General features: G+C 41.8%; 107 protein-coding genes and 1 tRNA gene (1 of these 108 only partly in view). 46 read left to right on the forward strand and 62 right to left on the reverse strand.

Annotation, left to right across the window (positions count from 1 at the left end):
* Positions 1-184: 184 nt before the first annotated feature.
* The 13 genes from ACYQ28_RS09615 to nifL form a co-directional block, all read right to left on the reverse strand.
* Positions 185-261 (reverse strand) — tRNA-Met (locus tag ACYQ28_RS09615).
* A gap of 145 nt (positions 262-406) precedes the next feature.
* Positions 407-1,066 carry a ceramidase domain-containing protein gene (locus ACYQ28_RS09620; RefSeq protein WP_460049668.1) on the reverse strand — a complete coding sequence of 220 codons (660 nt, stop codon included), beginning with the start codon at positions 1,064-1,066 and terminating at the stop codon, positions 407-409.
* Positions 1,067-1,327: 261 nt separating this feature from the next.
* Positions 1,328-2,062 (reverse strand): dinitrogenase iron-molybdenum cofactor biosynthesis protein, encoded by a 735-nt coding sequence (locus ACYQ28_RS09625; protein ID WP_460049669.1) that lies wholly within the window; start codon positions 2,060-2,062, stop codon positions 1,328-1,330.
* Between the two features lie 206 nt (positions 2,063-2,268).
* Positions 2,269-2,532, reverse strand: coding sequence for a BolA family protein (locus ACYQ28_RS09630; RefSeq protein WP_460049670.1), 264 nt, complete (start codon positions 2,530-2,532; stop codon positions 2,269-2,271).
* A 13-nt stretch (positions 2,533-2,545) separates the two neighbouring features.
* Entirely contained in the window at positions 2,546-2,863 is a 318-nt protein-coding gene (gene grxD, locus ACYQ28_RS09635; protein WP_460049671.1) for a Grx4 family monothiol glutaredoxin, read from the reverse strand.
* Positions 2,864-2,917: 54 nt separating this feature from the next.
* A complete protein-coding gene (locus ACYQ28_RS09640) occupies positions 2,918-3,712 on the reverse strand; it encodes an ankyrin repeat domain-containing protein (RefSeq protein WP_460049672.1) in 795 nt (264 codons plus the stop codon).
* Positions 3,713-4,035: 323 nt separating this feature from the next.
* A complete protein-coding gene (locus ACYQ28_RS09645) occupies positions 4,036-5,862 on the reverse strand; it encodes a SagB/ThcOx family dehydrogenase (RefSeq protein ID WP_460049673.1) in 1,827 nt (608 codons plus the stop codon).
* Between the two features lie 2 nt (positions 5,863-5,864).
* Positions 5,865-6,584, reverse strand: coding sequence for a nitrogen fixation protein NifQ (locus tag ACYQ28_RS09650; protein ID WP_460049674.1), 720 nt, complete (start codon positions 6,582-6,584; stop codon positions 5,865-5,867).
* 75 nt (positions 6,585-6,659) lie between these two features.
* Positions 6,660-7,079, reverse strand: coding sequence for an ArsC/Spx/MgsR family protein (locus ACYQ28_RS09655; protein WP_460049675.1), 420 nt, complete (start codon positions 7,077-7,079; stop codon positions 6,660-6,662).
* Positions 7,080-7,306: 227 nt separating this feature from the next.
* Positions 7,307-7,591, reverse strand: coding sequence for a 4Fe-4S dicluster domain-containing protein (locus tag ACYQ28_RS09660; protein ID WP_460049676.1), 285 nt, complete (start codon positions 7,589-7,591; stop codon positions 7,307-7,309).
* Between the two features lie 296 nt (positions 7,592-7,887).
* On the reverse strand, positions 7,888-9,387 hold the full coding sequence (nifB, locus tag ACYQ28_RS09665) for a nitrogenase cofactor biosynthesis protein NifB (protein ID WP_460049677.1): 1,500 nt from the start codon (positions 9,385-9,387) through the stop codon (positions 7,888-7,890).
* 727 nt (positions 9,388-10,114) lie between these two features.
* Complete coding sequence (gene nifA / locus ACYQ28_RS09670; RefSeq protein WP_460049678.1) at positions 10,115-11,698, reverse strand: nif-specific transcriptional activator NifA; 1,584 nt, start codon at positions 11,696-11,698, stop codon at positions 10,115-10,117.
* Between the two features lie 18 nt (positions 11,699-11,716).
* Positions 11,717-13,345, reverse strand: coding sequence for a nitrogen fixation negative regulator NifL (gene nifL, locus ACYQ28_RS09675; RefSeq protein ID WP_460049679.1), 1,629 nt, complete (start codon positions 13,343-13,345; stop codon positions 11,717-11,719).
* A 713-nt stretch (positions 13,346-14,058) separates the two neighbouring features.
* On the opposite strand from nifL, the gene rsxA reads away from it, so the two are divergent.
* The 8 genes from rsxA to ACYQ28_RS09715 all read left to right on the forward strand — a co-directional run bounded on the left by rsxA (position 14,059) and on the right by ACYQ28_RS09715 (position 20,881).
* Entirely contained in the window at positions 14,059-14,631 is a 573-nt protein-coding gene (rsxA, locus tag ACYQ28_RS09680; RefSeq protein WP_460049680.1) for an electron transport complex subunit RsxA, read from the forward strand.
* A gap of 147 nt (positions 14,632-14,778) precedes the next feature.
* Positions 14,779-15,306, forward strand: coding sequence for an RnfABCDGE type electron transport complex subunit B (locus ACYQ28_RS09685; protein ID WP_460049681.1), 528 nt, complete (start codon positions 14,779-14,781; stop codon positions 15,304-15,306).
* Between the two features lie 349 nt (positions 15,307-15,655).
* On the forward strand, positions 15,656-17,113 hold the full coding sequence (rsxC, locus tag ACYQ28_RS09690; protein ID WP_460049682.1) for an electron transport complex subunit RsxC: 1,458 nt from the start codon (positions 15,656-15,658) through the stop codon (positions 17,111-17,113).
* A 2-nt stretch (positions 17,114-17,115) separates the two neighbouring features.
* Positions 17,116-18,174 (forward strand): RnfABCDGE type electron transport complex subunit D, encoded by a 1,059-nt coding sequence (locus tag ACYQ28_RS09695; RefSeq protein ID WP_460049683.1) that lies wholly within the window; start codon positions 17,116-17,118, stop codon positions 18,172-18,174.
* Positions 18,175-18,204: 30 nt separating this feature from the next.
* On the forward strand, positions 18,205-18,843 hold the full coding sequence (gene rsxG, locus ACYQ28_RS09700) for an electron transport complex subunit RsxG (protein WP_460049684.1): 639 nt from the start codon (positions 18,205-18,207) through the stop codon (positions 18,841-18,843).
* 77 nt (positions 18,844-18,920) lie between these two features.
* Complete coding sequence (locus tag ACYQ28_RS09705; RefSeq protein ID WP_460049685.1) at positions 18,921-19,658, forward strand: electron transport complex subunit E; 738 nt, start codon at positions 18,921-18,923, stop codon at positions 19,656-19,658.
* Positions 19,655-19,912, forward strand: a complete 258-nt coding sequence (locus ACYQ28_RS09710) for an RnfH family protein (RefSeq protein WP_460049686.1) — start codon at positions 19,655-19,657, stop codon at positions 19,910-19,912. The genes ACYQ28_RS09705 and ACYQ28_RS09710 overlap by 4 nt, the downstream gene beginning before the upstream one ends.
* Before the next feature lie 426 nt (positions 19,913-20,338).
* A complete protein-coding gene (locus ACYQ28_RS09715) occupies positions 20,339-20,881 on the forward strand; it encodes a flavodoxin (protein ID WP_460049687.1) in 543 nt (180 codons plus the stop codon).
* A gap of 60 nt (positions 20,882-20,941) precedes the next feature.
* Here the strand turns inward: ACYQ28_RS09715 and ACYQ28_RS09720 are convergent, their stop codons facing one another.
* The gene (locus tag ACYQ28_RS09720; protein WP_460049688.1) at positions 20,942-21,253 is read right to left on the reverse strand and encodes a thiosulfate sulfurtransferase GlpE; all 312 of its coding nucleotides are present in this window, start codon (positions 21,251-21,253) and stop codon (positions 20,942-20,944) included.
* 368 nt (positions 21,254-21,621) lie between these two features.
* Here ACYQ28_RS09720 and ACYQ28_RS09725 point away from each other — a divergent pair, with 368 nt between their 5' ends.
* From ACYQ28_RS09725 to ACYQ28_RS09735, 3 genes are all read left to right on the forward strand, one after another.
* Complete coding sequence (locus ACYQ28_RS09725; RefSeq protein ID WP_460049689.1) at positions 21,622-21,993, forward strand: hypothetical protein; 372 nt, start codon at positions 21,622-21,624, stop codon at positions 21,991-21,993.
* 29 nt (positions 21,994-22,022) lie between these two features.
* Positions 22,023-22,655: a glutathione S-transferase family protein gene (locus ACYQ28_RS09730; protein WP_460049690.1), complete on the forward strand. Its 633-nt coding sequence runs from the start codon at positions 22,023-22,025 to the stop codon at positions 22,653-22,655.
* Between the two features lie 455 nt (positions 22,656-23,110).
* Entirely contained in the window at positions 23,111-23,536 is a 426-nt protein-coding gene (locus ACYQ28_RS09735) for a hypothetical protein (protein WP_460049691.1), read from the forward strand.
* Between the two features lie 177 nt (positions 23,537-23,713).
* On the opposite strand, the gene clpX is transcribed toward ACYQ28_RS09735, so the two are convergent.
* The 9 genes from clpX to ACYQ28_RS09780 all read right to left on the reverse strand — a co-directional run bounded on the left by clpX (position 23,714) and on the right by ACYQ28_RS09780 (position 32,122).
* Complete coding sequence (gene clpX, locus ACYQ28_RS09740; RefSeq protein ID WP_460049692.1) at positions 23,714-25,039, reverse strand: ATP-dependent Clp protease ATP-binding subunit ClpX; 1,326 nt, start codon at positions 25,037-25,039, stop codon at positions 23,714-23,716.
* A 41-nt stretch (positions 25,040-25,080) separates the two neighbouring features.
* Positions 25,081-25,926, reverse strand: a complete 846-nt coding sequence (nifM, locus tag ACYQ28_RS09745; protein WP_460049693.1) for a nitrogen fixation protein NifM — start codon at positions 25,924-25,926, stop codon at positions 25,081-25,083.
* 235 nt (positions 25,927-26,161) lie between these two features.
* Entirely contained in the window at positions 26,162-26,635 is a 474-nt protein-coding gene (locus ACYQ28_RS09750; RefSeq protein WP_460049694.1) for a nitrogen fixation protein NifZ, read from the reverse strand.
* 6 nt (positions 26,636-26,641) lie between these two features.
* Positions 26,642-26,971: a nitrogenase-stabilizing/protective protein NifW gene (gene nifW, locus ACYQ28_RS09755; protein ID WP_460049695.1), complete on the reverse strand. Its 330-nt coding sequence runs from the start codon at positions 26,969-26,971 to the stop codon at positions 26,642-26,644.
* A gap of 175 nt (positions 26,972-27,146) precedes the next feature.
* Positions 27,147-27,680, reverse strand: coding sequence for a hypothetical protein (locus ACYQ28_RS09760; RefSeq protein WP_460049696.1), 534 nt, complete (start codon positions 27,678-27,680; stop codon positions 27,147-27,149).
* Positions 27,681-27,777: 97 nt separating this feature from the next.
* A complete protein-coding gene (gene nifV, locus ACYQ28_RS09765) occupies positions 27,778-28,938 on the reverse strand; it encodes a homocitrate synthase (protein WP_460049697.1) in 1,161 nt (386 codons plus the stop codon).
* A 602-nt stretch (positions 28,939-29,540) separates the two neighbouring features.
* On the reverse strand, positions 29,541-30,749 hold the full coding sequence (gene nifS, locus ACYQ28_RS09770; RefSeq protein ID WP_460049698.1) for a cysteine desulfurase NifS: 1,209 nt from the start codon (positions 30,747-30,749) through the stop codon (positions 29,541-29,543).
* Between the two features lie 2 nt (positions 30,750-30,751).
* Positions 30,752-31,669 (reverse strand): Fe-S cluster assembly protein NifU, encoded by a 918-nt coding sequence (nifU, locus tag ACYQ28_RS09775; protein WP_460049699.1) that lies wholly within the window; start codon positions 31,667-31,669, stop codon positions 30,752-30,754.
* A gap of 129 nt (positions 31,670-31,798) precedes the next feature.
* Positions 31,799-32,122 carry a HesB/IscA family protein gene (locus ACYQ28_RS09780; protein ID WP_460049700.1) on the reverse strand — a complete coding sequence of 108 codons (324 nt, stop codon included), beginning with the start codon at positions 32,120-32,122 and terminating at the stop codon, positions 31,799-31,801.
* A 274-nt stretch (positions 32,123-32,396) separates the two neighbouring features.
* Here ACYQ28_RS09780 and ACYQ28_RS09785 point away from each other — a divergent pair, with 274 nt between their 5' ends.
* The gene (locus ACYQ28_RS09785; RefSeq protein ID WP_460049701.1) at positions 32,397-32,666 is read left to right on the forward strand and encodes a nitrogen fixation protein NifZ; all 270 of its coding nucleotides are present in this window, start codon (positions 32,397-32,399) and stop codon (positions 32,664-32,666) included.
* Positions 32,667-32,685: 19 nt separating this feature from the next.
* Here the strand turns inward: ACYQ28_RS09785 and ACYQ28_RS09790 are convergent, their stop codons facing one another.
* From ACYQ28_RS09790 to nifE, 11 genes are all read right to left on the reverse strand, one after another.
* Positions 32,686-33,165 carry a hypothetical protein gene (locus ACYQ28_RS09790; RefSeq protein ID WP_460049702.1) on the reverse strand — a complete coding sequence of 160 codons (480 nt, stop codon included), beginning with the start codon at positions 33,163-33,165 and terminating at the stop codon, positions 32,686-32,688.
* A 42-nt stretch (positions 33,166-33,207) separates the two neighbouring features.
* Positions 33,208-34,062, reverse strand: a complete 855-nt coding sequence (locus tag ACYQ28_RS09795) for a Rossmann-like domain-containing protein (protein ID WP_460049703.1) — start codon at positions 34,060-34,062, stop codon at positions 33,208-33,210.
* 11 nt (positions 34,063-34,073) lie between these two features.
* Entirely contained in the window at positions 34,074-34,460 is a 387-nt protein-coding gene (locus tag ACYQ28_RS09800; protein ID WP_460049704.1) for a hypothetical protein, read from the reverse strand.
* 3 nt (positions 34,461-34,463) lie between these two features.
* Positions 34,464-35,036, reverse strand: coding sequence for a hypothetical protein (locus ACYQ28_RS09805; protein ID WP_460049705.1), 573 nt, complete (start codon positions 35,034-35,036; stop codon positions 34,464-34,466).
* 20 nt (positions 35,037-35,056) lie between these two features.
* Entirely contained in the window at positions 35,057-35,380 is a 324-nt protein-coding gene (locus ACYQ28_RS09810; protein ID WP_460049707.1) for a (2Fe-2S) ferredoxin domain-containing protein, read from the reverse strand.
* Between the two features lie 81 nt (positions 35,381-35,461).
* The gene (gene fdxB / locus ACYQ28_RS09815) at positions 35,462-35,764 is read right to left on the reverse strand and encodes a ferredoxin III, nif-specific (RefSeq protein WP_460049709.1); all 303 of its coding nucleotides are present in this window, start codon (positions 35,762-35,764) and stop codon (positions 35,462-35,464) included.
* Positions 35,765-35,940: 176 nt separating this feature from the next.
* Positions 35,941-36,156, reverse strand: coding sequence for a CCE_0567 family metalloprotein (locus tag ACYQ28_RS09820; RefSeq protein ID WP_460049711.1), 216 nt, complete (start codon positions 36,154-36,156; stop codon positions 35,941-35,943).
* 56 nt (positions 36,157-36,212) lie between these two features.
* Positions 36,213-36,677: a NifX-associated nitrogen fixation protein gene (locus tag ACYQ28_RS09825; RefSeq protein WP_460049713.1), complete on the reverse strand. Its 465-nt coding sequence runs from the start codon at positions 36,675-36,677 to the stop codon at positions 36,213-36,215.
* Positions 36,678-36,760: 83 nt separating this feature from the next.
* The gene (locus tag ACYQ28_RS09830) at positions 36,761-37,234 is read right to left on the reverse strand and encodes a NifB/NifX family molybdenum-iron cluster-binding protein (RefSeq protein ID WP_460049715.1); all 474 of its coding nucleotides are present in this window, start codon (positions 37,232-37,234) and stop codon (positions 36,761-36,763) included.
* A gap of 2 nt (positions 37,235-37,236) precedes the next feature.
* Complete coding sequence (nifN, locus tag ACYQ28_RS09835) at positions 37,237-38,667, reverse strand: nitrogenase iron-molybdenum cofactor biosynthesis protein NifN (protein ID WP_460049717.1); 1,431 nt, start codon at positions 38,665-38,667, stop codon at positions 37,237-37,239.
* 1 nt (position 38,668) lies between these two features.
* A complete protein-coding gene (nifE, locus tag ACYQ28_RS09840; RefSeq protein ID WP_460049719.1) occupies positions 38,669-40,180 on the reverse strand; it encodes a nitrogenase iron-molybdenum cofactor biosynthesis protein NifE in 1,512 nt (503 codons plus the stop codon).
* A gap of 2,422 nt (positions 40,181-42,602) precedes the next feature.
* Here nifE and ACYQ28_RS09845 point away from each other — a divergent pair.
* Positions 42,603-43,982, forward strand: a complete 1,380-nt coding sequence (locus ACYQ28_RS09845) for a di-heme oxidoredictase family protein (protein WP_460049721.1) — start codon at positions 42,603-42,605, stop codon at positions 43,980-43,982.
* A 40-nt stretch (positions 43,983-44,022) separates the two neighbouring features.
* On the opposite strand, the gene ACYQ28_RS09850 is transcribed toward ACYQ28_RS09845, so the two are convergent.
* The 8 genes from ACYQ28_RS09850 to cysQ form a co-directional block, all read right to left on the reverse strand.
* Positions 44,023-44,676: a hypothetical protein gene (locus tag ACYQ28_RS09850; RefSeq protein WP_460049723.1), complete on the reverse strand. Its 654-nt coding sequence runs from the start codon at positions 44,674-44,676 to the stop codon at positions 44,023-44,025.
* The gene (locus ACYQ28_RS09855; protein ID WP_460049725.1) at positions 44,673-45,176 is read right to left on the reverse strand and encodes an RNA polymerase sigma factor; all 504 of its coding nucleotides are present in this window, start codon (positions 45,174-45,176) and stop codon (positions 44,673-44,675) included. Before ACYQ28_RS09855 ends, ACYQ28_RS09850 begins: the two co-directional genes overlap by 4 nt.
* 8 nt (positions 45,177-45,184) lie before the next feature.
* Entirely contained in the window at positions 45,185-45,850 is a 666-nt protein-coding gene (locus ACYQ28_RS09860) for an HvfC/BufC family peptide modification chaperone (RefSeq protein WP_460049727.1), read from the reverse strand.
* 250 nt (positions 45,851-46,100) lie between these two features.
* Positions 46,101-46,958, reverse strand: a complete 858-nt coding sequence (gene bufB, locus ACYQ28_RS09865; protein ID WP_460049729.1) for an MNIO family bufferin maturase — start codon at positions 46,956-46,958, stop codon at positions 46,101-46,103.
* A gap of 10 nt (positions 46,959-46,968) precedes the next feature.
* The gene (locus ACYQ28_RS09870; RefSeq protein ID WP_460049731.1) at positions 46,969-47,241 is read right to left on the reverse strand and encodes a BufA1 family periplasmic bufferin-type metallophore; all 273 of its coding nucleotides are present in this window, start codon (positions 47,239-47,241) and stop codon (positions 46,969-46,971) included.
* Positions 47,242-47,359: 118 nt separating this feature from the next.
* On the reverse strand, positions 47,360-47,584 hold the full coding sequence (locus ACYQ28_RS09875; RefSeq protein ID WP_460049733.1) for a hypothetical protein: 225 nt from the start codon (positions 47,582-47,584) through the stop codon (positions 47,360-47,362).
* A gap of 581 nt (positions 47,585-48,165) precedes the next feature.
* Complete coding sequence (locus ACYQ28_RS09880; RefSeq protein WP_460049735.1) at positions 48,166-48,378, reverse strand: hypothetical protein; 213 nt, start codon at positions 48,376-48,378, stop codon at positions 48,166-48,168.
* A gap of 1,022 nt (positions 48,379-49,400) precedes the next feature.
* The gene (gene cysQ, locus ACYQ28_RS09885; RefSeq protein WP_460049737.1) at positions 49,401-50,258 is read right to left on the reverse strand and encodes a 3'(2'),5'-bisphosphate nucleotidase CysQ; all 858 of its coding nucleotides are present in this window, start codon (positions 50,256-50,258) and stop codon (positions 49,401-49,403) included.
* A gap of 106 nt (positions 50,259-50,364) precedes the next feature.
* Between cysQ and yrfG the strand changes: the two genes are divergently transcribed.
* Together yrfG and ACYQ28_RS09895 are read left to right on the forward strand one after the other, a co-directional pair.
* Entirely contained in the window at positions 50,365-51,015 is a 651-nt protein-coding gene (gene yrfG, locus ACYQ28_RS09890; RefSeq protein WP_460049895.1) for a GMP/IMP nucleotidase, read from the forward strand.
* Between the two features lies 1 nt (position 51,016).
* Positions 51,017-51,967: an ELM1/GtrOC1 family putative glycosyltransferase gene (locus ACYQ28_RS09895; protein WP_460049739.1), complete on the forward strand. Its 951-nt coding sequence runs from the start codon at positions 51,017-51,019 to the stop codon at positions 51,965-51,967.
* 122 nt (positions 51,968-52,089) lie between these two features.
* Here ACYQ28_RS09895 and ACYQ28_RS09900 read toward each other — a convergent pair whose 3' ends face one another.
* The 7 genes from ACYQ28_RS09900 to ACYQ28_RS09930 all read right to left on the reverse strand — a co-directional run bounded on the left by ACYQ28_RS09900 (position 52,090) and on the right by ACYQ28_RS09930 (position 59,371).
* Positions 52,090-52,881 carry a glycosyltransferase family 25 protein gene (locus tag ACYQ28_RS09900; protein ID WP_460049741.1) on the reverse strand — a complete coding sequence of 264 codons (792 nt, stop codon included), beginning with the start codon at positions 52,879-52,881 and terminating at the stop codon, positions 52,090-52,092.
* 40 nt (positions 52,882-52,921) lie between these two features.
* Entirely contained in the window at positions 52,922-53,995 is a 1,074-nt protein-coding gene (locus ACYQ28_RS09905; RefSeq protein WP_460049743.1) for a glycosyltransferase, read from the reverse strand.
* A gap of 22 nt (positions 53,996-54,017) precedes the next feature.
* Positions 54,018-55,262, reverse strand: a complete 1,245-nt coding sequence (locus ACYQ28_RS09910) for an O-antigen ligase family protein (protein ID WP_460049745.1) — start codon at positions 55,260-55,262, stop codon at positions 54,018-54,020.
* A 6-nt stretch (positions 55,263-55,268) separates the two neighbouring features.
* Positions 55,269-56,306 (reverse strand): glycosyltransferase, encoded by a 1,038-nt coding sequence (locus ACYQ28_RS09915; RefSeq protein ID WP_460049747.1) that lies wholly within the window; start codon positions 56,304-56,306, stop codon positions 55,269-55,271.
* Between the two features lie 56 nt (positions 56,307-56,362).
* Positions 56,363-57,073 (reverse strand): YrbL family protein, encoded by a 711-nt coding sequence (locus ACYQ28_RS09920; RefSeq protein WP_460049749.1) that lies wholly within the window; start codon positions 57,071-57,073, stop codon positions 56,363-56,365.
* Positions 57,074-57,079: 6 nt separating this feature from the next.
* Complete coding sequence (locus ACYQ28_RS09925) at positions 57,080-58,090, reverse strand: glycosyltransferase (protein WP_460049751.1); 1,011 nt, start codon at positions 58,088-58,090, stop codon at positions 57,080-57,082.
* Positions 58,091-58,261: 171 nt separating this feature from the next.
* Positions 58,262-59,371, reverse strand: a complete 1,110-nt coding sequence (locus ACYQ28_RS09930) for a glycosyltransferase family 4 protein (protein ID WP_460049753.1) — start codon at positions 59,369-59,371, stop codon at positions 58,262-58,264.
* A 222-nt stretch (positions 59,372-59,593) separates the two neighbouring features.
* On the opposite strand from ACYQ28_RS09930, the gene ACYQ28_RS09935 reads away from it, so the two are divergent.
* The 6 genes from ACYQ28_RS09935 to ACYQ28_RS09960 all read left to right on the forward strand — a co-directional run bounded on the left by ACYQ28_RS09935 (position 59,594) and on the right by ACYQ28_RS09960 (position 66,036).
* Entirely contained in the window at positions 59,594-59,998 is a 405-nt protein-coding gene (locus tag ACYQ28_RS09935; protein WP_460049755.1) for an RNA-binding S4 domain-containing protein, read from the forward strand.
* 259 nt (positions 59,999-60,257) lie between these two features.
* The gene (locus tag ACYQ28_RS09940; protein WP_460049757.1) at positions 60,258-61,853 is read left to right on the forward strand and encodes a S1C family serine protease; all 1,596 of its coding nucleotides are present in this window, start codon (positions 60,258-60,260) and stop codon (positions 61,851-61,853) included.
* A 131-nt stretch (positions 61,854-61,984) separates the two neighbouring features.
* Positions 61,985-62,434, forward strand: a complete 450-nt coding sequence (locus tag ACYQ28_RS09945) for a DUF4124 domain-containing protein (RefSeq protein ID WP_460049759.1) — start codon at positions 61,985-61,987, stop codon at positions 62,432-62,434.
* 245 nt (positions 62,435-62,679) lie between these two features.
* Complete coding sequence (gene hslO, locus ACYQ28_RS09950) at positions 62,680-63,573, forward strand: Hsp33 family molecular chaperone HslO (RefSeq protein ID WP_460049761.1); 894 nt, start codon at positions 62,680-62,682, stop codon at positions 63,571-63,573.
* Between the two features lie 207 nt (positions 63,574-63,780).
* Positions 63,781-65,343 carry a phosphoenolpyruvate carboxykinase gene (locus ACYQ28_RS09955; RefSeq protein WP_460049763.1) on the forward strand — a complete coding sequence of 521 codons (1,563 nt, stop codon included), beginning with the start codon at positions 63,781-63,783 and terminating at the stop codon, positions 65,341-65,343.
* Positions 65,344-65,547: 204 nt separating this feature from the next.
* On the forward strand, positions 65,548-66,036 hold the full coding sequence (locus ACYQ28_RS09960; protein WP_460049765.1) for a GNAT family N-acetyltransferase: 489 nt from the start codon (positions 65,548-65,550) through the stop codon (positions 66,034-66,036).
* 56 nt (positions 66,037-66,092) lie between these two features.
* Here the strand turns inward: ACYQ28_RS09960 and ACYQ28_RS09965 are convergent, their stop codons facing one another.
* Positions 66,093-66,917, reverse strand: a complete 825-nt coding sequence (locus ACYQ28_RS09965) for an NAD-dependent protein deacetylase (protein WP_460049767.1) — start codon at positions 66,915-66,917, stop codon at positions 66,093-66,095.
* Positions 66,918-67,115: 198 nt separating this feature from the next.
* Here ACYQ28_RS09965 and ACYQ28_RS09970 point away from each other — a divergent pair, with 198 nt between their 5' ends.
* Positions 67,116-67,553, forward strand: a complete 438-nt coding sequence (locus ACYQ28_RS09970; protein ID WP_460049769.1) for a hypothetical protein — start codon at positions 67,116-67,118, stop codon at positions 67,551-67,553.
* A 516-nt stretch (positions 67,554-68,069) separates the two neighbouring features.
* On the opposite strand, the gene ACYQ28_RS09975 is transcribed toward ACYQ28_RS09970, so the two are convergent.
* The gene (locus tag ACYQ28_RS09975) at positions 68,070-69,038 is read right to left on the reverse strand and encodes a hypothetical protein (protein WP_460049771.1); all 969 of its coding nucleotides are present in this window, start codon (positions 69,036-69,038) and stop codon (positions 68,070-68,072) included.
* A gap of 715 nt (positions 69,039-69,753) precedes the next feature.
* Here ACYQ28_RS09975 and ACYQ28_RS09980 point away from each other — a divergent pair.
* Positions 69,754-72,063 carry a Tex family protein gene (locus tag ACYQ28_RS09980; protein ID WP_460049773.1) on the forward strand — a complete coding sequence of 770 codons (2,310 nt, stop codon included), beginning with the start codon at positions 69,754-69,756 and terminating at the stop codon, positions 72,061-72,063.
* 67 nt (positions 72,064-72,130) lie between these two features.
* Here ACYQ28_RS09980 and ACYQ28_RS09985 read toward each other — a convergent pair whose 3' ends face one another.
* On the reverse strand, positions 72,131-73,942 hold the full coding sequence (locus tag ACYQ28_RS09985) for a hypothetical protein (protein ID WP_460049775.1): 1,812 nt from the start codon (positions 73,940-73,942) through the stop codon (positions 72,131-72,133).
* Between the two features lie 442 nt (positions 73,943-74,384).
* Here ACYQ28_RS09985 and ACYQ28_RS09990 point away from each other — a divergent pair, with 442 nt between their 5' ends.
* Positions 74,385-75,476 carry a polysaccharide deacetylase family protein gene (locus ACYQ28_RS09990; RefSeq protein WP_460049777.1) on the forward strand — a complete coding sequence of 364 codons (1,092 nt, stop codon included), beginning with the start codon at positions 74,385-74,387 and terminating at the stop codon, positions 75,474-75,476.
* Positions 75,477-75,568: 92 nt separating this feature from the next.
* Here the strand turns inward: ACYQ28_RS09990 and ACYQ28_RS09995 are convergent, their stop codons facing one another.
* The 3 genes from ACYQ28_RS09995 to ACYQ28_RS10005 form a co-directional block, all read right to left on the reverse strand.
* Positions 75,569-77,170 (reverse strand): hypothetical protein, encoded by a 1,602-nt coding sequence (locus ACYQ28_RS09995; protein ID WP_460049779.1) that lies wholly within the window; start codon positions 77,168-77,170, stop codon positions 75,569-75,571.
* A 72-nt stretch (positions 77,171-77,242) separates the two neighbouring features.
* Positions 77,243-79,672 carry a LamG domain-containing protein gene (locus tag ACYQ28_RS10000; RefSeq protein ID WP_460049781.1) on the reverse strand — a complete coding sequence of 810 codons (2,430 nt, stop codon included), beginning with the start codon at positions 79,670-79,672 and terminating at the stop codon, positions 77,243-77,245.
* Positions 79,673-79,681: 9 nt separating this feature from the next.
* Positions 79,682-80,929, reverse strand: coding sequence for a hypothetical protein (locus ACYQ28_RS10005; RefSeq protein ID WP_460049783.1), 1,248 nt, complete (start codon positions 80,927-80,929; stop codon positions 79,682-79,684).
* A gap of 667 nt (positions 80,930-81,596) precedes the next feature.
* Here ACYQ28_RS10005 and ACYQ28_RS10010 point away from each other — a divergent pair.
* The 7 genes from ACYQ28_RS10010 (at position 81,597) to ACYQ28_RS10040 (ending at position 88,254) form a co-directional block, all read left to right on the forward strand.
* Positions 81,597-84,278, forward strand: a complete 2,682-nt coding sequence (locus ACYQ28_RS10010; RefSeq protein WP_460049785.1) for an HzsA-related protein — start codon at positions 81,597-81,599, stop codon at positions 84,276-84,278.
* Positions 84,279-84,309: 31 nt separating this feature from the next.
* A complete protein-coding gene (locus tag ACYQ28_RS10015; RefSeq protein WP_460049787.1) occupies positions 84,310-85,059 on the forward strand; it encodes an SH3 domain-containing protein in 750 nt (249 codons plus the stop codon).
* Complete coding sequence (locus ACYQ28_RS10020; protein ID WP_460049789.1) at positions 85,029-85,676, forward strand: outer membrane beta-barrel domain-containing protein; 648 nt, start codon at positions 85,029-85,031, stop codon at positions 85,674-85,676. The genes ACYQ28_RS10015 and ACYQ28_RS10020 overlap by 31 nt, the downstream gene beginning before the upstream one ends.
* Positions 85,677-85,734: 58 nt before the next feature.
* Positions 85,735-86,244 (forward strand): TlpA family protein disulfide reductase, encoded by a 510-nt coding sequence (locus ACYQ28_RS10025; protein ID WP_460049791.1) that lies wholly within the window; start codon positions 85,735-85,737, stop codon positions 86,242-86,244.
* Positions 86,241-86,465 (forward strand): DUF4266 domain-containing protein, encoded by a 225-nt coding sequence (locus ACYQ28_RS10030; RefSeq protein WP_460049793.1) that lies wholly within the window; start codon positions 86,241-86,243, stop codon positions 86,463-86,465. The genes ACYQ28_RS10025 and ACYQ28_RS10030 overlap by 4 nt, the downstream gene beginning before the upstream one ends.
* A gap of 12 nt (positions 86,466-86,477) precedes the next feature.
* Positions 86,478-87,647, forward strand: coding sequence for a DUF3570 domain-containing protein (locus tag ACYQ28_RS10035; protein WP_460049795.1), 1,170 nt, complete (start codon positions 86,478-86,480; stop codon positions 87,645-87,647).
* A gap of 259 nt (positions 87,648-87,906) precedes the next feature.
* Entirely contained in the window at positions 87,907-88,254 is a 348-nt protein-coding gene (locus ACYQ28_RS10040) for a hypothetical protein (protein ID WP_460049797.1), read from the forward strand.
* Positions 88,255-88,321: 67 nt separating this feature from the next.
* Here ACYQ28_RS10040 and ACYQ28_RS10045 read toward each other — a convergent pair whose 3' ends face one another.
* The gene (locus ACYQ28_RS10045; protein WP_460049799.1) at positions 88,322-89,917 is read right to left on the reverse strand and encodes an isocitrate lyase; all 1,596 of its coding nucleotides are present in this window, start codon (positions 89,915-89,917) and stop codon (positions 88,322-88,324) included.
* Between the two features lie 51 nt (positions 89,918-89,968).
* Entirely contained in the window at positions 89,969-92,149 is a 2,181-nt protein-coding gene (locus ACYQ28_RS10050) for a malate synthase G (protein ID WP_460049801.1), read from the reverse strand.
* Between the two features lie 105 nt (positions 92,150-92,254).
* On the opposite strand from ACYQ28_RS10050, the gene ACYQ28_RS10055 reads away from it, so the two are divergent.
* The 4 genes from ACYQ28_RS10055 to ACYQ28_RS10070 all read left to right on the forward strand — a co-directional run bounded on the left by ACYQ28_RS10055 (position 92,255) and on the right by ACYQ28_RS10070 (position 99,598).
* Complete coding sequence (locus ACYQ28_RS10055; protein WP_460049803.1) at positions 92,255-93,787, forward strand: DUF3612 domain-containing protein; 1,533 nt, start codon at positions 92,255-92,257, stop codon at positions 93,785-93,787.
* 871 nt (positions 93,788-94,658) lie between these two features.
* On the forward strand, positions 94,659-95,264 hold the full coding sequence (locus tag ACYQ28_RS10060) for a hypothetical protein (RefSeq protein WP_460049805.1): 606 nt from the start codon (positions 94,659-94,661) through the stop codon (positions 95,262-95,264).
* Positions 95,265-96,011: 747 nt separating this feature from the next.
* Positions 96,012-97,034 carry an FHA domain-containing protein gene (locus tag ACYQ28_RS10065; protein ID WP_460049807.1) on the forward strand — a complete coding sequence of 341 codons (1,023 nt, stop codon included), beginning with the start codon at positions 96,012-96,014 and terminating at the stop codon, positions 97,032-97,034.
* Positions 97,016-99,598: a protein kinase domain-containing protein gene (locus tag ACYQ28_RS10070; RefSeq protein WP_460049809.1), complete on the forward strand. Its 2,583-nt coding sequence runs from the start codon at positions 97,016-97,018 to the stop codon at positions 99,596-99,598. The genes ACYQ28_RS10065 and ACYQ28_RS10070 overlap by 19 nt, the downstream gene beginning before the upstream one ends.
* 23 nt (positions 99,599-99,621) lie before the next feature.
* Here the strand turns inward: ACYQ28_RS10070 and ACYQ28_RS10075 are convergent, their stop codons facing one another.
* The 3 genes from ACYQ28_RS10075 to ACYQ28_RS10085 form a co-directional block, all read right to left on the reverse strand.
* Positions 99,622-100,059 (reverse strand): hypothetical protein, encoded by a 438-nt coding sequence (locus ACYQ28_RS10075; RefSeq protein ID WP_460049811.1) that lies wholly within the window; start codon positions 100,057-100,059, stop codon positions 99,622-99,624.
* Positions 100,060-100,366: 307 nt separating this feature from the next.
* A complete protein-coding gene (locus tag ACYQ28_RS10080) occupies positions 100,367-101,095 on the reverse strand; it encodes an alpha/beta fold hydrolase (RefSeq protein WP_460049813.1) in 729 nt (242 codons plus the stop codon).
* 1,064 nt (positions 101,096-102,159) lie between these two features.
* Positions 102,160-102,588 carry a hypothetical protein gene (locus tag ACYQ28_RS10085; RefSeq protein ID WP_460049815.1) on the reverse strand — a complete coding sequence of 143 codons (429 nt, stop codon included), beginning with the start codon at positions 102,586-102,588 and terminating at the stop codon, positions 102,160-102,162.
* A 364-nt stretch (positions 102,589-102,952) separates the two neighbouring features.
* Here ACYQ28_RS10085 and ACYQ28_RS10090 point away from each other — a divergent pair, with 364 nt between their 5' ends.
* From ACYQ28_RS10090 to ACYQ28_RS10120, 7 genes are all read left to right on the forward strand, one after another.
* Complete coding sequence (locus tag ACYQ28_RS10090) at positions 102,953-103,291, forward strand: DUF1508 domain-containing protein (RefSeq protein ID WP_460049817.1); 339 nt, start codon at positions 102,953-102,955, stop codon at positions 103,289-103,291.
* A gap of 82 nt (positions 103,292-103,373) precedes the next feature.
* On the forward strand, positions 103,374-103,838 hold the full coding sequence (gene trmL, locus ACYQ28_RS10095) for a tRNA (uridine(34)/cytosine(34)/5-carboxymethylaminomethyluridine(34)-2'-O)-methyltransferase TrmL (RefSeq protein WP_460049819.1): 465 nt from the start codon (positions 103,374-103,376) through the stop codon (positions 103,836-103,838).
* A 41-nt stretch (positions 103,839-103,879) separates the two neighbouring features.
* Positions 103,880-104,323 (forward strand): flavodoxin domain-containing protein, encoded by a 444-nt coding sequence (locus tag ACYQ28_RS10100; protein ID WP_460049821.1) that lies wholly within the window; start codon positions 103,880-103,882, stop codon positions 104,321-104,323.
* A 21-nt stretch (positions 104,324-104,344) separates the two neighbouring features.
* On the forward strand, positions 104,345-104,869 hold the full coding sequence (fldB, locus tag ACYQ28_RS10105) for a flavodoxin FldB (protein ID WP_460049897.1): 525 nt from the start codon (positions 104,345-104,347) through the stop codon (positions 104,867-104,869).
* A 293-nt stretch (positions 104,870-105,162) separates the two neighbouring features.
* Entirely contained in the window at positions 105,163-107,457 is a 2,295-nt protein-coding gene (gene mnmC, locus ACYQ28_RS10110) for an FAD-dependent 5-carboxymethylaminomethyl-2-thiouridine(34) oxidoreductase MnmC (RefSeq protein WP_460049823.1), read from the forward strand.
* A gap of 272 nt (positions 107,458-107,729) precedes the next feature.
* Positions 107,730-108,209, forward strand: a complete 480-nt coding sequence (locus tag ACYQ28_RS10115) for a late competence development ComFB family protein (RefSeq protein WP_460049825.1) — start codon at positions 107,730-107,732, stop codon at positions 108,207-108,209.
* An 83-nt stretch (positions 108,210-108,292) separates the two neighbouring features.
* Positions 108,293-109,162, forward strand: coding sequence for a glutaminyl-peptide cyclotransferase (locus ACYQ28_RS10120; RefSeq protein WP_460049827.1), 870 nt, complete (start codon positions 108,293-108,295; stop codon positions 109,160-109,162).
* A gap of 88 nt (positions 109,163-109,250) precedes the next feature.
* Here the strand turns inward: ACYQ28_RS10120 and ACYQ28_RS10125 are convergent, their stop codons facing one another.
* Together ACYQ28_RS10125 and ACYQ28_RS10130 are read right to left on the reverse strand one after the other, a co-directional pair.
* On the reverse strand, positions 109,251-110,099 hold the full coding sequence (locus ACYQ28_RS10125) for a DUF2608 domain-containing protein (RefSeq protein WP_460049829.1): 849 nt from the start codon (positions 110,097-110,099) through the stop codon (positions 109,251-109,253).
* A 215-nt stretch (positions 110,100-110,314) separates the two neighbouring features.
* Entirely contained in the window at positions 110,315-110,983 is a 669-nt protein-coding gene (locus tag ACYQ28_RS10130; RefSeq protein WP_460049831.1) for an alpha/beta fold hydrolase, read from the reverse strand.
* 371 nt (positions 110,984-111,354) lie between these two features.
* Between ACYQ28_RS10130 and ACYQ28_RS10135 the strand changes: the two genes are divergently transcribed.
* The 4 genes from ACYQ28_RS10135 to ACYQ28_RS10150 all read left to right on the forward strand — a co-directional run.
* The gene (locus ACYQ28_RS10135) at positions 111,355-112,005 is read left to right on the forward strand and encodes a BON domain-containing protein (RefSeq protein ID WP_460049833.1); all 651 of its coding nucleotides are present in this window, start codon (positions 111,355-111,357) and stop codon (positions 112,003-112,005) included.
* Positions 112,006-112,525: 520 nt separating this feature from the next.
* Positions 112,526-113,860 carry a sigma-54-dependent transcriptional regulator gene (locus tag ACYQ28_RS10140; protein ID WP_460049835.1) on the forward strand — a complete coding sequence of 445 codons (1,335 nt, stop codon included), beginning with the start codon at positions 112,526-112,528 and terminating at the stop codon, positions 113,858-113,860.
* 161 nt (positions 113,861-114,021) lie between these two features.
* Positions 114,022-114,222, forward strand: a complete 201-nt coding sequence (locus ACYQ28_RS10145; RefSeq protein WP_460049837.1) for a histidine kinase dimerization/phospho-acceptor domain-containing protein — start codon at positions 114,022-114,024, stop codon at positions 114,220-114,222.
* A gap of 237 nt (positions 114,223-114,459) precedes the next feature.
* Positions 114,460-115,343: the 5' portion of a sensor histidine kinase gene (locus ACYQ28_RS10150; RefSeq protein ID WP_460049839.1), read on the forward strand. It continues 601 nt past the right edge of the window; the window shows 884 of its 1,485 coding nt (coding positions 1-884); the start codon lies at positions 114,460-114,462; its stop codon lies off the right edge, out of view.

Consider the following 115,343-nt stretch of genomic DNA (forward strand, 5'->3'; position numbering starts at 1 on the left):
ACAGACAGTATTTACACAGACAGTATTTACACAGACAGTATTTACACAGACAGTATTTACACAGACAGTATTTACACAGACAGTATTTACACATAAAAAAGAAATACTGCTTTGACAATTACTCGTTTCTCATCAAAGAGAAAAAAGCGCACATGGTTTAGTATTAATAACAACTAAACGTAATTGGTAGCGGGGGCCGGATTTGAACCGACGACCTTCGGGTTATGAGCCCGACGAGCTACCAGGCTGCTCCACCCCGCATCAACGTCGTGTCTTTGAAGTGTTTTACTACCTCGCCAACAGAGGCTGCGCATTATAGGGAGGAGCATATGCAGGGTCAAGCGATTAAATGAAAAAAATTTTAAATACTTTAAATTCGCTCACCCAACAAACAAATAGCAGTTTTTTAAGTCAATTTAGCGAGCTTTCGATCGGTAGAATGCAAAAAAGCTCGTACACACAGATAAAGCACAACACCATTCAGCAAGTGCCAAATAAAATGTGTTCCCAGTGGGAAAGCATTACAGATCTGATTATCGATGGTTCGAAACGACAGCGAAACAGTAAAAACGGCGGCCGCACCAATCAACATCCAACTCGAAGGTTGATTCGTTATCTTGTGATAGATACCCAAGCCAAGCACAAAGGCCAAAGGTGCTAAGTAAGATTCTGAACCGTTAACCTCTAAGGGCAACCGACCAATCAGAGTTCCTAATACCAGGAACGATATCAACGCAATAGCCACCGTTACTAGTGAGACTTTAACAACATAGCGAAGATAACCGCCCAAAAACACCAATTGAAACAGCGTGATAGGGCCAACGTCGGCCATTAGAGACCAGCGATTAGCGAGTGTATGAAACGCACTACTGCCCACACCTATGGCAACCAGTAATGCCATCATGGCCAGAAGCACAATTCGTTCACCGGCTTCAAGAAAGGGAAAATTAGCACGCGCACGGGGAATTAAAACAATAAAAGCAATTATGAACGCTAGGTTGGTAACAGCATTGAAAGGTTCTGCCCAAAAACTCGCGTCCAGTCGCTCGCAATAAAAATCGATCATTCGTTCTAAATGGCCTGTTCAGTGTGGATAAAATTGGTTATCGAATCAAACCATGTACACACTCAGAATGCTAGATATTCACATAAAAACAGGCCAAAGCAAGCTGCAAAAAACTCCAATCAATAAGATCCGAAGCAACTTGTTACGATCAAATTAACCCTAATTCAATACAATCACAGCAACGTTAATACAACCCAAACAACGTTAACACAACCAAAGCAACACAAAATATTACGCGACCCAATTGTTACGAGTTATCAACTAAGCAATCGGCTCTTCTTCAAAATCATTGAGCGCTTCACAACGAATTCGTTCTTTAGCGCTAGCACCTAATAACTTGGCAAGCCAAGGCGGTGGATTATGGGCCATAACTTTTTGTAAACGGCCTAAAACCTCACGAGCTTCGCCGCCACTGATTTCTTTAATGGGATAAACACCGGCACGAATGACCTTTGCTGCCGCAGGTCCGCCGACAGACACAAAATAACCCACATCACAGTCGTTAATTAAATTGGCTCTAAAAAGGTTTTTATCGTCCGAAAAATCCGCCTGTAATGCAGAGCGCGCATCAATTAACTTTAATTCGGTAGCACTCATCTGATAAATTAAATAGCGAATGCAAGAACCAAAATGCCCATTAAGCTGCTCCTCACTATTAGAGGCCACCGCAACGCGAATACTGCCTTCAACCGGGCCGTTAAAGGTTTGCAGTTCAAATCGCGTTTCTTCGGCATTATCACCCCAAAGAATCCGTACAGCCTCTTTCATTTCCTCCAAGCCAATACCAATGTCTTCGCCATCTTCCTCACCATCTACGCTGGCAAAGCTGGTTTTTAAATCGGTGACAGTTACTGTTTTTAAAGTATCTTCGGTAATTTCACCGTCTAAGCGTGAAAATATAATTTCTAACAACTGACCAACCGAAATACCCGGTAAAACTCTTGCTGCCAAAGCAATTTTTAGGGCAGCTTCGCGATCTAAATTAGGGGCAGTCATTAGATTAACTCCACAAATATAGAGAAATTTATGAAAGGAAACGCCAGATGATCCAGTGTTTCCGAAGTTGCAAAGATGTATTAACAATTTCAATAAAAAACTCTGATAATCGCAGAGTTTCTAACAACACTAAATGTGTCGTTAGTTTCAAGAACGGTAACGGATTGAAATTGTGAATTAATTAAAAACGAACGTATCGGAGAATGCTAAAGAGAAATTTGCACCAAACCAGTTGGTTTAGCATTCCACTCATCAAATGTAAACGCACTAATGCTTAACGCGTGCAGTTCTCCACTGGCTAGCTGATCGGTGAAACCCGATAAAACCAACTGCTGACGTTTCATTTTACTCATACCATCAAACGTATCGCTTACAATGGTAACGTTAAAATCACAATCTGCACCACTAACTTCAATCTCTGCATCACTTACGGTTTGCAGTATTTTTTCTTCAACGGTACTGATTTCCATAACTGCAACTCTCTTAAACCAATGACGCTACAGATGCTTTTGTTAAACTGCCGTCGGCAACCATGTCGCAAATAATATCGCTGCCACCAATTAATTCACCATGAACAAATAATTGAGGGAACGTTGGCCAATTTGAAATCTTAGGTAAACGCTCACGAATAAAGGGTGACTTCAACACATTAACGTAAGCAAACTCAATATTGGCCGATTTTAGTGCTGCCACCGCGGCTTTAGAAAAACCGCACTCGGGCGCTTCGGGAATACCTTTCATGTACAAAATAACCGGATTAGAAGCAATTTGATTTTTAATTTTTTCTTCAGTAGTACTCAAAATATAATCCTCTCAGAAAGTGAACCGAAAAATAAAACTCCGAACCTACTACGTTTATACTGCCAACGATAAGGTTTGCTGGGCAGAGTCTATGCTCAGACCTTTATTAACGTGTTTTAGCCACTTTAAAATTTTAGGTGTAGATGCAACATCTAGAGCGGTAAACTCATCAAGCGTTGCCAATTTAGGATTAGCGCCCGCTTTTAGCAGAGTAAATACCATCGCTTCGCGGCCAGCAGAGGCCGCATAAATTAGAGCGGTGGCACCGTTATCGTTTTGGGTATCAAGATTAGCTCCGGCATCAATTAACGTTTGTAAGGTATGCTCATCATTACCATAACAGGCCAACCAAACTGCCGTATTGCCATCGTTATTCGTTGCGTCCAAATCAGCGCCGCGATCAATTAATTCTATAACATATTCGGTTTTTGCATTTCGCGCTGCGTACATCAATGCCGTCTCACCATTAAAACCTTTTCGATTTAAATCGTTACACGAATAACCGTGATCATTTAACCAATCGCAAACGTGTTTTGGCATTTTTACTTGATGTGATTTAACCCATTCTTCATACCCGCCAATGAGGCTAAATACTTTCTGGAAACCGAAATCCATAAATAAATCTGCCATTGCTTCACTTTCTGAGCCGTCGTCACAATACAACAGAACCGACAAATGTTTATTCATGTTCTGAAGAAACATTTTTAAGTTTTCTTTGCCAAAATTTAACGCATTGGTGATATGACCACAGCGGTACGAAAGTCTGTCTCTTAAATCAAGAATAACAACATTCTCTTGTTCAATCAAAGCGTTTGCTGTCGACACGTTTATGCTAGAAAACGGATTCATGCTTCACCTCGGGTTTCGAACTTGGCAATAAACTCACTTCGCGCAAGTAATTAGAAGTTAAATGTAATTAAATAGAAGTTGTTAAGCTTGCAAATCTCTCTGTACTTTGATTGTTATTTTCTTAAAATTTAATTAATGGTTTGATTATAAAAACACAGCTCTTTAAAAATTTTAGAAACACATAAATTGATCACAACGAAAATATAAAAAACTACGAATGACCCAGAGTTTCCAGCAGCACAAGAATGTGTCGCCAACTTCAATTTCTATCCTCTGATTAAATCGTGGATGGGTTAGTCAAAGGTTCCTATAAGTTATCAATCCTAAAATCGGAGCGACTCGGGCTCATCTCTCAAATGATGATATCCAGAAAAGCTAGTGATTCTGTGATCCACAATTGGCTTACCCACCGCCATTTGATAAACAAATTGTCGATCAAATCCTTTTAAACCTAAAAGCTCGTGAAAAGGATCATCAAAAAAACAACCGATGCCTGTTGCGGCTAAATTTCTCGCCGTAGCGGTGTAATAAATTTGCTGCGCCAAAGCACCAGCCTGCCAATACAATTGCTTGTAACCTAATCCCTGTCGGGCTTGGAGAACAGACATTAAAGGCGCCAAATATCCAACCGTAAACGCACAATCTGAAGCAATCGCCTGCTGGCAACACATACGTGCCGCCAATTTACGGCAGTCAAGCGATTTTAATAATTGCAATGGATACTTCGTATTTAATTCCGTCCGTTCAGAATGATCCAACACATTGGTATTGAGTGGTTCATTGTCTTGAGAATTTTGTAATCTCAACAAGGTATCCGAAGAATCGCCTAAACTGTACACACCTGGTACGAGTCCCTGCACATTGTGAACCAAAAAAATAAAATCTAAGTTGAATTGCGAACCGTGTTTATCGGCATTATTTAATATGGGTTGATCGTAAATTACGAGTGCATCTAAAAGAGCAATAAAATCGTCTAACGATAGCTCAGACTTATCAAAACGCTGTGCGCTGCGGCGCGATAACGCCACCTGCGAAAACGATTTATCGCTAATATTTAGGCTTGCATCAGTATTTCTAAAGAATTCTGTGGGTGAATTAAGGATTCGCGCAGACAATGAATCATCAGCATTAACTATTGAGCATTCTGTGGCCGAGCGTATTTTTTCTATAATTGGCCACTTGTAAGGGCTTCTACCGCCTAATCGATTGGGAGAACCCAAAAACAGATTCGAGTCTGTTTTCTCGTTGTTTTGATTTTTATCAAGTGACAAAAGCGCGTTTGTCCATTTTTGGATTGTAGCATTCGTGACAACGCCCGAATAAACAAACAACAAACAATCCGAAGACTCTTGTTCTTCCCGCCGAAGATTTTCTACATAATGTTCGTGGTTAAAACCTAAAAATTCCGATAGCGCCTGCGGGGATAAGTTATCGATCAAACAGCATTGCCATCCTAAATTTTTAGCTGCGTAGGCAGCACAGGATATTGCGTGGCCTATGTCTAATTGAGCATATCGAAATGCACGCTCTCCGTATTTCCATGACTCACGTCCAACAATAGAACTAAAGGCAACAAAAAAGCCCGATGATTGAGGCATGGATAAATGCGAGCGTCGCTCTAAACTGTGATCTAACACCGAATAATGCCATAAACTGGCAGCATCTCGATCTGCCTTTTCGGAATCGTCAGGAATGATTAAATGATCGGGAATAATTAGGTAGGTTTCGGTAGGATGTAAATTACCGCTGGAAGGATTTACGCGAAGACTCCAAGAATCAGGGCCGAGTTGCTTCCACGCGCTTAATCCGAACCCAAAGCGTAAAAACTCAGCAATACTTTGTTTGCTAAAAGGTTGAGATAATTCCGACCCGGAATCCATCGCACTCGGATTCTTAAAAAAATCATTAAATGGTATTCCGGCGCTGTAGGTTAGAGGTAGAAAAGTTTTTGGTGCCTTGTTGAAGGTACGAAACACGTTGGGTTGATCGTCCCAATCGAGAGTATCTGGCCCTCGGGCGTATGCTTCGAAACGATGTTTAGTTCGTTGATGGTAATCCAAAATAATATCATTAACTGATGAACATTCTGGATTTTCTGGCTTGGGTTTTTGGTTCTGTTTTTCAAAAGGCGGGGCTGTAGTTTCGACCACAATTACTCCTCTGGGCCAAAACATTCCTGATAGGCCGCACATTGTTCACAACTTGGCGCGCGACAAACATAACCACCTTCACGCTCGCACAATTGCTTATAAAAAAACTTTTTCCACTTCATGTCTTTGGTGTTTTTTAAGGCCAAATCACGAAAATTATTCAGTAATAAATCACCCAGCATTGCACGGTTAGGCAAGCCTAAATCTCGCCACAAATGATCACCGCCCATACAGGCAGCAGCAACAATTTCGGCCATCCATTCCACACTTGCGTCAATTACAGTCACATCAAGCAGCAATAAATCTTTAATTTCTTGCCATTCATCCAAACGCATTTCTAGTAAGGATTGCCTTAAATCGTCGTCTTCAGCTTGTGTTGCAAATAAATCGTTATAGATCTGATGATCTTCAGATCGTTTACCTAAAAATAAATACAACGCATTTTTAAATTGTGTCTGATGTTTAGGAGACAAGCCTAGGTTATGAGGTAAACAGGTGAGCCCTTGGCGTTGTGAACGAACAATTTCTAGAAAGACTCGGCAATTAAAAAAATGCAGCTGGTTGGAGTTATTTTCTTTAGAAACAGATTGATCGGCTCTATATCGATTCTGCTCATTGCCACTCAAGGTTTGCGCACTATCATGACTGAAATATTCAGTGGTAGATCCTAAAAAATCTTTTATTTTTTCACTAAGAATCAGTTTGTGTACAAGATTATTCATAATCAACCCATTTCAATAGCGCTAAACAAACTATAGTAACCTGTGATTAACTCATCCATATTTAATCAGAGGTTCCTATACCTTCACGCAGGTTTCAACATCGTCATTAGGTTTTACTAATTGCTCGGCCAGAGCTTTATCAACCTTCAAAAGATCGGCTAACATTGGCCAATCGAAACCCACCGTTTTAAAATCATCGATACTAATCAATGGACGCCGAATCAATACCGGATCAAGACACATAGCATCAAGTAACTGATCTTCCGTCATGGAATCAGGAGTCATATCTCCCTGTTTTATTGCAGGTGCAGTCTTATTGTACCATTGTGACTTTGGCGCATTAACAAAATACGAAATGAGCGTTTCTTTGCGCCAAGGATAGGTTAATAAATTTTCTTCTTGAAATTCTATACCCGCCTCTTGCAAAATTTTTCTCTGCTTACGATTATTAATACAAGTCGGCTTGCCGTAGAAAATAACCTTAGGTCTGCTCAATTTTTCAATCCACTGTAACAACAAATTTTCAATCCACTGTAACAACAAAATGCCAGTCTTAAGAATATAGGAAACTCTGATTAACCTGAGTTTCTCGCGACACTAGGATGTGTCGCCAATTTCAAGAACGGTAAGCGATTGAAATTGTGAACAAATTGGAAATCGCATTGTCAATTTCTGTCCTCTGATTAAATCATGGATGAGTTAATCAGAGGTTCCTATAATTTTTATCTTGCCTGAATTTCTCGCAGAGCTTCTTCCATTTTTTCAGGAGGAATACCGGTTAGTGAACCCATTGGATTGATGGCATTACCCTGCGCATCCAATATGGTTTCTTCAATTGGGCAAATACTAGAACACTGCGGATCAGCGTAATCGCCCTCACACTCGGTGCATTTTTTGGGATCAATAACAAAATGTTTAACGTCAGCAGAAAGATAAATCGCATCGTTTGGGCAAACCGCAGAACAGGCATGACAACTTACACAGGAATCAACAATGGATAATGACATTTCAGCATCTCCGATTTTATTCAGCATTTAACCTTGATAGTAATAGTAGAAAATGATAACTATCAAAAAATACCGGTACCAAGGTTTATTAACGTATCTTATAGGACTTCTGAATAACTCGTTCTCGATTTAATCAGAGGACAGAAATTGAAAATGCAATTTTCAATTTGTTCACAATTTCAATCACTTACCGTTCTTGAAATTGGCGACACTTCCTTGTGTCGCGAGAAACTCTAGGTTAATCAGAGTTTCCTATATAAAAAAGCACTCTCGATAATCGAGAGTGCTTATATCAATCAGGCAGTGGCGAGACTTTCCTCTTCAACTTCTTCCAAAGCGCCAGATTCAATCATCTCTTGATAAACAGCCATTACCGCGTCGTCAATTGGCTCCATGGCGTGTTCGCCATTGGGTTGAATTCCGGCTTCTTCCAAAAGACCCCAGGGTTCAAAACCAATTTTAGAGCAGAGTACGGCCTCACAACCTTGCAATGCCCGAATACTTCCGGCCAATGCACTTTCTTTTTCGCCACAACTGTCGCCACCAATACAATATTGATCGACCTTGCGGTGGCTAATAAAGCGAACACCGTCTTGAGATGCTTCATAAATTAAAAATTCGGTAGCGTGACCAAAATGTTGATTAATTACACCTTGGCCACTGGTTGCAACTGCCATAAGCACGGGTCGATATTTTTTACTGCTTATGACCGGCGTTGCGGCTGCGGCTAAACGGGCTTTTTTCGCTTGTTTCTCTGCGAGTTCTTCTTCAATACCTTGATGAACAGCCGCACGTACTTTCATGGCTTTACCGTAGTCGATATCCATTTTAGCGATTTTATCTAACGTGAATTCTTCACCGCGATCTTCGCCTAAAAGACCCACAGCGTCGGCACGACATTGACGGCAGTGACGCATCATGTTCATATCACCCGAACATTGATCTTGCAAATCTTGTAATTCTTCGGGGGTTGGTCCGCGTTGACCCATCACACCATAAAAAGTACCGTGCTCGGCTTCGGCAATTAATGGCATTACGTTATGTAAAAATGCACCTTTCGATTTAACGATACGGCTCACTTCTTTTAAATGCTGATCATTAACACCCGGAATCATCACCGAATTTACTTTCACTAAAATGCCCCGAGCGGCAAGCATTTCAAGACCTTTTTGCTGTTGCTCGATCAGAATTTTTGCACCTTTAATTCCGTGAATACGGCGATTATTCCAATAAATCCATGGATAAATTTTGGCACCAATTTCTGGATCGACGGTATTAATAGTGATAGTAACGTGGTCTATGTTGGTTTTTGCTAGCTCTTCAACACTCTCGGGCAACGCTAAACCATTGGTAGAAACACACAATTTAATGTCTGGCGTCTCTTGGGTAAGCATGCGGAATGTTTTAAAAGTGCGTTCTGGATTTGCTAATGGGTCGCCGGGTCCGGCAATACCTAACACGGTCATCTGCGGAATATTCGCCGCAACGGCCTTTGTCTTCATCACGGCTTCTTCTGGCGACAGTAATTCTGAAACAACACCGGGACGAGACTCGTTGGCGCAATCGTATTTACGATTACAGTAGTGACATTGAATATTACAGGCCGGAGCCACCGCAACGTGCATGCGCGCAAAATAATGATGCGCTTCTTCTGAATAACAAGGATGATTATAGACTTTCTGGCGAATATCCTCGGGCAGATGAGACATTTGATCGTCTGTACTACCGCAAGAGCCCGAAGAACATCCCCCCTCCTCACTTGCAGATACTGCTTCATTTATCACGCTAAGATCCATAATGAACTCCTTAACCTGCCATATCACAAAATTGGTTTTAGGAAGTGGATCGTCGGCTTTGGTGTTAACCTTGTCATTTGACAAAATTAATTGCGATTCACCGAGCAACAAATGCTTAAACAGTTAAACAATAAAATCTCTGCATTCTCAGCCAAAAATATTTTCAACAAAAAACACTTAGATACATTATTTTAAATTGTTAGAGCACATTTTATTTACCGACGAACTACCTCTGTTTGTAGTCATTGGTTAAATGCAACCTCTGTGCCGCGATAAATAAAAGCTTACAAGCTTGTTTTACAAGGGTTTTTTAAATAATTGTCGGTTTAACGACACAAACATCAACAAACTGAAACAACAAAAATGTCTATTTAACAACAGAAAAAAGATTAAAATAACAAGAGTTTTGCTAGGTAATTGTTTGATAAAAAGCAAACAATTACAATATTATAAAAATAAGAATCACTAAAACGACTTGCAGCAGCTAAAAAGAAACTCAGATTAATCCTGATTTTTCAGCAACCTAAGAATTTGTCACCGGTTTCAAAAACAGCGCATCAAGGAATTCAAAAACAGCACATCAAGAAAATTGTATCGAAAATAGCAATCACAGGATCAATTACTGCCCTCTGATTAAATCAGGCAAGAGTTAATCAGAGGTTGATACCTATAAAAAACACGAGTTTCGTTTTAAACCACTTTTTACAACAACCGCTAGCTCTTAACTTTAAATTTTCCGCATATTAATTTTTAACGTTTGAATACGATAAGCAATTTGTCGTGGCGTCATTCCTAACAGTCTTGCGGCTCTGGCCTGTACCCAGCCCGCTTGTTCGAGCGCAGCGGTAACGCGTTCACGCTCATCGAGATTTTGATCGTTTAAATCTACGTCGGATACCACCGGTCTTGCCGGTTCGAATTTGGGCTGTTCATTGGTTGTCATAGAAATAACATCCAAATCAATACTGCCATCCTCACACATAACCGCCGCACGTTCTAAGCAGTTTTCAAGCTCGCGAACATTGCCCGGCCAATTGTGCGACATGAGTGTTCGAATTGCTCCATCGGTAATTCTTAAAGGACGACCTTGTTGTTTACCGATTTTATCCACCAAGAACTCCGATAATTCTGGAATATCTTCGACCCGTTCCCGAAGCGGCGGCAAATTAATAGGCATTACGTTGAGGCGATAATAAAGGTCTTCCCTAAACTTGCCTTCTTCAATATCGCTTTCTAAATTTCTGTTAGTTGCGGCAACAATACGAACATTAACTTTAATGGTTTGGTTGCCACCAACTCGTTCTAACTCGCTCTCTTGTAAAACCCGCAACAACTTCGCTTGGAACATTGGAGAAATTTCACCAATTTCGTCTAAGAATAAAGTTCCGCCGTCGGCTTGTTCAAAACGACCTTGCCGTTGCTTTATGGCACCGGTAAAAGCGCCTTTTTCGTGACCAAATAATTCAGATTCTAAAAGGTTTTCAGGCAACGCAGCACAATTGAGTTTTACAAAAGGTTTGTTGCTACGAGGTGAATTGTAATGAATAGAACTGGCGATTAGCTCCTTACCGGTACCCGACTCGCCGCGGATCAGTACGGTACTGTCCCATTTACCCACGCGTTTAATTTGCTCGAAAATTTTTCGCATCGAATCGGAGCTACCAACAACCATTTTATCAAAACTGAATTTGACGCGATTTTTGCGTTGCTGATCGCCATGATCTATGGTTTGAATGGATGAAACATTACTGGAGGAAGAACCAGCACGAAGATTGTGAGAGAAAAGATTCGCTGAGAAGTTTAACAATCGCGTTAAATCCGACAACCATTCCTGCGCTGGAAAATCCGGTTGAACGGCAATAACACCTTGTACAACACCTTCTGCGGTTTTAATAGGAACACCGATAAAAGGCAAATCATAATCGTACAAATCGAGTTTATGCAAAAAATCGGGTGCGCTTGCAACACGCCCTAAAACAATACTTTCGCCACTCGATAATATCTTACCTAAAATACCTTCACCCGCTTTGTAACGAACGCTGTGGGCCTGTTTTTTCACTAATGGATCATCAATATTTATTGCATTAATACGCAGCTCTTTTTGTTCGTTATCGGCAAGAGCAATAATTCCGTTGGCCAGACCAACTTCCTGATCCAATAATCGCAGCGCTTCCAGATGGGTTTTATCCAATTCCAAAGACTTGCACAAAATTCGAGATAATTGATAGGCCACCTCAAATTCTTTTTCGAGCAATTTTTGCCGATTTTCAAACATCGGCGATCGATCTTGCGGATTAAATGCATTCATCATACGACCTCCGAAGGGAAATTATTGTTCTTGCGCAGTAATAGGTAGATGCACAGTAACTTTGCATCCGGGAAAACCGTCTTCACCTTCAGTTGTGTCGTTATTTGCGGGCCCAATTGACACTAAGCCTGCGTGTTCATTCACAATTTCTTGAACCATACTTAAACCCATTCCGCGATTACCATTAACTGCACGTTTTGTTGTAAAAAATGGCTCAAACACTTTTAGCGATAAATCATTGCTAATTCCCGATCCAGTATCAACAACTTCGAGTACCACAAAATCGTTTTCTAAATAACTACTGATTGTTAAATCACGCACCGACGCTCGGCTCATTTCAATCGATTCGATAGCGTTATCAACCAGCTGCTTTATCATTGTTCGCAGGCGATTCTCACCACCAATAATTCCCGGAAGATGAGGCTCGGGATGCCAAAAGAATTCAACACCTGCGGCACTCATTTTTTCTGCACAAATAGAAATAACTTCTCGGGTAACTTGATTAATATTGACGGAATTAGTTGATGTGTTTTGCCAGACCGGGGCTTGATTAGTGAGAATATCCAGCGCCTTTTTACCTTCATTTAACGCAGCTCTTACAGCATCAAGAACCGGGTCGTCGGCACGGTTATCTTTATTGGCTCTTTTTTCCAGTAAAGATACCGCAGCGGCAATCATGTTGACCGGTTTTTCAAGTTGATGGATTGCACCGTGGTAGGTCTCGGTCATTGATCGGATAAATTCTTCTTCTGCAACCAACTCTTTTAAAGTATGCAGCCGCAGCTGATCTTGACGTCGTCTTAACCCGGTAATTTCATTTAATACAAACAGCGTGTACGTGTAGGTGGCGCGATCAAAGAAATAATCGATAGAGTCATCATTAACGGTTATTGGGGTCGCGAAACAGGTAAAAGACCGAGTGCCAAAACCGCTCATATCAAAAGACAATTCGGTTCCATTTACCTGAACACCGCCGCCTCTTTGCAAAGAAAATCCGTCAATTTGTGCGTTTAACGCATTAATAACTTCTTCAATGGGCTCTTTACCCATATCCGACGCAAGCGCCTTATAGCTTAAATTATCGAGTAGAACCTTACCCTGCTGATCCAACACAACGGTTGGAGATGGACTGGAATTAACAACCGCTTCAATTAACGACTTATTATTGGTGACTTGGCTTTGTAAGCGATGCATGTCGGTAACATCGCGATGCATACCTAAATAATTGGTAACTCTTCCGGTCTCATCCATAACCGGAGCAACGGTCAGCTCGGCCAAATATCGAGTGTTGTCTTTTTTCCGATTTACCAAAACACCTACCCAAGGTTTTTTCTGAAATAACCTTCCCCATAGGGTTTCGTATACCAGAGGCGGAGTCGTGTGATTAGAAAGAATCGATTCGTTCTTACCTACCACCTCTTCGGTGTCGTAAGCTGTGACTTGACTGAATGCTTTATTAACATAAAGGATATTAGCGTGCAGGTCTGTAATGGAAATAGCGACCGGGCAACTTTCGACAGCCTTATAAAAAATTTCGTTAGAAAGAACCGTTTCGCCGCGATCGCCCGATGGCCGATTTCGACCAATGGTTGGCGATTTAGAATCAATGGTTGACGGAATGTTAAAGGGTGAACTAGAACTCTTATTCATAAGGCGCCACTACTCCAAGGTTTATCACCGAATACTGTCCGGTTTGTCACAGATTGAAGTTGTTTACAACTTCTCGTTATCTCTCATGCAACGTCAGAAAAACACAGTGTAAAAATAAATTTTGGTAAGCATTGGCGTTTAGCTATATTTTAAATCCAACGCATTTATTTTTATATTCTTGTAAATAAAAACTCAAACTAAGAGCTTCATTAAAAATAATAATATCGTTCAAACAAAAATCGAAATGAAGAAAATTTAAGATAAAAACGTATAAACCATCTAAAATAATTTGGACTTATAATTTTTTAATTCATGAAATTAATATAAATGTTTTCTGTTTCAACATTTATTTGTTTTGCACCAACATAGAAAGTTGAACCGTGCGATTTAGCCTTTAACGTGCGTCAAAAACAAGCATTTTCAGCTGACAAACTTCTCAATACTCAGTAGCAACAAATACGCTAACATTATAAGTTATTGTTTTTAATGGAATTGATTCATTCCTCACGGAGCTTTGTCGTATTAGTAACAATGCGATTAAAATGCCATAAAAATAATTTGTCTGAAAACCTACAGCGAATTTGATTTAAAACAAATCAAAACCTCTCCATCTGCCTTTTTACCCATAAACACATTCAAAACCGCATGGTTGATCCAGCTTTTTTCCGTGGCATACAAAATGCAATTTGCGTTATTAACTGGAGGAATGCAACGTGGATATATTTTTTATTATCGTCGGTACGGTTTTAGTTAACAACGTTGTCCTTGTTCAATTTCTTGGATTATGTCCTTTTATGGGCGTATCCAATAATATTTCGACCGCTACCGGAATGGGTTTGGCAACGACATTTGTACTAACTCTATCGGCAATGTGTGGTTGGTTAATCGAACATTTAATTTTGCAGCCTCTAGAGTTACAGTTTTTAAGAACACTTAGCTTTATTTTAATTGTCGCTGCGGTTGTGCAATTTACCGAACTCTATTTAAAGAAAACCAGCCAAGCGCTCTACCAGAGTCTAGGTGTATTTCTGCCACTAATTACCACCAATTGCGCAGTCCTTGGTGTATCGCTGCTCACGGTTCGGGAACAATTTAGTTTTTTTGAAAGCATGATTTATGGCTTTGGCGCAGCGATTGGTTTTTCTATGGTTATGATAATTTTCGCCGGACTACGCCAGCGTCTAGCTCTGGCCGAAGTGCCACAAGTATTTGAGGGTGCTCCGGTGGGTTTAATAACAGCAGGATTACTGTCGATGATATTTATGGGGTTTGTCGGCCTAGTTTAATACCCGGGGCTGGAGTTCAATCGAGAGAAAAATCATTTTAGAGAACTCTAACCACGCCAAACTCTTTTGAATGGTCGGCAAAGCATCAAAAATTTTCGTTAATTTATTTATCCGATAAATTCCGTTTTTACATTGGAGCTTTATTACATGATCGCAGCCATTGGTGTTTTAACTGTAATGGGTTTATCTCTGGGCTTAGGTTTAGGTTATGCGGGACGTGTATTTCGCGTAGAAGGTGATCCTCTGGTAGAAGAAATTGTAGCCATGATGCCAGGCACACAATGCGGTCAATGTGGTTTTGCGGGCTGTACTCCGGCGGCAGAGGCTATTGCCTCGGGTAATGCCCCTGTAACCTGCTGTCCTCCTGGTGGAAAAACGCTGGCCGAAACAATCGCACAAAAACTCGGAATCGATGTAAATCTTGATGACCTCAGTGACGAGATATTTTTCGCTCAAATTAATCGCGAATTGTGTACCGGCTGTATGCGCTGCTCGAAGGTATGCCCCACTGACGCCATTGTCGGTGCCAACAAACAAATTCATGTAGTTTTCAGCGAGGCCTGTACCGGCTGTAAAGCTTGTCAAAAAGCCTGTCCAGAAGATTGCATTGAAATGAAACCTGAATTGGTAACCATTGATAATTGGCAATGGCCACAACCGCAGAAAGTGGCGTAATTTTTTAATTATAGGAACCTCTGATTAACTCATCCTTGATTTAATCAGAGGGTAGAAATTGAAAATGTGATTTCCAATTTCTTCACAATTTCAATCACTTACAGTTCTTGAAATTGGCGACACATCCTTGTGTCGCGAAAAACTCTAGGTTAATCAGAGTTTCCTATATTTTTTGTAATTGAATTTTGGGCGAGACTATTTTTAGGGTCATCTGATTAATTCGTCCCTATGTTACTGGAAACTCCAGGTTAATCGGAATTTCCTTTAACTAAAAATGCAAACCTCTGATTGGTAGCAATAACTTTTTCAGAGTGATCTCAGGTATTTCGATAATTTCCAGGAGTGTTTTATGTGGTTTTCTCCATTTAGAGGCGGTGTTCATCCCGACGGCTTTAAAGAGATGTCATCGCAATTACCCATAAAAACACTGCCACTTCCCAAAGAATTAAGAATAGCTTTACGCCAACACGCAGGCAGCGACGCAATACCAATTGTAAAAGTGGGCGATTACGTTTTAAAAGGCCAATTAATCGCGAAAAATGGTCCAGGCTTATCTGCCCCTATACACGCACCAACATCTGGAATTGTCAGCAATATTATGCCGGTAGTTGCAGCTCACCCTTCGGGTTTAGAGAGCACCGCAATTGTCATTGCAGTCGATGGAAAAGATCAGGCCATACCAAACACATCTAACCTTGATCCATTTACTCTGGATAAAAAATTATTATCCGATCGAATTGATCAAGCAGGAATAGTCGGCATGGGTGGCGCATCGTTTCCCTCGGCAATCAAATTAATTTCGGCTACAAAAACTCACATAGAAACTTTAATTATTAATGGCGGTGAATGCGAACCCTATTTAACCGCAGACGATCGATTAATGCGCGAACGCGCCGATGACATTGTGTTAGGTGCGCGTTTGATACGCTACATCATCGATGCCGACCGTGCCGTTATTGCCATTGAAGACAATAAGACGCAAGCCATCGACGCTATGCGCAAAGCAACTAACAACGTCGAAAATGTTGATGTGGTCGTAGTGCCAACACGGTACCCAATGGGCTCTGCCAAACAGATGATACAAGCCGTTATTGGCAAAGAAGTACCGGCGGGTGGGCGCAGTTCCGACGTGGGCGTATTAATGCACAACGTTGCAACCACCTACGCAATTGCACGCGCACTCACCCAAGGTGAACCGTTAATTTCTCGTATTGTTACGGTCTCAGGAGGTGCGATAAAACAGCCTCAAAATGTCGAGGCATTAATTGGCACACCACTTTCACACTTCGTAGAACACTGTGGTGGTGTTTTAGCAGAGCCCGACCGAATTATTTTAGGCGGCCCCATGATGGGCCACATTATGCCAAATCTAAATGTACCTTTAAATAAAGGTTCCGGCGGCGTTTTAGCATTAACACGCAAAGAAATATCCGATGAAGGATCGTCGCCCTGCATTCGCTGCGGCCGATGCGTTGATGCCTGCCCAATGGGTTTAGTACCTCTCGAAATGGCCAATCACAGTAAACATCAAGATTTTGATGGTGCAAAAGAATACGGATTAAAGGACTGTATATTGTGCGGATCTTGCGCTTATGTGTGCCCTTCACACATTCCACTGGTGCATTATTTTCAGTACGCCAAAGGTGAGCTGAGTAAACAACAAGTTGAAAATCGTCGCGCCGATTTTACCCGCGAGCTGGCCGACTCTAAACGTGAACGAAAAGAAAAAGAAGCCCAGGCAAAAGCTGCGGCCAAAGCTGCCAAACAAGCTAAATCCAAAAAACCTTTAAAAGCAGAGGCTGAATAATTATGGCCATCGTTAGTATCTCATCGCCTCATGCCCACGATAACTCATCCGTGCAGCGTTTAATGTTGCACGTATGTTTAGCGTTAACCCCTTGCTCTATATTAGGATTTTACCTGTTCGGCTTACCGTCTGTAATTATGTTCATAATTACGATTTCTTCTGCATTATTTTTTGAGAGCCTGTGCCTTAAATTAATGAACAGATCTCAACAAAGATTGCTTGACGGCTCTGCGTTATTAACAGGCTGGTTATTGGCACTGTCTATTCCACCTTGGGCGCCTTGGTGGATCAGCGTTGGAGGATCGTTTGTTGCTATTGTTATTGGCAAACAACTTTACGGTGGCATCGGCCAGAATGTATTTAATCCGGCAATGCTAGCTCGAATTGCGTTATTAATATCATTCCCGGTACAAATGACCACATGGGTCTTACCAGTAGATACTTTTTTTGAATTTAATTTTTTAGAAAGCCTAAACATTATTGCATCGAATACCAATATTCCCGATGGTTATACCGGTGCCACGGCTCTTGGGCATTTAAAAACAGAACTGACTACCGGTGCAGACGCAACCGCTGTACTCGCGTCAGATTTTAATGCGTCTAACGCGCTACTGGGCTTAAGCTCTGGCAGTTTCGGCGAAACCTCGGCGCTATTAATTTTACTGGGCGGTATTTGGTTATTAATACAAAGAATTATTAGCTGGCATATTCCTGTTAGCATGTTAGCAACCGCGGCTATTTTAGCGACGCTTTTTCACTGGTACGACCCGTCTCAATACGCCGGAGCCCTGTTTCACACACTTTCAGGCGGCATGATGCTCGGCGCATTTTTTATCGCCACAGATCTCGTCACGTCACCGTCAAGTAAAAGCGGTCAGCTCGTATTCGGCTGTGGTTGTGGTGCATTGGATTTTATTATTCGTACTTGGGGCGGATTTCCTGAAGGCATAGGCTTTGCGGTTTTATTTATGAATGCCCTTACACCACTAATTGATATTTATTTTAGACCACGAATTTACGGTAGAAAAATAGACGGCACACCTAAAGTTTATCAACGCTAAACGGTATAAGAGTTTCTAAAAGGTTTTATTATGAACACAACCGTACTTGAACCCAGTTATCGCAACCGGCTTGGTTATCATTCCATGGTACTTGGGGGAATTTGCGCGATTGTTGCAGCGTTTATTATTTTAGGTAACGATGCGACCCACGAAAAAATTCAGCAAGAGCTCAAACAAGACCAAATTAATACACTCAGCCAAGTGTTACCGCCAACTTTGTACAATAACGACTTACTCACTAGCACCAAAAATATTGTTTGGAATAACACAGAAACAACGGTGTACATCGCCAAACAAGATGACATACCCGTAGGCTTTGCGTTTCCGGTTGTGGGTTACGGTTATAGCGGCGCTATTCAACTTATTATGGCGGTTAACGGCAATGGAGAAATTCTTGGCGTGCGAGTAATTAGTCACGCAGAGACACCAGGGCTTGGCGATAAAATAGAAATCAACAAAGATAATTGGATTACCGAGTTTAATGGCCACTCATTAGTGTCTAAATCAGAAAAGCAATGGCATGTTAAAAAAGATGGTGGTGATTTTGATCAGTTTACCGGTGCAACCATTACTCCGCGTGCCGTTGTCGCTGCGGTTTACGATGGACTCGCATTTTTTAAAGACCATAAATCTGAATTAACACAAATCGAATCGGTACCTAAAGAATAAAGGTTAATCTCCCACTAAAAATTATCCCAGCTCTCCGTAACAGCAGCTAATTTAGATTCAATAACGAGGTTTAAACCGTGAGCGAATCCATCGAAAATCGCACCGAAAAAACAATCCAATACAAATCTCTTTTCTCGGAAGGATTATGGAATAACAACGTTGCTCTGGGACAAATGCTCGCGCTTTGTCCGCTATTAGCCGTGACCACCTCCGCAACCAACGGATTTGGCATGGGCGCAGCTACATTGGTTGTGATGATTCTAGCAAATCTCGTGGCATCGGTTTTTAGAGGCTTTACAACACCAGAAGTACGTATTCCGGTGTTTATTGTTTTAATTGCATCCATCGTAACACTGGTAGATATGTGGCTGAATGCTTGGATGCACGAACTGTATAAAGTTCTCGGACTCTTCATTCCCTTAATTGTAACCAATTGTGCAATTTTAGGACGAGTAGAATCCTTCGCATCAAAAAACTCCCCTGTTCCATCCATGATTGACGGTTTAGCCATGGGTCTAGGTTTTATTTGGGTATTAGTGGTTGTAGGCGCGTTCAGAGAAATTTTAGGCAGCGGAACCTTGTTTGCGCACGCTTCATTATTATTCGGCGAAAATATGCATTGGCTTGAAATTACCGTAATTCCAGAATACCAAGGCATATTATTGTTGGTATTACCACCGGGTGGATTTTTAGTGCTGGGTTTTTTACTGGCATTAAAACGAGTTATTGATGCAGTTTGGGATAACAAAACCAACTCTGCACAGCAAAATACACAAACACTAGACACAAATCCTTCAGTAGAGGCGAACGCATGAAAGTAAGTGTTGCATATACCGTAGGCGGTGCTCAATTTTGGCAAAATGTGGTTGTCGATGAAGATGCAACGGTTGAAGATGCCATCAATAAATCCGGTGTACTAGACAATTACGACATCAATTTAAAACGGCAAAAAATAGGTGTTTACGGTAAGTTCACCAAATTAACCGCCGCATTAAACGAGGGCGATAGAATCGAAATATACGAACCTATTATTCGTGTACTCGATGAAGACGATGATGACGACGATTAATGTGAGCTGGAAATTTTCCGCTAATTGAATAATTTAAAAATGTTCTAAATTGCCTCTGTATTATAAAAATGGTACATCCCACGGCCGCGATTACCTATTTACCTATTATTTAGATAAGTCACCAAGACCTGTTTGCGTCACCCTTATCTTCATCCTCGCCTTCATCTGCAAAAATTGATAGAACTTATTTAATAAGTTTTTAAGAAATAGTATTAAAACTCTGTTTGTCACGAACAATACAAGTGAGAAAGATTATATTTTAAGAACTCTGTAGCAAACATGACAACTGATCTATATCAAAAGTAAAAAATCCATAATATTCAAAGAATTAGCGAACAGTAGTGAAAATTTCCAGTGGCATACATAGTGCAATTTCATTTTCAGAAACTAAAACTCACTGATTAACGCAAATTTTAGGAGACGCCCATGGCTCGCATTGGATTATTCTTTGGTACCGACACCGGTAAAACACGTAAAGTCGCCAAAATGATAAAAAAAATGTTTGACGATGATACCATGGAAAAACCGGTCAACATTAACCGCGCGACTCCTGAAGAGTTCTCTGCTTACGATTTTTTAATCTTAGGCACTCCAACCTTAGGTGAAGGGTTGCTACCAGGAATGTCGGCGGATTGCGAAAACGAGAGCTGGGAGGAATTTTTGCCACAAATTGAAGATATTGATTTCACCGGTAAAATCATTGCTTTATACGGCCTTGGCGATCAAGTTGGCTATTCAGAAGAATTTGTTGATGCCCTAATGGAGCTCTATACATTCTTCAATGAGCGTGGTGCAAAAATTGTGGGCGCCTGGCCAAACGAAGGTTATGAGTTTGATCACTCAGAAGCGCTTGTAGACGACAAATTTGTGGGTTTAGCACTGGATTTAGACAACCAAGCTAATTTAACCGAACAACGTGTTAATGCCTGGTTACAAAGTATTTCTGGCGACTTTGATTTAAACCTTTAACCACTAAGCTACACACGCTCTAAACGCTCATTTTATAGCGTTAACGTAAAAAGGCAGCAATTAAGCTGCCTCTTCTAATTTTTTCCACGCCGTGTAACCACCAGCCATGCTGTATACGGTTTTAAAACCAATACTGCCAAAGAACTCCGCCAGATCCTTGCTACTGTTACCGTGATAGCAATAAATTAACACTGGCTGCTGAAACTGCTTTTTCTTAATTAACTGCTCGGTAAGCCCATCGTGTGCCAGCATTGCACCGTCTATATGCCCTTCTTTAAAAGAATGTGCATCTCTAGAATCAAGAATCAACGGGTTATCATTCGCGATAATAGCCTTAGCCTCAGCTACTGTAATTTCGGTATATTTCGTCATTTCAACCTCCAGTAATATTCATATTGAATCAAACAACAATGCTTATTTACCAAGAATTCAGATTTTAACGGAATTCAATTAGTACTTAGAAAAACCACGACACAACTAAGAAATATTCAGTTCTTATAACGCTCATCAAAATCTAATGCAAATATACATCAACAAACATGCCGCTTTTTAAAGTCATAAAGAATAAATATATAAATCTCTAGGTACAGCGATTGCAAGCGGCTGTAATTAAACCCACTACCAGCCAAAATAGCTATCATTAAAAAAATGGTCACGATAACAAGACGGCCTGGTTGCAGGTGGGCATATCTACTGACATCTCTTTAACGGTAATACATGATTATAACGTGGCAAAGTCTATGATTGAAAAGTTCGTGGCTGAAAGGATTACACAGTGGACAAACAATAATATTCTCACGCCCGCAGAAATTGATTGCGCAACCGCTGTGATGCTTAAAATATTAGACGGTAAATGCAAGATGCCCAGTAACGAAAAAATTATTATGCAATCGTTCTACATTGCTGTTAAAAACCAAGAAGGATTGTACTTAGATCACAGCTACCACGAATTTATCGAACCATTCTTAGAGCTTCGCAAAGAGGAAATCTCTGAGGAGCAAATTCTCGAAATCTACGAAAAACGTGTACTGGCGGAAACGCAAATTTCACGACCAGTCATGAAAAAATTTAAATCTCGTCTAAGGCAGGAAGGTATTCTTCCTGAAAAATAAAATTTTCAATTTATTAACAAGGTTTTAACATGTTGAATTTCTATATGGCACCGGGTTCATGTACGACAGGCATTCATATTCTACTGGAAGAATGTGAACTGATCTTTTCTGCCAATATCGTAAATCTGCCTAAAGGTGATCAACATACCGAACAATACAGAGCTATAAATCCACGAGGCACCATACCAACGCTAGTGCTAGACGATGGAACCAGCCTCACCTCGTTTGAATCTATCGCCTGGTGGCTAGCACAAACCAACCCAGCAAAAAAACTCCTTCCAGAAAACCTAAATGAACAGCTAAAAGTTATGGAAATAATGAACTTATGCGTTCACACTCTTCACGGCTCAGGATTTACACGAATTTTCACTCCAGAAAAATATTTCCTAAATGATCAAATCAATACTGATGAACAAAAGATCATCTTAAAAAATCAGGCCGAGAAAATAATATCGGAGGGATTTACATACCTAGCAAAAACCATAAAAGGACCGTTTGTAACAGAACAATTCTCCATCGCAGATGCGGCACTCTTCTACGTGGAATTCTGGGCAGATAGAACCAATATCGAAATGCCGCAACAATGCATATCACACTACGAAAATATGAAACAAAGAACGGTAGTAAAGCAGGTTTTGTTAGAAGAAGGGTATAGAATTTAACTACATTCTATTCTTTAATTAATTATGAAACCATCAAATCAATTTATAGGAAACTCTGATTAACCAGAGTTTCTCGCGACACAAGGATGTGTCGCCAATTTCAAGAACGGTAAGTGATTGAAATTGTGAAGAAATTGGAAATCACATTTTCAATTTCTTCCCTCTGATTAAATCATGGATGAGTTAATCAGAGGTTCCTATAGAAACTTGTTCGATTTAACGACCTCTACTTGCCCAAAAAGATCTTTACTGCTATTAAAAATAATAAACTCATTTAAATATTCGCATATATTATATCTGTAATCCGCTGTAATAAACTCCATAATAATTCTCGGCTATAGTGTTTAAGAGTAATTTCAAGGCAGCCGTAATTATCACTATCACGGATTCTTTATGGTATTGAAAATAGTTGCAGCGCTTGTCTCTGCAAAGAAAGAGTAACTCGGAGAAAAAACATGCCAAAATTTGGACAATTAAAAGGTAATGTGAAACATAGGGCAATTGCTGAAGACAGACACGCCCCAACAATGCCCGACACAAATGCAGCAGTTTGGGCCCGAAGTATAACAACCACGCGAGTTGCTGATCTTTTTAAAACTCTGCCGGGATTACCGGGTCATTGGGCTCAAATACAAGGATTAGTAAATGCCGGCAACGGGCATTTTTATACCACAACTCAATATGGTCAGGGATATAATAATGGAGGCAGAACTTCCGACGAAGGCAAACAACTTATAAAGTGGATTGCTGATGCAATTATCAGCGCTGCTAACGACGCTGATTTTGACTTTCCGTTACAGCAACTTCGATTTACTTCTGATGTCGGTTGGCTAAAAATTCAAAAGGTAAATGGTATTCTACACATTCGATCAAGACCTTAACTAAAAAGGCCAGAAACTTATTTTAATGGAAGAATCACAAAATAGATAATTTTTATTTAAGAAATGTATGAGCACTTAGCTAGATTAAAACAGGTAGAGTTGTTTTATAAGAAAACAGCACTCTAACTGTTTTAACGGTAACTGCTTTAACTTTTGATAAAAATAGTAATCGTAATATTAATTACTTATCGCTCTTTCTTGGGTTTCAGTGTCGCCGGAGACTCGCTCAACAACTTGCTCCTGTGTGCCTAAGATTTCAGATACGATAATCTCTGCGGCATCATTAACCTGTTGTTCATCGACAATACAGGTAGTGATATTCGGTTTGGAAGGTATTTCAAACATCGTCTTTAACAATACCGCTTCCATTATGCCTCTTAAACCACGTGCTCCTGTGCCACGGTCTAGGGCTTTTTGTGCAATTAATTTTAATGCAGCCTCGGTAAACTCTAGATTTACACCTTGGTATTTAAATAATTGGCGATACTGTTTAACCAAAGCATTTTTAGGTTCTTGAAGAATTCTTAACAGAGCGTCTATATCAAGCTCTTCTAAGAAGGTAATAATTGGGAACCGGCCAATAAATTCTGGAATAATACCGAATTGCTGAAAGTCTTCGGGACTCATCATTGGATAGGTTTCAATATTGGTTTTCTTTTCGTTTTCAGAAAGTATGTTGGTTGCAGAAAAACCAATACCACGTTTTGACGGTTGCACACGTTCGGCAACTATTTTATCTAGGCCAGGGAAAGCACCACCAACGATAAACAAAATATTGGTCGTATCTAACATGACTTCTTCGCCATTACCGCGACGTTTATCACCCTTAGACAATTTTACCTTCGAACCTTCAACCATCTTTAACAGAGCTTGTTGAACTCCTTCACCAGAGACGTCTCGAACAGCAGTCACACCGGCGCTGGCACGGGCGAGCTTGTCGATTTCATCGATATAAACAATGCCCCATTCTGCACGGTTAACATCACCGTCTGATGCCTCTAACAAACGCTGTAATACGCTATCAACGTCATCGCCCACATATCCGGCTTGCGTTAAGGTGGTAGCATCGGCAATAACAATGGGAACACCAATAACTTTGGCGAGACTTTTTACCAGTAGCGTTTTACCCGTACCCGATGGGCCTGCCATCATGACATTGGATTTTTCCAGTTCTGTACCTGCCTCAACCTGCAAAACCTCGGCATCGTCGCCCTGATTTAGAAGCCTTAAATAGTGATTATAAACACCCACCGACAGGGTTTCTTTAGCGCTATTTTGGCCGATAACATAACTGTCTAAATGTTCTTTAATTTCTTTGGGTGTGCGCAAACTATTAATCATAGCCGCGCTTTGTTTTTTTCGTCCCCAGCTGGATACGACTTGATGAGCAAGACTCACACAGCCTTCGCAGATCATACCGTTATTGCCGGAAATTAGCGGTACATCAGGAGATTTTTTTACACCACAAAATGAACATTCTGCTACTGGGGTTTGCTCTGTCATAGATGAGACCTCTTTCTAATCGAATTTGATACTCGTGATGTTTAGGCTAATGATTTCAACCAATTACGCTGATGATTTTTCCGATCGCGATCGGTTAGTTTTTCAATAATAATAGGAAGGGCGTCATGTAAAGGCACGGAACCTTGTGGGTAAATTTTTTCGCAGTAAATTACATGAAAACCCATAGGCGATTCGACCACATCACTTACTTGCCCAGACTTTAATGCAAACAAGGTATTTTCAACGCTTGAAAATAAGATACCGCGTTTTACACGACCTAATTCACCACCATTCATGGCCGTAGGGCATTCTGAATATTTCATGGCTTGTTCCGAAAATCGCTTAGGCTTTTTTTGCAGACGCTGGGCAATTTGTTCAGCTCGGCGCCGGGCTTCGTCTCGACAATTTTCAGGGAAATCTGGATTTTCGGTGATAAGTATGTGTCTGGCTTGACGAGTCTCTGGTTGATCAAACTTGTCAGTGTTCATATAGTAATAGAGCTTTGCGTCGGTCTCGGTACATTCTGGTACCGATGCAGACACCAAATCCATGACGGCATCCACCCGTAAATTTCTTGAAACAGCTTGTGCAAGGCTTTCGTTATCGAGATTATTCTTTTCGAGTTCTTTTTCGAATTCTTCACTGTTTGCATATCGTGCGGCAATATTGTTGATCTCTTGTTGAACTTGTAAATCGCTAATGACAACTTGAGAAGCTTCTTTGCTTTCTAGAATACGTTTTTGCAGCGCGAGCTGTGTACGGGCAATTTTCTCGGCTTCGTATTTTTTGGTACTATCTAATGAGTGATAAGACTCGCCAAATCTTCCTGCCGCAACCTGAAGTACGGCATAACGAAATTCATAGGTATTGAGTTCGGTAGCGTTCATAGGCAGATATTTTAAGCTTGGTAAGCATTTAGAATGTTAATCACAAAAAACTATAGAAATCTCTGATAAACCATCCGTGATTTAATTCAGAGGGCAGAAATTGAAAATGCGCTTTCTAACTTCTTCACAATTTCAATCACTTACCGTTCTTGAAATTGGCGACATATGCCTGTATCGCAAGAAACTCTAAGTTAATCAGAGTTTCCTATAAAAACGGCAATTGCTAACGAGTTAGCTATACAGCAACCCGATCTAACTCCGGGTTTTCGACTTCTTCTAGGCTTGCGGCTAGTATTTTTTCCGGAAATAGGAACACTCTACCGTTAAATCGAACATGGTATTTAACCATATCATCCGACTTAACGATTTTTTCTATTTCACCTTCGTCGGCCTTGTCGGCAATGAGATCACCACCAATTTCAACACGAATTTTACAAAACACTTTTTCACGAAACTCAAATCGATTCGGTATCCATGGTGCGTCTGCTAAGATTAATTCTTCCTCTCGACAACCGACGGTTTTACCGGCCTCTAAAAAATGCACACGATAAATAATTTGATCTTGCAGATAGGTTCCAACATCATAGATGGAACCTATTTCACCACGACGAACCAACATTGAACCCACCTCTTCACCCGGATATGTACCGTCATTTCGTACATTACGGGTGAGTCTGACTTCGGTTCCGTAATCGTATCTGGGCTTCATGGTAAATTACTCCAAAATAGAGTCTAGAGGTACGAAGGTAGTTTGTGGTTCGTGCATGCGAAATACTTTAAACACCTTCTCTGTAATCGCATCCGACTCTACAAAGTCTTGATAAGCATTGGTCAATAATTGCTTATAAACATCTTTTAGCACATCTTCGTTTTCTTCAGAAGACATAGATGGTTTAGCTTTTTCAAGATAATCATGAAAGCGTTGCATTATGTGTAGGCGATTTACAAAAACAACTTTCTGATCAAATTCAATTTCGAAGTATTCCAAAAAATCTTCTGCTGAACTCAATTCTTCTAACTCTTCTAAAAACTCTAGATCACTCATAACATCACCTGTATTGTGAACCAATTTAAATTAAATATTGTTGTTATAATGTTTGAATGCTTAGCGAAGGTACTCTTAAAAATCTTAAAAACCGTATTTCGAACCTCTACTTTATGATTCATTTTCACGATTAATTCATCAACGCCTTAATCACAATTTTTTATTGCGTAAACTTTTAAGCGACGACCGTTAACTTACCAAAATTGGCGGCTTTTCTTCGTTGATAGCTCTCTACGGTTTCGAGTAGATAACCAGTACCCAATCGATCTTCTGTGTCTAGTTCACGTACTTTTTCTAACATTTGTACGCCTTCTTCAATGCGATTTAGGCGCAAATTTAAATAACCTGCACCTTTTAAAGCCAATAGGTAAAAGCGCACTAATGTCATTGAAGTCATCAAACCGTAGCCTAATGTTGTCATGTCCAGTTTACGCCACGGAATATTCATATTTAACTTTTCAGCAACAATAGTCATTGCTTTGTCGGCGCAATCAAGAGCATCATCGTAACGATGTTGATAATAATAGAATCGATAAACAGCCACTAATACCGATAGGCTTTTAGGTGCTAAAAAATACGCTTTTAACAAAGAAATCTCTGCATTGCCTTCGGCGTAAGCTTCTGACGCCATCTCGATTAATGTTGACACTCGCTCAGACAATTGCTCGTCAAAATACATTTCGCCGCCAGAAAAATCATGTAGATCCATCGCTTTTACCTACAATTAAAGATAACAAAAATATCTGAAGATCACTAAAATTTTTAAACACCCTCAAATATATCGAGAGTTTTATAAAACCTATTTCTCACACTGCGAGTTCTATGCCTATTTTTGCAATCTCTTCGGCCTGTAGAATTTGATGTGCAAAATCTATCAATACCGAGTCACTAGGACTTATTTTAAATTCTGTGCAATATTTTCTGACGTTTTGTAGCAATTGTTGTAATTGCGATTTATTCAGATGAATACCTAATTTTTCGCAATGTCGATTTAAATGCGCGGTACCAGAATGCTTACCTAATACAAATAAATGCTCCCGGCCCAACTCTAACGGATCTAATGATTGATAGTTGTTGCGATCTTTTAATAAACCATCAACATGGATGCCAGATTCGTGCATAAAAACACCGGCACCGGTAATGCTTTTTTGCCAGGCTACTGGTCTACCCGAGGCATTAGCGACGTATTCAGAAACATCAGCAATTGCTTTCGTATTGATACCGGTATCTAAACCATGCAGATATTTTAAACCAACCACTAATTCTTCGAGCGGCGCATTACCTGCTCGTTCACCTAAACCATTTACCGTGGTATTAATGTGCGTTGCACCGGCTTTAACTGCGGCTAACGTGTTTGCGGTTGCAAGACCATAATCGTCGTGGGCGTGCATTTCTATATGCAAGCCGGTTGCTGCACGTAGATTAGAAATGCGTTCAAATGTAGTAAATGGATCAAGAGCACCTAAGGTGTCTGCAAATCGAATTCTGCTCGCTCCGCAAATTTCGGCAACCTCTGCCACCTGTGCTAAAAATTCTTCATCGGCTCGGGATGCATCTTCACAACCTACGCAAACTTCAAATCCCAAATCAACCGCTTTTGGAACCCATCTACGAATTCTATTAAGAACGTCGTCGCGATTGGTACCCAATTTAAATTGTATTTGCTGGTCGGAAACAGGAATCGAAAGATCAACCAAATGCACACCGGTAAAACGCGCCGCCTCAAGGTCGAATTCTGTCATTCGACACCACGCCATTAAACGTGCGTTTAATTTTAACGCAGCAATTTGACGCATGGATTCGCGTTCATCTTCACCCATGGCAGGAATACCAATTTCTAACTCGGGTACTCCCATGGCATCGAGCTTGGTCGCAATCACTAATTTTTCTTCTAAACTAAATGCAACACCGGCACTCTGTTCGCCATCACGCAATGTTGTATCATTTATTACGACATTTTTATTCATAGCTCAACACCTGTTTTATCAAGCTAATCAATAGAATAGCGGTATACACCAATCGAATTATTCCCGGTCTTTAACGACGGTTGAATTCATTCGTTAACGGCTTCTACTGTGCTGCAACTGACATTCCACAAAAAAATTCTATAAAAATCATTAAGATATAGATCTTGTCGGTAATAATTCTTCAACAAACATAACAAAGCATTAACGCTTGTCGTAATTACGACAAATAAATTCTTATTGAGTCCGGCAGATAATTTCGATTTTAAGCTACAAAAAAAGTACGATTTAAAGCAAGCTGTGTCTCGCTCAATAACTGTGTTGTGAGTGATTAGCGCAGACGAAATATTAGAGATGTAAGAAAGGCAGTTTGAATTTAAACAACGTTCAAATAAAAAAACCGCGCCCGAAGACGCGTTAAAGCATTTCGCTTCAGAAGAGTAGAGCTACTTCTCGGAGGTTGGTAGAAGTATGGATGGATTAATCCCTAATTAGGAATTTCACAATTTTACGCACGTTTAAAGCAAGAATCTATTAACTGAGCAAAATTGTATTGCTCAGTTAAAAATTCATAAAGCTCATCTAATAAACGTGTTAATCAATCATTACGCGTAAACTGGTGCAAATGCGGCTTCAGGATTTTCAATTGGGCCGTTTTCTCCCCAGTAAGGCGAAAGCTTACGCAGCTTGGCAACAATTCCAGGAACCTCTGCAATAACACGTTCAACTTCTTCCATGGTGTTATAACGCGATAGAGAAAAACGAACCGTTCCATGTGCTGCGGTGTACGGAATACCCATGGCCATCATTACATGTGAAGGTTCTAGCGAACCCGAAGTACAGGCAGAACCACTTGAAGCCGCAATGCCTACTTTATTCATTAATAATAAAATGGCTTCACCTTCGATAAATTCGAACGCAATACTCGCGGTATTAGGCAGACGATTTTCAACATCGCCCGTGGCAAAACAATTTGGAACGGCGGCAAGAATTCCCTCTTGTAAGCGGTCGCGCATGGCTTTTACGTGAGTATTTTCGAATTCAATGTGTGAACCGGCCATTTCGCACGCTTTACCAAGACCAACAATACTTGCCACGTTTTCGGTACCTGCCCGTCGACCACGCTCCTGATGACCACCGCGTAACAATGGACGGAAGCGAGTACCACGTTTTAAATACAGTACACCAACACCTTTAGGTGCGTGTAATTTATGACCCGACATAGACAACATGTGAATGTAGCTATTTTCAAGATCGATAGGAATTTTACCTACTGCTTGCACGGCATCGGTATGGAACATAATACCTTTATTGTGAGCAAGTTCTGCCATTTCTTCGACAGGAAAAATAGTACCAGATTCATTATTTGCCCACATAATACTGACAACAGCAACCTTATCGGACAATAATTTTTTGTACTCGTCTAAATCTAAACGACCTTTATTGTCTACTTTTAAATAATGAACGGTATAGCCTTCGGTTTCTAGATATTCACACAAATTTAATACCGCAGGATGCTCAACAACCGTGGTAATAATTTCGCGGCGTTCAGGTTGCGCTCTTAGTGCCGATAAAATTGCCGTTGAATCTGACTCTGAACCGCAAGAGGTAAAGATAATTTCGGAATCGAATTCAGCACCGATTAATCGTTGTACTTGTTTACGCGCTTTTTTTAGCGCCATTCCAACCTTATTACCAAAGCTGTGTAACGACGACGGATTACCAAATTGTTCAGAAAAAAAAGGCATCATCTCTTCAACAACCGCCGGATCAACCATGGTGGTTGCGTTATTATCCATGTAAATATCAGACATGATTACGCTCCTTCCATTGCAACGGGCATTTCGGTATCTGGCAGAACTTTTACAAATTCTCCCAACTCTTCGATTAAACGCTGTTGAATACCACCTAAAGTCATCGCTGCCATTTGGCAACCGTTACAAGCACCGGTTAAATGCACATAAATATTTTTACCATCAACATCCACTAATTCAACGTCGCCATTATCGGCTTGTAAATTAGGGCGAATAGATTCAAGAACCATTTCGATAATGCGAATGCGTTTTAAATTACCACTGGCTTTAGCCGCGGGTTTTGGTTTAGCTGCAACAACTGGAGCCGCTACAGGTGCACCACCAATGGCTGGGGCCATAAACGATTCACCTTTTTCGGCAAGAACACGCGTTAATACGCCTTCAATGGCTTCGTGACAGGAAGAGCAACCACCGCCGGCTTTGGTGTAGTTGGTAACTTCTTCTACAGTGTGAAGATTATTTGCGCGAATAGTTTCTTCAACCATAATTTCATCAATGGCGAAACATTTACAAATTAACGCACCTTCTTCGTGATCATCTTTCCACTCTTCACCACGATAATCTGCAACTGCCGCCTGTAGCGCTTCACGACCCATTACCGAGCAATGCATTTTTTCTGGCGGTAATCCATCAAGATAATCGGCAATATCTTGATTAGTCACTAACAAGGCTTCATCTAAGGTTTTACCCTTGATAATTTCAGTTAATGCCGAAGAAGACGCAATCGCAGATCCGCAACCAAATGTTTGAAATCCTGCATCTTCAATAATTTCGGTTTCTGGATTTACCTTTAAGGTTAAACGCAGCGCGTCTCCACAATTTATTGAGCCGACATCACCAACGGCATTTGCATCCGCTACAGCACCTGCGTTTTTTGGATCAAAAAAGTGTTCTTTAACTTTCTCAGAATAATCCCACATGGCCAATCCTCCAAAATCTACTGTTCCGATCGAGCCTTAGCTCGAATGCGATATTGATTAAATTAATATTGCTCTATTTCTCTCAATTCACGGTTCTTTAGTGAGTACTGCTAACACGCAGATACTTAATTACGCTGAGAAAGATTTTCCGCAGCCACAACTTGCCGTTGCATTCGGGTTTTCAAATTTAAAACCACTGCCTTCCATGCTATCAATAAAATCGACTTTCACACCTTGCAGTAAAGGTTCGCTGGCTTTGTCGATCAACATTTTAATGCCACCGATTTCATGCACTGTATCGTTTTCTGAAATGGAATCTTCAAGTCTTAAACCGTATTGAAAACCTGAACAACCACCACCATCGACCTTGATGCGCAAACCAGCGATATTTTTCTCGCTATTTTCGATAAAACGGCTAACTGCTTTCACTGCGCTTTCAGTTAAGATAACCATTTGTTGTATCTCCTCGTGGCAAACTGTTTGCAAATCATTGTGTGTGCAAAAGTGTAAAAGAGCGTTTTAGAGCACCTAAAGATTGTTGTGACCCAATCAAGCTCGATGAAATAAGTACTCAAGGAAAAGTGCAACGCTTATACCATCGATTTTTACCAAACTTTTTTTGATAAAAATCAACGATTTAGTAAGAATCGATAAGCGACACAGCTGTTTTAAAGATCACCACCAACAACGCTTTGTAACATTCACGACAACCCAAGAGGACGCCAACATGCCTTATATGCTACAACCCGGTGACACAATTTTTGCCACAAAAGATATATTGAACGACGGCAGCTTTCCCGAAAAAGCCGAAGAAGAATTATTGGTTTCGAAAGGTACCCGTGGTGTAATTGTTAACTTTGGGCATTTAGAAGAAAACGAAGACCAAGAAATATTTTTGGTACAGTTTGAAAAGGGTAATGAAAGCGCTGAACTCGGCCCGCCAATTGGTTGCTGGCCAGAAGATATAGAAATTGTTGGTGACGATTTAAGTCGTTAATTTAGGCATCTATCACGGTCTAATCTAGATAGAACTCGTATATTTTCTTCATTATTAAACGTTCTATGCTAATTAACTGAAAACTATCCGGCAATTCGATCCAGCGCCATGACATTGGCGCTTGGAAGGGTTGCTCGCTGGATACACGCAGTAAAAACACATTCATTAAACATCCCGGCGTGTCTATCGTTGTCTTAAATTCACTCACAATATCCAGCTGTTCTAACGGCAAAGCGTGCTTTGTGCATAATTTTTTTAAGTACGATGACGGATGAGTAACTACATTGGAATTTGATAATATTTTCTGCGAAAGGAGTGAATTATCGTTTTCTATAATTTCTGATAATGAGGGTAACTTACTAGGAAGGGATAGATGACCGGTTTGATTTATTAAAAATCGTAAGCGTGCACTTGTTGGGTGTAAATGAATAATAACAAATCGTAGCGGCCAGTTCTGTGGTGGATTTTCTAGCAGTTCTAACATGGGTAGGAATTGCATGGGTAGAAATTGTTATAAAATTAAATGGGATTAATTTGGTATTTATAGGGCTAATATTTTATAAACAACAGCGCCTTCAAACAGTTGTGTGCCACCGGCTTGCATTACTACTTCTTTCAAGCCACTCAAAGACAATACTTCGACACCTGCTAAGTAATTTACACCCAGTTTTTTCCAGACAGTTGACCAAGGTAAACTTGGCCCCATTAATACCACATTGGCGTCTTTACAACATTGTAATAACATCGGTAATGTTTTATTAACAATACTGGAGGCCGTAATAAACACCCAGTCAGATTCTGATAGATAGTAATAAGCCGCCACATCAGGGTAATCATTACCTTGTGGATTTTTTTCGATGATCGTCCACAACTCGGGATTTATATCGTTTTGCTTTAACAGTATTTCTAAACCAGGATACCGGCCAATTACCGATACTTGCTTACCATGCAACTGCGGCAAAAAATGTTTAAAAACCGTTAGATTTCCGGGAATTGACTGCGAGCCATCAATATTTTCCGCATTATTCAACAATGTAGAACGGGAATTAATAACCGTATTTATGGCAAGTGCGCCAACGGTTGCTTCAGCCCATTCCCAACTTTTAATAGACGTAAAATATTGTTGAATGGGCGAATTTATTAAACTACCCGACCACGGCAAGGTTCTGGCAATATTTTTGGGGCTGAAAAAAATACCTTGCTGTGAGAAAAAATTAGACACTCTAAGGTCATATTTCTCCGTTAAAAAACCGGCGCTTAAATACGACCAATTAATGCCTAAGCAGATTTCTTTAATAATGGCAGGATTGTCTACCGATAGGAGCTTGTTTGTATTGGGAGAGAGTATGTTACTCGCTTCTTTTATCAACTCGTCATAAAGATACCAAGGCGACATAGATTAGCTACTCACAACGCAGGCAGTAATCGTAATTCGGTTTTAATATCGTCACTGTTGCCCCATGCGGTAACGGCTTCTACAAACCAACGGCCGTCTTTTGGATGATTGCGTACCACATCGGCTTCAGCGTAAACGCGTCCACTGCTGTGAACTTGTATTTCTCCGGTTTGATTTCCATGTTGATCGCGCCAAATACCAAATAAGGTTTCGCTGCTGTCGAACGGATCAATCCTTAAAGAATATTGTGCGAGTTCGGGCCTTGGTAAGGTGTTTAAATTATCCTGCAAACCAACTTCAATTAACTGCACGCGCATGGCCTGCCAGATGCTTTGCAGTATTTCACGCTTTTCTAAAAGAGCAGATTCCAAGTCTTTGGAGGATAGTGCTGTATTCATAGATCACTCATCAAATGAGCGCGCGATAAATAAAAAATTTGATCCACCAATTTCGTCATTAGGGTCTAGCTCTTCTAATTTTGACAACACCTTTTTCGCCAAAAAAACTTTGCCTCGTCGCAGACGTATTACGCCCAGTGCTTTCAGGCAGAACAAGAAATGTCTTGGATCGGAATCGTGTAATAGCCAATTGGTCGTGCAAGGTTTGAGTAAACGATAATTTTTACAAAACTGGTTTCGATCCGATAATAGCGTCATTAATCGCCAAACCATACGCTCAGCTTCTTTATAACGCCCCACCCGAAAATAAAACTTAAACAATGCCATGTATGGATCTACACAACCCGACCATTGTTCGTGTATTTCGAGTAGTCTTTCTTCTAAGTATAAATTGCCTTTTACTAGCGAATTTGGATCGGATTTTGAGAAATCCATATCCAACAATCGATTTAGTTCCAGTGCTAAGTCGTCTGGAATTTTTCGGGAAAAATAGATTCGATCGCCACCAATATATTTGATCTTATCTGGCGATGCATTTGCAGAAGGAACTTTAGAAATCAATACAGATGTATCCATTGCTACTACTCGATAAATTGTTACCAAATCTCTGCCGGTGCCATCTTTTCAGTAATTGGATCGCCATTCATTAAATGCTGCTCGACAATTTTTGGAACAATATCCGGTGTTATTTGGCAATACATAATGCCCTCTGGATAGACCAAAACATTGACACCAACCTGACACGGGCCAAGACAACCGGCACTGGTTAAGGCAACCTTACCCATTAATTGCCGTTGATTAATTTCATTGGCGAAGCTTTGAAATACATCCACGGCTCCTGTTTGACCACAGCTGCCACGTGGATGACCTTCAGCACGAGTTTGCGCGCATATAAATACGTGTTTTTCTGGGCGTGGCATAATCGGCCTCCTAGTCTTAGGCTGGGTAGTATTGATGAATTGTAGTATTGATGAATTGTTGAATGATTACCGCGAATTAATTTATGCCGCTTCTTGATGGCTGTGACAATTTTTCGGACATACTTTAGAACACGACATACAACCAATGCAGTCCATTTCATTTGAAATCGACATAACCATCATTTCGTCGTCATCATCGTAAAAGTCGTCGTCATCATCTAAATTTTCGACAGAGCCACGCTCGACCAATTCAAACACATTTCTAGGACACACTTTGTAACAACGGCCACAACCAATACAGGTTGATTGATCGAGCGCTACAACGAATTGAGGAGTCCACTCTTCTCCACCGCGAGTATGACCAACAATCTTTCCGCCAGACATGATTGACCTCCATAGACTATTTTCAGTAAATCAGGCTATTTAGTATTTATAAAGACCTCTGATTAAATCATGGGAAGATTCATCAGAGTACATAAATTGAATCAGCTACTGTTTTCAAAATTAGCAACACAATTTGTGTTGTTAGAAACTCTAGATCACCTACAATTTTCTGAATATTAAGCAATCGCAGCTTCTGCTTCTTCCAGTTGCTTGGCCGCGATGGCCCACTCCCGGCATGCAGCAGCGGTTTTTTCAGCAATTTCGGCTAGCTTGTCGAAATCTGTCCAAAGTCTGTCTTCCACCAAGTCATGCACTTCTGAAGCTAATTCGGTGGCAATACGCTTTTTTTTACGTACATCTTTTTGAAGTGCTTTTAAAGCGTCGTCTGTCATGTTTTCACCTCAATCTATTAATCGGTAAAAATTTCCAAATATTTACATTTAAATGATTAAAGCTCAGCAACAACTCTGTGATCTTCTATCAGCTGAGCCGCTTTTTGAACGATCTTCTCACTGTCTTCAATGAGTTTTTCTAAACTCGGAAAACCAAAGCGGTGCACATCGCGAAGGGTTTTATCCAAAGCAATTAATTTACCGACAACAATAAACGCGCGGCCAAATCCTTCGTGTGTTAAATTAACAACAGGTACAGCCATTAATCCGGTACGTTGCTCAATGGTTGACGCTAATGCGTTGTAATAAGCTTTTAATCGTGAAATAACAACTTCATCTGGGTCGCCAACTACTGGGATTTCACGCTTACGTTCTTTGGTTAAAATCAGCGGATCTACAACTTTTTCGTCACTCCAGTTATCGTAGGTGCCGTAGCTATCTACAGCTCTAAGCTGCAGTACCATTTGCCGTACAAATGGTTGCGCCATTAAATCTTCAGAAACTGCAACTGCTTCAGACATTGTTCTCTCCAATATTTTTGTAGAAAGCTTGTTAATTTTAAGTCGTTCGAAATATTAATAAATTTCGAATGTTGCTCACGAATTTATTCGTCCCAACCTTGCATTTCCATGTCGTGAAAGCGGTTTAAATCTAAGGTATTTTTAGTGATTGCTTTTGCCAACCAAGTAGAAGGACCTTGTAATAACTCTTGCTGAAGTGCTTCGATAAGTTCTTCTATAACTGCACCTTCAACGACTTTTACCGGCTGCACGCCCAAAGATAACAATTGTCGCACCGCAGACGCACCACAAGCCCGGCAATAAACGGCAATGCAATCTTTTAAAAAATCTAACTTTTGCGCTAATTTAATTTCGTTTTCATCGTTGCTAATGGGATCAAACTCGGCTATGTGCAATAGCACTTTATGGCCGGGATTTACGCCATAAACCACAAATTGCTCGGCTGAGCCAAAATGTTGATCAACATGAGTGCGATCGGACGTTGCAAATGCCACTTTTAACAGATCATCGGTGGACTCGTCGGTAACCACCGAAAGATTACGTTTGAGTCCACTCATGATCAGTGACCTCCCCAGATATTCGGGCCACGCTCCCCTACGTTTTGGTAGAGCGCTTGGGCTTCGGCTTTTTGCGAATAAATGGAGTGATACGGTTGAATATCTTGATGATGTGCAAGTTTCATATTAGCTATATCAAACAAAGCTTGCTGAATGCCGCGATAACCAATCCAACAACGTTGAAAACCACCCACCAAATCGTACTGTGGAAAACCCGCTCTTACTAAAGGCACGTGCAAACGTTCTGCGCTTTCGCTAGCGTGTGAATTACCAATTAATAATTCTGCACGCTGTTCTTTTGCCAGAATTTCTAGGTCTTCCATATCACCAATTTGAATCTGTTCTATGGATAATTTACCCAGGGTTTTCGAATTTGCCGGAATAACTGCGGCAACCATGGATGCCCCCATAGATGTTATCAATGCATCAAAACCCACTAATAAGTCACCGTCACCGGCCATCGCAACTCGGGTGGAGCCAATCATAAAATGAGTATCGAGCATGGCGTCTTGTAATTGTTTGCGATGGCGCTGCCATTTGGGCGCAACTTCACAATTACTGATTTGCGATAACGTGTACAACCATTGATCAACAGCCTCTAACGTCATTAAATGCGGGAAATAATAATTAGGCACACCGGTTTTCTTTTTTAAACTCAAGGCAGCGGGTTTAATGCTTTCCCCTAACACCAATGACGCGACGCTTTCACCGGCGGTTTTTAAATCATCAACCGTGAGACCACCGGTTGTTAGCGGATTAAAATTTTCGTCGGGTAAATGACCATCTAACGAGCCGGATAAATCGGGAATTAACATGGCGCGTAAGCCAAAGCTTTCGATACTGTCTACCACGTACTCTAAATCGCCGGGTGTAAGATTCGCATGACACAAAACATTGACTTGTTTTTTTCGCAGACCAACCCGATTATTTTCTGGATTTTGTTCATCAAAAGTTGTTGGCACTAGCGTTTCAATAATACCTTTTAAGGCGGTGGCAAAACCGCTTTCAAAACTGCCGCTAAAATCAGGCGTATTAACGGCGACTACATGATTGTTTTCAAACTGTGGATATTTGGCACGAAATTGTTTTACTGCACCATGAATATCGGAACCTTGTGTTTCGGCTAAGCCAGTGGTGACCAAACCTAAAATAGTTGGCGAGCTTTTTTCGCAAATATTTTTAAGGGCTTCAACGATGTTATCGTCAGCACCCATCACGGAACTGACCTGATCCATTGCCGTGGTTTGCAAAGGAATAGGCTCTCGAAAATGGCGAACAAAAAATACTTTTGCAAATGCCGTACATCCTTGGGAACCGTGCATGATCGGCATTGAACGAGAAAACCCCAAAAAAGCAAGTGAAGCACCCACGGTTTGGCTTGCTTTAAGTGGGCTTACCGATAATGCTTTACGTCTTTTTAATAGCTCAGTCATTTTAGGTTCCTAACGTTGCATTAAAATTGGGAGCATCAGACAGTTTGTCGCCAGATTTATCAGACTCGGTAACGCCAACTGTATCGGTTAAAATAGTGGTTGAAACCATTTTCTCGGTATTTGTTTCCCAGGGTGCTTTGCTCTCCCAAGGCGCTTTACTTTTTGCGGTATTCCAAACGGGGCTTTCAATGGTGAGCGTTAATTGTCGTACTAATTCCAACATACCATCGTAACCGGCATAACCAAATTCACGTTCTTGGTTAATATCTAAAAAGGGAATTCTGGCTTTAAGTGCCGTATACATATTGCGACCACCGGCAATTAAAATGTCGGCTTTGTAATCGTTCACGATACGAATTAATTCTTTAGGGTTGCCATCGTCGATCATTAAGGTATCGTCGCCCATTAATTCGCGAATTCTAGCTTTGTCTTCTTCGGTGGATTTTTTGGTACCGGTTGCAACAACTTTCATACCCAAATCTTGCAACGCAGAAATGACCGACCAAGACTTCACACCACCGGTGTAAAGCAATACGCGTTTACCTTGTAATCGAGGGCGCCATGCATTTAACGCTTCTCTAATGCGTTTTTCTTCGCGTTCGATCAGTGCTTCGGTACGTGCAGTTAAATCATCGTCATTAATTAATTTTGCAAAACCGCGCAAAGCTTCAGACGTATCGGTAATGCCGTAAAAACTGCCTTCAAACCAAGGAGTGCCGTAATTATCTTGCAGTTTACGAGCGACATTAAGCATCGCCTTTGAGCAAACCATCATATTCACTTCGGCTTTATGCATGGTTTGCACTTCATGAAAACGCGCATCACCAGAAAGCGTACACAGTACGCGTAAACCTAATTCATCCAGTAACGGCAATACATACCAAAATTCACCGGCAATGTTGTATTCGCCAATTAAATTTACATCGTGAATTTTAATATTGTCGCGTTGCGCAAATTCTGCAACTGGCTCTGGATCCCGCGTACCGACAACATGTTTAAACATCGCATCACCAGCAATGCGGTTGCCTAAATTTTTAGTGCCGTAAAAACCTGCGCAATCGACGGGCACCACCGGCACGCCGAATTTTTCGGATGTGGCTTTGCAAACCGCATCTATATCGTCACCAATAAGTGCCGGTACACAGGTGTTATACACAAATACAGCGGGAGGGTTGTAGTCTTCTACGGCTTGTTTAATAGAATGATAAAGTCTTTTTTCACCACGCCCCATTACAATATCTTGTTCGGTAAGATCGGTGGTCATGCCAATACGAAACAAAGTAGAACCGCTACTGCGTGTACCTCGGTTATCCCAAGAGCTACCCGCGCAAGCAATAGGACCATGAACAATATGTGCAACATCGGCGATAGGTAATAAGGCGATTTGCGCACCATCAAACGCGCAACCGCCGGCGGCGGAGCCGGGTTTGGGTTTTGCACAGCCGGATTTGGACTTGTTGTTGTGTTCGCAGGCGGGTTCGTCTAATAATTCGGCGATGTCTTTGGCTTTCATTCAACACTCTCCCCCTGTTTGCGCATTAGTGCAAACCACGACAAATTTATGTGAGTGAAGGACTGATAATTCTAGCCCCGCAACAGTTGTTTATAGTGGTAGCAATAACCACTCCCTTGCGTATAACTGTATAAACATTTGAAAAACATACTATTTTTTGAAAGCGTCGCGTGTAAGAAACACGACAATCTTGATTTGATGGAATGACTGCAACAATCAGAAGCGTATAGGAAACTCTGATTAACTTGGATTTTCTAACGACACAAGGGTTTGCCGCCGAGTTCGGGCACGGTAAGTAATTAAAATTGGGAGAAAATTAGAAATCGCATTTTTAATTTCTGCCCTCTGATTAAATCATGGATTTGTTAATCAGAGGTTCTTATACAGTAATTACGAAATAATCGAATGAGATGATTGAGTTGATAAAAAGCGTTTTTAATTTGGGATTAATTACCACATCAAATTTCGATGTAAATAGAATTTGCAGTGAAGTAAGCAAACAACAGAAGTCAGCAGCTGAAAATTAAATTGCCTAAATTAATCACAGGCGAGCTAGACCAAGGTTTTTATTGCTACTTTAGAGATTTAAAATACATTAACCCGGTTTTAGTCTACTAACAACCATCTCAGACTTTATTCATTTGGATAATACTAGTTAATTTATTTTTTCGTTAACCGTATAAATTTTCTAGAGCAAAGCTCAAATCAATTAAATGGACAGGTAAGTGAGCGTCTAAAAGGCTAGACATATTTTTTAGCAAAGCCAATCGAAAAATAAAAACTGAGATCGTTGTTGTTATCTTAAAAATCTGAATCCTAAAAAATATTGACGAAATTTATTGATATAAATATTTTAGGATTTTAAGAAACCTAACAATAAAAATCAGAGTGAATTATTATGCAACTCACGCAATATTAATTTTTTTACATCCATTGAGTTCTAATAAGTTCAAAACAAACTTGCCCCCACGAACAGCCAAGAACGGAAAAATGTATTACCTGTGTCACTTCTGAAAATAATTAAACCCGTGATGACATTTGAACTTCTGTTATCAGTTTAATTACCTGTTTGAATTGTGAAGATGTTAATCAGAACTCATCATAAACAACCCAACTCAAAAGCGTTGGAATAACAAACCTTAACTTTTTTGCGTAATAATCAGAAAATTTTTACAGCCGTTACTTTTGATAGAAGCAAACATTCTCGGTGTGCAAAATCAGTGTGTAAAAGTCGAAATGAGCATACCTTATCTGCTCTATTTTTCGTATCTACAACTCTAGAAAAGTGCTTTATTTTTAATAACCATTCACGTTTATACAGTAGCTTCTACTTGGTAATTTTAAGTTAATTAACCTTAACCTTTTTTAATTAAAACATAGCTGCTTATAATTTTAAAAATGGATTTTTCAGCCGTTTGTGAAGCACAAAAAGACTATTACCAAAAATGAAAAAAATTATTAATTTGTGAGAAATTTAATGCTGAACTTTGATAATAATTAACTACCGATGTTCTCTTGAGATTTTGATTAAAGAAAACAAGAAAAATCGTAATGCAAGGAAAATACTTTACGACATACACATTAAAAACATTGCCACTTTGAACGAGTGTTTTTAAATAACAAAAAAATCAACGCGAAAGAATATAATCAATTCTCAATTACATCTTTAAAATTTAATGTGTAAATTTTTCCACAAAACTGATTATATTTTTATAAACGGATTTACAAATACGTGGTTTTATCATATTTTTGATGCGAATTTTAAAGCGACTAGAACTAGATTCAATAATTTATTTATCAAATAAAACTTACGTACTCTAGAAAATATTTTTAGCGGCATAGTGTGATTTAAATCACAACACAAGCATTAGCCTGTTATTAATGACATTACATTTTGTTTTTTGGGAAAGTCCAAGAGTTACACATCTGTAACCACCTCTGAATTTATAGCTCAATATAATATTCGCCGACAAATTGTCGAACAGTTAAATAGCTGAATGCTTAATTTATCAGGTACTGATTTTCCATAACTACTCCGATCCATTTGGAGCTTTCGGCGACACAAGGACGTGCCGCTAATTTCTAAAAATCTAATTTAGTAGAATTTGGGTGATAATGTAAAATCACATTTTTCGTTTTCTGATGAAATTAAGAATGCGTTAGTCGGTGGTTTTATGGCTAATCACTTAGGGAATTAATGTGCAACAGGTTACGCAGTATTTAATTAAATCAATTTGTTGCTTTCACAGCCAAACCTTTATTTATAGGAACCTCTGATTAACTCATCCATGATTTAATCAGAGAACACATCCTTGTGTCGCGAGAAACTCTAGGTTAATCAGAGTTTCCTATAAATAATTTTATTCAACCAATATTAAAAATAAAAAAACGTACTTAATTGTCAGGTCGATAAGGAGAAGATGTGTTTTTATTAAACAGAAGAAGCCTATCAAAAGGGTTCGTAACCGCTGCTGTTCTATCCACTAGCTCATTGGCTTTCGCCATCGGGGAAGGCCCAAATCACAGTCATATCGAGCAAGCACAAATCGATAATGGCTCACTTAAATCTGCCGAGATTATCGCTCACGGGCAGGCTATGTTTACAACCGACTTCAACCGCTTTGACGGCCACGGCGATCCAGGCCGTCCGGGTGTAAACGGTGTGGGTGTTGCTACTGGTTTTAACAGAATCAGCGGCACCGACTCGGTTGCTTGTACTGCTTGTCACAGCAAACCATTTGCCGGCGGCGCCAGCGATAACGCGGCAAATATTTTTCCCGGATTTAATCGTCCAGATAATATTGATTCACCGTCATTCGCGGGCTTGAACGTTAAAAATAGTCAAAGCGTTTTTGGTGGCGGTGCTAAGCAACGTGTTGCTGAAGAAATGAATGCCGAATTAGCTGCTATCGCGGCAGAGGCAATTGCGTTTGCTGCCGACGCCCAGGCTCCTGTTACTCTGCCTCTTGAAGCAAAAGGTATTTCCTTTGGTGAAATTACTGCCCTACCAAATGGAACCTTAGATACCAGTGCTATTGAAGGTGTTTCGCAGGATTTAATTATTCGTCCGTTTAACGTTGTTGGAGCCGAGCCTAATCTACGCAGTTTTGTGGTTGGCGCAATGGAGCAACATTTTGGTATTCAAGCCGAAGAACGTTTTGGTATTGATGGCGATGGCGATGGTGTTGAGCGTGAACTAACTGTTGGTGACGTAACTGCTACTGCGATCTTCCAAGCGGCATTACCCATTCCAACACAAGTTTTACCCAAAGAAAAAGCCGCGCGTCGCGCCGTATTTGCTGGCGAAAAAACCTTCTCGCAAATTGGTTGCGCTAGCTGTCACACACCGGAAATGACTATCGAAAATCCTGTATTCCAGCAACCAGCACCCGGTACAGATTTCGTTGCAACTCTGGATTTAACCCGCGAATCTTTCTTCCCACGGCTAAACCGCAATCGTGATGGTTCTGCGACTGTAAAAATCTTTTCTGACCTAAAACGTCATGATATGGGCGAAGCGTTAGAAGAGCCTTTATTACAGGTTGATCGTGCGAGCACTCGTCACTTTGTAACTTCAGCACTTTGGGGCGTTGCCAGCACGGGCCCATGGTTACACGATGGTCGTGCAACAACACTAACTGATGCTATTTTATTGCACGGTGGTGAAGCTCAAGCAGCAAGCGCTGCGTTTGAAGCATTAGATGCCGAAGAGCAAGCCGAAGTGATTGAGTTCTTGAAGAGTCTACAAATTGTTATTCGTGATCCACGTTTATTGATTCCTAACCTTCCATTAGGCCAATAAGAAAGTGAAAAAACTGCCAACATTGTTGGCAGTTTTTTTATTAGGCTTCGGTGACCAATACCATTAAAAGGCCTTTTTCTACCCACAAACTTGCTTTCAAGCCATTAATAATCACTTCTTTAGGTTTTTCTCCAGCGCTAATTACTGGTATTTTTCCAAACAACTTTTCATCATAACCCACTTCGTAAAGCGTGTAGATTTGGTCATCATTTTTAAATCGAAGCTGCGCAGCACTATCACCACTGATTGAACAGTAACGTCCACCTAGCATTTGCCGTTCGTTTAACTGCCAACTCGTTTCTAAAAAATTAGATTGCGACGGCATAAAATCGAGCTTGTCGAAAAAGATCTGAACTTCGTTAAACGATTGTGTAGATACTTCTAACGGCTTTAATTTAATGTGATTTTCAATAACTTCTAAGGCAATATCACGTGTGTGATCGACATTAGAATTAGAAAATGTGTACACACCCATTACCACGGCTAAAAAAGATGCCATCAGTAAATTAGGTAGCCATCTTCGAAAGTTTGATTCCGGCTCTTCTGTCGCAGAGAGCGGAATTTTTTGCGCTAAATCGTTTTGAATCGTCATGAGCGAGTTTAATTTATCTTCACTTAATTCAAACTGTGTTACTTGATGACGAATCGCGGATTTCAGCGTTTTCGATCTACCGGTATTTTCATCGTCAATCATGGCTTGCTTTCCTTTGTTTCATCATCTTGTTGCAGCTGCTGACAATATTTACGTAAGCGATGTAAGCGAGATAAAAAAGTACCACGTGGTAGATTCAGCAATTCACAGGCTTCATCGGTGCTGTAGCCTAATATCGCCCAGTGGTACAAAATATCTCTGTCTTCGGAAGCAAGCTTGCTCCAAATTTGTGCCAACACACTTCTACTGACATTTAAACTTTCTACATCGATAGATGAGATATCATAAGGTGCTTGCTCTTCAAACAACTCGCTTTGCCAACGCTGTCGAGATCGATAAAAATCAATGTATTTATTGCGAATAATTGTTCGCAAATATCCACTTGGATTTGCAATAACCTTTCCCGCCTGTAATTCACCCAGATATTTTTCCAGAGCAGCTTGTAAAAAATCGTAAGCATCATCTTGGTTTTGACACAAGGTATACGCATACTGAAAAAATTCTTGCAATTGCGGCGGTTCAAATAAAAATGAATTCGTCACGTCATTATTCACAGATTAGCAGTTGAACACGAAAACGCAGACACTACCTGAAAATTCTGCCGGAAAACACTCGCAGAAAATATTTTCAACTTAGATTTTTGGCTTGAATCAACACTCCAATGAGACGAATGAAATTTTTCTCCATTAGCGGTACTTTGAAAGCGATCCAAACAGTTGTAAGTAATAACCAGATTAGGATGATTTTCTTTAATTAACTGCTGAGCCTCGTAATCGAAATGTGAGAATTCAATTAGGACTTCGGGAGTAGAGTCGTGACCTGGGTAGTAATAGCGATCAATAAACGCATATTCAAGTTGTGCAATTTCGGCAATTAATGCCCAGTTATAGGCGTCAGCTTTCGCACTATTTATTTGCGATGCTAAGAATTCGGCGAATTGATCTCCAAAGATATTTACATCCCACCAGGTAGACGGATAATACTTACCGTACACTTGAGCTAAGCTTGTAAAGACAGATTCCCCTAAAATTTTCTCAACGGTTGGAAAATTATTACGCAGTACATTTAATGCCAACATGCGTTGATTGATTTGATAGGGTTTTATATTGCCTTGAAAATCGCCGTCAAAGGCAGTATTACCGTTTACTGACGATACGAATTTCTCTAGCGCTTGATTGTATTTTTGCTGGTCAACATCTCGACTAATATCTGTCATTTTCCTAGATCCCCGGCTACCCTAAGTTACTTCTTATAAATATTGGTGTGTTATTTTCTGTTATTTTGGCTCTGCTTTTCTGGCTCTATTTTTGATCTTGTTTTTCTAATTCTGTTTATCTAATTCTAGGTTTTAGCAAACTCTGGGTTGGTTAGAGTTTCTTTACATTATCATTGCACGTGGGCAAATTTTTGATCTCAATCTTGAACGAATAAAACAATTATGAATATTTTTTGTCACTTATTCTCGCCTAAGAGGGATACTTGTCTAAGATAGATTGTGCGTGACAACATTCATTATAAAGTTCTTGAAAACTGGGAATATTGTTATCGCGTTCAATCAGAACCGAAACGTTATGATACCGATCTAAATAAAGCTCTAAGAGATTCCAGATTTCCTGTGGAATTTCAGCAGAATGCGTATCAATCAACCATTCATCGTGGGTGGAAAAACCGGCTAAGTGAATCTCTTTAATAAATTGATGAGGCAAGGCATCAATGAATGCATCTATCGAAATACCTAAATTTTTGTCGTTTACATAAGCATTTGTTAAATCTAACAGTAGACCGCACCCAGTTCGCTGACATAGCTGCGATAAGAATTCTGACTCAGAAAACTCATTTTCTGAGTATTGTACGTAACGAGACAGATTTTCGATCAGAATGGGACGACCAATGGTTTCTTGTACCTGCTCGATACGGCGACAAAAATGCTCAACAGATTTTTGTGTATAAGGTACCGGTAATAAATCGTGGTAAGAACGTCCGTCAAAGGAGGTGAAGCACGCGTGCTCTGATACAAGCTTTGGCTGTAATTCGTTGGTGAGTTGCTTTAAGCGTTGAAGATATGCAACATCTATCGGCTCAGGTCCGCCCAAATTTAGACTCACACCGTGAAAACTCAGTGGATAGTTTTCAGACAACTCATAGAGCAACTGCTGATTTAGTCCACCATTAATGAAATTGCATATGTGAATTTCAAGCCAGTTAATTTTAGGCTTTTGTGAGAGTATTTCGTAAATATGTGGGAAGCGCAGACCTAAGCCTGCGCCCATGTACTCAACACCGAGAGAGCATTGCTTCCCAGCAAATGAATCTATTGAAGGCATTATTAATAAATTACTTAGCAGGCTTTACAGCCGCAACTTTGCCGCCAGCAATTTTTTCACAAGTACCTTCAGGTACATAAACCCATTCAGATTCAGAAGCTTCTTCAGTGCCCTGACCAGCACAGTGATGTGAGCCGTCTAGAGCGCCACAATCGTTTTGACCAGCCTTAGCAATGCCAGCACACTTTTCCCAAGCGGTTGGTGTACCAGGTACAGCAACTGCGGTTGTAGAGATAGCAGCAACACTTAGAAGAGCAGCAGTAAGAAGAGTTTTGTTCGCCATTTGAGATTTCCTTAATAGGTTTTATTGGACTCGTATCAAATGACGTCTCATCCTCATGTTTGATTGCAGAACATCGAAAAATATTATTTTTAGAGCGAACCCGTGATTTACATCACAGTTAAAGGCCTCCTACCGGAACCTTCATTGCCTCGCTAAAGCCTTCAGACTGAAGCTGAAAGCCTGATATTACAGAATACTCCTTTAAATCTTGTTCTAAGCGTGCATTTCTTCGTTTTGCGTAGTCCTTCGCTTTATTTTTATCCCGACTTCTATAAACCAAGTGATGGAACTTGTGATTAACAACGTACCAAAACTCTGGATCAAAGCCACTGTTCGTAGACATAGAAAAATACCCGATTGTTAGCTACTTATAATCTAATTTGGAAATTAATCCGATCTAGAAATCAACTGATCATCAGACAGAATAGGAGGAGTATAGAAAAAGGGTAGCAGTAATTTTATGAAAAGAAACAACCAGTGAAGACTATCTTTTTAATTTATTAATTAATTCAAATAATTATATCAAAGCCGGTCACACTTAAACCTTTAAGCATATTAAGAATATCTCATTTATTTTTCCGCAACTTGCACCATCATTTAAACTATTGCTGCGATAAATTTTTTCTAACAACTTAAATTTAGCACAATATAGCAATTCATAATTTATAAATGCCGATTAATTTCTTCAGAAATTAATCGTCGAACAGATTTTTATTGACCTTATAAATAGACCGTAAATCAGGGCTTTCATTGATATAAAATCGAAGTCGAAAAAAAACCACACTCAAGTTAACTTGAATGTGGTTTGCATGTTCTTCGGAGCACTCTCAATGAGCACATCGTCAGATTACAAAAAAATTAAAAAACACTTCTACAAGGAAGGGTACAACGACAACAACGACTTAGATGGAAAACGATTTAAAATTAAAAATGCACAGGTAAACCAGATAACCACTGGCGGCGAGAATTAATCATCGCTTTATAAGATTGAAGAACGGCGATGTCGATCACTTCTGTATCGATACTGTAAGTTTCAAGCTGTCTTTGCAAGCTGGTAATTTCAGCCATTATTTTTCCCTTACAAACACCCGAAAGCTGAATATCAACATTTGATGGCAACTGTTTTAATGATTTCATAGTGATAACCCAAGAAAATGATCGTTTCGAAATTAAATTTTATTGAAAAAATTTTTTTCACACGTGAAGGCACATCTAATTATTTTTATTTTTTACAATTAACTTTAAAAATAATGCACTAACTACCCAAAATATTAATACATCAAAAATACATATTTTATTTTTGACACACTAAAAAACCGATTAAATTAAAAAATGCAGAAACACTTTTTAATTAAGTAGAAAATTTGGAAAACACAAAACTTATATATAATTACCCTGTAAATAATACGGGGGAAATTTCTATTTTATTGAAAACATTAGCACCTGGGAGATGCCCAATAAATAAAAGTTGAGTTTAATATTTACAGCCAAGTATTTAACAGCTCGAACACATTATGTAATTATCGTTCAACACTGAATACAAATTACTGCTTAATTTCTCATTCGTCAATCGTTAATTAAAAACTTTTGTTTTTTCAAAAAAAATTAATACATACTAATATTTGTATTTACACAATCACTTTTAAATAATCCAAAGTAATCTTCTAACAGCAGATAGAGCTAACACGCTGAAAGCTTGTGTTTAACCGTTTCATGCCAACGCTGCGATTAAAAACCATAACCACTTAGCCATAGATTTAATCATGTACGTGCTCAAAGCAATTCAATTACTTTTATCGTAACTATTAAAAATGCGATCCGAGAAGTTGATTCTTATCAAAATATTTCTTAAACCAAGGAATTTAGCAAAATTAACCGAGTAACAAAGCCTTGATTATTTTTATATTTAAAATAATGCCGACATTTGAAATTGAAAACTATCGTTACTGGATAGATAGAGCGAAGAGAATGAATCTTTTTAGAAGGGTCTTAATTTGGAAAAAAGAAAATATTTGAAGTAAAAAACCAAGTGGTCAGATAGTTTTGAGTAGTTTAATTTTCTCAAAAAGCAAATGACTATCAAAAAAATATAGTGATCGAATATTCAAAATTTATATTAAAATTCAATCACTAAAATTATTGGATCAAATCATCTCAACTTATTGATCGGGAGATATACCTTTCCAAGGCGATAAAATTTTCTCCCACGGACAAGTGGTATCGCCAATCACAAAGAAATATGGATTTAAAATATTGTCTTTTTGGTTGTATCTCAAAATATCAAAATTGGCGTCGATTACTTTTCCACCGGCGGCATTAACGACGGCATGCGCCGCTGCGGTATCCCACTCAGACGTTAAGGCGAGTCGAGGATATAAATCCGCTTCACCCTCAGCAATCAAGCAAAGTTTCAACGAACTGCCCATACTTTTGGTTGAAACTTGACCAAATTCTGTCTCAAGGGTTTGTATCATATTTTCAACAGCCTCCGCGCCATGGCGACGACTAGCGACAAGCTCTATCGGGAGATGATGCTCGATTTGCGATTGCACGGTTCGAATGCGAATATCACTTCGCTCGTTGTTGCAAATTTTCCAAGCACCGAGTTCTTGCACACCGATGTAGGCAATCTTTTTTACGGGCACATAGACGATGCCAAGAATCGGGTCACCGTCTCTTATCAATGCAATATTGACGGTAAATTCGCCATTGCGATTGATAAACTCTTTGGTGCCATCCAATGGATCAATTAACCAGTATTGAGACCACTGTTTACGAATGCTGTAATCCGGTAGCGCGGATTCTTCCGAAAGAATGGGAATATCGGGTGTTAGTTCAGACAGTCCCGAAATAATGGTTTGATGAGCGGCCAAATCGGCAGCGGTTACCGGAGATTCATCCGATTTGGTCTCTACCTCAATGTTGCCCGTACGATTATAGACTTCCAAAATATCTCGGCCAGCATCTTCGCAAATCTTGTGAACCGATTGCGCCCAATTAAGTAATGTCTCGTTCATTGCAGGATGCCTTATTTTGATAAGTCTTTGATTTTCGAACCTAATATCTTACCATCGAAGTTTGATGCGGTCTAAGCAACAGAGGAATGCCCTAATGAACGACACAATTGTAGACTGGGACGATATCGACACCATTCTATTGGATATGGACGGCACGCTTCTGGATTTACATTTTGATAATTATTTTTGGCTGACGCATTTGCCGAAGCGGTACGGCGAACTGCACGGAATTTCGGCGGACGAAGCCACTGAACATATTCTGCCGAAAGTAAAAGAGCACGAGGGAACTCTGAATTGGTATTGTTTGGATTTTTGGTCAGCGGCATTAAAAGTGAATGTGGGCGAGTTAAAACGTGAAATTCAGCATAAAATTCAAATTAGACCTTATGTTGAAGCATTTTTAAAAGCGGCAAAAAAAATGAATAAAAAGTTGGTTTTGATCACCAACGCCCATCAAGACAGTTTGAATTTAAAACTTGAAATTACGAAAATCGATCAATGGCTGGATGTGGTTTTATCGTCGCATCAATTTAAATATCCCAAAGAGCAGCAAGAATTTTGGCACTCTCTTCATCAACTGGAAAAATTTAATCCAGAAAAAACCTTATTCATCGATGATACGGTGAGAATTTTGAGAGCGGCTCAAGATTTTGGTATTAAACATTTATTATGTATACATCAGCCAGACAGCCAGCAAAAACGTGAAATTGTAGATTTTCCGGCCATTCACCATTTTGATGAAATTATTCCCAACTAGAATGACAACCAATAACACTTTAAAAATATTACGTATTGTTGATGGCAAACCCGGACACGAAAAACAAAGCCAGGCGTTAATTGAAGGATTAAAAAAATTTAGAGCAATAGAAGTTATTGACGCTCATTATGTTAAAACTACAGCTGCGTTAAAAGCCATCGCCTTTTCGACGGATATTTTTAACATCGATTTTATTCCAGATATTTGTATTGGTGTAGGCCATAGAACTCATCTATCGGTTTTAGCGGCCAAAAATAAATGGCACGCTAAAGCCGTCATTATCATGAATCCAAGTCTTCCTCTCGCGTGTTTTGATGCGGTGTTAACACCCGCTCACGATGGTTATACCGAGTCTGCGAAAAGAATTATTACTCCAATCGCGCTCGCCCCAGAGTCAGGTGAAGTGACTAAACCTTATTCACCCAATAATAGCTCTTTTAAAAATCAACCCTTTGGGCTGATTTTGCTGGGTGGTATTAATCAACATTATGAATGGCATATTGAATCGCTCTCGGCAACGATAAAAAAGATAGTAAATCATTACGATACAATACAGTGGAAGATTGCAAATTCACGCCGAACGCCTGTTACCGATTTCGATTATTTACAGAAATCGCTACAGGGTTTTAGTAATATTAACTTTTTTGATCACCATGATCTCGACAAGCAATGGCTTGCTGAGCAATTAAATCAAACGCAGCATATTTGGGTGACAGCTGATTCAGCTTCGATGATTGCAGAAGCTCTCAATACCAGAGCATTTGTTGGCGTTATAGGATTAATGAGTAAATCACCGAAAAACAAGTTGGAAAAAAGTAATCAAAGTTTACTATCGCTAAATTTGGTCGGGCAAGTTAATCAGCAAGAGTTTAAAGAACCGCCTAAGCGAGATAAACCGTTAAACCCGCACATTGAAGCGGCTCAAAAATTAATTCAATTATTGAAATTATAAGAATCTGAAATTGAATGATTTTTAATTCAAAATATTCGGCCGATTAAAGAACTTTTATATCAGCAGTTAAAAGAAAAATCGATAAGCGTTTTTAGAAACAGACTTTCAAAATAACAAAAGTTCTAGTCTCGAAATCGACTGCTTTTGCTGATGTCTTTATTGGGGTATTGAGCAGGATTGTAGTGCGAGTAATTCAACAAATAATTTTTTGTACGATGAAGGCTACGATACAACTTTAACAAACGATGACCCATCCACAAAAAAATTCCGGGCATCACCTTACCTTCTGTTTTAATAATACTTGAAGATTCATGTCGTTCGTGGATAACGTGTGGTTCAACGGTATAAGCATTCAAACCGTATAGAAAAAAACTGTCGTAGAATTTATCGATCGGCATAGAAATCACAGAAGCGTACTTTAACACCCGCCCCATTCCCACTCGATTTAACACATAACCTTGAGTACCCAAAGATCCTCGTAGCGGCCGAGTTAATGAATACTTATCAGTCAGCGCAGAAATCCATTTACGCTTGCGACGTTTTAAGGCCATCAGTCGCACAAAATGAGCACTGTCATCCAGTGCAGTGATGTGCGCAAGAACTTCAGCCAGCTCGGGTTCAACAATTACGTCGTCTTCTAATATGCACAGATGTGATTCACCGGATTCGTAGGCGTTACGAATAATTCGCAGATGAGAAAGATAACAACCTACTTCGGTTTTTGTAAGTGGCCAACGACGATTAAACATTGCCAATTTTTGATCGAGAATTTCACCCTTTTCCATTGCGGGCATAGTCTCGCGACCATCGACGGCATAATACTCGTCAACGATTAAACCTTGATTCAATAAAGACTCTGTAAGTAATTGCACAGGTTCGGATTTAGGATTTAATGTAATTACAGCTAACTTCAAAACTCAATCCCCTGAGTTATATTTTTATCGTCTTGTGTAACTAACGATCGATCAATATCCGGTAAAAGTCTTCGGTTTGTTCTGCAATTTTTGCTGGTTTCAATGAAGCAAGGTTAATTGTGCCAGACCTACGCTGCTTCAACCACTCTAAAGAGGCGGCTAATTTTTCTGCGTTTAAAGGTTGATCGTACAGATAAACCCAGTCATCGCCAAACTCATCTCTTAAGCTGATTAAACTACCGATTTTAGGGGCAATTATCGGTACATTAAATGACAAAGCTAAGACCGCCGTTCCCGAATTCAGAATATCTGTATAGGGTAGTATTACCGCAGAGGATTTTGAAAAATATTTTGGAATATCCCGATCGTGAATGTATTCAAAGGTGGTCGTTATGTTTGTATCACGATCAATATATTTTAATATGTCTTGATCTAATTGATATTTTCCTAGATCACCCACTATCGAAAGCTGGCAGGAATCTTCAGGTAATTGTGACTTTGCCTCAACTAACGCATCCAATCCCTTGTGATCACGAATTTTACCAAACATTAAAATAGTCGGAACTGCACAATTTTTGACGGTATCGCAACTTGTATCTTCAGAATCGTTTAGACAATTAGAGCCTTCATTGGAATGCTCGATTCCATAATAAGACTGGTAGTGTACATGGGCGGTAATCGCCCAAGGCGTTGCCTCAACTTGAGGATACTTTTCAAGAAAACAGTCACGACTGTATTGGGAGAGAAATAAAAATCCATCAACATTTTTGATGAATTTTTCCATAAAATATTCGGCCAACTGAGGAAATCGAAGGGAATGTGGCTGCAAATTATGAACAGTCCACACCACTTTGCCACCCTGCTGTTTAAATTTTTTAATCGCTCTTAATAAGCGAGAAAATCGATATACTGCTCGCCACCAACGCTTATCACGCAGCAACAAATCGGGCCAATGAAGATGAAAAATATTCTGTCCTGAAACCCGCATTGATCGATGATGAAACTCATCAACGATTACATTCGAAGACATGGCTCCGTACAAAATAAAATTATAAGGATTACTGAGTTTGTTTTTGTCCTTGGGCCAGGCAAGCACTCGAATAGTTGACTTCATTGTCTTTACATCCAAACACTGTTTATTCAAGCTCACGACAAGTGCTGTCACTTGCCTTACGAGAGAATTTCGAATTTTGATAAATTAGAGCTAAGGGTATCCAGTACAGCAGCCAAATATAACTGGGTCGAATTAAGGGTTGCTGAGCTTCCACTAATGCGGTAGCCAAACCCGTTAAAAACCAAGCCAAAAGAAAAATATTCAAAGCGGTTAACTGTATTCGTGAAATGTACAAATACAATGCGCACAATATTTGCGCGCTTAATAACGTGACTACAACGACACCACCAAATCGCATAGCATCGATCAAGAGATTATGAGCTTGTCCAAAGGTAGTACCGTCGGCAATAAGGTTAACCCGGTAATTCAATCCCGCCCCCCAAAACCACTGGTCGCCCAACTGTTCAAGAGCCTTCGACCAAATTTCTCCGCGAATAAAAAACGAGTATGAGCGTGCAAAGGTGTTATTTCCAAAGACTAACCAAGCAGCTATACCACTAAAAATAATTAAGGTGATACCAAGCCAAAGGTAGTTTTTGCGCTTAAGACCGGTGGCAGAAAACCCAAGTACGGCAAGACCCAGCATCACAAGCGGCGCTTTGCTCTGGGCCAGTAGAATGCACATTAAAATTGGAATTAAGCCAAGCCCGGCAATTATTTTAAATTTAAGCGTCCCTTTATTTAAGAGGTACAAATTTGCTAAAAAACCGATACCGTAGAAGGCGGCAACTCGATTGGTATCGCCGCCCCAAATAACACCTTTAAATCGAGGAAAACGTGCGGGCAGAACTGCATGATGTTCAATGATGTAATCGACCAGACCGACTAATGCACTCACCGAGCCGATAATGGCAAAAACGTAAATCCAAATTTCTAAAAATTGTTGGTACCGATCAAACAGCAGTCGAATGGAAATGAAAAACAAAAATAGCAGCAGTGATAACTTTAAAAAAAATAATGGCTCGCGATAGGTGTCTGCGACATTGGGGTCGGCCCAAAAACTGGAAACAGCTAAATATATGGGTGCTGCCAAAAATAATAAAAACAGCTTTGTGTTTAATTGGCTCGGCCTCTGATAAATCAAAATCATTGCCGTTGGCAAAGCTACTAATGAATAAAAGCCAGATTGAATACCAGAATTACTCGGAAAAACAAAAAATCCAACGGTAACGCAATAAAAACCTACTAATAGAGCGCCAAACCAAAAATTTAGCCAATATCGCGCAAAAGTATTGCCAGCCGAGAATACAGAGGTTAATTGCTGCATAAATCGTTACACCGCAATTGTGTTAAAGAAATCTAAATAATCGCCAATAATTTTATCTCGGCTGTAATTTTGCAGGTATTCGTTGTAGCCATTTACAGACAGCGATTGTGCAAGAGACTGATCTGCCAAAATAACGCGCATATTTTCACTCAACTCATCCACATCGTCGATTGGCGAGAGCAAACCCGTGTCACCATTACGAATTAACTCACCGGGGCCTTGAGAAGCCACGGCTGCCATTGGACAGCGATTAAACCAGGCCTCTAGAACAATACTACCTAAGCCTTCGCTTCGCGATGAGCAAACAAACAAATCGGACGCTCGCAATAAATTATTAATATCCGTGCGCCATCCTAAAAACTTGACGCGATCTTCAATACCCAGAGATTTTGCCTGTGCTTGCAAAGCGTCTTTTTCCGGGCCATCACCCGCTATGCACAAAACGCCTGCATCGAGTTTGGCAAACGCGGGAATTAAAACATCAAATGCCTTGTTCACATGCAATCGACCCAGAGCAAGAATCATAGGTTCTTGATCTTTAATACCTAAACTGGATTTGGTCGCAGCCTCGGCGACGGTCTCGTCAACAAAGTTGGGAATATGCACCACTCGGCTGGCAGGAATACCGCCCTGAATTAAATGGTCGCAAATACCTCGGGTAATACCGATGCAGTAATCGCAATGGCGATAATATTTGAGATCGTAATAATGTCCTAAGCGCCCCACCAATTGATAATCACCTTTTGGCGTTAGTTGTGTGGCACGGTTCATAAAAGTCAAAACGATATCGGGAGCAAATTTTTTCAACGCCCTGCGGTAAGCCCAATGATCGATCAAATCGAGTTTTCCACCGAAACGAAAATGTTCGACGTTTGCATTCGCTTTGTCGAATTCCGGTTGGCGTATGGCGTTATCTCGGGTAAAAACCCGAACATCAACCGCGTTCGTCTTATGCAGTTGGCATGAGAAACGTGTAAAAAATGTCTCGGCACCACCTACTGGAGCACCGGCTAGAGCTGTCGCAACTTTTAATCGTTTAACCATCTATACGTTCATTTCAAAAATTATTTGTTTGTATTTGCACACGCTTTTTAAAAAAGTTAAGGGCTCTCGCCACTGACTAACCGACGTTGTTGGTCGTCCATCCAGCCATGGTAACCCCAATCACCGCCCACCGCTTTTTTATGCAGCAGTTCGTCAATGCTGTTCCATAAGCGCTGTGCTTTTCTTCGGGCTTTTTTCCGCGCAAGGAAGTTTACAAAATAGGCCAAAGGCAATACATCTGGCCAACCTAAACCATCGATAGCCACAATTCGACGAATACCGTCGGCATTTGTTTGCACAACCAAATTATGGAGTAATAAATTTCGTGACGGCATGCCAAGTCTCGACCATAGGTCGATAAAGTCTGCTACAGCGCGGGTAATTGTGTCGGTTTTACCGTGCACCCAAAGGTATTGTTTTAATGATAAAGACACCAAACCATCTTCATCTTTAATGATTTCGCTGACCAACCCAGTTCCCCAGTTTGTGGATATTTCACCAAAACATCGAGGTATTAATTGGAACGCAGCTTCACCGATGTGTTTTTCGATTAACTGATAAACCTTAAACTCTTGGTAATTATCATCAAAATAACGCAGCGGTTTTAAATTTCTGGGAAAGCGGCGCTCCTGACGTTTAATCTCGGGTGTTCTATCTGGACGTAAGACTTTCACGCATTGGTCAGGATATTTGGGATGAACAAAACACAAGCGATTACCGCCACGAGCAAAAGCGTTTTCAGATCCACCTAAATCGAGTGTATCCACTAACACTTAAGCCCAAACGTATGGGTGGCTGAACTTGAGATTCATAGACGCCTCGACAATGTATTGGGCATACAACGTAGAGTTTATTTCGCGATGGAAAAACTCACGCGCTCGGCTGGCCCAGTACCGACGTTTGGCGTTGTCTTGGTGAAAATCAACAATCTTCGCTTGTAGATCTTCGTCACTGGAAAAATACACCAGAGATTCAGGCGGCATAAATTCATCAAAACGACCATTTTGATGGGTAAACGTCAGCAAGCCATTACCGGCCAATTGCGCCATTCGCGCCGACGAGTACCAATGAAACGCTTCTTGGCGATTTAAATTAAGTCCCATTTTTGATTGTGATAAGGCTCGATCATAATCTCGCCCCCAAACGTTCTCTTCACCAAAACTACCGGGTGTTCTGAAGGTTACCGCCTTGGGAAGATTGTCTTTTAAATAAGAGACGAGTTGTCCGCGTTCGGTGTGAGTGGTTTCTTTACTGCAAAAAATGACATCGGCGGGAAGGTCGTCGTAAGCGGAGCTATCAAAGGTTTCGATACTGCTATCGACAGGATTGGGCATGTGCCAAAGTTTCGCGCGCTTCCCTTCAAATTGAGTGAGCTCTTTCACGCCGGTAGAAACAAACATCGCATCCACAACGTCAACACGGTGACGAATCTTCTCGACATTATCCGGCACAAATAAAGGGTCGTTATTACAACCGGCAATCACTAAACTTGGGTTTATCTTGCGCGCCTCTTCTAGGGTTTCATTGGTAATGATGTCGCAATGTCCCACGACCATTAGATCCGGTTCGAAGGCTTCGACGGTTTGTAACAAGCGCTGATTGGCTTTTTTCTTACCCAGATCACGAATACCAAAGGGCGCCTCAAAGGCGGCTACGTCTCGATCACTAAACGCCTGCACACAATGCACGTTTCGAATTAAACCGAAGTAAAGCTTTTGAGCCCAACTAACTCGATTGTGGCCGTATTTTCGCAATTGCTGGTGAGCTACGTGAAGAATGCGCATAAGTAGTGATTTAAAGCCTTTTAGTAAGTCGTCATAAACGCGCCAATATAGCGGCTGACAATAAGATCATCAATCGCAAATACCGATCCGGCCTAGACAACATCATTTCTTTTGTGAACGCCGAGTTACCTGGGTTTAGGCGTTTTTTTTGCAGTCTCGCCAGCTTTACCATTATTCACGGTGACGCAAAGACAAGGCTCGCTCATAAACAGCAAGCGTTTGCTCAGCCTGATATTGTAAAGTGAAATTTTCTTTAATAAATGCAGGTTGTGGGTCTTTTAAGAGACGAGTCACGCAGGAAAATAGCCCATTTTCGTCACCTTTAGCTACCAAACCACTCGGAAAGCACTCCGCCAAAGATTCGCCGGGCCCCGCCTCATCAAAGGCGACAACCATTTTTCCTAATGCCAGAGCTTCAATTACTGTGCGACCAAAAGGCTCAGGCTTTTCCGATAAGTTGCATACAATTGTGCTAATAGAATACAAATTTTGTATGTCTGAACGATGTCCTAAAAAGGTCACTACATCGTTTAAATTCTCTTGGTCAACCAGATTATGCAGATGTTGTTCGTAAGCTTCTTTTCCCGGCGTCGGGCCACCAACAATCACGCCTTGTGCTTGAATTCCCTGCTGTTTGAGTCGCTTCATTAGCGCAATAAAGTGCTCATGACCTTTCCAAGCGCTAAGTCGCCCCGGCATCAACACAATAGGCTGATCCTTGAGATGTGGGTACTCTTGATGAAAACGTAAAAACCATTCCGCATCCGGTTGGTAACCAAGCTGAAAACGATCGGTATCAACGCCTCGGTGGATCACACTGATCTTCTCAGCATCTATTCGAGGATAACTGTTTACAATGTAGTTTTTGACGTATTCAGACACAGCAATGACTTGATCACCACAGCCCATGATTTCACTGTATCGATTGACCGAATACAAACCGTGAAAAGTAGAAACAAGAGCTGGTCGCGCAGTAGCGTTTTTTATCGCCAACCACGTCAACCACGCCGGCATTCTGGAGCGTACGTGGATGATATCCGGGGAAATTTCTTCAATAAGACGTCGAAGCCTTGGCACCCAGCGAACCGACAAAAGACTTTTTTTGTGAACGGGCAGTTGATGATGAATCGAGCCTTCTTGCTGTAACTGGTTAACCAATCGACCACCGGCGGATATAACGTGGGATTCGTGTCCGTGACGTTGAAGGTAAGCGCCAAATTCCACGGTGCCACGCTCTACACCACCTGAATTCAGCTCGGGTAAAACCTGTAAAATACGCAAGAAACTTCTTCTTAATAATCTGAATGATTAAACAAAATATGCGCGTTGAATCCTAATCTAGGATTGCGAATGCGCCATTGATCCCAAATAATGCGGTGTAATCACAGCCGTAAGAGTTCACCAGCAAGAATGGTTGCATTGTACTTAAGCAGGTAGCAATGTTCAGCACTATTACCGAAAAACTCAACAAACGACCTCCTATTTACAAGCTAATTGGGCAATATGGATAAAGTAAGAATCGATAAATGGCTTTGGGCAGCGCGTTTTTTTAAAACTCGGAATATGGCCAAGCAAGCAATAGAAGGCGGCAAGGTTCATTGCGAAGGACAACGAGTGAAAGCCAGTAAAGACCTAACCGTTGGCTTAAGCCTGATAATTCAGCAAGGCTGGGACAAGATCGAAGTTGAAGTTAAAGCGCTGTCAGACAAACGACGTGGTGCGCCAGAAGCTCAACTACTGTACGAAGAAACCGAGAAAAGTATTGCCGCCCGTAAAACCGCCGCAGAGCAACGAAAAGCCGGTGGAATTATGGGCGTTCTATCCGAACACCGACCAAACAAAAAACAGCGCCGTCAAATTCACCGTTTCAAGCGAATAGATACACAGGCAAACCAAGACGAAGATTAACGGTTCAGGAAAAATTATGTCCTGCCAAATCCATCTAAGCTGTTGGTAAGAAGGTTGAGAAATTAGCGATCACTACCGACCTCAAAAAAGCCTTTATTGCTTGCAGAATTGGCAGTGTGTATGAAGAAATACCTTAACGAACGGATTAATTTCGGGTATTTCTGCAATGAATTAGATTTAAGGGTTATTAAGCATTATGGGTCTATTTGTGCGCGTTTCGATCAAACAGTTTTTAGACACACACCGTTATGGACTAGTGATGGCGAGAATTTTCCAATCCGTAAAAATCGGAGCCTTGGTGTTATTGTGCGTGAGCGCAAACACCGTTTTAGCTAACGACATCTCTGAAGATGCAAAGGCGCTGCAACGATTAAAACAAGCCGTAATTAAGATTCATACCACCCGAGCCGCACCGGATTACTTTACGCCTTGGCGCTTGCTTAATTTGGAGCAGACCAGTGGCTCTGGTGCCGTGATTGACGGTAATCGAATACTGACCAATGCCCACGTCATCGCCGACGCACGATATTTACAAGTTCAGAAGCACAATGACCCACAAAAATACCTAGCGAAAGTTGATTTTGTCTCCCATGAAGCTGATTTAGCCATATTAGCAGTTGAAGATAAAAGCTTCTTCGATGGATTAAATCCGCTGAAAATCGGCGATTTACCAGACCCACTGACAGAAGTATCTGTGTTCGGATTTCCCTTTGGCGGTGAAACCTTAAGCATTACCCGTGGCATACTTTCGCGAGTCGAGCATCAGCGCTACGCGCACGCCGGCAGTTATCTTCTGGCCGGACAAATTGATGCCGCAATTAACCCCGGCAACAGCGGTGGCCCGGTGATCGTTGACAATAGAATTGTCGGTGTGGTCATGCAGGCGACCGCGGGCGGACGGGCAGAAAACCTGGGTTATTTTGTGCCGCCGTCAGTTATTAAGCATGTTCTTGAAGACGCAAAAGACGGTGTCTTCCACGGTATACCCGATCTTGGATTTCGCACCCAAAGCTTAGAAAACCCGGCCAGCAAACGCGCCTACAAAATTAAAGGTGATCATCAAGGCATTTTGGTGACAAAGGTATTTAAAGACAGCGCCGCCGCAGAGGTAATACACGAAGGTGATATTCTTCTTGGGATCAACAACTACGAAATTGCCGATAACGAAACCGTAAAAATCGACAACGATTTACGCGCTGACTTTAAATTTGTCGTCGATAACCTACAGCCCGGTGATAGCATCAAATTTACGCTGCTTCGCGACGGCGAAGAAATGACTGTCAACACAATTGCCGAACAGAGCCGCGTTAATCGCAGCCTAGTATTGGGGCCGCAGTACGATCAATTGCCGCAATATTTTGTCTATGGCGGTGTGGTGTTCGTACCTTTAAACATGAACCTTATTAAACGCTGGGGCCGAGATTGGCACAACCAAGCACCCGTTGAGTTTTTGTATTCTCGACAAGTGTGGTCTTCGCCAGATCGACAAGAATTAGTCGTCGCACTGAAGGTTTTGGCCGCAGATGTTAACCTTGGCTACCATAACTGGAGTAATTGGGTGATCGACACCATGAATGGTGAACCGGTAAAAGACTTTGCCAGTTTTGCAAACACACTTAAAAACTACAACGGTGACTTCGTCCATCTTGCCGATGATCGTGGTTTTCAGATGATTATCGACCATCAAGAAGCACTGGCCACACAAGAGAAAATCGAAAAGCTCTATGGATTGCCATCATCCTATTCGGAAGGCTTGTTTGATCAAAGAACGGAAAAAGCTGCTCAAGCGATTCGTACAGACAGCGCCATACAAACAGGTTTAACATCTAAAACCGTTCACAACCTTGATGACTAACTCAGTTTGTGATGCTTTTAGGAGTTTGGAAATTTAACCTGCTCGTCGATGCTTGAATAGATTAGAATTTTGACATCCAACAGCATTGAAACAATTACTGACAGAACGACTCGACTAAAATCGCCTACATCATGAAAAAAATATTTGCAGCTACTTTGTGCTCCATAGCAATCACCACTTCTTTTCAAGCTTGGTCTCAGGGAGGCATTTATCGTTGGGTTGATGAAAACGGTAAAGTCCATTACAGCGATAAAAAGCCCGACGACAAAAAAGCGAAGGATGTTAAAGAAGAAGATATTGGCCCGGTTAACGTCACTGAGGCCCAACCGGCCTCAGAATTTGGCACTGCATTACCAGAGACGCCACAAGAGCGAGCCGTAGCACAACAAGCAGAGCGAGAAAAACAACGTGAGCGAGCACTTCGTCAGCAAGATTGCTCCAAAGCGCGCGTCGAACTGAAAAAAATTCAAGGTCCGGTTGTGTTCAAAGATAAAGATGGGACGGTTTATGATGTCTCTGAAGAAGAACGTGCGCGCCGAGAGCAAAAGCTCAAGCAGGCTATCGATAAATATTGCAAGTAGTGTCAGAGTAAAATCTGTCACTGAACTAACTTTGTCGAATCAATTTTGTACCGCGCCTGTACGGTTTTTAGCAAACACTTGTTACAGCATCTCTCCCAAAGCCTTCCTAAAATAAAAATTCGTGGCGCAACGCAAAAGCAACGTCACTAAAACAAACATTGTAGCCCTTGAATTATCGTCAAGGGCATCAATAATCTAGCATCTTAGTTTTCTTAGATTTTTTTTAATAACCAACGGATATATTTATGGATCAGCCTACTTCAGATCAACAAAAACGTTTTTTGTTTGAACAAGCCGATATTCGTGGCGAAGTGGTGCAACTCGAAAACACATTCCAAGCCGCGGTTAGCGGACGAGGCTTTCCCGAGCGTATCGAATTGCTGTTGGGTGAGTTCTTGGCTGCGGCGAGCCTGCTTGCTTCGACACTTAAATTCGAGGGAATTTTATCGATTCAAGCGCGCGGTGAAGGAATTGTGAAACTGTTGGTGGCGGAATGTACCAATCAAAAAGAATTGCGAGCAGTAGTTCGTTTAGAAGAAGACGCAGATACATCCAACCTAAGCGGGCTAAGCTTTAAAGAGCTAATCGGTAGTAATGGTGTAATTTCCATCATTATCGAACCTCAAGACGGCGAGCGTTATCAGGGCATAGTTCCCGTGGAATACCCGACCTTAGCGGCATGCCTAGAACACTACTTTTTTCAATCTGAACAACTCAATACCAAACTCTGGTTTGCCGCCGACAAGCATCGTTGCGCGGGCCTATTGATTCAAGCTTTACCCAAACAATTAAACGCCTCAAGCGATACCAACGAAGAGTACTGGGAAACCGTCGTACATCTTGCGTCAACCGTGAAAGATGTTGAGCTTTTGGAGTTAGGCCAAGACCAGCTTCTGTATCGACTATTTAATGAGTTTGAAGTGCGAACGTTTGACAGTACCTCGGTTTCTTTCAATTGCAACTGTTCAAAAGAACGATCTGCTAATGCGCTTATTTCTCTCGGTGAGAAAGACGTTTTTGATCTGCTCGATGAACAAGAAACCATTACGATCGACTGCCAGTTTTGCCTGTCACATTACGAATTTACTCGCGATGACGCGAAAATTCTCTTCAACAAAGAGAAGCACACACTTCACTAGAAAGTTAAATAGAGAAATTTGTTACCAACGGTAAATTCATCCACACAGCTCTTCGCCATTGAGCGGCTTTTCTGTCATAATCCATCGCCCCTCAAAGCTGTTTTGACGGTGCACCAAGGTAGATCCCAGTGGCCAGATATTCCTTGATGCTTGACAGTTAACCAACATATTCACCGAGTGGCCACTTCGTTCATAGGACAAAAACTAATGACACAGACAGAAGAGGCCACAGCCACCGTATACGCGGATTTAGGTGCAGCATTGTTAATTGAACAAGCACTACGTCGTAACGAGGGCTATTTGTCTTCCACAGGTGCTTTTGTTTCAGAGACCGGCTCTCGTACTGGACGTTCTCCAGCCGACCGTTTTATCGTTGATGAGCCGTCTACTTCCGAAGCTATCGATTGGGGAAATGTTAACCGACCCTTCCCTGCCGATAAATTCGATGCACTTTGGGATCGTGTAGAAGAATACATGGTTGGTAAAGACAACTACGTATCTCATCTTCATGTTGGTCAAGACACCGACTATTACATCCCTGTAAAAGTGACTACTGAAACAGCTTGGCACAATCTGTTTGCGCATAACATGTTCATCCGCACAGAGAGCTACAACCCAAAAGGTAAAGAAGAGTGGCGTATTCTTCACGCTGCTAATTTCGAGTGTGAGCCTGAGCGCGATGGCACCAACTCAGAAGGTATCGTCTGCATCAACTTCGCCCAACGCAAAGTATTGATCGCGGGCATGCGTTATGCCGGAGAAATGAAAAAGTCTATGTTCTCGGTGCAAAACTTTTTGCTCCCAGAAAAAGACGTTCTACCGATGCACTGCTCTGCCAACGTTGGCAAAGATGGTGACACTTGCCTGTTCTTCGGACTATCCGGTACAGGTAAAACCACTCTTTCTGCCGATCCAGAACGTTACCTTATTGGCGATGACGAGCACGGTTGGGCGAAAGGCACTGTCTTTAATATGGAAGGCGGCTGCTACGCGAAAACCATCGATCTCAGCCAAAAAAATGAACCCGTTATTTGGGACGCAATTCGCTTCGGCGCGATTGTTGAGAACGTTGTTCACACCCCAGATACTCGTATACCCGATTACTCAGACACCAGTCTTACCGAAAACGGACGCTGCTCTTACCCATTAGAGCACGTTGAACTGCGTGTTGAAGAAAACCGTGCTGGTGAACCCAAAAACGTTATCTTCTTAACCTGTGACGTATCTGGCGTATTGCCCCCTGTTGCTATTTTGAGCAAAGAAGCTGCTGCGTACCACTTTTTGTCTGGTTACACCGCTCGCGTTGGTTCTACCGAACTGGGCGCAGAAGCGGGTATTCACCCAACCTTCTCTACCTGCTTCGGCGCGCCATTTATGCCTCGCCCAGCTCGTGAATACGCAGAATTGTTGATGAAACGCATCCAAGACTTTGGCGCTAATGTTTATCTGGTTAACACCGGCTGGACTGGCGGTGCTGGCGGTCCTGGTGGTAAAGGCGCACGCTTCCCAATTCCTGTCACCCGTGCCGTTGTTGCTGCAATTCAAGCGGGCGCTTTAGAAGGCGTAGAAACCACTCACCTTGAAGCCATGAATTTGGATATTCCAACATCAGTACCTGGTGTAGATGCTAAATTCTTGAATCCTCGTGACGCTTGGTCTGATAAGGCTGCTTACGACGAGTCTGCTGGTAAACTGGCTAAATTGTTCGCGCAAAACATTACCAAATTTGATGTTAGCAAAGACGTTGAAGCCGCAGGTCCACAGGGCTAAGAAAACATCTCCGCTACTGTAACCTATCGAAAACCCCGCTAAAAGCGGGGTTTTTTTATGGTATGACGCCAGTTTTTTTATGCTATAAACCCATAAATTCGGCCGAAATAAACCTAGTTGAATAGTCACTACAGAAAACTCATAAAAATCGTTAGGCTACACTTATTGTTTTTCCAATTCAGAGATTATTGAGTAAGTTTTACCATGCAACACCCAAAGATTAAATTCACCTGCACCCTACGCAAAGCGACCTTAGATGACTCAGAGGTTCTCAAAAGCTTGTGGCATAAGCTCGATGTATCACTGCCGGAGACACCGTTCATCGCAAATATGGACTATCGCCAAGAATTCCATGAAGCGCTAGCGGAGCAAATTGAATCCAACAAGGCAACCTTAACGTTGGTCGCCGCAGTCAACGAGCTCATTGTCGGCTGCGTTTGTGGATATGTGTATGAGAAGCCCGAAGCGATTAATACACCAGTGGGCTTGATTCATAATCTGTGGGTAGAACCAGAGTATCGCCGTAAGGGTGTAGCTACCCAACTGGTTCAATCAATAGAAGCAGACCTAATAAACTCAGGTGCGAAAAGTTTCCAGGTAGCGTGGCGGCACACCGATGATGCGCGCCGATTTTGGCAAAAAATGGGTTTCATCGCCTACGAAGCCGTCTCTGCTAAAACGGTTAACAACTAAACAATACCCAAATACACAACTACACAACTACAAAAACAAATTTGTGTGTAGCTCAGTTAAATATGTATTGAGGGGATTGCCTCAATACAATCAGCTTCTACTTTTAAATCTGCAATGTCGTCCGCGCGAGTCACACCCTGGTTAACAATAATAAGCGGTTTCCCTAGCTCCTTGGCTCGTTTGCAAAATCTAAAACCCGAATAAACCATCAGAGAACTTCCAAGCGCTAAAACGGCGTCGCTGTTGTCGATAGCATCGTAACATTGCTGAACTCTCTGTTTTGGCACCGATCCACCAAAAAACACCACATCCGGCATCAAGACACCTGAACAGTAGCGACAACAGGGAATTTCCATTCTCGAATAGTCCACATCTCCCAGCTCAACATCACCATCAGGACGAATAGACCTGTGGATAACTTCGAGTTTGGCGAGAATTTGTGGATTCATTTGGTGCAATTCTTCTTGAATAACCGAGCGCTGGAAATATTCACCACAACCCAAGCAAACCACTCGATCAAGCCTACCGTGCAGCTCAACCAAAGCCTGTGACCCCGCTCGACGATGCAAACAATCGACATTTTGCGTAACCAGCAAACCAACTCTGCCTTTGTGCTCCCAATTTGCCAGAGCTACATGAATCGCGTTGGGCTCAGCCGTGCCAACAAACTTCCAGCCAAGCAAGCTTCTGTACCAATACCGCTGGCGAACAAGATGTTGCTGCATAAAGTCATGGTGCTGAATGGGTGTATTAACTTGCCATTGGCCTTGTTTATCACGATAGGCCGGAATTCCCGAGGCCGTGCTGCATCCCGCACCGGTAAGAATAAATAATTTTCGATGTCGGTCGATAAGCTCTTGTAACTGAGGGTAAGCCTTCAAATCTACCAATACTCCTAGACTTAATCGCAACTTTGACGTTGGTAATTTATTTACGTGCACTGAAAAAGACCAGAACAGCACGGCCAAGAATCTACACAAAGCTACTTGGTCTGCTCTGCTCCATATTTCTATCGCAGGTATGACACCTTATACGTAAAGAATTCGCATAACGCATTAACGGGTTTACGAATATTTTAAATGATCAATAATCCAAAAGATTGCAACTCACAAAAGCGTTTACACGACAAGTGCCAGGAGCTAAAGAGGTTACTTGCGGACATGCCGGAAAACGTTCGCTCCACGTTTGACGCGGCTCAACTCGAACATCTATCCCAAGGGTTAATCAAACAGAGAAACAGTAACCATTTCCTCGATCTAAGACCAACACTCAAAATCCCGTTAGTTCCGTGGAGCTTCTACATTGTTTTGCTGATGGGTAAAAACCGCCGTGAGATGTCGGCTCGGGAAAAACGCGTCGCGGCTAGAACCCTTATTATCAGTTTATTACTAGGAATTATTCTATTGTCGCTTGCGGGTCTTATTGTTTTATATTTACTAAAATCTGCTATGGGAATAAATATATTTAAAAATTTCTCTTTAGGTTTATGGACTTGGTTTATGAATTTTCTTGAGTAAATAAATGTTAACGATGGAGAACAAACTCTCAATCAAATTTTAATCAAACGTAAAAACTTACTTACTGAGTAGCCTCATTACTAACGCCTTCAAAAATAAATTCAACGCCAACAACCGTTAGTGAATTTCGAATTTCCTAAATTATATAAACCTTCTCAGAGATCTTTTTATCCGTCGTACTAAATTCTCACTCGCTCAAGAACGCACCGTCAAACTAACGAATAAACAATCAATTCTGACAATTAACTACATAAAAAGACAAAAATGTTTTCAACACGAAAACTAACTTTTCACTGGGTTATTACTAATATAGAAAAAACCTAAAAATAAAAAAATTGATATTTATCAGAGAAAAAATATTCATTAAAAAGAACTGAAGTTTGAGAAAATAACAAATCGAACAGGGGAGAAACTTTATTGAGGAGAACTTAATGAAGGAAACTGTGGGCAGGGAATGCCACATCCATGTGGCATTGAAAAAGTCCCTTTATCTAACTGTATAAACTGTCACACTAATTATTTGTTAGCTGACATTAAACCAGTAACTTTTGAACCTAAACCGTCTAGAGAAGCCATCAAATTAGCTGGAGATAGTTCTTTAAAGTTGGTTTCACCAGTACCAAGAGACACAACAACCAAGAAGCTAGCAACAATTGGAATGTGACCAACAAGTTCGGCGATACCTAGCAAAGAGCCGGTTAGACCAAATACGCACACTACAAGAGCAGCAATCAAACGAGTCGCTAAACCAAAAATTAACAACACGCCCAAAGCAGTCTCAGCCATACCAATACCGATAATAAAGTTGGCATTGCTAAACATGTCTAAACCAATTAATGGGAAGAAGTTCCAAGGGTGCATTTCTAGGAATTGTAAACCCATGTTTGGATTAATCAGTTTGTTGTGAACAGCCAACACAACTAATTGCACACCTAAACACACACGAAGATATTTAACGGCGCGATCAGGGTTAGAAGCACAAGCCAACGCAATACCAAAACCTAAAAGCTCTGGTACGTAATCAATCCAAGCAACAAATGGATTGCTGATAATTAGCAAGAAAATCAAGAAGAAAATACTTAGTGTGTAACTAGCAATTCGGTGGCCGATTAATAAGAGAACACCAACTAATGCTTGGAAACCTACCAAAAATTCAATGTTGCCGCTTGGCGCTAGGTTAGGAGCAATAAATTCGCCGTGGTAAAAAGTCGACAATAACCAGCAACCTAATACAACCGCGAGTAAACGGAATTGTAATTCGTGAGGCCATGGTTTGAAGAACGCACCGTTGCGAACAAATGGCAGTTGAATTTTAGATAAAAATCCAGCAACCACACACGCACCAATTGCGATACCGACAAGAAGAAAATCCTGAAATACCCAAGTATAAGCAGATACTTGATCGGGTGAATTAACAAACCAACGTACGTGGGCACTTGCACCTTGAGCCGTCACCAGCGCGAGTAATGAAAGTAAAAATCTCATATTAGGAAACTCCGTTTCGAGACAAATTTAAAGTTAAAAAATTAAAAAAATAAAAATTAGAAAAAAATGTTCCTGCAGCTGCTAATATTTGCAGCTTAAAATAAAATAAATAATGCTTTTTTAGACGGTGTTTCTAAGAATTTAACTTACCTTACAAAAACCATGCTAAAGAAATACCAACGATGAATATTTATTGGTTTTTTTATTTTTATGACTCAAGACGACTGCTGGGAGGATAGTTCCTACGCCCTAAGTTGATCAAAAAACTTAACAAAATCTCTTCATATTTGAGTAAAAATACTTTGTTAAGAATTTGTTTCAAAGACACTAGATTAAGTGTGACTATACACACAATAAATTAACACTATAGTTAAATTTCGTTAATTTCCGGGATCTAGGTCACGAAATTATTTATGCACAAGTGACGAAAATATTGAACGTTCAAAACCGTATATATGTGAAAACCCCAATTCCGGTATGAACATTATTACCAAAAGCTGGATTAGTCGGTCAGCTGCCATAATTTACATTCAAAGTTCATAAAACATTTATAACGATTTAGTGCCACCAATTACATTTTTTCTCACCACTTTTTCCGAGATAATACTGCACCTATATGGAAACAATATGTCAGCAGGCATTAAAAACCACATAAATTCTTTCATAAATTCACAGTTGAAATAACAACTCAAGTCAAAAGAGCAAAATAGTCTTAATGGAAAACAACATTTACGAACAAATCGCCAGTGAACTTGGTGTAAAAAACGAACAAGTTAAAGCAACAGTCACTTTATTGGATGAAGGTTCAACCGTTCCTTTCATTGCTCGTTACCGTAAAGAAGTGACCGGAGCACTCGACGATAACCAATTGCGCACTCTAGAGGAACGCTTGCACTATTTAAGGGAACTTGAGGATCGGCGCGCCACTGTTTTGAAAAGCATCGAGGAACAAGGAAAGCTGACCAGTGAGTTAAGAAATCAAATTATTTCTGCTGAAACCAAGAACCGGCTTGAAGATCTTTATCTGCCTTTTAAACCAAAAAGAAGAACCAAGGGCCAAATTGCCATTGAAGCAGGTCTCGAACCTTTGGCAGATAAATTGTTTTTAGATCCAAAATTGAATCCAGAGACGACAGCCGAAGCTTTTTTGAATCCAGAAAACAATATTTCGACGCCAAAAGATGCCCTAGATGGTGCAAAATATATTTTAATGGAGAGATTTGCTGAAAACGCTGATTTAATCGAAAAAGTTAGACGTTATCTGCTAGAAAATGCGAAATTGACGGCACGAGTTATCGCCGGTAAAGAATCTGAAGGCGCAAAATTTCTCGATTATTTCGAACACGATGAACCATTAAAGTCAGTTCCATCGCATAGAGCCTTAGCTATGCTACGCGGAAGAAACGATGGCATTCTAACGCTCGCACTCACCATTGAAGGTTTTGAACCCCCTGCCGGCCATCCTTGTGAATCCATTATTGCTGAACACTTCAATATTAGGGATGAATCCCGAGCGGCAGATGCTTGGTTAAGAGAAGTCGTACGATGGACCTGGAAAATAAAGCTTCTCACCCACATAGAAACCGATCTTATTGGCCAAATGCGTGAACGATCAGAACAACAGGCTATTGAGGTTTTCGCTCATAACTTGAAAGACTTGCTGTTAGCAGCACCAGCGGGTGCCAAACCGACCATAGGATTAGATCCAGGACTTCGCACTGGGGTGAAGGTTGCGGTAATCGATGCGACAGGAAAGGTTGTTGATCACGGAGCGATTTTTCCGACGCCGCCTCAAAATCGAATAGTCGAAGCAGAGGCAACCCTGGTAGCGCTGTGCAAAAAACATCATATTGAACTGATCGCGATTGGAAACGGTACGGCAAGTCGAGAAACGGAGAAATTCGTGGCCGACATGTTGAAAGCGCATCCAGACATCAAAGCACAAAAAGTCATCGTCAACGAAGCCGGAGCATCGGTCTATTCTGCCAGCGAATTTGCGGCTAAAGAGTTTCCTGAATTGGATGTAACCATTCGAGGGGCTATTTCAATCGCCAGACGCCTACAAGATCCTTTGGCGGAGCTGGTTAAAATTGATCCAAAATCCATCGGTGTTGGTCAATACCAGCATGATGTGTCTCAGCCACAATTGGCTAAATCCCTCGATGCCGTGGTTGAAGACTGTGTAAACGCGGTCGGTGTGGAGGTAAATACTGCTTCGGCACCATTACTGGCGAGAGTTTCTGGTCTCACCCAAAGCATCGCAAATAATATTGTTTCCTTCAGAGATACCAACGGCCGCTTTAATACTCGTGCCGATCTTAAAAAAGTGCCTCGTTTTGGTGACAAAACCTTCGAACAAGCGGCGGGTTTCTTAAGAATTGTTGATGGTGAAAACCCTTTAGACAGATCCGCAGTTCACCCAGAATCTTACAGCGTTGTCGAATCAATTGCCGAACAGAACAAAAAAAGCGTTACATCTTTAATTGGCGACAGCCAGTTCTTGCGCTCCATAAAAGCAGAAGCTTTTGTCAGCGAAAAGACTGGCTTATTAACCGTAAAAGACATTATTGCGGAATTGGACAAACCCGGTCGAGATCCTCGCCCTGAATTTAAAACTGCCCAATTCCAGGATGGTGTGGAGAAGATTTCAGACCTGGAACCAGGAATGATCTTGGAGGGAGCAATTACAAACGTAACAGCCTTCGGCGCGTTTGTTGATATTGGTGTGCATCAAGATGGTCTAGTGCATATTTCAGCACTCTCAAATACCTTTGTGAAAGACCCAAGAGAAGTTGTTAAAGCAGGCGATATCGTGAAAGTGAAGGTTATGGAAGTTGATGTGCCTCGCAAACGAATCGGATTATCCATGCGACTTAGCGACGAACCGGGCGAGAAAATCACCGCTCAAGGGCAATCGAAACCCAAACAGAAAGCTAATCGACAAAAATTCGAAAAAGCCGAAGTTAAGAGTAATGGGGTGGGAAGTATGGGAGCACTGCTTGCGCAGGCGATGAAGAAGAAGTAAGTATTTTTAAGACTGTGGTGCCCCAAAATAATTTAGGGCACCACATAGACGTGAATATCTGAGCTAATTAGGGCGAAACAGCAATTCCAAATCTGAAGTCACCATCTAAATCAGGATTATCAGCAACTAGATTAATAGCACCATCAACACCTGAAGCCGTGAAAGGGACTGTTACAGGAAAAGGTGTAGATCTGTTATCAATAGTTACTGAGGCCGCGACAAAACTGAGACCACCTGAAGACATAATATCAACATCGGTACCTATACCCGGAGGATTACCTTCAATGTCAAAGTCCTCTAACAAAATTCTTAAGAAGCCAGAAGTCACACCTCCTAATTCCAAAATTCCGTTATGATTAGAAGATGCTACTAAATTGGTAAGGCCAGCATCAGAATAAACCTCTACAGTTAATCCAACGCCATCACCACTGCCAACAACTAAGCCGTGAGCAAAGATAGTTGCTGTATCGTCTCCATCACAATTCGCGCTTGGAATAATGTCAATCAAACATACACCATCCCAAAAGCCATTTGGTTGGTCATAAACATTAGCTTGACCAGAGACACGATCTACGAAGATTTCACCAAACTCCCATGAGCCTGATTCATTCGCATCAAGGAACGGCTCAGGTAAGTCATCTTCGTCCAAATCAAAAACATCAACATCTTCATACACGAAGTTAGCATTTACATCCGCAAAGGTTTCCGTTCCTTCTGTAAAAGCTAAAATAGAACAGCGCTGTCCAGCATCATCTTGGCTAGCATTGTTACTCTCCCAAGTGACTGTACAACTACTATCATCACCAATTTCACACGATGGCTCTATACGTCCGCATTCAGCGAAGAAGTTTACTTGAGTTCCAGTAGCAATATCGTTCCCGAATTGATCGGTTGCACGAATACTAACGTCGATTTCTATACCATCGGCAGAGCCAGCGCGAGAGGGATTAACTGAGGTTTGCGAAAGAGAGAAAGAACGCTGTACGGGTAATCCTGAAGAAACCACAATACTGTCAGACTGCGCTGATATTTGAGTTGCATTGTGCGTAACAATTACTCGGACGTTACCAGCCGCTGTGCCAGATTGTAGTACTGTGCTGACGATCCCTTCAGCATTCGAGATATCTGTTTCTGTTCCAGAAGCAATTCTGGCTCCACCGCTTCTATTTTGAGCATCTGTAGTAAAAGTCACCGACTCACCAACAATACTAGCGCCCTGAGCACCCACCAAACGGAAGGTTAGAAGAGATGTCTGGGTACCACCGATACCGGCAAGACTTAGGAATTCATTCGTTGCGCTTTCAAACGATATCGATAGAACCTGATCAGTTTCAATCGTTAAAGTGACCTGGGCAACGACAACGTCACCTGAAGCTAGTACCGCAGTCGCGGTAACAACGTCTTCGCCACTACAACCATTCGCTGTGTAGTTAGTGGTACCAAAACCGCTGCTGTTAGTTTCCAACGTTGGAAGACTGAAAGTAGACAAATTCATTGCAAAACATTGCGAACTAAAACTTACCGTCTGCACGGCTGTAACTGGGTCCGCATCACTGTCTACAAAGTTAATACGCAGCGTAGTGCTGCCACCGGCCTGCAAGCTAGTGTCGTCTGCACCAATAACACCCAGCTGGAAATTAGCACCAGTACCGTTACCAATTCTAACAACCGGATCAACAGTTACTGTTCCACTGTCATCTTCGCCTGTTGCCGATCCGCCACCACCAGAAGAAGGAGCTTCACCGATAGCGTTGTCACTAGAACCGCCGCTACCGCCGCCGCAGGCGACCAATACAAATGATGTGAAAGCAACAACCAAGAACTTAGCTAATATTGCCGAGGTCTTGTTATTGCCAGTGCGAGTAGCTTGCAAATTCATTAACTATTCTCCTGAGAGTCCAATTCTTCAGTCCAGCAAGTCCCTTCAACTTTGCGTTGAAAATGTGGTTTAGTCACTGGCTTTGTTTGTTAAAATTTTACTTGAACAGTATACGATAGAACCTTGAATACAAAGTAGTTAAAACACTTCGGTAGGTATAAATTTTAATATAGATTCAAAAATACTTAGATTTATTTTAGTAAATTGAGCACTATTGCGATGCAGAGTACAAAAGAACAATTTATACATGTGTGTATCAAGTCACATAAATGAGTACTTATTAACATTCCAAGATTCAAGCCCAGCCTATCACATCATGATTGCGAATCTTTTTAGGCCAATCTAGGCAGTGATTCTCATTACAAAAGTGAACTTATCAGCGATTTAAACGCCCCATATTTATCTCACCTTTTACTAAGCTATTGAAATAGCACACTTTACGATGAAAACTTTCTTTAAAAACCGGGCTCTTGCGTTATTTAATACACTTACATTACTTGCTGCGCTCAGCAGTACGAAAAGTTTTGCCGCGGTTGTGATTCAATATCACCACGTTTCTGAGCAGACGCCGAAAATTACCAGCATTACGCCTAAACTATTTTCTGAACAAATAGAATTATTGATTAAAGATAATTTCGAATTTTTAAACGCTGCTCAGTTTGCTTCTCTCAATAAGCAACACGATCTAGATCACACCCAAACAAAACAGATACTGGTTACTTTTGATGACGGTTACGAGTCGGTGCTATCGAATGCTGCGCAGATATTGAACACCCACAATATTCCTTTTGTTGTATTCATTAATCCCTCTTTATTAGGAAAAAACGGATATTTATCTCTGAGCCAGCTCAGAGATCTTCAGAATCAAGGCGCAATTATCGCCAATCACACAATGACTCATCCACATTTGATAAGAACTCTCGATGGGGAGAACCAGCAGCAATGGCAAAAAAGAGTCACAAAAGAAATAACCGAAGCCCAGGAATTTATCGAAAAAAACTTCGATAAAACAGCACCGTTTTTCGCGTACCCTTACGGAGAGTTCAATTCAGCACTTAAGAAAATTCTCAAAGAAAAGGGCTTGATAGGATTCTCTCAGCATTCCGGAGCAGTAGGATCCGATAGTGATTGGCAGGCACTGCCTAGATTTGCCTTTGGAGGAGACTACGGACAAATAGATACCTTTGCTGATAAGGTGAATAGCCTGCCACTACCCTTGGAAAGCATCAGTATCTACGGTGAAACCGGCGCACATTTGTTAGATCCGTTACTGCCGCACACCAGCTCTACTCCCATCGTAAAACTAAAATCAAGTCATTCCATTCAACTAAGCTGCTACGCCAGTGGGCAGGGCAAAATCAATGTCACCAAGCAATCAGATCAATCATTGGTGGTACAAGCAAATTCGCCATTACCTATCGGGAGAAGTCGATATAACTGCACAGCGCCAAGCGATATAACCGGTCGATATTATTGGGTGTCTTTTCCATTTTATCGAAAGAACGAGAATGGCAGTTGGTATTTAGAATATTGAAATTAATATGTAAAAATCAGAAAACTAAAAACATAATATTGAAATGAAAAAGGCCACATTAAGTGGCCTTTTTCACGTAATTGTATTTGAAGCTAAAGCGGATTAGATAAACTTCCGTTAAAGATAGGCTCAAAGGCTGTTAACGCATCTCGACTGGTAACATTACCTAAACCATGATTAGGAAACAGATTAGCAAAATTTCCTTGAAGGTTATGCAGTGCAAGGTAATTAAGAACCACGGTCTCAACCAACAAATTCACGTTATTCGATGCCGGGGTCGCCGCCGTTTCTACATCACCACTGGCGCGCATAAAGCCAATTTGTTGATGCATGGCTTGCTGACTAGGCGTTGATCCCATCAGTACTGCTCGGGAACCTGGGTTGTAAACCAAGAAAAACGCCGATGATGTTTGTTGGTTGTCACCCGTCCAAACGCCTTTACCTCGGCCTTCTACCGATTCATCTCGATTACCGTTACTGAAGACAGAACCGTCAGTGAAAACATAAAGCATTAACGGACGACCAAGTTTAGCGGCATATTCAATACAAGCACCCATAGCCCTACCAGCGCGAAGGTCGCGTAACTCACCGGTTGCACGATCACCAGTATGGTAATCATAGCCGCCCATGGTGACGGTACCTGCCGCAGAAAAACCATTTACAACTAATTTTGCAATGGAGGCCGTTTTCTCAAATTCGCGATCACCGTTGTACTCGGCGAAAGAGAAAACACCGGCTGGCCCGACAAGATCAGGATCGGCCAATGGATTAAGGTCGTTGGGATTACCAAAACGATCAGCAAGATCAGCCGCGCCAATGTAGCCACATCGAACTAAATCTTTAACTACATCGTCTGCGGTAATTCGAGTATCAACAGAGTTTAATTTCTGATCACTAATGCGATAAATAGATTCCATTACCGCTACCGTATCTTGTTGGCTTAAAAGACCAACAAGATCACCCGTATCAACCAAACCAGTAACATCGCTGGCACGATCGACCTTAGTAGGGCGAACCTCTGGATTGATCATACTGATCGGCGCTTCTGAGTTGCCGCCAGAAATACTGGAGCGCGAACCCACTAAGGTGACTAACTCACCCTCACCGCCGGCGATGTTGATGCCGTACATTGGGTTATGAGGGTTGTTACTGGTGTCATTCTCCGATCGAGCAACAATAACCGCACCGTTGGTACGACCCATGGTGTCGGCTGAGACTTTTTCTAAAATACCACGCAAAAAACCGCTGTCGGAGTGAAACGCCAACCCTAAATCGGTGTTGATAAAATCAGAGGCACCAGCCTGAACATTGGCTGCCTGCGGAACCATATCGGCGGGTAAGCCTTGTTTGACATACCCTTGTGTCGATAAAAAATCCAACTGACCACCACGCTGCCCCACAAGCACATTAGAACCCGCAATGTTAGCGCCACCGGCCAAATCGAAACAGATGAACGGAATTCGGTCAGCCGTGGCTATACCTCCACAAGTGTTATTGAGCACTTGGAAAATATCATCGGACAAAGTCGCATGAGCTTTACGGGGGTTTGCAAACAACCCTAAAACACTGCCACCAACGATGCTTGAAACACCTGCGGCCAAACCCTGTGCGATGAACGAGCGTCGGGTCAGTGGTTTGTGGTCATTAAACAACAACGGCTCATCAAGATTACGAAAGTTTTTTCGTCTGCTCATACAACCAATCCAGGTTTTAATATGGGTTTGTTGCCGGTCACACCAGCAACACTAATTTTTTGTCAACGTTTATTACTGAACCAACATCAATGCACTACCAGCAGCGGCGGCACAGGTCGCAGTAGCGGCAGCGTTAGCATTAGTCGATGTCAAAATACGATCATAAAGTTGTTCTAACTCGCTGCGAACCGAACGAGTTGCGCCACCAACCGGAGTTTCGGGGTCTGGCTGCGTGTTAAGTGCCTGACCTGAATTGACGGATAGACGGTTGGCCAGTAAACGATCTAAGAGCGTATCAATCAGCGCATCGCGACCGGTTAAGCCTTGTGTAGTCACCATTTGGTTACAATAGGCGACAGCAAGTTGAGCAATACCAGTTTGATGTGATGTTAAGAAACCAGAAATATTCTCAACGGTTGGCAACTGCTGCTGCAACGTATTGTAAGACTCGGCAACATTTGCTTGAGTAATTGGAACACCCGTAACAGATGACAGCGTCGCGTTAATCTCTGCAAAGGTTTTAATACCAATATCAGACACGGGCTCCAAATCCAGCGCCGGAGCGGCTGTTGGTGGTGTCGGAATCGGACGATTGAAAGAGCTATTGCCAATTTGATCGAAACTCAAGAAGAACAGATCATCGTCAGGACCAAAATCCAAAGGTACCAAAGCACCCAATCGTGAAAGCACCTGGCCGTTCACCGGATCGTAACTGGCGGTCGTAATATCAACATCCAAGTTTGCAAATGCTTGGCCTACCTCAGCCTCTTGCCCATTCACACCAAGGTACATACCTTCAATATGAACCTGACCAATGGTTGCATTAGGATCAAGGCTGATGAAAAACGGCTCAGTAAATAGATACGAGAAGCTGTCTAGCTGCTGAACCTCAAACGCTATATAAGATTCAGAAACATTAGTGTGCTCTTCAACGTTGAAGAGTAAGAAGAAGCGCTCACCAACACCGACTTCAAAGTTGTTAATGATGTCTTCTTGAGACATAGCCCGGTTGTGAATAGCTAACAGTCGAATCACACCCTGCCAAGGGTCTGTTCCATCAACTTCGGACCCCAAAACCAACGCAAAGCTGCTGTTCCAAGCATTGAGGTTGCCACCGGCAGCACCTTCTTCTGCGACGAGAACACCATTCACATATAAACGTCGACCATCGACAGGATCAAAGGTAGCAACCACATGTTGCAAGGTAGCTTGTAAAATTTCGTCGCCGTTGTCGGTGCTCAAAGCGGGCTCACCGTTGGCGTCAGAAGTACTGCTGCGAGCAAGAAAATCGTAGGCAAATTCAGTCTGCCCCAGCAATAGGTTTCTCGTATTCGCAGAACCCGAGTAACTGACAATTCGAGCTGGGCCGTCTTGGCTGACATTGGCCGGAACGACCCAAGCCTCAACAGTATATTCACCCGTTGCAGTGATAAGATCATAGAGCTTACGGCTTTGCGATGTCGGCGCTTGGGCACGGCCACCGTCACCGATATCAATACCAAAACCACCTACCCATTCAACATCACCAGTAAGATTTAGGTTAACGGACGGTTCTACACCACTGGTATCGAAAGCGGTTCGTCCTTCACCTTCTGAGAAATCCCAAAGAGCGATTAGATTGGTTTCAACTCGACCGCCGCTGCTGGCAATAATGCCGTCGCTGGTCAAATTCACAGCGCGACTGATAACCAAAGCTGGATCTACTTCGGTCACAGGAATGGTGCCAGATAAGGCTGCAATTGCTTCTGCCATGGTGATGGCGTTGTCTGGACAATCACTCCAGCAGTTGTGAGATTCATTGAGGCGAATCACCAAACGAGAGTTGGTTGGTGTTGCCAAATCGATACGCGGCTGAGCGGCTGCGTAGGCAACATCTACATCACTACTGCCAAAAAATGGTTGCTGTGGTGTGGATGAATCTTCCGAGTGACAATCTGAACAGAATGCACTCAAAAGCGGATAAACCGTCGCCGAAAATTCGCTAGAATCTTGCGGGAAGACCTGTGCACCACCAACGTCACGTAAAACCGGAGCGGTCAGTTCAATAGAGTTTGAAGAAGTGCCAGACGCTTCGGCCCAATCATGAATAAAGCCTTCAATTAAAGTTAAACATACGGAATTTACCGCCAACCAACAGTTATGCGGTTCTGCAACCTTAGTAACTAGGCGCGATTGAGCGGGGTTTTCCAAATCAACCAAGGCATTTACTTCAGCATAAGCCAGGTTGATATCGTCGGTTCGAACAAAGGTTGGCGGTGTTTCACCGGTATCATGACAGGCGCCACAGCGATCTGGACGAGCTAAATTTTCCCACACATTTAACCGGAAGTTCTGAACGTCGTCATTAGCAGGGTCAGGGCCGTTATAAACCACCATCGGTGGAATATCGTTACTGGTGTCTTGGTTTACTATGACATCCGCACCAGAACCACTACTACCACCGCAGGCAACGAGAGCTAAGGAAAGGGAGATAATTGAAAAATATGCGAATAGTGTCTTCATGATATTCTCCTATTCGCCCTTACAGTAGTTTGCGCTCTCTGCAAACACTTGTTTTATATTGTAGTTTGTCGATTGAAAACTAGAGACCATTGCATCAATCTGATTTCGATCGGTCGCGTCAACGGGTGGGCGTAAACACACAGTGTTAAATACCTTAGTAACTTGGCAACTTGCAAACGCATCACTGTGAGCAAGCTCCATACTCATACTTCTCGCACCAGATCCTGTGCCGGGCAGCGATTCATCCCAACCGATGGCGCGGTTAATTCCTTGGCGCCAGTAGTTATCCCAATTATCGTTAGGCGTGATAAATCCAAATGGGAAACTATTACTGTTGATCAGGTATTTTTCTTGAACACGAGTCCCAGTAACCGGGTCAATGTCTCCGGCTCTGTGGTAGTCAATCTGACCATTCTCACCGGTCGGGTCGGTATCAACATCAAAATTCCATGAGTAATAAGCGTATGCTTGAGCTAAAGGGTCCATTCCCGAATGGCAACCCACACAGTTATTAAGGAAGACTCGGCTATCACCACCCGGACTTCTCGATACATCTTGGCGGATTCGGTCTGGAATTCTTGTGTTATCTTGAAGCTGCTCAAGATCGGTACAAAGATGATTCAACAAGGTAAAGCGGAACATTGCCCGGTTGGTACCGGCAAAGAAGAAAGCTCTCGCTCCAGCACGACTGGTAATGATTCCCGATGCTGCATCGGCCGGTAACCCGGTAACCTCAGATTGCACTCGCAGCTCTAAGTTATCGCGAAGGTTGATACCGCGTGATTCGAGTTGCTCGTAATGATTGTTGTTGCTGTTAGAGTAAGCCGCAACACCCGTGCTCGCAGCACCAACGTAAAGAATGTTGTCGTAGAGAATACGTCTAAAATCGATTTCATCTCGTGTTGCACCAATGACGGTGGCGGTGTAGTCATTCAACGGACGAAACACGTCCTCGTCACGGTTAGTCCAGGGTGTCACCCAGTTTTTAACCGTCACGCTGTAAAACCGCTCATCGTTCATAGCTATTCGAGCAGCCTGAACGCCATTTCCCTCGGCAATTAAATTGGCCATGGCCAATAACGTTGACTCCGTGGCTGGGGCACCAACCAAACGGTCATGCATGCGTTTGGCCTGTTCAAAAGGCCCTGCTTGCACTGATGTTGAAAGAGCTAGAGCTACAGCAAAAGCAGCACATTGAGCTACATTTTTGGTAAACGCTCGCAAGGTGAACCCTATTTCATTATCTAGGCTAATCATGTGATTTCGCAGAATGTTCTCAGTATTTTGAGCTGAATGGACAGAATCCATCATCGTTGTTAACCACAAAGTTTAACCTTTAATGGTTAGAAACTTGTGTTTATTGCAACACAAAATCTTCAAATTTAAGGAATAGCACTTTCTTATCGGAATCATCAGTGCAAATAATGGTTGCCTCGGCAAACCAGCATCCAAGTCAAATTCACTGATATTATGCGGATAAAAACCGAGATAGACAGGACTTGTTCGCGCCAGTAGATGTTAAACAAGTCTCAAGTTAGAGCATCACTAATGTCTAAATTTAAATAACATCTAAACATAACAAAATTATATTCTAATAATCTTTAAATTATGTATTCTCAGTTATTAATTGCTAATGAATAAACCAAACATCTGATAAATCTAGCATTTTTCTGTTTGTCGTTTTAAATCCCGAATCTTGTGCTTTCGAGCTGTGCTTTTAATTTCGTGAATTATGGCACGGATAGATTTAGCGGATTTCCAGACAATTCAGGGCATTAAAAGTCTGTGCGAAGACTCAGTGTTAGTAAAACTAACTTCATACACGTTAAAAGATTACTCAGAGCAATTTAACTGGCCTGCGTCGGTTGCTACTTAGGCCAAAGCCTTACCGAGCACCTTATTTAACCATCATTTGGGAAACCCCATGTTGTTACGTCGTTATCATCGTCTGTATCTGCCAACTCTTTTAGCAATAGCACTTACAGGCTGCGGCGGCGCAGGCTCCAGCGGAAGCAATGGTGGTGTCAGTTCGGGCGACGAGCCCGATGTAGTTGTTCAAGATATTCCCATCGCATACATTCGCCGACCAATACCGGTCGATGATAACGGCGATATGATTGCTAACGAACTGCTCGACCCAACGCAATTTTTCCCAGGGGCCGAGTTGATCATTCGTGAACGAGCCGATTCAGATGCACAAGAGTTTATTGTTACTGAGGGAGTGTTTGCCGAAGGCGAGCTTTACGATGTAAAAGATTTGAGCGTATCCAACGACGGCGAATTGTTGCTGTTTGCAATGCGAGCGCCTGAAATCGAAGACGCCGATGACGACGAACAGCCCACTTGGAACATTTGGGAATACAACCTAGCGGAAAATATTCTGCGCCGAATCATAGTCGATGACATCACCGCCGAGGCCGGCCAAGATGTGAACCCGCACTATCTTCCTGATGGCAGAATTGTTTTTTCTTCTACTCGCCAAGAGCGCAGCCGTGCCGTCTTACTCGACGATGGCAAACCTCAGTATGCCGCTCAAACAGAAGCTAACGCTGAAGATGGCTTTGTACTGCACGTCATGGAAAATACCGGCATTAATATTCAACAAATCACTTACAATCAAAGCCACGATTTACAACCCACCGTGATCGCCAACGGACAAATCGTATTCAATCGTTGGAGCAACAAAGATCGAACCAACCGTGTTTCACTGTTTAGCATTCGCCCAGACGGTCAAGACAATCAACAGTTATATGGCTATAACAGCCAAACCACAGGCTTTGAAGGCTCACAAGCGGTTTTTTTCGATCCGAAACCTATGGCCGATGGCAGGATGCTCGCCCTACTTCGAACGCGTAACTCCACCAACTGGGGCGGCGACATAGTTGCAATTGATATTGATAATTTCAGTGACGCCAACCAAGACATCAACCTGCCTATAAATGTCGACAACCCCGGTGACGCCGACATGACCGGCGGGCAAGAATCCTTGGCATTTGGTGTGATTCCTGTCGATAACAACCCAAATACTATTTCTCTGAATGGGTACTTCGCCGCGGCTACAGACCTGTTTGACAGTACCTCAAGACTGCTCGTGAGCTGGACAAACTGCCGATTAGAAGATCCAAATACCGGCGCGACACTCGCCTGTACCGACGATAACTTTACAATTGAAGGCATTACCGAAGCACAACCATTGTATGGGCTTTGGATTTACGATTTATCCGCCCGAACGCTTCTGCCAATCTTTCCGGCTACAGTCGGTGTCATGTACACCGATGTGGTCTCCTTTGGCGCCAGAGCAGAAGATTTGTTCTTGGCCGATCGACAACCCGGCGTCGAGCTTGATCAAATGCAGGTTGACGCTAACCTTGCCGAACTGCACATTCGCAACGTTTACGAAACTAACGGCGAAGATACCAGCATTGGTATCGCAAGGCTCGCTGACCCTGTACTTACAACAGCGGCGCAACGTCCAGCTCGCTTCTTAAAAATAGAAAAAGCCGTTAGCATTCCCGACGATGACGTGTTCGACTTCGATCGCTCCGCTTTTGGTTTTTCTAACTCGATGCGCGAAATAATTGGGTATGTGCCTGTTGAGCCCGACGGCTCGGTAATGACGTTGGTTCCAACTGATGTCGCATTAACCGTATCCATCACCAACGCCCAAGGTCAACGTATTAGCCGAACCAGCCCAACGTGGTTTACCGCCCGCCCTGGTGAAAATATTCAATCCAATGATTTGAGCATTGCACTGCGTCGCCTCGATGCGAGTCAACCATCCAGTAACCCCGGCGCACCGACAAACGGCTTCAACTTCCCAAATACCGAACCTCTACTTATCGCCTTTGAAGGCGAAACCATGGCTGAGACTTTTGCTCGCATTAACGGCATTCGTGAACCCAGCGTCGATTTGATTTTTGTCGACGACTGGACCGACCCGAATATTCGTCCAAAAGACCCGAGCTTCTCCTTTTTGTATGCCGACTTAGAAACACAAGCACCAGCCATTGAGGCCTGCCAAGATGATTGGGACGCAACCTGTAGAACCATCATCCACTATCCCGACCACATTCAACCTCTCTGGGATTTAGAACGCATCACGCTTGATATCAATGGTAACGAAATCAGCAACAACACCTGCACAGTTTGTCACAGTACTCGTGATGCTATGGATCAACTTCAGGTTCCGGCAGGTCAGCTCGAACTCGGCCAAATGCCACTAGACGGGAATCAGCAATTTCGCTCATTTAGAGAACTATTGGCTAATGATACCGAGGATGCCATTGTTGATGGAGCCCTCGTCCAAAGAACCGAAGAAGAATTCGCTCGGGATGAAAACGGCAATGTCATTTTTGAGACAGACGCCAACGGCAATATCATCCTTGATGAAAATGGCGCACCAATACCAGTAATAAATATCATAACCTTCCCTGTAGTTCGCAGCATGATTGCTAACAATGCACAAGCGAGCTCTTTCTTCGATATTTTCGAAGCTGGAGCCAGCCATGAGGGATTCTTGTCCGACGCTGAACTAAAACTCATTAGTGAGTGGCTAGATTTAGGCGCACAGTATTACAATAACCCTTTTGATGCTCCGGAAGATTGAGCATTAACTCGCTAAAAATACGGAATATATTTTGTCGCTGCCTACTTACTTCACTCGCCTAATCTGCGTTTGTAGTCTACTGTTCATCACGCCTGCGTGTTTGGCCAAAGACGCTACCAACGTCATAGTTGATACAGGATACATTGATGTTCACACAGGCCCTGGCCGAGGCTACCCTGTTTTTCATGCCCTTGAAAAAGGCGAAACCATTGAGCTACTAAAACAGCGCACCGACTGGATTAAAGTAAAAACCAAACGCGGAAAAAAAGGCTGGATTCACGTCAGTGACGTTAACAAAACTCGTGGCGTAAACGGCGAAGTGGTAGCGTTTTCTACGCCGGGATTTGAACAATTCTCAAACCGCAAGTTTGAACTTGGCTTTTCGGCAGGGCAGTTCGAAAATTCTGACTCCATAAGCGCCTATGTGGGCTGGCACCTCAACAAAAACATCGCTCTTGAAGCTCACGCAACTCAAGTGGTTGGCGACTTCTCAGACAGCAGCATGTTTACCGCAAACGTTGTGTTAACACCATTTACGAACTGGAGAATCACTCCCTTTGTAACTTTAGGCGCAGGCACAATTGATATCAGCCCAGATGCAACTCTGGTGAGCACCGAAGATCGCACTAACGACGTTCTTCAAGTGGGTGGCGGAATTTACGGTTATATTGGACGTCGTTTTGTTGCACGCTTGCAATACAACAACAACACACTGGTCACGGATCGCAACGAAAATGAGGAGATTAACGAATGGCGACTCGGAATAACGGCTTTCTTTTAGGCCTTGCCATAGTTGCGACTGCAATCAGTTCGGTTTCTTACGCACAAGATGATGATGTTTTAGAAGCGATTATTACTCCAGATTTGGAGCGTCGCGAAATCAAAGAAAGTGATCTAGACACAGAAGATTTTGAAGTCGGCCTCTACTTTGGTGTGATCAATATCGAAGATTTTGGCAGTAACGACGTCGTCGGTGTTCGATTTGCGTATCATGTGAGTGAAGATTTTTTTATCGAAGCGGCCTACGCAGAAAGCTCTCTTAGCGAAACCAGCTTCGAGCGTCTATCGGGTGACATTCAGTTATTGACAGATGATCAACGCGACGTCACCTACTACAATCTGTCTGTTGGCTATAACTTTTTACCCGGAGAAGTGTTTCTTGGCTCCAAAAGAGCTCTGAATACCAATTTTTATTTGATTGCCGGAATTGGAAGCACCGAGTTTGCCGACGAAGAGCAGTTTACCTACAACGTTGGCGCCGGCCTCAATGTCTTTCCAACAGACTGGCTAAGTATTCGTCTGGATTTTCGTGATTACATCTTTGAACACGATATTTTTGGCGAAACAGTAAGCACGAATAACCTAGAGGCCACATTAGGATTCAACATTTATTTCTAACTGTTGTCATACGTCCGTTCAAATTGGCCCAACTAACAGATTATCGAGGATTAAGGATATGACTCTTAAACAACTATTAGCTCCATTGGCAACGCTGGCTCTGGGACTAACACTTATGACATCTACCGCCAATGCATCGGTAGAGCTCGACATTAAAGCCCCTGACTTTACGCTTAAACAACGCGGCGGCGAGAACTTCCGCCTGTCTGAGCATCGCGGCGAAGTGTTGTTCATCAACTTTTGGGCATCTTGGTGTGGCCCTTGCCGCCAAGAAATGCCGCTTTTGGATGAACTGCATCAACGCTACAGCGACGCTGGCTTTAAAGTCATTGGTATCAGCATTGATGAAGAACAATCTGCTGCCGATGCCATGCTGAAAAAAATCCCTGTTACATTCCCGGTTCTATACGATTCACAAAGCTCCGTAAGCCAGTTGTTTGATGTAGACGCCATGCCGACCAGCGTATTGGTTGATCGCAACGGCAACATGCGCTTTTTGCATCGCGGCTACAAACCAGGTTACGAAGACGACTACCGCGCACAAGTTAAAGAGTTGATCCGCGAATGAATCGAGTGATTCAACTGATCCTTTTATGGTGTTTGCTCATGCTGATGGGCTGCACCATAAAACCTTGGGTAAAACCCTATGAACGCCAAAATTTGGCCGATCCTATTATGAGCTTTGAGCGTGATCCTGTAGCAGCGGCTTACATCAATCACGTTTATGACGCTCGTGAAGCAGCACGTGGAGCCGAAGGCGGTTCTGGCGGTGGCTGCGGTTGTAACTAATCTGAAAGCATTATGAATAAAACTGCTGCAATACTGTTTCTGCGTTCATTCGTCCTGTTAACCGCGTCATTTGGTTTGTTAAATACAAGCAATGCCGCTGTGCTGCCCGAAGATCGAGCCGATATTCTCTACCACTCTTACGATGGCGGCGGTGTAAAAATCGACGGTCCATCTATTTTGGTTCGTAAAAATATCGCCGATAAAGTCTCGGTTTACGGTAATTATTATGTCGATGAAGTCACCGGTGCATCCATTGACGTAATGACCTTTGGTAGTCCGTATACCGAAGAGCGGGAAGAATTCAGTGTTGGTGCAGATTATCTGTACGACAAAACCATTATGAGTTTTGGTTACACCAACAGTAACGAAAACGACTTTGAAGCCGAAACCTACAACATTGGTTTTAGCCAAGATTTCTTTGGTGATCTATCCACCTTATCGATTGGTTTCACCTACGGTGAAAATACCATTGGCCGTACAGGCGATCCTGAGTTTGAAGAGTTTTCCGACTCGAAGCGCTTTCGTATCGGACTCACCCAAGTTATCACCAAAAACTTTTTGCTAAGCCTAAATGCCGAAACCGTTACCGATCAGGGCTTTTTAAATAACCCCTATCGTCAAGTGCGTTTCTTAACTGGCGATGGCACAACCGCCTCTTCGCGCAGCGAACTTTATCCCAACACTCGCAACAGCGATGCGTTTTCTGTCAAGGGTATTTACTATCTACCTTACCGAGCATCTTTACGTGCCGACTATCGCACCTACTCCGACAGCTTTGGTGTAGAAGCAGAAAACTACGAAATTCGTTACGTTCATCCACTCAAAAGCGTACAAGGCTTAATTCTAGAAGCGCGAGTTAGAACCAACGACCAAACCCAAGCAGACTTCTACTCAGACCTACTACCCTTTGATGGCGCCACCAACTTCTTTGCCCGCGACAAAGAACTCAGCACCTTTACCAGTATTCAATTTGGCTTTGGAATCTCCTACGAACTTAAAGCCAAATGGCTTTCAGCTTTCGACAAAACCACCATCAACCTTCAATACGACCGCATCGAATTCGACTACGACAACTTCAGAGACCTAACCGCCAACCAAAACGGCGAATTCGCCATTGGCGAAGAACCCCTGTACAGCTTTGAAGCCGACGTAGTCAGACTGTATTTATCGTTTTGGTATTAGCAAGACAGTATAAGAACATTGAAAAATATACCCCTATTAGCCTAGCTTAATAATCTGTTAGCTAGGCCACTTCTCAAAGATCCGTGCTCTCCCCCTACTTTAGAATTAATTAAGCACTCACTTAATTATTAATAATAAAAATCAAAAATATAAAATTAATATATTTTATTTATAATAAATATTACTCAGCAATATAATCCTTTGTTCAAACCGGAACCTAACGCTATATCGCAATTCATTTCACAAAGGAACTTCAACCGTGAATAAACTTTTTGTATCTTTAATTTTTGCCGCAGCTTCATTTAACGCAGTAGCTGGATCAGGAAATGGATTCCACAAAATAACTTCTGTTAACTTGTCTGATACCGGATATTTACTTATCACTTTTGATGGTCGCGATCACACAGAATCGTGCACAACCACTAGCACCGGTAATACTTTAATTGTGGATCGCGCGAATGCTGACTACTTGGATCGCCGATATACAATGGCTTTATCAGCTTTGCTAGCTGGGAAGGAAGTTTACGCCTATGTAAACGGCTGCTTGTCTGAATTTAATAACGCAACGATGTATGGCAGGGCAACCAAGATGATCATAAAAGATTAACTTAAAAAAAGCCCGCATAAATGCGGGCTTCAAGCGCTCGGTTTAAAATGAACAAACAATAACCAAATTAGAATTGGTTCATGGTGTTGTCTTTACCACTTGCTTTAAGTGCAGCGTCACCAGAGAAGTATTCTTTGTGATCATCACCAATATTTGAACCAGCCATGTCTTGGTGTTTAACACAATCCAATCCTTCACGGATTTCTTTACGCTGTACGCCAGCAACATAAGCCAACATACCTTGGTCACCGAAGTAGCCTTTCGCAAGATTGTCAGTAGACAATGCAGCGGTGTGGTAAGTTGGTAGAGTGATCAAGTGGTGGAAAATACCCGCTTCACGTGATGCATCTGCTTGGAAAGACTGAATGCGAGCATCAGCTTCTTGCGCAAGATCGGTTGCATCGTAATCAACTGACATCAACTTAGCGCGGTCGTAAGCAGATACGTCTTTACCTTCTGCAGCCCAAGCATCGAATACTTGTTGACGGAAGTTTAGAGTCCAGTTGAATGAAGGCGAGTTGTTGTAAACAAGTTTCGCATCAGGCACAACTTCACGAATACGGTTAACCATTTCGGCGATTTGGCCAACGTGTGGTTTTTCAGTTTCGATCCAAAGAAGGTCTGCACCGTTTTGTAGTGAAGTAATACAGTCAAGTACAACACGGTCAACACCAGAACCTGCTTTGAACTGGAACAAGCCAGAAGCCAAACGCTTAGGCTTAAGCAACTTGCCGTTTGCTTTAACAACAACGTCACCGTTAGCAATGTCGTCAGCGCTTTCGATGTAATCACCGTCAAGGAAGCTGTTGTATTTGTCGCCAAGGTCGCCTGGTTCGTTAGTAACCGCGATTTGCTTGGTAAGACCAGCACCTAAAGAGTCGGTACGAGCAACAATAACGCCGTCTTCAACACCTAGCTCCATAAACGCGTAACGAACAGCGTTGATTTTTGCTAAGAAGTCAGAGTGTGGAACGGTTACTTTACCGTCTTGGTGACCACATTGCTTCTCGTCAGATACTTGGTTTTCGATTTGGATACAGCAAGCACCCGCTTCGATCATTTTCTTAGCAAGCAAGTAAGTTGCTTCTTCGTTACCGAAACCAGCGTCGATGTCCGCAATAATTGGCACAACGTGAGTTTGGAAGTTATCAACTTTAGCGATTGCCGCTTCTTCAGCTGCTTTGTCGCCTGCTGCACGAGCTGCGTCTAATTCTTTGAAGATATGACGAAGTTCACGAGCGTCAGCTTGTTTCAAGAAGGTGTAAAGCTCTTCGATCAAGTTAGCAACAGAGGTTTTTTCGTGCATTGATTGGTCTGGTAATGGACCGAAATCAGAGCGAAGTGCCGCAACCATCCAGCCAGAAAGGTACAAGTAACGGCTTTTGGTTTGACCAAAGTGCTTTTTAATGGCGATCAATTTTTGTTGACCGATAAAACCGTGCCAGCAACCCAAAGATTGAGTGTAGTTTGCTGGAGATTGGTCGTAAGCTGCCATGTCTTCACGCATAATTTTGGCAGTGTAGCGAGCGATATCCAAACCAGTTTTAAAGCGGTTTTGAAGATCCATACGCACAGCGTATTCAGGATTAATTTCACGCCATGCATTACCGTTCTTATCAATAACGCTTGCTGCGGCTTGGATTTTTTCTAAATAATTGCTCATGTCAATCTCCTCTGGGTAATACGTTGAGAGTCCAGCGTTAAATTCTTTCAGTTACAGTGCTTTCGCTTTTTGGCGGTAAGCATGTAGTAGTGGTTCGGTATAGCCGTTAGGCTGTGTTGTGCCTTCAAAAACCAAAGCTTCTGCAGCTTGATAGGCTACGCTCTGCTCAAAGTTTGGCGCCATATTTTGGTAATTAGGGTCACCGGCATTTTGTTGATCTACAACTTCAGCCATGCGCTGCATAACTTCTTTAACTTGTTCTACGGTACAAATTTCGTGCTTCAACCAGTTCGCAATGTGCTGGCTAGAAATACGTAAAGTTGCACGGTCTTCCATTAAACCTACGCCGTTGATATCAGGTACTTTCGAACAGCCAACACCTTGATCAATCCAGCGAACAACGTAGCCCAAGATACCTTGCGCGTTGTTTTCCAGTTCTGCTTCGATAATTTTGGCAGTCGGTTGCATACCATGCGGCATCAACGGAATGGTCAAAATATCGGTTAAAGAAGCTCGCTCACGACCTTTCAACTCTTCTTGCGTCGCGAATACATCTACTTGGTGATAGTGCATTGCGTGCAAAGTTGCAGCTGTAGGCGAAGGTACCCACGCGGTGCTAGCACCAGCTTTTGGGTGACCAATTTTTTGTTCCATCATGGCGGCCATTTCATCTGGCATCGCCCACATACCTTTACCGATTTGCGCTTTACCAGTGAATCCGCACTCAAGGCCGATATCCACGTTCCAGTTTTCGTAAGCAGCAATCCATGGTTGTGACTTGATTTGACCTTTAGGAATAAAGGCACCTGCTAGCATGCTGGTGTGAATCTCGTCACCGGTACGATCTAAGAAGCCAGTATTAATGAAGAAAACACGCTCTTTGGCAGCACGGATACACTCTTTCAAGTTAACCGTGGTGCGACGTTCTTCATCCATAATGCCGACTTTTAAGGTGTTCTTTTCAAGACCAAGCAATTGCTCAACGCGTGTGAACAAGTCACAGGTGAACTGAACTTCAGCAGGGCCATGCATTTTTGGCTTAACGATGTAGATGCTGCCAGTACGACTGTTACGGTATTTACCTTTTTGGTTAAGGTCGATAGTCGCAATCAAAGATGTAACAACTGCATCAACAATACCTTCTGGTGCTTCTTCGCCAGTGCTGGTGGTCATTAAGCTTGTTGTCATCAAATGACCAACGTTACGCACCAACATCAACGAACGACCGTGAAGGTTGTAGTCACCACCTAACGGAGTGTGGAAGTGACGGTCATCAGCCATTTTACGCGTTAAGGTTTGGCCGCCTTTTTCAAAGCTCTCTTCTAGATCACCTTTGTTTAGGCCCAACCAGTTTTTGTAAACTTCGATCTTGTCTTCAGGATCAACCGCTGCAACCGAGTCTTCGCAATCCATAATGGTACTTAGCGCAGACTCAACCAAAATATCGGTAATAGTTGAGTTGTGATTGCTGTCTTTTTGATCGTTACGAATCAATTCTAGATCAATGTGAAGACCGTTATTCTTCAATACGATGGATTCTGGGTGGTTGCCGTCACCATCGTAAGCAACGAATTGTCCTGGGCTTTCTAGACCAGAAGTAATACCGCCGTCGAAGTAAGCCAATAGATGGCTTGAGAAAACGGAGTATTGCAAAACGTCTTTGTGCGAACCTTTAGCAAGTGGGAAGCACTTGTCTAAGAATTCTGCTGCGTATTCAATAACAGCCGCGCCGCGAGCGTGGTTGTATTCTTTACCTGGCGCTAACTCACCTTCTTTAGAGATAACATCAGAACCGTACAACGCATCGTACAAGCTACCCCAACGTGCGTTGGCAGCGTTTAATGCAAAGCGTGCGTTCTTAACAGGTACAACCAACTGAGGGCCTGCTAAAGAAGCAATCTCTTCGTCAACGTTTGCGGTTTCAATTTGGAAATCCGGACCTTCTTCAAGCAAATAACCTATGCTTTTCAAAAACTCCTGATACTCTGCTTGCCCAAAACCTTCTTGGCGTTCTAAATGCCATTGATCAATCTTGGCTTGGATTTCATCACGTACTGCAAGTAATTCTTTGTTGACCGGTGCCAAGTCTTCGATAAGCTGTTGGAAGCCTGCCCAAAACTCTTCTGATTTGACATCGGTGAGCGGCAACACTTCGTTTTGGATGAACGAATACAAATCCTGGTTAATCCGGGACATGTCGATTGGTCTCGGTGCTTCAGTGGATTGGTTCATGAGATTGCCCTTCGCGTTTTAGTTGCTGTTGAAACATGTTGCTAGTGTAGTAATTTTTTAACTAAAATTTCACAATAAAAATTTCACATTGTTAATTTCACAAAAATGAAGAATTCAAACAACTTACTTAGAAAATCCCATTTCCTCGGCACTAAGATCCGTAATCTGCGTAAAAGCAACCATTTAACAATGGAAGACTTATCGTCACGTTGCGTGAAGATCAACGCAGATCTCGCCCCTTCGGTGTCATATCTCTCCATGATTGAGCGAGGAAAACGTGTCCCCAGTGAAGATATGCTCGGGGTAATTGCGGAGGTTTTTCAAAAAGACATTGGCTGGTTTTTAGACGATGTGTCTTCCGATGAAGCGATCAGTCCTGTGAAAACAAACCGTGGTGGCCTTAGCGGTATGGCACTGGAGCCCAGTTTTCTGTTCTCAAATGAGATTTTGCAAATTGCCCTTCCTGAAATGTTAGTCCAAACCGGAACAACCGGTAGACAATTTGCGCAATTATTAATCCGCGCTTATCAGGAATACCATCGCAATCACTTTCCTGACCTAGAGCGCGCTGCTGAGGAAGTTGGTCAAAAGCGTATGCCTTTAGATCAGCACGATATGATTGCAATCGCTGGGCGACTCGGCTTAGAAGTCGTTTGGTTTGACAGTGTACCAGAAGAAATTGCCGATGAGCTTGGCGTGCGCTCAAACAACATGGTGCGCTCGTATTTCGAGTCACCCAATAAAATTTGCCTTAACAACATCTTAAAAACCCAACCTGCTCGCATGAAATACGACCTAGCCGTACACATTGGTCACTGTATTTTGCACGACAAGGACGGTGTAAAGAGCTTATTAATGGCAGGCAGAAGCCAAGGGTTTAACGTAGAGCAAGGTCGGTTCGACTTATCGAATTCATCAGATGTAGACCCAAGAGATATATTGCAAGCATGGCGAGACTTCGAATGTAGCTTTTTCGCCGGCGCCCTTTTGTGCCCGAAAGTACCCTTCAGACAACTGCTTGATCGCACTGCCTACAGTGTTGACGTGCACAAAACCATTGGCGTAACGCCGTCGGTTGTAATGCGCAGAATGACCGCAGTTTCGCCTTATCCACACTGGCATTATTTCGATGCCTACGCACCGGGCACACTCAAAGCAGTGTATCGCGGCAATGGCATTCCCCTGCCTTGGGGCAACATGCGCCTGGTAGAAGACCCTTGCCAGCACTGGGCTGTATTCAGAATGATCACCAATGTTGATGCCCCGGATGGAACCTCGGCTCAGATTTCGGTGTTAGATGCCGGAGACGGCCCAAGAATTTACGCCTGTGAATCCCTCAAAGTTCAAGATTTAGCCGGTAACAGCCACGTATTGTGTGCGGGTATCGATCTTAATCCCGCTTTAGATACTCAGATGCAAAATGCTCAAGAAATTGCACAGAGCCTAAAAGAAACCTGTGTCGCCGCAGGCGGTTCCGCCAAAATTCCCGACTCAATACAGAAAGAATTAACTCGTGTCGCGCGGATTTTAAATATCTCTTGGGTTAAACGCGGCCTAGACAGTTCCGCCCGCGTTATTTGTTCACGAGGTGCTGTATGCCCAAGAAAGCCTAGCTGCTATTCCTGCGTGAATATTTAAGGAAAACTCCGATTTATCCAAAGCTGCCTATCTCGGACGTGTTGCAATCTTCGTTAACGATGAATAGTTGAAGATATAAAACCGAAAACAAACAGTCGAAATAGCAAATAAATTGGTAATTACACTTGCAACATCCACTTCTGATTACAGCCTCTGGTTAAATTAAAGAGGCGTTGATCAGAGGTATCTCAACTAAAACTTATAGCTCTGTCAGCATTTTTTAATCACCAAAGATCTTATTTAATTTTTTACCGGTTAATCAGAAGTGTCAGCAATCTCGCTAATAATTTAAAAATCAAAACAGCTGACAAAAAGCTTTTAAATAATAGGTCTCAAAAAATCCTCCATCATACAAAAAATGTTTAATCCAGCATGTTGTATCAATCTCGACAACGGCTTTTAATCATGATAGAAAACTCTGATTAACTCAGAGCTTTCAGCAATAAAGTATTTCCAGAGCATTAAGCGATGATAGTTGTGAAGGGTCTGAACATGGAATCGTCAATTTACACTCAGTGATTAAATCATGACGGAGTTAATCGGAGATTCCTAAGAACTCCCTGATCACCAACTTATTTTATGGCGATCAACAAAGATTACGCCGCCCAAATTCGTGCGCTAAAGCATTTATACTTTTAAAAAACATGTACGAATACAACAGCACGGTATTTAAGAACTACCGATTAAATTATGCCCGCAAAAAAACTGCAGCCTTAAAACAAAACATAGTAAAAACATTTCTGTAAATTACAGAAATTCCAAAAAATGAAAATTGTAAAAAAATATTCGTAAAACTTGCCAGAAATACCAGTTCAAAGCGTGAGATATAAAAATAACACTCGCTCTTTTCTTGTTAACAACTGGACTGAACATGAACAAAATTCTGCTCACAACACTTTTAACGGTCATTGTTTCTGGATGCGAAACCTTCACCGACCTGTCAGCAACCAAAAACACGCAAACGAAAGAGACAGATAACGTGGCGTCTGTCAGCGAAAGCTGTCCGGGCAGCACGGAAATCCCCGCTCAATTCGCGCAGTACTTTAAAGCGGTCGATGACCAAGAGTTACTGGATAAAGCACTGGGAGAAGCGGGTAAAGGAGGTTTATGCAAAGGCCAAGTATACGAAAGCACACAAGAATTACCGGCAGACTTTTTTAGAGCTTGGAACAGCACCAATCCGAATAGTGAATTCGGCCAATGGTGGGCTTTCTTCAAACCAGAAGGCAGCACCTCTGAATATCGAGAACAATATGAAATTTGCTTTCAATGGTCGCCACTGGATCGCCTCGTATCCTGTCCACTAAAAGCACAGCAAAAGATTGTTGTCGGTCCCGGTCAAAGTGCCTATTGCTCTCAATACTTAAGCTACCCCGCATCTGAAGCTCTGCAAATCTTTATTGCAGATGCCGCAAACGCCTTCAACACCGACCAATGCCTAAAAGCCACCGATCACTTTAATTGGGTAGAAAATTAACCCATTAAAGCCTCTGATTTATTCATCTTTGAATTGATCAGAGGCCTCTACAACAACGCCCAATGATATCTACCTTTAATTACCCAAAAGTCAATTATCGTCCGTAAAATCACGCCAATACTTTTCCGAACAAAACACCATCCCCAAAAGCCGTCGCACAAACGCCTGCTCAATACCCGCAGAAAAACTCTGAACAAAGCTCGTATCCGTTTTAAATGAGAACAATATCGCTTATAAAAACCCTATTAAAGATACACTCGAACGAAAACGGTAAAGGTAATTTAGACACAGATGAATGAGAGCGAACAAAACCTGACACAATTATCAGATTGCATTAAAAAAATAAGGCTTTTTTCCAAATAGTTTCCAGATTCCTAATTGTGCTCTAGGGTGTTAGCATAGGAATATAAAAATCAAAGAAATACTAAACAAAAGGTGATAAAAAAATTCATATTAATGAGTTTTTGTCCATCGCATAAAGAACGAATCAGCACTTTCGCACGACGGTGCACCATACTACCCAAACAAACTGGCGTTTTGCTTGCTGATAATGGATCTTAAACAATCGTCTTCGTTTGAAAAAACAAAGGCAATTTTGGTTCTTCTTTTTGTGATGTACAGCGCTGAAGGCACGAACTTAGCCGCTCGCAATCTTTGGGCGGTTATAATCGCTACGGCCAAAACCGTAACGCTTTGACGGCAAAATCACTGTAAGATAGCTTTCTGTTCACCTAGGGATTTGAGTAAATGGCGCGAATTAAACACCTACTCAGCGGCCGGGAGTTTGAGCTTCGCTCTCATCACACCTTGGGCAGACGCGCGGACATTGCCGACACGCCTATTGCCGGCAAAGAAGTCTCAAAAATTCACGCGAGTCTAGAATATCTCGATAGCTCTTGGCGCATCAAAGACCTGAGCATGAATGGCACTTGGCTAAACGGCAACAAGTTAGATACGGGCCGACCCGAAAAAATACAAAGCTCAGACACCTTCTACTTCGCTGGCATACAAGATGACCTCTGGCAGCTTGTTGACGATAGTGCACCAGCAAATAAGATATTGGTTACTAACGCACCAGAAAGATCTTTAATTCTAGAAAACTACAACCTGCTGCCTTCAGAAGCAGATCCAAGCTACGCTCTGTATTTTGACAACTCTCAACAAGCTTGGACCCTTGAAAAAATTCATGCCGACGACACTCACCAAACGGAATATCTGCATCATAACAGCACGTTCAGCGTCGATGGAGAAATGCACCAACTGTTTTTGTGCGGAACCTTACAAGCAACGCAAAAACTCGGCTTTGAGCCGCCTACAGAAGCTCCGCAGCTAACACTTACTTTTGATGTTAGCCAAGATGAAGAAAACATCACGTTAGTCATTAACGACGGCCAACAACAATTTGATCTTGGCGAACGCAGCCACCATGAAATACTGCTTTATCTTGCTCGTGAAAAGCTTAAGCACGTGGCCGAAAACTACGTTGTCCAAGAGCAAGGCTGGTGCCGTAAAACGGTAATTTCGCAGGAAGTTGGGCTGGAAGAAAGTCACATTAACATTTTGATATTTCGCGCTCGCAAACAAATTTCAGAGGCCAGCAACCACTCGCTGGATTCCAGCACCATTATTGAGAGAAAACGGGGCAAAATACGTTTAAGCGTCGATAATATTATTATCAATAAATCTACCCCTCAAAAAAAATCATCAGCAACCAATACGGCTGAATCAGCCATGGAAACCGCTACCGAATCATGGACTCGATCAGTTTAAATCGATCAGAAATTAAGCCCAACTACCAAAACTACGAGATCATTAAAGAACTCGGTAGAGGCGGCATGGGTGTTGTTTATTTAGCAAAAGATCTACGCTTAAATCGGCTAGTCGCCATAAAACAGCTGCAAGGCAATGTGGCCGATGATAAATCACAAGAGTTTCTGCTGAACGAAGCCCGAACTCAGGCTGCATTTAATCATCCCAATATTATTCAAATCTATGACACCATTGAAGGCGAGCAAGCACCTGCAATTGTTATGGAATACGTTAATGGCGAAAACCTAAGCTCTAAAATTACTGAGCAAAATACGTCTTTAACAACTAAATTACGCTGGCTTAAGCAGATAGCGGGGGCTCTCGCCTGTGCTCATCAAAATGGAATTATTCATCGCGATTTAAAACCGGAGAATATTTTAATATCCGATAACAATATCGTTAAATTGAGTGACTTTGGCATTTCGTCAAAATTGTTTTCCGCTCACAAAAACCTTTCAGACAATGATTTAAAAAAGACGTCTCTATTTGGTTCTATTTACTGGGTTTCACCCGAAGAAATTCTAGAACATGACGTTGACTTTAGCAGCGATTTATTTTCATTTGGCTGCGTCGCCTACACACTGATATGCAGCCGCCACCCATTTATTGATATACGAAAAAATCCTTCTAAAAAAGAGACCATAGAAGCCTTACTGAACGAAAGACCCATAGAACCCGTTCACTTTGAGCCCAACCTAGACCCAAGAATTAATAATTTAATTCTGCAAACATTAGAGAAAGACAAAAAGAAAAGACCGCTGAGCAGCGTTTGGATAGAAACCTACCTAAACTCCATACTGTCTGAAAAAGTCAGTCCACACACACTCGACCTATCAGACACACAGCCGCTAGAACCTGTTCGCAAAAGTTCTAAACGTAGATGGCAACTGGCAACGTTTATAGCAATTACTTTAATTGTGGCTGCCGGCTCTATTTTTTATATACAAAACAATAAAAATCAACCACAAACACTTGTTGCTGTTTACGCACCAGATTTGTGGCCAAATCCGGAAAACTCAAATGATGATGAATTGTTACATTCAAGTATATTACAAGGCATTGACGAATATCTTTTGTCCAGCTCAAGCATAGCATTACTCGAAATAGACCCATCTCTAAAAGAAGATGTTAGTTTAAAAGATTTTGCCAAGCGTTCCGCTGCTCAAGATATACTTTATCCAAAACTGACCTGTTCAGAGTCAACATGTGATCTAACTATATCCAAAATTGACGCAAGTGAATTAAAAACAAAAAGTTCTAATAGTCAACGTTTCTTGCGCGATGAACAGTTAGACATATTACCAACTATAGCTAAGTTAATATTCAACTCATATAACAAAAAATTCAGTAAAAAGCCAAACTTTACTATCAGTGAAGAGGGATACAAAAAGTACATTAAGCTCCACCAAATAAACACTCAAAAAGGTGTAAATGAACCCAACCTGTTAGAAAATGTAAAAAAACTACAACTCTCCGAACCTTCTTTCCCTGGAATCTACCGCCTATTATTCAATATACAAAACGAACTATATATTCAGAAACAAGAACAAAAATATCTAGAAATGCTTGCAAATACCATACAGCTAGAAAAACAAAATATTGTTAATCACCAACAGATATTTTTACACGAGTTTCACTACTTAATTAACTCAGAAAATCCTGATCAAGCAAAAAAACTAATAGACAATAATTTACACAATTCAGGAGAAACCTTAAACACAATAAAAGCTCTTGGAACTTACTATCTTTACACAGGCGAATCGGACAAAGCCAACTTATATCTTGATAAATTATTAAATTTAAATCCATCAACAAAAAACATGTACAATCTAGCCATTGCGTACTACTGGAGTTCAGATTACAAAAATCTTGAAATAGTTTTAACAAAAATCTTCAATATAGATGAAAATCATTTTCCAGCTAGAAAATTAGAGGCTGCTTGGTTACTTTCGGAAGGCAGGCTCGAAAAAGCTATTGATAGATATAAAAAGCTAACTTTAACCAGTGATGACGCCCAAAGCAGAAACAACCTAGGCCTAGCATTATTTTTTAAAGGTGACTATGAAACTGCTATTATAGAATTTGAAAAAGTTGTTGAAGACAATACCCTACAAACAAACTTTATACTTAATCTAGCCGATGCTCAAAAAGCTTCAGGTAACCTAGAGGGCTCTATAAGAAATTATCAAAAAATCATTGATCTAACGGAAAACACTACGGACTTACTAAAACTTCACAATCGAGCACAAGCATTAGCGCATTTAAATAGGTTTACAGAAGCCATCGAGATAGTTAAAAAAATAGAACGCGAACTGCCGAACAGTGGCAATACATTTTATATCGCAGCCATTGTTTATGCTTTAGCTGGAGAGAAACATTCATCATATTCCAGCGTAAGACAAGCCCTAGAGCATGGTGTGAGTAGCGTATGGTTGAGTATTCCATGGCTAAATGAGATCTGTGAAATAACATCTAAAAACACCATAAATACGAATAAAATAGAGAGCATTTGCAATACTATTTAAATTATCGCAAATGCCATCTTCCTCTAGTTAGGAATGATAGGACCAATTGATATAGCTGGGTCGTGTTTTTTCCCACCTGATGTATTTAAGGTAACACCAAAAGAAAAATATGGTTGCTCATTTATTGTAACTGTCGATGGCGGCATTTTTTTAACCGTTACAACTAACGATGTTATATAGCCTGAAGATTTATTATCAGAAACAGTGACAGTATTTGGATCAATTGGAGTTGTAGAAAAGCTTGTATAGGTATTTGATTCTAACTGTATTGTATAGGTATAAGGATAACCGGCGGTTTCACTAGCATTATTGCTCATTAAGCAATTTATGTAGTCAAACGTGTCCGATGTAGTCATATCCTTCCAAACATGAGGAGTAACACTATCATCAGCCATCATACAATCTGGCGTTTCACCACCCTGATTTATTTCGCACATTGTAGAATTAGAACCGTCACTCATCCAATATCCCTCTTTCATATAATTACAATAATAACCATGAGTATACTAGAATAAATTCGACGGAAGTATTACATCTAATTACAATATTTTAGCACTGTTGAAAACATGACTTCTCTAAAACCATTGTCAATCATGGCTATTTCTGGATATTAATCATCGTCGCTATTTGTACAATTTTTTAAGTGCCTCAAAGGTTCCTAGATTCTCTTACTCAACAAAAGCCTTGTTTTGCTAGGAAACGCGTATTTTCATTAATTAATTGATAGGAAACTCCGAATAAACCAGAGTTTCCTATCACAACGAAAAATTAACGAATTAAAGCAACCTGATCTGGCGCTGTGTAGAGTTGTAAACCGAAGTGTCCCAAGTTGTAGGTATAGCTGGCATTTTCGTTGGCGATTTGGCTTGAGTGCACGCCGTAAACTAAGCACGAGCCTGACCCACAAACAATTTGATCGACCCAGCTTTTCATTGAAAATACGCGATTACCTATTTTTTTGCCAAAAATGCTGTCTAAAAATGGGCTACCAACGGAAAGACCTTGACTGGCGCAGGTAGTGCTCGAAACATTGAAGGGATAAACGCCGCAAGTCAGTAAGCCGCGATAAGCTCCAGCAATGCCCACAAAGGTGTTAACGTTATTTGCTTGACCTAATTTTATAATTTGTTGCGCTGCTAATGTCACCCCCATGGAGTGGCCAATAACATCGATCTTACCGGTACAAGAATTGGCTAGGGCACTACTTATAGCATTTCGCACTGGCGTTTCTTCAGAGCCACTATGATCGTTACAGGCAGCACAACTTTTAGAACCCCAATTAGGTCGATAAATTTGGTTTGTTGTCCATCCTTGTCGAAGCAGTTCATCGTAGGTTGCATCCCAGTCATTAGGATCACCGGTATTACCGTGTACTAGTACGACGTTATCAATGCACGCCGCAATGCTGGCCGCCGATACGCCTAACGTAGCCGAAATTAAGATAATCAGTTTTATGAAAAAAGCAGAAAAACGCGAACCTTTTAAGTAATTAGACATAAGGGTATTTCCATTCAGTGAATTATTATTGTTCTGAATGCTCTATAGGATTCATCTCTGAAGCGAATTTATTCAAGCATAAACATGCAGTAAATAAATGCCATCGAATGCTACATTAGTACTACAATTAATTTTTATTATTTCCTGGTTAAATTTTTTCATTAAATAGAAAAGACAAACCGACTACGAACCTTAATCTCTAAAGCATCAATCAAAGCTTGCTAAAAAAGTAGAAAATCTTTTTTGATTACATTTAAACGTTGAGGTTTTTTAGAGTTATCCTCAAAGCTAAATACTCTCTTTTTATAAGATGAATTATTATAGAAAACTCTGATTAACCCAGAGTTTCCCGCGACACAAGGATGTATCGCCAATTTCAAGAACGGTATGTAATTGAAATTGTCAAGAAATTGGAAATCGCACTCTCAATTTCTGCCCTCCGATTAAATCACGGATGAGTTAACCAGAGGTTCCTATAGTTGCGCTCAGTATTAAAACCTTCTATTTAAATTGAAGGCGCACGTATCGTAAGTGACTCTTTTTGATCGCTCCACCAAAATTTAGGTATAGCTGTCAAATATTATCAGATAACTAGACAATTTCTGACTGCACCGTGCATAGGCATTAATTTTTTACTAATACTTTAAGCAAAAAACCCGAACATAAAAAATTAAAACCCAGCACCACCACAAATGAAACAATAAAAACTTTGTCGCTTACTCAGCAAATCATAAGTGATTCAACAATATTTAGCCAAAACACATTCATAACAATTAGAAATGAATTGTGAAATCATTATTTGGAATAATTTAGTTTTTTTACTGCTGAATTATTGGTGTAAAAATGTTGCACCGCACATATTTCAATTTCGTTAAAAATCAATTTATCGAAAATAAAAACTGGTAATTATCTAAAAATCGAGACAGGTTTTTAGTGATTAACTGGGCAGATAAATTAGAAGTGAAACTACCGTATTCAGAGAACTCCAATCTATTTAGAATTCTCTGAACATAAAAAACATACTAACCGTAAAATTAAATCAAAATTCTCACGTAGCTACAGCGTTACAAAGGCAGTGCAATATTATTCGCTTTAGCCATAATCGGCGTTAGTGTGTTTTTCCAAAGTCCAGCATCAAATTCTACCTGTTGGTCACTAAAATAATCGTAGGCGTTAGTAATTACATCTTCCATCACCGCGGCAACGTATTCTCTTGCTTGATGGGATTGATTAAATCTTTCGGGAATAGCAGCCTCAAAATACAGCGTGTTACCTTCGGGTGAAAAACCGCCCATTCTCATACCGTCGAATTCGGGCTTATCGCCGTTGTAAGCCAAGCAGAAGGTAATATCCAACGAGGGGCCTTGCGTTAAATCCGTTAAATCTTGTCGATGAGTAGCAACACTCGCAGCTAATGCCGTGATAGCGCGTTCGATGGGAGTTTTTTCAAGATTACGATCGGGAATGTTCATGCTAATGGAGATAGGTTGCATTGTTTGCCCTCATTAAAACCATGATCAAAAAACGGTTATTGCGCAAATTACATTCCACACCTTTAAGCTTGCTGCAATCGCAATCCAGTTATCGTAGCAACCACAAGAAACACTTAAAAAAAGACTCGTAAGTGCACATTCAACCATCAAGTTATCTTGCGAGCTTTGCGACAGATGAACGCAAAATGTGTTGTATTGACGACAATTTTCTTGATTTTGGTCAAATTACTCACCCCACTCAACTCATTTTCAATGGCATGGCGTTTGCCAAACTGCTGATAGAAATAGGCATGAACTGATTGCGTTGTATTACCCTATTTCGACCACCCATCCTGATATCTAACCCAAGCAAAGGAACCGAACGATGGCAGCTACTTTTGAATTGAAATCGACCGAAGATTCTGGATATCAATTTGAATTACTTAACAGCAACGGTGAAGTTCTGCTGATCAGTGCCGAATTTGAGGAAAAGACAACCGCCGAACAAGCCATTCAAGACGTACGTGTCGGCTCAATGATGAGCGAGATGATTTCGGTAGGCAGCGGCCCTGCGGGCGAGAAGTTTTTCATTATTAAAAATAAAGCCGGACAACCGCTGGTAAAAAGCCAACTGTTTGCCGATGAGATGATGTTTAACAACGTGTTGCATAGCGTTCGCGACAGCGCTTGCATTGCCGCAGTTCAGGATTTAAGTGCAGCCTAATGCGCATTTAACCCCACTAACTGTGGTTTTTATCTACTGGCTCGAATGACTTATACTGCGGCTTTTTGAAAGACGTCACCGCATGTTAAATATCGTACTGTTCGAGCCAGAAATCCCACCCAATACCGGTAACATTATTCGCTTAGGTGCAAACACCGGTTGTACCTTGCAGCTTATCGAGCCTTTAGGCTTTGAATTAGACGATAAAAAATTGCGCCGCGCCGGTTTGGATTACGGTGAATGGAAAGACTTGGTAGTACATAAGAGTTGGCAGGCGTTTTTAGACGCGGCAAAACCACAAAATTTGTACGCCATCACCACCAAAGGCAAAAAATACCACCACGAAGTTAGCTTTACCGCTGACGATTATCTCGTCTTTGGGCCAGAAAGCCGTGGCCTTCCGCCCGAGGTTTTAGACTCACTAGAACCCAACCAAAAGCTACGCATTCCCATGTTACCCAATAGCCGCAGCATGAACCTTTCTAACGCTGCCGCCGTAATTGTTTACGAAGCTTGGCGACAACTGAATTTCACAGGCTCGCAATAAGCGCGTAAACTACGCGCTCGTTTTTACGGAGGCAGGCGAACATGGCGGACATACAAATATTAGTAGGAAGCGTAATGGGCACCGCGCAAGGTGTTGCAAAAACCATGGCTGAAAAACTCACAGCTTTAGGCCACAGCGTGCGCATCAACGGCAAATTTAAAAAGCCTGATTTGGATAACGACCAAGAAGTCTTGTTGATTTGCTCATCCAACACCGGCGCCGGTGATATTCCTCCTAATTTGTTGCCGTTTTATCTGCACTTGCGTAACGATTTTCCAAGAATTGGTGGCCGTCCTTACGGTTTGGTGAACTTGGGCGATAGCTCCTACCCAACCTTTGGTGAGGCCGGCCAACATCTAGAAGAAGCCATGCAAGATCTTGGCGCCGCACGAATCGGCGAGATTTTGGTGTTAGACGCAACCTCTGGTGAAGATCTAAACGCGTTAGCCAGCGATTGGGTGGAACAATGGGCAACAAATATTTAAGTGGTAACCGTGTCTGATTCTATGCCTTCAAAACCTATTGCGCTGTTTTACGGAAGCTCAACGTGTTATACCGAAATGGCGGCAGAGAAAATCGCCAAATATCTGGGTGAAGCGAACGTTGATGTTTTTAACGTCAGTGACGAACCCATCGCCAATGCGTTGTTTTACCCAAACATCATCATGGGAATTCCAACCTGGGACTACGGCGAGCTGCAAGAAGATTGGGAAGAAATCTGGGATGAGATCGACAGCGTCGATTTCTCGGGTAAAACCATAGCGCTGTTTGGATTGGGCGATCAAGTCGGTTACCCAGAATGGTTTTTAGATGCCCTAGGTTACTTGCACGCCAAGCTGAGCTCTTTGGGTGCGAACCTGGTTGGCTACTGGCCAGTAGAAGGTTACGAGTTTGAAGAATCTAAAGCGCTCACACCCGACGGCAAGCATTTTGTCGGTTTAGCCCTAGACGAAGAAAACGAATTCGAGCAAACCGACGCTCGTATCGCCCAGTGGTGCGATGCGCTAAAACCTATCTTCGGAATTACCTAGCAGTTGTATTTGTTCTGTAATTGGTATTTGCTCTGTGCTTAGCATTCACGCTGAGCACTTATCCTCTCGGATTATTACCTTAAAACCACTCCGTTCAAACCGCAGCTTTCTGGTAATCACGCTCTACACATCTTTCGATTTTCGACCATTAGCTCTAATCTAACAATATATGGCTATTTGATCTTCTTGAAGGCCACTTCACATTTAGCAACAGAAAAGTCGATGCAAAATATCCAAGTTGTATACTCTCGCTCGTCACTCAAGCAGAGCCAAAGCTACTGTTAGAGAATAATGTGTTGCCTACTGAGGTAGCACGACTAAACAACAATAACGACGAACCAAGATTTTCTGTGAAAGAAGCCGAAACAACCCTAAAAAACGCCCAACTTGCTTGGGACGAGCAAGGCCAACCGCTGTCGACCGTTTTCGACGATGTTTATTTTTCAAAAGACAATGGCATGCTCGAAACCCAATACGTCTTTCTTGAGCAGAATCATCTACTCGAACGTTGGCGCAGCTTAAATGCAGGCGATAAGTTCGTAATCGCCGAAACCGGATTTGGTACCGGGTTGAATTTTTTATGTGCATGGCAAGCATGGCTCGATCACTCACCAGAAAACACCCAACTGCATTTCATTAGTGTTGAACGGTTTCCTCTGCAAGTCTCAGATTTGGAAAAATCCCTTGAGCTTTGGCCCGCCCTTCACTCACTAAGCCAGCAGCTGCTTGCTCAATATCCGCAAGTATTAGTGGAAGGTGTGCACCGCCTAAATTTTAACGGCATTACCTTAACCTTAATTATTGGCGAGGCCAGTGCAGGCTTTGCCGAGATGCGCGCCAGTAATCACCCTTGGTTTTGCGGGCCGCTAAACAACTGCCATGTAGATGCTTGGTTTCTCGATGGCTTTGCGCCCGCGAAAAACCCAGAAATGTGGACGGACACTTTGTTTGCGCACATCGCTGCGCTGTCAAAAACTGCAACCAAATCCAACCGAGCCACTACCTTTGCAACCTTTACCGCCGCCGGTATCGTGAAACGCGGCTTAAAATCCGCGGGCTTTAATACTGAAAAGGTTCCGGGTTTTGGTAAAAAACGCGAAATGTTACGGGGATACTTTACTGGCGAAACCGCCTCCCCCATGGAATCATCCACCGCTCTCAACGCCTCAGATTCTTCCGAGGCCCGTGACGCTGAAGAAACACGTAACGCTGAAAAAGGCAGAGTTGAACCGCACATTACTCAGAAAGAGCAACGCTCACACCGCACACGCTTTCGCTACCCCATCGAGTCGCCTTGGTTTGTTCCAGCACACCATCACGATAAATATCGCAAACACCAACATCATCTTAAAACTGTGGCCATTATTGGTGGCGGCTTATCGGGGTGCTTTGCGGCGAATTATCTGAGTAAATTAGGTTTTGCTATAACTCTGTTTGAAGCCACCGACGATATCTGTCAGAAAGCCTCGGGTAATCCGCAGGGTGTGGTGTTTGCGAAACTATCACCAGAAACTGGGCACTTGGGTGATTTTAATCTATTAGCATTAATGGCCGCGGAGCGATTTTATCAACCACTGTGGAAAGAAACCGACATTGGCAATCGCTGTGGTGTCTTGCAACTCAGTTTCGATGAAAAACTGCAAACTTTACACGACCAGACTTGGTCACGCTTCGGTACGGCCCAACAACTGTTCAGTCACGTAACTCAAACCCAAGCATCGCAACTGGCCGGCCTCGATTTAGAACACGGCGGACTGTGGTTTCCAAACTGCGGCTGGATTAATCCACTCCAGTTGAGTCGCCGCCTGCTGGAGCAGTCGGAACCGGCAATTCGGCTAAATACCACTGTTGATAAACTGAAATACAAAGATGGTCTCTGGCAGCTACGCGATGGCAATAAAACGCATTTGGGTGAATTCAGCCACGTGATTATTGCCAATGCTGTAGACGCAAAACGCTTCAAACAAACGCAAGATCTACCGCTGAAATCGGTGCGCGGGCAAGTGACCTTCGTGCCGTCAAACTCAGTGAGTAATAACTTACAAACCGTAATCTGCTCAGAAGGCTATATCGCTCCGGCGGATGCCAGCGGCCATCATTGCTTGGGCGCAACCTTTGATCCCAAAAGTACCAACCTCGATGTCTTAGCCTCGGATCATCAAGAAAACATTGAGCACATTCGCAGCATCTGCAAGCCACTCACAGAAACCATAGAAGCGGGCTTACACCACAGCTACATTGGCCGCGTGGCATTGCGTTGCAGCACCCCCGATTACCTACCGATCGTTGGCCCGGTACCCATTGCCAAGCAGTTTGACCGAGACTACGCACGCTTTAGCAAGAATGCTCGTGAGGTCGTGTCAACAGCAGGCAGCTACTACCCAGGCTTATTCACAAGCCTTGCGTATGGTTCGCGGGCGCTGGCGTACCTGCCACTAGCCACCGACCTTCTGTGTGCGCACATAAACGCAACGCCCAATCCCGTTGGACTGGAGCTGACCAAAGCATTGCATCCAGCGCGATTTTTGGTGCGTGATATCGCCAGAAACAAGCGTCAAGCAACCGGAAAACACACCTCACCGACCTAATTGTTGGATTAGTAGGCACGCCTTGTAATCAGTGGCTACACTTAAGCTAACCTGAGTTTCAGTCATATTATTGGTGAAGCGAAACGACAACAGCCTTGTTAGCAACGCCAATAAACCGAGTATTTTAATGTACACAGACTGGCAGGCACCTAGTTTGTTTCTGTGTTCATACTCAATCAAAGACAGGTTAATTCAGAGGCTTCTGACAGTAAGGCTCTCGCCCTATAACAATAATAGCGCCCGGTCTTACCACTGCTTAAAGAGGATCTTTCATGCTTTTGCAGCATTCCAGCAGTCATACGCATCTCACTGCGCTCGACAGCATTCACAACTACTACGAAAAGCTGGTCATTGATGAAATTCGACATCAAAGCGAAAGAGCCCGATTAGAATCGGACTTTCTTGCCGACGTTGCCTGCGTAAGTCTCAACCATCTACCACCAAGATATATTCGCTACGATGTTGATATGACCTTTTTTCTGTCGCCGCAAGAACAGAAAGAAATTCAAGACAAGGTGAAAACAGCGGTTCACGAGGCCATAACCTACGTCAGCTTGCGTGCTCGTCCACCCGAAGAAGAACCCGTAAAACCTCAAGCAACCAACGCATCACAAGCACAACCGGTACTTGTTAATACTGCAAATAGCTTAAACCCAGACGTACCGCCTTCATTGGCTGAGATTACAGATCAAACCAATAAGTCTTCCGACACAGCCAGCAACGCTAATGCGAATTCCGAAAACACGCCATAGAACCATCAATTTCGTCACTCTGAACTTGTTATTCGCTTTCTTGGCCCGTTAAAATTCTCGCTTCATTTAACCGGGCCTGTTGCATGTTCTCTCCACTCAGATTCTCACAATCCTTCAGTCACCGAACTCCATTGCAATCGCTAAAAACTGTCGTATTTGGCTTGATGCTCTGTTTCTGGGTGGGCACAGGCGTCTCGGCAAAACCCGAAAACGATGTACCCAAAATCGACTACTCGGTAATACAGGAGAAAAACCACAACCCAAAGCTGTTTACACAAGGCTTTTTGATCGTGAAAGACTGGATTTACGAATCCAGCGGTCGTTACGGACAATCTCTTTTAGCACGCTATAAAGAAGAAAATGGCGAAGGTTTTTACAGCCAAAAACTGCCCGACGATATTTTTGCCGAAGGATTAACCTTCTGGAACAACAGCTTTTATCTTATTACTTGGCGCAACCAAACCGCCTATCGCTACGACGAATACTGGTCGCAAAAACAAACCTTTCACTACCAAGGTGAAGGCTGGGGACTCACACACACCGACACACAACTCATAATGAGTAACGGCTCTGATCAACTGCAATTTATTAATCCCGACGACTTTAGCGTAGAGAAAATCCTAACCGTAACGGGCTACAACCGCACTTGGGATTTACTAAACGAGCTTGAATATCACAACGGAATTGTTTGGGCGAACCGCTGGTTAAGCGACGAACTAATCGCTATTGATGCAACTACCGGAAATGTTCTAGGCGTTATAGATTTAACAGAACTAGCAAAACCCCACCGGAAAGGTATTTTTACCTCAGACAAGGTCGCCAATGGCATTGCTTGGAGCGAACAACATCAAGCCTTTTGGATAACCGGAAAATATTGGCCAAAAAGATATTTAATTAAAATTCCAGAGCAATATATTGCCGCACAAATTGCCGAAGAGAGTTCTAATGAATAAAAAGCTCTGACTAACCCATTATTGAATTAATCAGAGCTAAATAAAAAACACAAACTCTAGTTCAATTTTAAATTCGACAAAAAAATCTTTATTTATCGTAACCACAACCTTGCTCTAATCTTTTATATCGATCTGGATAAACCGTTTTTAAGGTTTGTAGCAAAAGCTTGTGGGATTGTGCTGCTGATTTTACTTCTTCAGAATCTGCATTTAATGGCAACGGTTTTTTTACCGCGGTATAAATGTAGCCATAAAAATTATCGTGATGATTTTTCGCTTCGCGCGCTACGTTGTGAATATTATCCTCACCATCATCAATCATTACGATGGTTTGATAATCAAGATCAGATGCTTCCAGTAACTCATACAACGCCAAGCCTTTATCAAATCCTGTGGTCATTAATATTCCGTCTTTATAACTCGCAGGCGCGATTCGTGTATTACCGGGTTTAATCAATGAAAAATAAGAATTATCGGTTTCGGTAGAAAGAGGCTCTGGTAATTGATAATGATTGTAATGCAACTCTCGCGTGGTTGCCGGTCGATAATCGGGACTTCTTGACGTTAATATCAGCTTATCACCGGCAATGGAATTGAAAACATCCAGCGGACTAATACCAGCATCGGCAGGAACTGTTTGAGTGGTTAACTCGTATAAAATAGGAATTATCTCCCACTTACACTGCACATAATTAGCATCGTTTTTATCGACGGTTTTTAGCCAGTTATACCAGTAGTCGCTACCATAAAAGACCGGCGCGGTTAACAAAGTATCATCTATATCAAATACAAAAAGCGTAGACTCATTTCTGGGCACATCCAAAATCGCATTAAATGTATCTGTATGAGTTATATTAGAAGTCACATTATTAATGACAGGCGCTGAAGAACAACCAAACAACGTAGCTGTTAACGCAGCGACAAAAATAGCTTTCATATCGACTCCTTAATTATTTATTAAAACGTTAAAATAGTCAGTATTTGTTAATTCATCGATAAGAATCAAAAATCCAAATACATTAAATATTGCAAACATAGCATAAGAATAATTACTTTATATTCAAGTCTTACGGCAACTCAAGCCGAATATCCAACATTGGGCATTTCTGGTTAACTCATCTAAGATTTAATTAGAATTTTAAATACATAGATTCACAAAGTATGACTCTGAATAGCTTCCCAGCAAGACTGGGGATTGGTTTGCAATAAAAAATGTGTTCCCTCAATAGACACAACAGTAAGTTGTGGAAAACAATTTTTGAACACATCTATAACCTTACGATCAACCAGATTATCTTGCGTTGCAACTAAGTAGGTAGCTGGAACTGAGTATTGACTATTTTCGCTTTTAAGTTTTGAGATTTGTGTTAACCGAAATTTTAAAACCTCCGGGTCAACGCTCTCAATGGCTTGCGTAAATATCTCTTTGATTTCGGAATTTAAAAAACGACCAAATAGGTATTTTAACAATATCGGGTTTTTGGGACTAATTGCCGAAAGAAGTTTTTCTGGGAGAATAAAGCCAAATCTGGATAACCTAGACGGTGAACTTATAAAACTCGCTACAAAATATATATGAAGAATTTTCTCAGGTACCAATTTTATTAACTCTAAGGCTATCGAACCTGAATACGATTCTGCAATTATGATAGAAGGCTCATTAATCTGCTCTTGTATGACCTGAGCTTGTTCATGAAAAGAAACTCCTATTTCCTGAATTAATGTCACCGTACGAACTTCAAACCCAGAAGGAGCCATCTCTACAAACGGTTTAAACAGCTTCCCAGTACCGTCCATTCCCGGTAGCAATAAAATATTCACAGGTTCACCTTATCGACAATCTCTCAAATGAGACCAGAACTCCAATCTATTGATGTATACGATACCAAACATACTCTCAAAATTATCTCTGCTTTATTAATGATGTTTTAACACACCGAATCACGATATTTTCCATTCACCAGTTAATCTCTGGCCGCTAGATTAAAAATCTTGGAAATTTGGCAAAACTTTATTGCAAGGGTTACAAGTTTTCCTACCTAAGATCATTGATTAAGCCATAAATTCTCTTCTTAAACTCAGTGCAGGCCTTATAAATAAAGGCTTTGGCGATATTGGCACAGCTATCGCTTATTAACTCTTGAAAGCGAAGCATACTAAGCGAATAACGCTAAAAATTTTAGGAGTAAGCCATGAAGAATTTAAATAATACCCTTAAAACTCGTAAAAAATTAACCAGTAAAGCTGTCTCTGTTGCGCTGGCCGGTGGACTAGCACTGTGTGCCACGGGATTTGCTAACGCACATGATACCGTCGAGCATATTAAAGAAAACGCTCAAGAAACCAGCCAAGAAGCGAAAATCATTTTCTCCAACGGTTGGAAAGAAGGCAAAATGGAAGCTGCTTTTTTATTCAATGAACATTTAAACAACTTTACCATTGATTCTGAAGTTGACAAAAACACCGCTATTTTAAGGGGCGAAGTAAATTCAGATATTCAAAAAGATCTAGCTCGTGAAGTTGCACTGTCTATTGAAGGCATTGATCGTGTGGATAACCGGTTAGAAGTCGTACCTGAATCAAAAGACAAATCAGAGCCTAAAGAGCAAAGCGAATTTATTTCTGCAATCGAAGATGCGACTATTTCGGCACGGTTGAAAATGAAAATGATCGTTAACGATAACCTCTCTGGTTTCGCCATTGACGTAGACACCGAAGACAATGTTGTCACACTCAAAGGTGAAGTGCGCTCTGAGGCACAAAAAGCGCTCGCAGAAGTGATCGCAAAAAACGACGAATCCGTAGAGTCGGTACGCAATGAATTGCGTGTTGTACACAGTTAATACAAATTTTTCTAACCTTATTAAGGCCGGTTAATTCCGGCTTTAATGCGTTGTATGTTTTTCTCGCAATAAATACACAGTGCAGAGCACATGTTAAACCAGTGCATTCGTTAAACCAGACTAATTATTAAACAAGAGCACTTATTAAACAATTGAAGGAATCTATTGCCAACACGAGTAGCCTGTCATAGGCAAGTTCCGATGGAAAAGGTAATATTGATTAAATTTGTGGGGCTTTTGTAACGAATAAAATTGATTTCACCACCTAATAACAGAAATTCTGATTGAACCAGAGTTTCCGGTAACACAAAGACGTGTCGCCAATTTCGAAACGGTAAGTGATTGAAATTATGCAGAAATTGCAATTCCCTTTGCCAATTTCTGCCTTCTGATTAAATTATGAAGAAGCTAATCAGAGGTTCTTAGAGTAACTAACGCCACCTACAACGAACATTTATTATATAAAACTGGCATATACATTTTAAGTTGCACTGTTATTAGCATCGGAGCTCAGACGATAATGACAAACGTACTATTAGTAGACGACGATTCAGGTTTTACCGAGGCTACAAGTGAATTAATTGCACTTTTAGGGCACAAAGTTACTGTTGCAGATTCGGTAAGCTCGGCAAAACAACAAATTGCTGAACAATCCTTCGATGTTGTTCTACTCGATATCATGCTCCCAGACGGTAATGGATTTGAGGTATTAAACGACTTAAAAAGTAAATCCAATCCGGCAAAAATTGTTTTTATAACCGGTCATGCCGCGGTTAAATCAGTCGTAAATTCCATCGCCGGCCCAGGTGTTAGTTATCTTTTAAAACCTATCGACCTTCCAGCATTAAAACCTTTATTAGAGTCCACTAATTTGGCTCAGGCGAGCGATGACCGTGCTCACTTCGGCGTTTTAATTGGTGAATCTGCTCCGATGAAATCGGTGTACACCATGATTGAGCGCGTCGCAACAACCCGCGCTAACGTAATGGTTATGGGTGAAAGCGGTACCGGCAAAGAGCTCATCGCCAAAGCCATTCACTCGGCCAGTGGCGCCAAAGGCGATTTGGTGGCAACCAACTGTGGCGCCTTATCACCAGAGCTTTTAAGCAGCGAATTATTTGGTCACGAAAAAGGCGCATTTACCGGTGCTGTTTCGCGCAAAATTGGCTTATTTGAACGCGCCAATAATGGCACATTGTTTTTAGACGAAATCACCGAAATGCCGATTGATATGCAGCCAACGCTGCTTCGCGTATTAGAAACCGGAATGATTACTCGCGTCGGCGGCACCGAAGAAATTCCCGTTAATTGTCGTGTGGTTTCGGCAACCAACCGCACCCCCGAACAAATTGCCACAGAAAATTGCTTACGCGAAGATATTTATTTCCGCTTGGCGGTATTCCCTATTTCATTACCACCACTTCGAGATCGCGAAGGTGATATACCGCTTCTTGCCGACTATTTTCTTAGCGAATTAAATCGCGAGCATGGTTCACACATACAGCTCAATGACGCATTACTCGAAAAATTATCGTCCTACACCTGGAGCGGTAATGTGCGTGAATTTAGACACACGCTGTATCGCGCTTTTATTTTAACCGATCCACAAAGTGCTTATCTGCAACTGCCGGTAGATATGGGCTCACCATTCGCGCAGGCAAATAAAGATGAGCCCAAGCAATCGGGCTTAAAAGCAGGTACAACCATTCAAGAGGTAGAGCGCGAACTCATTGCCTTAACACTTGAAAAAGTGGATGGCGACAAACCTAAAGCTGCAAATATGTTGGGAATAAGCCTTAAAACCTTATACAACCGCCTAAATCAATATGAAGCTTTAGACTCAGGAAATCTCTGAGGTAATCAGAGATTTCAAATGCAAAGATTAATTTTCGAATTTCGATAGTTTACCGTATCAAAACTGACAATCCGTTTCTGTGTTTTGGGAAACTAAGGCTCGCCAGAGTTTCCTTTAAGTCAATCTAACAAAAAGTTATTGAGCGAACAGAGGTAACTCTCATGCAAACCGAACAACTAAGTCATTTACGCCACGGTATTCGCAACAAGCTGAATACTATTTCGGTAAGCGCTGAACTAATTAAGCTACTTGCACAGAAAAATCCCGATCCAACACAATTGCAAAAAAGTGCCGAACGTATACTCAACGAATGTAGAGACTGCGTACAGCTACTTGAAGCCAGCGATGCAATAGAAAACTAAAACGGTACAATAATGTGTCTTCTATAAATTGAAGTTTGAGCCTTGGATTAACAGATTCTTAAATTAATCCGACGGTAAAAATTGTATCGGTGAAACATCAATACACATTCTCCGCGGCACACACTACTGGAAATTCTATTATATAGAGTCTTCTTTAAAATCTTGGGTTTTGGTTTTCGGATAAAACGGTAAAACCTCTAACAACAAAAATACTCTACAACAAGGACTCGGTTACAAATGCCTCATAGGAATAAACCCAAGTTCTTTCGCGGCTGGGCGATTATTATCATTGTTTTAGTGGGGTTTCTTGCTATTAATGCCACCCAATCCTACCGCGCGCTTAGTGAATTGGTCGAAAACGAAAACGACGCAAATCTTACTAAATCTGTATTAAGAACTATCAAAGACTTATATTCATCGGTACAAGAAGCCGAGTTAGGTTTACGCGGCTTCTTTTTAACTGGCGCAGAAAGCTATTTAGGCCCTTATTATTTTGCGCTTAGCACCATTGATGAAAATTTAATTGAAATGCGCAATTACGATTTTCAAATACCTGAGCAGATTGACAATACCAAGCGCTTGGAACTGGTTATTTTAGAACGCCTTCAAGAAGCTGGAAGCCATATTTTACAAAAACAGGCAGACCCTGACTCCTACAGAATCTCTTCCGAAAAAATGCGCCAAAGTTACGATAGTATGGCGGAACTTGGCGAAGTGATTCGAACCATGGAAGAGCTAGAATACGATTTATTAGAGCGCCAATCTGAACGAGCGCACAGAAGTCGCCAAAATTTGTTGTATACCATTGTGATTGCCAACTCAGTTGGTCTGTTGCTCGTTATTTTGGTTGCCTACTTGATAAGAAAAGCATTAAAGACTCAATTACTTGAAGCCGAACACTTGGAAATGTTGGTTCACCAAAGAACCGAAGAACTTGAGCATTACTCAAATGAATTACAACGCAGTAACCGAGAGCTGCAAGATTTTGCCTTTGTCGCCTCACACGATTTACAAGAACCACTGCGTAAAATTCGCGCCTTTGGCGATCGGCTAAAATCTGTTTACGCCGGGAAATTAGGTGACGGAGAAGATTATATTGATCGAATGCAAAGCGCAGCATC

This window comes from Sessilibacter sp. MAH1 (assembly GCF_054658315.1).

Bases quoted from the DNA above. Each gene is read 5' to 3' on its own strand.
- ACYQ28_RS09620 (WP_460049668.1), bottom strand. From the start codon at position 1,066: ATGATCGATTTTTATTGCGAGCGACTGGACGCGAGTTTTTGGGCAGAA.
- ACYQ28_RS09625 (WP_460049669.1), bottom strand. From the start codon at position 2,062: ATGACTGCCCCTAATTTAGATCGCGAAGCTGCCCTAAAAATTGCTTTG.
- ACYQ28_RS09630 (WP_460049670.1), bottom strand. From the start codon at position 2,532: ATGGAAATCAGTACCGTTGAAGAAAAAATACTGCAAACCGTAAGTGAT.
- ACYQ28_RS09640 (WP_460049672.1), bottom strand. From the start codon at position 3,712: ATGAATCCGTTTTCTAGCATAAACGTGTCGACAGCAAACGCTTTGATT.
- ACYQ28_RS09650 (WP_460049674.1), bottom strand. From the start codon at position 6,584: ATGAATAATCTTGTACACAAACTGATTCTTAGTGAAAAAATAAAAGAT.
- ACYQ28_RS09660 (WP_460049676.1), bottom strand. From the start codon at position 7,591: ATGTCATTATCCATTGTTGATTCCTGTGTAAGTTGTCATGCCTGTTCT.
- nifB (WP_460049677.1), bottom strand. From the start codon at position 9,387: ATGGATCTTAGCGTGATAAATGAAGCAGTATCTGCAAGTGAGGAGGGG.
- nifA (WP_460049678.1), bottom strand. From the start codon at position 11,698: ATGATGAATGCATTTAATCCGCAAGATCGATCGCCGATGTTTGAAAAT.
- nifL (WP_460049679.1), bottom strand. From the start codon at position 13,345: ATGAATAAGAGTTCTAGTTCACCCTTTAACATTCCGTCAACCATTGAT.
- ACYQ28_RS09685 (WP_460049681.1), top strand. From the start codon at position 14,779: ATGATCGCAGCCATTGGTGTTTTAACTGTAATGGGTTTATCTCTGGGC.
- rsxC (WP_460049682.1), top strand. From the start codon at position 15,656: ATGTGGTTTTCTCCATTTAGAGGCGGTGTTCATCCCGACGGCTTTAAA.
- ACYQ28_RS09695 (WP_460049683.1), top strand. From the start codon at position 17,116: ATGGCCATCGTTAGTATCTCATCGCCTCATGCCCACGATAACTCATCC.
- rsxG (WP_460049684.1), top strand. From the start codon at position 18,205: ATGAACACAACCGTACTTGAACCCAGTTATCGCAACCGGCTTGGTTAT.
- ACYQ28_RS09710 (WP_460049686.1), top strand. From the start codon at position 19,655: ATGAAAGTAAGTGTTGCATATACCGTAGGCGGTGCTCAATTTTGGCAA.
- ACYQ28_RS09715 (WP_460049687.1), top strand. From the start codon at position 20,339: ATGGCTCGCATTGGATTATTCTTTGGTACCGACACCGGTAAAACACGT.
- ACYQ28_RS09720 (WP_460049688.1), bottom strand. From the start codon at position 21,253: ATGACGAAATATACCGAAATTACAGTAGCTGAGGCTAAGGCTATTATC.
- ACYQ28_RS09725 (WP_460049689.1), top strand. From the start codon at position 21,622: ATGATTGAAAAGTTCGTGGCTGAAAGGATTACACAGTGGACAAACAAT.
- ACYQ28_RS09730 (WP_460049690.1), top strand. From the start codon at position 22,023: ATGTTGAATTTCTATATGGCACCGGGTTCATGTACGACAGGCATTCAT.
- ACYQ28_RS09735 (WP_460049691.1), top strand. From the start codon at position 23,111: ATGCCAAAATTTGGACAATTAAAAGGTAATGTGAAACATAGGGCAATT.
- clpX (WP_460049692.1), bottom strand. From the start codon at position 25,039: ATGACAGAGCAAACCCCAGTAGCAGAATGTTCATTTTGTGGTGTAAAA.
- nifM (WP_460049693.1), bottom strand. From the start codon at position 25,926: ATGAACGCTACCGAACTCAATACCTATGAATTTCGTTATGCCGTACTT.
- ACYQ28_RS09750 (WP_460049694.1), bottom strand. From the start codon at position 26,635: ATGAAGCCCAGATACGATTACGGAACCGAAGTCAGACTCACCCGTAAT.
- nifW (WP_460049695.1), bottom strand. From the start codon at position 26,971: ATGAGTGATCTAGAGTTTTTAGAAGAGTTAGAAGAATTGAGTTCAGCA.
- ACYQ28_RS09760 (WP_460049696.1), bottom strand. From the start codon at position 27,680: ATGGATCTACATGATTTTTCTGGCGGCGAAATGTATTTTGACGAGCAA.
- nifV (WP_460049697.1), bottom strand. From the start codon at position 28,938: ATGAATAAAAATGTCGTAATAAATGATACAACATTGCGTGATGGCGAA.
- nifS (WP_460049698.1), bottom strand. From the start codon at position 30,749: ATGTCTGATATTTACATGGATAATAACGCAACCACCATGGTTGATCCG.
- nifU (WP_460049699.1), bottom strand. From the start codon at position 31,669: ATGTGGGATTATTCTGAGAAAGTTAAAGAACACTTTTTTGATCCAAAA.
- ACYQ28_RS09780 (WP_460049700.1), bottom strand. From the start codon at position 32,122: ATGGTTATCTTAACTGAAAGCGCAGTGAAAGCAGTTAGCCGTTTTATC.
- ACYQ28_RS09785 (WP_460049701.1), top strand. From the start codon at position 32,397: ATGCCTTATATGCTACAACCCGGTGACACAATTTTTGCCACAAAAGAT.
- ACYQ28_RS09790 (WP_460049702.1), bottom strand. From the start codon at position 33,165: ATGCAATTCCTACCCATGTTAGAACTGCTAGAAAATCCACCACAGAAC.
- ACYQ28_RS09795 (WP_460049703.1), bottom strand. From the start codon at position 34,062: ATGTCGCCTTGGTATCTTTATGACGAGTTGATAAAAGAAGCGAGTAAC.
- ACYQ28_RS09800 (WP_460049704.1), bottom strand. From the start codon at position 34,460: ATGAATACAGCACTATCCTCCAAAGACTTGGAATCTGCTCTTTTAGAA.
- ACYQ28_RS09805 (WP_460049705.1), bottom strand. From the start codon at position 35,036: ATGGATACATCTGTATTGATTTCTAAAGTTCCTTCTGCAAATGCATCG.
- ACYQ28_RS09810 (WP_460049707.1), bottom strand. From the start codon at position 35,380: ATGCCACGCCCAGAAAAACACGTATTTATATGCGCGCAAACTCGTGCT.
- fdxB (WP_460049709.1), bottom strand. From the start codon at position 35,764: ATGTCTGGCGGAAAGATTGTTGGTCATACTCGCGGTGGAGAAGAGTGG.
- ACYQ28_RS09820 (WP_460049711.1), bottom strand. From the start codon at position 36,156: ATGACAGACGACGCTTTAAAAGCACTTCAAAAAGATGTACGTAAAAAA.
- ACYQ28_RS09825 (WP_460049713.1), bottom strand. From the start codon at position 36,677: ATGTCTGAAGCAGTTGCAGTTTCTGAAGATTTAATGGCGCAACCATTT.
- ACYQ28_RS09830 (WP_460049715.1), bottom strand. From the start codon at position 37,234: ATGAGTGGACTCAAACGTAATCTTTCGGTGGTTACCGACGAGTCCACC.
- nifN (WP_460049717.1), bottom strand. From the start codon at position 38,667: ATGACTGAGCTATTAAAAAGACGTAAAGCATTATCGGTAAGCCCACTT.
- nifE (WP_460049719.1), bottom strand. From the start codon at position 40,180: ATGAAAGCCAAAGACATCGCCGAATTATTAGACGAACCCGCCTGCGAA.
- ACYQ28_RS09850 (WP_460049723.1), bottom strand. From the start codon at position 44,676: ATGATTGACGATGAAAATACCGGTAGATCGAAAACGCTGAAATCCGCG.
- ACYQ28_RS09860 (WP_460049727.1), bottom strand. From the start codon at position 45,850: ATGACAGATATTAGTCGAGATGTTGACCAGCAAAAATACAATCAAGCG.
- bufB (WP_460049729.1), bottom strand. From the start codon at position 46,958: ATGCCTTCAATAGATTCATTTGCTGGGAAGCAATGCTCTCTCGGTGTT.
- ACYQ28_RS09870 (WP_460049731.1), bottom strand. From the start codon at position 47,241: ATGGCGAACAAAACTCTTCTTACTGCTGCTCTTCTAAGTGTTGCTGCT.
- ACYQ28_RS09875 (WP_460049733.1), bottom strand. From the start codon at position 47,584: ATGTCTACGAACAGTGGCTTTGATCCAGAGTTTTGGTACGTTGTTAAT.
- ACYQ28_RS09880 (WP_460049735.1), bottom strand. From the start codon at position 48,378: ATGAAATCATTAAAACAGTTGCCATCAAATGTTGATATTCAGCTTTCG.
- cysQ (WP_460049737.1), bottom strand. From the start codon at position 50,258: ATGAACGAGACATTACTTAATTGGGCGCAATCGGTTCACAAGATTTGC.
- ACYQ28_RS09895 (WP_460049739.1), top strand. From the start codon at position 51,017: ATGACAACCAATAACACTTTAAAAATATTACGTATTGTTGATGGCAAA.
- ACYQ28_RS09905 (WP_460049743.1), bottom strand. From the start codon at position 53,995: ATGAAGTCAACTATTCGAGTGCTTGCCTGGCCCAAGGACAAAAACAAA.
- ACYQ28_RS09910 (WP_460049745.1), bottom strand. From the start codon at position 55,262: ATGCAGCAATTAACCTCTGTATTCTCGGCTGGCAATACTTTTGCGCGA.
- ACYQ28_RS09915 (WP_460049747.1), bottom strand. From the start codon at position 56,306: ATGGTTAAACGATTAAAAGTTGCGACAGCTCTAGCCGGTGCTCCAGTA.
- ACYQ28_RS09925 (WP_460049751.1), bottom strand. From the start codon at position 58,090: ATGCGCATTCTTCACGTAGCTCACCAGCAATTGCGAAAATACGGCCAC.
- ACYQ28_RS09935 (WP_460049755.1), top strand. From the start codon at position 59,594: ATGGATAAAGTAAGAATCGATAAATGGCTTTGGGCAGCGCGTTTTTTT.
- ACYQ28_RS09940 (WP_460049757.1), top strand. From the start codon at position 60,258: ATGGCGAGAATTTTCCAATCCGTAAAAATCGGAGCCTTGGTGTTATTG.
- ACYQ28_RS09945 (WP_460049759.1), top strand. From the start codon at position 61,985: ATGAAAAAAATATTTGCAGCTACTTTGTGCTCCATAGCAATCACCACT.
- hslO (WP_460049761.1), top strand. From the start codon at position 62,680: ATGGATCAGCCTACTTCAGATCAACAAAAACGTTTTTTGTTTGAACAA.
- ACYQ28_RS09955 (WP_460049763.1), top strand. From the start codon at position 63,781: ATGACACAGACAGAAGAGGCCACAGCCACCGTATACGCGGATTTAGGT.
- ACYQ28_RS09960 (WP_460049765.1), top strand. From the start codon at position 65,548: ATGCAACACCCAAAGATTAAATTCACCTGCACCCTACGCAAAGCGACC.
- ACYQ28_RS09970 (WP_460049769.1), top strand. From the start codon at position 67,116: ATGATCAATAATCCAAAAGATTGCAACTCACAAAAGCGTTTACACGAC.
- ACYQ28_RS09975 (WP_460049771.1), bottom strand. From the start codon at position 69,038: ATGAGATTTTTACTTTCATTACTCGCGCTGGTGACGGCTCAAGGTGCA.
- ACYQ28_RS09980 (WP_460049773.1), top strand. From the start codon at position 69,754: ATGGAAAACAACATTTACGAACAAATCGCCAGTGAACTTGGTGTAAAA.
- ACYQ28_RS09985 (WP_460049775.1), bottom strand. From the start codon at position 73,942: ATGAATTTGCAAGCTACTCGCACTGGCAATAACAAGACCTCGGCAATA.
- ACYQ28_RS09990 (WP_460049777.1), top strand. From the start codon at position 74,385: ATGAAAACTTTCTTTAAAAACCGGGCTCTTGCGTTATTTAATACACTT.
- ACYQ28_RS09995 (WP_460049779.1), bottom strand. From the start codon at position 77,170: ATGAGCAGACGAAAAAACTTTCGTAATCTTGATGAGCCGTTGTTGTTT.
- ACYQ28_RS10000 (WP_460049781.1), bottom strand. From the start codon at position 79,672: ATGAAGACACTATTCGCATATTTTTCAATTATCTCCCTTTCCTTAGCT.
- ACYQ28_RS10005 (WP_460049783.1), bottom strand. From the start codon at position 80,929: ATGATTAGCCTAGATAATGAAATAGGGTTCACCTTGCGAGCGTTTACC.
- ACYQ28_RS10010 (WP_460049785.1), top strand. From the start codon at position 81,597: ATGTTGTTACGTCGTTATCATCGTCTGTATCTGCCAACTCTTTTAGCA.
- ACYQ28_RS10020 (WP_460049789.1), top strand. From the start codon at position 85,029: ATGGCGACTCGGAATAACGGCTTTCTTTTAGGCCTTGCCATAGTTGCG.
- ACYQ28_RS10025 (WP_460049791.1), top strand. From the start codon at position 85,735: ATGACTCTTAAACAACTATTAGCTCCATTGGCAACGCTGGCTCTGGGA.
- ACYQ28_RS10030 (WP_460049793.1), top strand. From the start codon at position 86,241: ATGAATCGAGTGATTCAACTGATCCTTTTATGGTGTTTGCTCATGCTG.
- ACYQ28_RS10035 (WP_460049795.1), top strand. From the start codon at position 86,478: ATGAATAAAACTGCTGCAATACTGTTTCTGCGTTCATTCGTCCTGTTA.
- ACYQ28_RS10045 (WP_460049799.1), bottom strand. From the start codon at position 89,917: ATGAGCAATTATTTAGAAAAAATCCAAGCCGCAGCAAGCGTTATTGAT.
- ACYQ28_RS10050 (WP_460049801.1), bottom strand. From the start codon at position 92,149: ATGAACCAATCCACTGAAGCACCGAGACCAATCGACATGTCCCGGATT.
- ACYQ28_RS10055 (WP_460049803.1), top strand. From the start codon at position 92,255: ATGAAGAATTCAAACAACTTACTTAGAAAATCCCATTTCCTCGGCACT.
- ACYQ28_RS10060 (WP_460049805.1), top strand. From the start codon at position 94,659: ATGAACAAAATTCTGCTCACAACACTTTTAACGGTCATTGTTTCTGGA.
- ACYQ28_RS10065 (WP_460049807.1), top strand. From the start codon at position 96,012: ATGGCGCGAATTAAACACCTACTCAGCGGCCGGGAGTTTGAGCTTCGC.
- ACYQ28_RS10070 (WP_460049809.1), top strand. From the start codon at position 97,016: ATGGACTCGATCAGTTTAAATCGATCAGAAATTAAGCCCAACTACCAA.
- ACYQ28_RS10075 (WP_460049811.1), bottom strand. From the start codon at position 100,059: ATGAGTGACGGTTCTAATTCTACAATGTGCGAAATAAATCAGGGTGGT.
- ACYQ28_RS10080 (WP_460049813.1), bottom strand. From the start codon at position 101,095: ATGTCTAATTACTTAAAAGGTTCGCGTTTTTCTGCTTTTTTCATAAAA.
- ACYQ28_RS10085 (WP_460049815.1), bottom strand. From the start codon at position 102,588: ATGCAACCTATCTCCATTAGCATGAACATTCCCGATCGTAATCTTGAA.
- ACYQ28_RS10090 (WP_460049817.1), top strand. From the start codon at position 102,953: ATGGCAGCTACTTTTGAATTGAAATCGACCGAAGATTCTGGATATCAA.
- trmL (WP_460049819.1), top strand. From the start codon at position 103,374: ATGTTAAATATCGTACTGTTCGAGCCAGAAATCCCACCCAATACCGGT.
- ACYQ28_RS10100 (WP_460049821.1), top strand. From the start codon at position 103,880: ATGGCGGACATACAAATATTAGTAGGAAGCGTAATGGGCACCGCGCAA.
- fldB (WP_460049897.1), top strand. From the start codon at position 104,345: ATGCCTTCAAAACCTATTGCGCTGTTTTACGGAAGCTCAACGTGTTAT.
- ACYQ28_RS10115 (WP_460049825.1), top strand. From the start codon at position 107,730: ATGCTTTTGCAGCATTCCAGCAGTCATACGCATCTCACTGCGCTCGAC.
- ACYQ28_RS10120 (WP_460049827.1), top strand. From the start codon at position 108,293: ATGTTCTCTCCACTCAGATTCTCACAATCCTTCAGTCACCGAACTCCA.
- ACYQ28_RS10125 (WP_460049829.1), bottom strand. From the start codon at position 110,099: ATGAAAGCTATTTTTGTCGCTGCGTTAACAGCTACGTTGTTTGGTTGT.
- ACYQ28_RS10135 (WP_460049833.1), top strand. From the start codon at position 111,355: ATGAAGAATTTAAATAATACCCTTAAAACTCGTAAAAAATTAACCAGT.
- ACYQ28_RS10140 (WP_460049835.1), top strand. From the start codon at position 112,526: ATGACAAACGTACTATTAGTAGACGACGATTCAGGTTTTACCGAGGCT.
- ACYQ28_RS10145 (WP_460049837.1), top strand. From the start codon at position 114,022: ATGCAAACCGAACAACTAAGTCATTTACGCCACGGTATTCGCAACAAG.